Source organism: Bradyrhizobium sp. CCGUVB23, from assembly GCF_024199885.1.
Classification (GTDB): Bacteria; Pseudomonadota; Alphaproteobacteria; order Rhizobiales; family Xanthobacteraceae; genus Bradyrhizobium.
Genome location: NZ_JANADQ010000001.1, coordinates 5,135,502 through 5,247,030 on the forward strand (window position 1 = coordinate 5,135,502; position 111,529 = coordinate 5,247,030).

Genomic DNA, 111,529 nt, shown 5'->3' on the forward strand with positions numbered 1-111,529 from the left:
AGAAGCCGAAGGCTGACGATACCTGAGCTCTCGGCCCTGACTGGATTCAAACCGTAGCCACGTTGAACGCTGCGCTGCCTCTCCCGCTTGCGGGAGAGGTTATCGAGACTACGGCTCGCACCTCCAAGGTGACCGGCTGAGTAAAAATGACTCAGTGATGTTGTGTGACGTGAGCTGAAGGACTCCTTTTGTTCACGTGTCCCCGCGAAGCCGTGAAGCAATTCCGCCTTCGCCCGACGGAAAAGAGCCGGAAATAGATTTGCTCGGGCAGGTTGCGTTTCGCTGTTTCCCGAACAACTGCTCAAAAAACGCACGATTTACCATCGCGAACGGCCATTCATTGCGATTCATGTCCGCAGCGCCGCATGCAGTGTGACTCAAAAGCCAACACGCCTTTTATTTCGTGTCTCCAACGCAACTCCCGGTAAATTTTTCTTTCACGAATCAGCGCGCTGATTCATTTTCGGTACCTGGGGTCAATCTGGAGGCCAAGGGTATGAACGTTATTGTTTTTGCATCGCGTAAAGGCGGCTCGGGCAAAAGTACCCTTGCTGCACATCTCGCCGCGCAGATCAAGGCGACCAAGCCTGTTCTGCTCGTCGATGCGGATCCGCAGGGCTCGCTCACGCTGTGGCACAAGCTGCGTGGCACCAACGAGCCGCAGATCAAGGCCGCCGTGAATTCGGTCAGCGGCATCGTCTCCGCGGCCAAGCGCGACGGTTATGAATGGGTGTTGATCGACACGCCGCCGAACCTGTCGGCCGTTGTCGACGACGCGATCAAGAACGCAACCATGGTGGTCATTCCGGCGCGGCCTGGCGTGTTCGACGTCAACGCGGTGCAGGAAACCATCCAGATGTGCCGCGCGGCGCGCAAGCCCTACGCGGTCGTGCTCAACGGCGCACCCGCGCGCCGCGACGAAGCCGAAAGCCCGATCGTCACCATCGCCCGCGAGGCGCTCGCCAAGTTCCGCGCGCCGGTCTGGGGCGGCCAGATCACCAACCGCTCGGATCTGCTGATGGCGCTGAGCCACGGCGAGGGCGCACGGGAATATCAGGCGGAGAGCCGCGCCGCGCAGGAGATCGCAAGGCTGTGGGCTGCGATCGAGCGTTCGGTCAAGGCGATCCGTGGCACGGCGTCGGCATCCGGCGCAATGCACAAGCAGGCAGCGTAGTTTTTTTTATTCATTTCCTGGGCAACGAAAAACGCGCGGTTGGCCCGCGCGTTTTGCGTTTCGAGAGCCGGCAAGACCCTCATGGTGAGGAGCGCAGAACACGCGTCTCCGGACGATGCTACGCATCGCCGGGCGAACCATGAAAGCCCGGATATCGCCCGTGGCTCATCCTTCGAGGCGCCGCTCCGCGGCTCCTCAGGATGAGGGGAGAGGCTTGGCGCAGACGGGCTACGCCACCATCAGCATGTAGAACACGATCACCGGCGACATCGTCAGGATCACCGACCAGATGCCGGCGGCCCAGAGGATGTCCTCGGTGGTAAAGCCCTGCTGCTCGGCGGCCTGATAACCAGGCGCCATATCATTTTGAGTATTCACTAAACGCCCCCGCGAGTTCTTCGCTTGTGGCGTCAAGTAATACTAGAAACGTTTTAACATCCGCCTCGCTGGTTCCCGCACGATTTGAACACCGACGCTACCGCGGATTAACTATCTTCGCCTCAGCCCGCGAGCCAGACGCGAAACAGCAGCACCGGCATCAGGCCGAGCATCACGGCCCAGAAGCCGAACGACGAGATCACTAGAAGTCCTTGCATGAGATCGGCGGGCGCGAAGTCTTCCGCGGCCGTCGGCCGTGTACGATGTCCCATGGTTTCCCCCTACGGAAAGTTCTTTGCCGGAAACGATAGGGCGCGATGCGTAAACGAGCCGTGGACGCGCCATGCGGCGCCTGCGAAGGCCGTTGAGGCGCGGTTAACCACGGTTTTTCTTTCCCTCTCCCCTTGCGGGAGAGGGGCCGCGCGAAGCGCGGCGGGTGAGGGGTCTCTCTCCGCGAGTTCATCTGCTGCAGTGAGCGCACGGATGCGACCCCTCATCCGGCGCTTCGCGCCACCTTCTCCCGCAAGGGGAGAAGGGACGACAGTGTGCGCGGGGAGAGGCGAAGAGCTAGAGCCATCCGCTGTGTCTCTGCCTGATGTGGTCAAGCCGCTCCAATGCCGATTTCACGACGTCTTCGGTCAGGCCGATATCGCGGCGCAGCCAATCGGACATCGGATAGGTCTCGACCCGTCCGAACTCAGGTCTGCATGAAAGGCGCTGCCATGTGGCCGTCAGGGCGTGGAGCCACCGACGGTTCCTCACGTGCGGATTTTTCCAACCTCCGCGCCAGCTCGCGATCGAGCGTGGCGGCGAGCTCGCTTCCGATCTCGACCATCGGCAGGCGCACCTCCGGACTGTCGATGAGGCCGCATCGCCACAGCCAGTACTTCGCCGGCGCCGGGCTCGGCTCGGCGAACAACAGCCGCGTCAACTCCGAAACCTCCTGCCAGCGCGCGAGCGCGGTGTCAGCATTGCCGCGCTTCAGCTCGGTTTGGATCGCAGCAAAGGTTGCGGTCTCGATGTGGGCAGAGAGCAGGATGGCGCCGTCGGCGCCGTCACTCAGCGCCTCATGCGTGTGCGCGTCCTCGCCGGTCAGCACGCGAAAGTGATCCGGCTTGTCGCGGAGCAGCGCGATCGATTGCTCGCGGTTCGCGCTGCAATCCTTCAGGCCGACGATGTTGGGATGATCGGCGAGGCGGAGCAGCGTCTGGTTGGTGAGATTGACGCCAGTGCGATAGGGAATGTTGTAGAGCACGATCGGCCAGGCGGCGTGTTCGGCGAGCGCCTCGAAATGCGCCAGGAGGCCGCGCTGCGATGGCCGCAGGTAGTAGGGGCTCGCGATCAGATAGCCGTCGATCGGCCAGTCCGCGGTCTCGTCCAGGCTTTCCTTCAGCCGCGCGGTGTCCGCTCCGGAGAGGCCAAGCACGATCGGAATGTTGCGGCGGCACGCGGCGAGCTCTTCGCGCACGGCTGCGACGAGGCGCTCGAGCTCGGCGCCCTTCAGCGTCATGCCTTCGCCGGAGGTCGCGCCCAGGATGAAGCCGTCGACGGCCTCGCGCGCGTAGTGCCGCGTCAGCTGCCGCAGCGAGCGCTCGTCGAGACGGCCGTCGCGAAACGGCGTCACCAGAGGCAGCCAGAGGCCCTGCAGTTGTTGTCTCAGGTCGGTCATGTTCCATCTCCTTCAGTTGAGGTCTGAGACGGAGGGCACATGAAAAAACCCCGTCCAGACGGCGGGGTTTTCGGGATCGCGACGATGACGAAGGTCTAGCGCGCGCAAACATCCCTTGGCCCCGGATGGGGGCCTTTTTTCTTCGAGGCGATTGCCTTCGACAGGATTGCGCACGAATTCGTGATCATAGTGTGCAAATGATGCGGGGGATATATGGAACTGTCAATACACGCGGAAAGCGAAGGCCAAATTGGCAGAAAAAAAGCCGGGCCCGAAAGAGCCCGGCTTAGGTATTGGCCACGTGAGGCCGACACAATCACCTTCCAAGAGGGATTACTGAACTCCCGCGCCACTGGAGGAGGGGGACAAATGCGCAACGCGAAGGCTCAGCGTCCAAACAGTATGGGCTTCTCCAGCGCCATGCAGCAACAGCCGAGGTCGCATGTCAGTCATGCGGAAATCAGGACGGCCAGCGTTGCGCCTTGCTCACCACGAAGTCGCGGAACACCTGCACGCGTGCGACCGTCTTCAACTCCTCGGGATAGACGAAATACGTATCGAGTTGAATCGAGTCCGATTCGCCGAACAGCTGCACGAGGCGGCTGTTCTCTTCGACGAGATAATCCGGCAGCGCCGCAATCCCGAGGCCCTGCTGACAGGCGCGCACGAGACCGAGGATGTTGTTGACCTTGAAGTAAGCCTCGCGCGGACCCGAGCCGTTGCGTGCAGCTTCGACCAGCCAGTTGCGGTTCTGCAAATGCGGCGCGAAATTGCCATCGGCGAGCGTGATGATGCGGTGAGCATCGAGCTCCTCCAGCGTCCGCGGCGTGCCGAAACGCTTGATGTATTCCGGCGAGCAATAGGCATGGAAGCCCATCGCGAAGAGCTTGCGCTGGATGAGATCCGGCTGCGTCGGCTTGCGGGTGCGGATCGCGACATCCGCCTCGCGCATCGACAGGTCGAGCTCCTCGTCGGTCACGATCAGCGAAATGCGGATCTCCGGGTACAGGGCCGTGAACTCGCCGAGCCGCGGGATCAGCCAGTTGATGCCGACGCCGGGCGTGGTGGTGATCTTGAGGTCGCCGCTCGGCCGCTCGCGGCTGTCGGTCAATTTCGCGCGCGCCGCCTGGAGCTGCATGAACACATCATGCGCGGTGCGGAACAACAGGTCGCCCTGCTCGGTGAGGATCAGGCCGCGGGCATGGCGGTGGAACAGCGAGACCGAGAGCTCCTGCTCCAGCGCCGAGACCTGGCGTGACACGGCCGACTGCGACAGGCCGAGCTGTTCGCCCGCATGCGTGAAGCTGCCCGCTTCCGCCGCCGCGTGAAACACCTTCAGCTTGTCCCAGTCCATATCGGTAAATCCGTCGCGTGTTCGAGGCATGATCGTTATTCCGCTGCCGCGCGCTCGCTGGCGCGCAGGGCCAAGAAACGTTCGGCTTCGAGTGCGGCCATGCAGCCGAGGCCTGCGGCCGTGACGGCCTGGCGATAGGTTTCATCGGCGACGTCGCCGGCCGCGAACAGGCCGGGCACCGAGGTTGCGGTCGAGTTCGGGGCGACCTCGACATAGCCCGACGGTTTGAGTTTCACCTGACCCTTCACGAGCTCGGTCGCCGGCGCGTGCCCGATGGCAATGAAGACGCCGTCGGCCTTCACGTTGGTGTGTGCGCTGGTCTTGACGTTCTTCAGGCGGACATGCGTGACCTTGCTGGGGTTCGCCTCGCCGCAGACCTCGTCGATGGCGCTGTCCCAGACCACCTTGATCTTGGGGTTCTTGAACAGGCGGTCCTGGAGGATGCGCTCGGCGCGGAAATGATCGCGGCGGTGCACGATCGTGACCTGGCTCGCGAAATTGGTCAGGAACAGCGCTTCCTCGACCGCGGTGTTGCCGCCGCCGACCACGATGACCTCCTTGCCACGATAGAAGAAGCCGTCACAGGTGGCGCAGGCCGAGACGCCAAAGCCCTTGAAGGTCTCTTCCGAGGGGATGCCGAGCCAGCGCGCCTGCGCACCGGTCGCCAGGATCACGGTGTCGGCGAGATAGACGTCGCCGCTGTCGCAGGTGAGGCGGAACGGCCGCTGCGCGGTCTCGAGCTTGGTGACCAGATCGGTCTTGATCTGGGTGCCCATGTGCAGCGCCTGCTTCTCCATCTGCTCCATCAGCCAGGGACCCTGGATCACGTCGGCAAAGCCCGGATAGTTCTCGACGTCGGTGGTGATGGTGAGCTGGCCGCCCGGCTGGATGCCCTGGATCAGGATCGGCTCGAGCATCGCACGCGCGGCGTAGATCGCCGCGGTGTAGCCGGCAGGGCCGGAGCCGATGATGACGACCTTGGCATGGATGGGCGCGCGCATGTGGACCGGTGCCTCTCTCTTGGGGGAGTTGCAGCGCGGGCGCGGACAGTGCCTGGGAAGGCGCCGCGGAGGCGCTGAAATGTCAGTTGCTAATCTAAGCCTTCTGGCGAGCTATGCAAGAATTGCAGCCCATATCGGCGGATTTTTCCCCCCGGGAACAAAAGACCGTTGCGCTGCACGCGCAATAAAATTGCGCATCTTGGCTGGACTGGTTATGAGGATTGCGACGAACCCACCCGATACCGCAGATAAGGCCAGGAGTTCCAATCACGTGTCGCGGAACCTAGACGAGATCGACCTCAAAATTCTCGCCGAAATCCAGGCCGACGGACGAATCACCAATGTCGAGCTGGCAAAGCGTGTCGGCATTTCGCCGCCGCCCTGCCTGCGCCGCGTCCGGGCGCTCGAGGAGGAGGGCTATATCCACGGCTATCGCGGGTTGCTCGACTCGCGAAAGCTCGGCTTCGACGTCACGGTGTTCGCCGCCGTTCATCTGTCGAGCCAGGCGGAGGCTGACTTACGCGCCTTCGAGCAGTTCGTGCGCGCCGAACCGCTGGTGCGCGAATGCTGGATGCTGTCGGGCGAGGTCGATTTCATCCTGAAATGCGTCGCGCCGGACATGGCGACGTTCCAGGATTTCGTCACCCATCTCACCGCGGCACCGCACGTGCGCAATGTCCGGACCTCATTGGTGCTGCACAATTCGAAATACGAAGCCGCCGTGCCGCTCGAGGTGAAGGGGCGGCGGTAGGAACCCATCGCTTCTGCCGTCGTGATGCAGGTGCGCTCCCTCTCCCGCCTGCGGGAGAGGTGCATCGAGTTTGCGGCCTCACTTTACGTTCACATCGTCGACCCGCGCCGCATCGCGTCCACGCTGATCGGCCCGCTGCCGGCTGATGCAAGATAAAGACAGGCAAAGCAGAACAGGATCGCCAGCGTTCCCTCATTGACGAGCGGGAAGAAGCTGTTCGGCAGATGTTCGATGAAATAGGCGAACGCCATCTCGCCCGACAGGATGAAAGCGACGAGGCGTGTGAACAGGCCCAGCATCAACAGGCCGCCGAACACCAGCTCGATCATGCCGGCGATGCCCCAGAGCGACAGCGGCGTGACGTCGGCGAACATCTCGACGGGCGGAAACTTGAACAGTTTTGCCACGCCGAACTGGAACAGCAGAAGTCCGGTGATGAAGCGGAACAGGCTGAGCAGATAGGGCTGGCTCTGCGCGGCGATACGATCGACGTCCATCGTGTCCTCCCTTGATGCAGCCAAGAGAGCATGGCCGAGGACGTCGTCGTTCACAATCGCGGCCGCTCACGATCGCGCAACGACCGAGAAACAAAAAAGCCGCGCTGGCCGCGCGGCTTTTCCATTCGGTACCGCGGCAAGGATTACCGCCACTCGACCTTGGTGATCTCGTAGGCCTTGGCGCCGCCGGGCGTATTGACCTCGACGGAGGCACCCTTCTTCTTGCCGATCAGCGCGCGGGCGAGCGGCGAGGTGATGGAGATGCGGCCCTTCTTGGCATCGGCCTCGACCTCGCCGACGATCTGCCACACCGTCTTCTTCTCGGTGTCCTCATCGACCAGCGTCACGGTGGCGCCGAACTTGATGGTGTCGCCGGACAGTTTCGAGATGTCGATGATGTCGGCGCGCGCGAGCTTGTCCTCGAGCTCGGCGATGCGGCCCTCATTGTGGGACTGCTCTTCCTTCGCGGCATGATATTCCGCGTTCTCCGACAGGTCTCCGTGTGAGCGCGCCTCGGCGATATGCTCGATGATCCGCGGACGATCCACGGACTGGCGATGCTTCAATTCTTCTCCGAGCGCGGCAAATCCGGCCGAAGTCATCGGAACCTTTTCCATCTCTTCTCTCGTCCTTCGGCCGCGCGCCCCACAATAACGGAGGGCGCAGCAACCTTGATTCGTCGGTGATCCCGGGGCTGAACACGCGGCCACCGGAACGTTACGTGGGGCTGGCGCCGGAACAGAACAACCACATGGCCGGACAGTTCCTCCGGCCATTGTAGCTTCATTGCCAATCACTTAGCGCGGGCTTGGCCCCCGCTAACGATCAGGTTTCCGAAAAGTAGCTCTGCAGGGTACGAACCTCAAGGTCCCCGCCCAGATAAGCGCGGATGCCCTGCGCGGCCGCCACGGCCCCGGAAAGAGTGGTGTAATACGGCACTTTATGCAAGAGGGCCGCGCGCCGCAGCGAACGGCTGTCGGCGAGCGCCTGCGGACCTTCCGTGGTGTTGAAGACGAGCTGGATGTCGCCATTGGTGATGGCGTCGACGATGTGCGGCCGGCCCTCCAGCACCTTGTTCACCTTCTCGGTCGGAATGCCCTGGTCGGCCAGGAAGCGCTGGGTCCCCGACGTCGCCAGCACCCTGAAGCCGACGGACTGCAACAGCCGCACCGCGTCCGCGATGCGGTTCTTGTCGCTGTCGCGCACCGAGACGAACACCGTGCCCTTACGCGGCACGCGGGTGCCGCCGCCGAGCTGGCTCTTGGCGAACGCAACCTCAAAGGAGCGATCGATGCCCATGACCTCGCCCGTCGAGCGCATCTCCGGACCGAGCACCGTGTCGACGCCAGGGAAGCGGGCGAAGGGGAACACAGATTCCTTGACGCCGACATGCTTGAGCTGGGCCTTCTTCAGCCTGAAGTCGGCGAGCTTCTCGCCAGCCATGATGCGGGCGGCAATCTTGGCGACTGGCGTGCCGATTACCTTGGCGACGAATGGCACCGTGCGCGAGGCGCGCGGATTGACCTCGAGCACGTAGATCTCGCCGTCCTTGATGGCGTATTGCACGTTCATCAGGCCGACGACGTCGAGGCCGAGCGCGAGCTCGCGGGTCTGCCGCTCCAGCTCCTCGATCGTCTGGGCATCGAGCGAGTAGGGCGGGAGCGAGCAGGCGGAGTCGCCGGAGTGGATGCCGGCTTCCTCGATGTGCTCCATGATGCCGACGATGAAAACGTCCTTGCCGTCGCAGAGGCAGTCGACGTCGACCTCGGTGGCGTCAGAGAGATAGCGGTCGAACAGCAGCGGGTTCTTGCCGAGCACGGTGTTGATCTGCCCGGTCTTGTCGTTGGGGTAGCGCGCCTTGACGTCGGCGGGCACGAGCTCCGGCAGCGTGCCGAGCAGATAGTCGTTGAGCTGGTTCTCCTCGCGGATGATCTGCATCGCGCGGCCGCCGAGCACGTAGGACGGACGCACCACCAGCGGCAGCCCGAGATCGGCGGAGACGAGCCGCGCCTGCTCGACCGAATAGGCGATGCCGTTCTTCGGCTGCTTGAGGCGGAGCTTGTCGAGCACGCGCTTGAAGCGGTCGCGGTCTTCGGCGAGATCGATGGCGTCGGGCGAGGTGCCGAGAATCGGCACCTCGGCGGCCTCCAGCGCACGCGCGAGCTTCAGCGGGGTCTGGCCGCCGAACTGCACGATCACGCCATGCAGCGTGCCCTTGCTGCGCTCGGTCGCGATGATCTCGAGCACGTCCTCGGCCGTGAGCGGTTCGAAATAGAGCCGGTCGGCGGTGTCGTAGTCGGTAGACACCGTCTCCGGGTTGCAGTTGACCATGATGGATTCGTAGCCGGCGTCATGCAGCGCGAAACAGGCGTGACAGCAGCAATAGTCGAACTCGATGCCCTGGCCGATGCGGTTCGGGCCGCCGCCGAGGATGATGACCTTCTTCCGGTCCGACGGCTCGCTCTCGTCCGCAACTGCGCCCGCGAACGGCGCCTCATAGGTCGAGTACATATAGGCGGTGGGCGAGGCGAACTCGGCCGCGCAGGTATCGATGCGCTTGAACACCGGGCGGACGCCGAGTGCGTGGCGCTTTGCCGTCACATCGGCTTCCGTGCTCTCCGAGAGCACCGCGAGTCGCGCGTCCGAGAAGCCCATGGCTTTCAGCGTGCGCATGCCGAAGGCATTTTGCGGCAAGCCCTTTTTGCGGACCTTGTCCTCCATGTCGACGATGCAGCGCATCTCGGCAAGGAACCAGGGGTCGATCTTGCAGGAGTTGAAGATCTCGTCGTTGGACCAGCCGAGCCGCATCGCCTGCGCTACCTGGAGCAGCCGGTTCGGCGTCGGCGTGCCGAGCGCGGCGCGGATCGCGTTCTTGTCGTCGCCCTGGCCCAGACCCTCGATCTCGATCTCGTCGAGGCCAGTCAGCCCGGTCTCGAGTCCGCGCAACGCCTTTTGCAGGCTTTCCTGGAAGGTGCGGCCGATCGCCATGACCTCGCCGACCGACTTCATCGAGGTCGTCAGCGTGTGGGAGGCGCCGGGGAATTTCTCGAAGGCGAAACGCGGGATCTTGGTCACGACGTAGTCGATGGTCGGCTCGAACGAGGCCGGCGTCGCGCCGCCGGTGATGTCGTTGGCGATTTCGTCAAGCGTGTAGCCGATCGCAAGCTTGGCCGCGACCTTGGCGATCGGGAAGCCCGTCGCCTTCGACGCCAGTGCCGACGAGCGGGAAACACGTGGGTTCATCTCGATCACGACCATGCGGCCGTCGGCCGGGTTGACGCCGAACTGCACGTTGGAGCCGCCGGTCTCGACGCCGATCTCGCGCAGCACCGCCAGCGAGGCGTCCCGCATGATCTGGTATTCCTTGTCGGTCAGCGTCAGCGCCGGCGCCACCGTGATGGAGTCGCCGGTGTGCACGCCCATCGGGTCGAAATTCTCGATCGAGCAGACGATGATGCAATTGTCCTTCTTGTCGCGCACCACCTCCATCTCGAACTCTTTCCAGCCGAGGACCGATTCCTCGATCAGGACTTCGTTGGTCGGAGACGCATCGAGGCCGCGCTCGATGATGTCGAGGAACTCTTCCTTGTTGTAGGCGATGCCGCCGCCGGTGCCGCCCATGGTGAAGGAGGGACGGATGATCGCGGGCAGGCCGATCTCGGACAGCGCCATCATCGCCTGTCCCAGCGCATATTCCTGGTAGCGCTTGCGGCGGTCGCCTTCGCCGAGAGTCCATTGCCGATCAAGCTCTTCCAGAGCCGCGCCCGACAGCTTCTCGCGTTCGGCGTGGTATTTGTCGCGGAAGGACTTCTTCAGTTCGGACGCGTTGGCGAGCCGCGACTTCGGAGTCTGCAGCCCGATCTTCTCCATGGCGTTGCGGAAGAGCTGGCGATCCTCAGCCTTGTCGATGGCGTCAGCGGTCGCACCGATCATCTCGACGTCGAACTTTTCGAGCGTGCCCTGCCGGCGCAGTGACAGCGCGCAATTCAACGCGGTCTGGCCGCCCATGGTCGGCAGCAGCGCGAAGCCACCGGGAATGACGTGACGTTCCTTCTCGATGATCTTGGCGACGATCTCGGGCGTGATCGGCTCGATATAGGTCGCATCGGCCAATTCCGGGTCGGTCATGATGGTGGCCGGGTTGGAATTGACAAGGACGATGCGATAGCCCTCTTCCTTCAGCGTCTTCACCGCCTGTGTGCCCGAATAGTCGAACTCGCAGGCCTGGCCGATCACGATGGGACCGGCGCCGATGATGAGGATGGTGGTGATGTCTGTACGTTTGGGCATCAACTCTCGCCGGACTGGAATCTGGGCACAAAAAAAGGGCGCGCTTGCCGCGCGTCCCCTTGTGCCGAAGCGCGATCGGCAAAAGTGGCCACCGGTTTTGCGTCCGATCGCGCTTCTACACTCAAAGAAGCGCATGATCTTAACGCCAAACCGCCTACACTTTGGCGGATCATGCGCGCGCGGGGTCTTCCCTCGCGCGCGGGTGGGTCTTAGACCAGATTTCGGAGCGGCGAAACCCCGAAAAATGCCCATCAACCGGCAATTTGGGCCGGTTTTGGCCGTGCCTGCCAGCCACGGGCGAGATGCACCAGAAGCGAGGCCGCAACACTCGATCCGCCGATCCAGCCGAGGTCGTTGGGCGAGAGGGCTGCCAGCACCGCGCCGCCCAGTGCCCCGCCGATGGCGAAGCCGAGATACATCGCGGAGGCGTTGAGCGAGAGCGCGATCATCGAGGCCTGGGGCTCGATCCGGATGATGCTGGCGATTTGGGCCGGATAGAACGCCCAGCCCGAAATGCCCCAGAGGAAGATCGCACCCAGCACGGTGTAATGGGCCTGGCCGGGCATCAGCTTCAGGACCAGCGAATGCAGGATCAGCGCGCTCGCCATGCCGGCAAGGCCGAGGGCCGCGGTCGCCAGCGTCCCGAGCCGGTCCGCCAAAATGCCGCCGAGCAAGTTCCCGATCGCGGCCGCGCCGCCAAACACCAGCAGTGCAAGGCTGATCTGTGAAGCATCGAAGCCGAGGCCGCGCAGCGGGACCGCGAAATAGGTGAACACGGTGAAGCCGCCGAGCGCCCATAAAATCGTAATCAGAAGCGCGATCAGGACATTGCTGTGACGCGCCACCGCCAGCCGCTCGCTGAGCGAGGCTGTGTTGCGCGGCAGGCCGCGGGGCAGGCCGAGCAGAAGGCCCGCGAGCGCAACAGTGCCGATCAGGGCGACCATGGCGAAGGTCGCGCGCCAGCCGAGCAGGCTGCCGACGAGATTGCCGACGGGAACGCCAATAACGGTCGCGACCGTGAGGCCCGAGGTGACAAGCGCCACCGCACGGCCGCGCCGTTCCGGCGAAGCGACCGCCACGGACACCGCGAGCGCCGTCGGCATGCACAGCCCGGAGCCCAGCGCCATCAGCATACGCGAGGCCAGCAGCAGGGCGTAGTTGGACGCCTCCATCGCCGCGAGGTTTCCGGCGACGAAGGTGGACAGCGCCAGGGCCAGCACAGTGCGGCGGTCGGTATTGTTCAGCGTCACCGCCAGAATCGGCGAGCCCACGGCGTAGGTGAGGGCGTATGCAGTGACCAATTGGCCGGCGGCCGGGACAGAGATCGACAGGTCAGTGGCGATCGCGGGCAAAAGCCCTGCAATAACAAATCCTTCCGTGCCGATCGCGAAGGCCGCCAGGGCCAGCCAGAACACGCTCATTGGACAACATCCCTATGTTCAACGTTTATTGAACTATTGAATGCGAAGTTTGGAGGAGTCAATTGGTTCAAGAACTATTGAACATTGCGGCCGCTTCGCTATGATTCTCAGATCATGAGCCGCACACCTCTCCATCCCACCCGCGAGCAGATCGAATTGCCGATGGTCCTGGATTGCCTGAGCGATCCGATCCGATTGGCGATCGTGTACCAACTCGCCCAGCAGGAACGTGTCAGCAGCGAACTGTGCTGCGGCGACTTCAGCGGGCTCGCCGGCAAATCCAACCTCGCCTATCACTTCGCCAAGCTGCGCGAATGCGGCCTGATGCTGACGCGCGTGGCGGGCACCAACCGGTTCATGCGGCTGCGCCGCGAGGATCTGGACGCGCGTTTTCCGGGCCTGCTCGATGCCGTGATCAACTCGGCCGCCAAGGATGCCGATCGGCTTCAGCTCTGGCCCGAATGTGAAGTGGTTCAGGGGGAGTGAAGATTTGGGCGGCCAGTCCGTCTTCGCTTTCGCTTCGCTCCAGCTACGCCGGACACGCTTCGCCCCTGCGGGCCTTGCGTGGCTGCGCCACGCGTAGCCCCGCAGGGGCGAAGCGTGGAGACCCGGCCTGGATTTGAACCAGGATAAAGAGCGATGCACCGCCCTCGCGTTGACGCTTCCGCCACCGGGCCGACTGGATCATTACCGATCGCAGTCGGGCAGGCTACCTCCACTCCCCGTTAACCCTAACCGCGCGCAAAGGGCGGGCGCGCGATGAAGCTCATGCGCCAGCGGTTGTGGCCGATATTGGTGTGCGCGCGCTGCACCGAAAACCCCGCCGCCGCGAGCTTGGCGGTGATCTCCTCCTCGCTGTAGCGCTGGAGTCCGATGCGCGAGCGCAGGTGGCGGTAGTCGGACAGTGCGGTCGAGACCAGTCCGACCAGCGCATCCCTGAGAAAGCCGTGACGTGCGCCAAAACTGAGCAGGGCCAGCACGTCCCTGAACATCCCGACCTCGGGCTGGAGGATGTCGCCGAGCACGAGCTTGCCTGAAGGTTTCAGGAGCCGGCGGATCACAATGAGCGCGGAGTCCAGTTCCGCAGGCGTCATATATTGGACGACCGAGTTCATCACCGCGAGGTCGATGGACTGCTCGGCCATCTTCCGCACGTCTTCAAGTGAGCGGACGCGGATCTTGGTGTTCGGTGCGAAGCGCGCGATCAGCCGGCCGCGCACGCCCGGCGCGGGCTCCGCCAAGATCAGCTTGCCGCAGGCATTCGCCACCTCACCCGCCGACAGCGCCTCGCCGCAGGCATAGTCCAGTACCGTCGCGTCGGGCGAGGAGATGTAGCCGATGATGTCCCGCGCGATGATCTGGAAGTGCAAATCGCGATGCAGCTTGCTGACATAGATCGTGTGCGTGGAGTCGTAATAGTCGATCCAATCGTCCATGGTCTTCGAAGGTCCCGGCAAGTCGGTTCCGACCCAGGAACCGCGGCTGCTCGCCTGCGTTAGGGGTGCGACGGCACGCCGTCAATGTCCGCGTCCTAACAGGAAGGTCTCCCGTGAGCAAAAAGCCAGATAACCACAAGATCTCATCCGATCTCGACACCCCGACCGATTTGGCATCCGGCTCGGTCGACAAGGTTTCGGAAGCGCTCAACGTGCTGCTTGCCGATGCCTTTGCGCTGTACCTGAAGACCAAGAATTTCCACTGGCACGTCAGCGGCCGGCATTTTCGCGATTACCACCTGCTGCTGGACGAGCAGTCGGAAGCGATTTTCGCCACCACCGACCAGCTCGCCGAGCGCGTCCGTAAAATCGGCGGCGCCACGCTGAAGTCGATCGGCCAGATCGCCAGGCTCAAGACCATCAAGGACAATGACGAGGATTACGTCCCACCGCGCGAGATGCTGCACGAGCTGATGCAGGACAACAAGCACGTCGCAGCCGCCATGCGCAAAGCCCATGAGGTGTGCGACGAAGCCGGCGATGTCGCCAGTGCGAGCCTGCTCGAAGTCTTCATCGACGAGACCGAGCGCCGCACCTGGTTTCTGTTCGAGGCCAGCCGCCAGGAAGGCAGCAACGCGGCGTAAGGTACTCCGCCGCAACAAAGGTGCGTCCACGCCGTGCCCACCACCTTTCCGTGATCACGGTGGAAAATGGTGGGCACGCCTCGACAAGGCTCCAGGTCTATTGGCCGAGGGCCATCCAGCTTCGATAGAGCATGTAGATCGCGACGGCGAAGATCAGCGCGGCGAAGACGTTGTTGAGCGCGCCTCGCTTGCCGGCGAGGTGTTTGGCCAGCCGCGCGCCGAGCAGGCCGCCAACGGCACCCCCCGCAAGGAAAACGATCGCGAGCCTCCAGTCGACCAGGCCGGCGAAAGCGTAGTTGGCCGCGGTGGTGAGCCCAAAGGCCGTGACCGAGACGAGCGAGGAGGCGATGGCGTTGAGGATCGGCATCCCGGTCGCCAGCATCAGGGCGGGCACGATCAGGAAGCCGCCGCCGATTCCGAAGAAGCCCGACAGGGCGCCGGTCGCAAGACCGAGGCCCAGGAGCGCCGGGAAATTGTTGCGACCGAGCCTCACGGCAAAATCGCCGTCGCCTGCGCGTTTGCGCAGCATCAGCGCGCCGACGACGAGCATCAACAGCGCGAAGATCAGCAGCAGTTTCTGGCCGTCGAGCATTTTGCCGAGTGTCGAGCCGCCGAGCGCACCCACAATGCCCGCCACCGCAAAGACACTCGCGCATGGCCATTTCACATTGCCCGCTTTGGCATGGTTCGCCAGATTGATCCCCGCATTTGCCGCCACCGCGATCGCGCTCGTTCCGATCGCGAGATGGGGGTTAGCGACTCCGACGAGATAGACCATCAGCGGGACGGCCAAGATAGATCCGCCGCCACCGACAAGCCCAAGTGAGAAGCCGACGAGTGAGCCGGAGAGCGAACCGAGCGTCATTCGCGCTATCGAAAGCGCAACCATTATTCATTGCTCCAGGAGATCCCCGCGCATCAGTTCGGGAGGCACGCTGCCGCTATTCTTGCGGGCTACAGCACGTTGAGCGGCACCTTGAGGAAGCGCTTTCCGCTCGGATCCGGCGAGGGAAGCCGGCCGGCCTTCATGTTGACCTGCAGTGACGGGATGATGAGCCTCGGCATCTCCAGCGTCCGGTCGCGCGCCTCGCGCGCGGCCACGAACTCCTCCTCCGAGATGCCGTCGCGGACATGGATGTTGTGGGCACGCTGCTCGGCGACCGTGGTTTCCCAACGGATATCGCGGCCGTTCGGACCGTAATCATGACACATGAAGAGGCGGGTCTGATCTGGCAGCGACAGGATCCGCCGGATCGAGCGGTAAAGGCTGCGAGCGTCGCCGCCCGGAAAATCCGCGCGCGCCGAGCCGCCATCGGGCATGAACAGCGTGTCGCCGACGAAGGCTGCATCGCCAATGACATGCGTCACGCAGGCCGGCGTATGGCCGGGCGTGTGCAGGGCAATCGCCGTCATCGCGCCGATGCGGTAACTGTCGCCATCCCCGAACAGCCGGTCGAACTGACTGCCATCGCGCTGGAATTCGGTACCCTCGTTGAACACCTTGCCGAAGGTCTCCTGCACCACGGTGATGTTTTCACCGATGCCGATCTTGCCTCCGAGCTTGCCCTGGATGTAGGGCGCGGCCGAGAGGTGGTCGGCATGAACGTGGGTCTCGATCAGCCACTCGAGCGTGAGGCCGTTCTGCAAGACGAAGTCGATGATCGCATCGGCAGAGTGATAGGAGATACGCCCGGCGGCGTAGTCGATGTCCATGACGGAATCGATGATGGCGCAGGCTTTGGAGCCGGGATCCTGCACCACATAGCTGACGGTATTGGTCGCCGCATCAAAGAACGGGGTGATCACCGGCTTGACCGGGAGATCGACCGCGAGGGGAAGATCTGACATTGGGAACTCCGTTACTCGTAGGATGGCGTCGCTAGCGTCGGTTGCCGCTCCGCGAGCGCGCGGGCAGCGGCCATGCCGATCATCATCGCGATCACGAACAGGACCGAAGCCAAAGTGCCGTAGCCAAGCGCAACGAAGGCAGGGCCCGGACAGAAGCCAGCGAGACCCCAGCCGACGCCGAAAATCGCCGGCCCGACAATGACGCGCGGATCGAGATCGTTCCTGGCCGGCAGATGAAAGGTGTCGCCGAGCAGCGGCCGTTGACGCTTCAGTACCAGGCGGAAGCCGATGAAAGCGGTGGCGACGGCACCCAGCATCACGAACATCAGGCTCGGGTCCCATGATCCCGCGCGAATGGCGGCGAGATCGAGGAAATTGAGGACCTTTGCGGGATTCGACATGCCGGAGATCAAGAGCCCGACTCCGAATATCAGGCCGATGGCAAATTGAATCAGGACGGACATGGCAGACCTCACGCGAGATGCCGGACGACGAAGGTCGTCACGAAGCCGGTGGTCATGAAGACGAGGGTGGCGACAATTGAGCGGGTCGACAGGCGCGATATGCCGCAGACGCCGTGCCCGGAGGTGCAGCCACTGCCCCACACCGAGCCGAAGCCAACCAGCAGGCCAGCCACGGCCAGCAGCACGCCGCCGGTCTCGATCGCTTGCGGTGGAAACTCGCCGGTGACGAGGCGCGCAAGCGCGGGCGCGGCGACGAGCCCGGCGATGAAGGCGAAGCGGCCCGCGGTTGCGTCATCGCCGAAGGGCGGCAGCAGGCGCGCGGCGATGCCGCTGACGCCGGCGATCCGGCCGCTGACGGCCATCAGCATCACCGCGGAAAGCCCGATCAGGACCCCGCCCGCAAGCGAGGCCAGCGGTGTGAACGTAGTCGGCATGGGGTGCTCCTCAGAAGATTTAGTTGATTATTATATTCGAATATTCTAAATTATCAAGCATGAAGAATCAAAGCAGACGCAAGGTTCCCGAAACCGCAGCCGTGGCCCTCGAAGAGAAGGCCGAGGAGGCCTCGCGCCTGCTGACCGCGATGGCGAACGCCAAGCGATTGATGGTGCTCTGCAACCTTCTCGACGGGGAGCGGTCGGTGGGCGATCTCGCCGACCTTGTCGGGCTGTCCTCGGCCGCGTTGTCGCAGCATCTCGGCAAGATGCGCGCGCTGGATCTGGTCACGACCCGGCGGGACGGACAGACGATTTATTACCGGCTCGCCAGCCCCGAGGTTCGCGAAGTGCTGCAGACGCTCTATCGGCTGTACTGCGCCTGAGCATGGTACTGAGACGGCGCTAGGGACGTCGCCACAGCCGTACCAGCGGCCCCTGCTTGCCCATCACCGGATCGCTCGGCGGCAGCTCGACCCTCGGAATCGTCTTCAGCGCCTTGGCGTGGTTCTCCGGCGTTGGGCGCGTGACTTCCATCTTCGATCCGGGCGGATAGGCGCCGATCACGCAGAAATCGTCGCTTGCGCTGATGCATTGATGCCCGGTGCCAGCGGGGAGAATCGCGACGTCGCCGGCCTTGATGTCGAGCTGCTGGCCGTGATCGCCACCGAAGCGCACGCGAGCGTGGCCGCGCGCGACGCCGAGCACCTCATGCACGGTCGAATGATAATGGAGATAATCGTAGACGCCGTTGCGCCACGTGCCGCCCCAGCCGTTCTCCGCGAACAGGCCTTCGATGGTTTCTTCGGGACGCTTCGGATCGAGCTTGACCGTGCCCTGATAGACCAGGAACGGTAGGATGTTGTTCGGCACGAGGCCGTCGTCTTCGAAGACGATGGCGAGCGGCTCGGCCTTGTCGTGGACGACGGACATGGCGGGCTCCTATGCAAAGGCTGGCAGGGATCAACAAGGCACGTCAGTCGACGTTCCCTGTCATTTCCGGGGCGACGCGCAGCGTCGCGCCCGGAATCCATCGTACCGCCGAGCTCGTTGCTCAATGGATTCCGGGCTCGCGCTTCGCGCGCCCCGGAATGACAAAAATGCCCGGGGTGAGCCCGGGCATGACGTCGTGGCAGCGATTGCGCGAAAGCTTACGCCCGCTTCCTCTCGCGCATCAGATCGGCAAAGCGCTGGAACAGATAGTGCGAGTCGCGCGGGCCGGGTGAAGCTTCGGGGTGATACTGCACCGAGAACACTGGCTTGCCGTCGAGTTGGATGCCGCAATTGGAGCCGTCGAACAGCGACACGTGGGTCTGCGTCGCGCCCTTTGGCAGCGTCTTCTCGTCCACGGCAAAGCCGTGATTCATCGAGGTGATCTCGACCTTGCCCGTGGTCGCGTCCTTCACGGGATGGTTGGCGCCGTGATGGCCCTGATGCATCTTCTTGGTCTTGGCGCCGACGGCCAGGCCGAGCATCTGGTGGCCGAGGCAGATGCCGAACGTCGGTGTGCCCGACTTGATCACTTCCTTGATCACCGGCACGGCATATTTGCCGGTCGCGGCCGGATCGCCCGGGCCATTCGACAGGAACACGCCATCCGGCTTCATCGCCAGGATGTCATCGGCCGATGTCGTCGCCGGCACCACCGTCACCTTGCAGCCGACGCCGGCGAGCAGGCGCAGGATGTTGCGCTTGATGCCGTAGTCGATGGCGACGACGTTGAACGCCGGATTATCCTGGCGGCTGAAACCTTTATTCCATTCCCAGGGCGTCTCGTCCCAGGTGAAGCGCTGGCCAGAGGTGACCATCGGCACGAGGTCCATGCCCTCGAGGCCGGGCCATTCGCGTGCTTCTTCCTTCAGGCCGTGCAGGTCGAACTCGCCGTCCTTCGCGTGAGCGATCACGGCGTTCGGCATGCCCTTGGTGCGGATCAGCGCGGTCAGCGCGCGCGTGTCGATGCCGGACAGACCAATGATGCCGCGCGCCTTCAGCCACTGGTCGAGATGGCGGGTGGCGCGGTAGTTCGAGGGATCGGTGATGGCGGTGCGCAGGATCACGCCGCGCGCGCCGGGCGTCGCGGCCATGTTCACCGTCTCGATGTCTTCCTCGTTGGTCCCGACATTGCCGATATGCGGGAAGGTGAAGGTGATGAGCTGCCCGGCATAGGACGGATCGGTCAGGATCTCCTCGTAGCCGGTCATCGCGGTGTTGAAGCAGACCTCGCCGACGGCGTGTCCTTCGGCGCCAAGGCCAAAGCCTTCGAGCACCGTGCCATCGGCAAGCACGAGGAGCGCGGTCGGTTTATGGTCCGGCCAGGCGGGATCGTTTTCGGATTGTGTCATGAGCGCGCTACATAGTCCGGCGCAGCGCTGCCGTCAAAGCGGAGAAGCGCGGATTCACATGCGTTTTTGCATATTTGACAGGCCTCTCCGGGCACTTAAGCTGGAATCGACAATTTCCGGCAAATTCGGAGGCTTGCGAGGCAATAATGAACCAGACCACCCCGCTTCTGCTGGTTCCTGGATTGGCGTCCTCGCCCCGCATCTACGCCCCCGTCATTCCCGCGCTATGGCGGTTCGGCCCAGTGATGGTTGCCAACCATATCCGTGACGACAGCATGGCGGCGATCGCCCGGGGTATCCTCAGCCAGGCGCCGCCGCGCTTTGCGCTCGCCGGCCATTCCATGGGCGGCTACGTCGCCTTCGAGATCATGCGGCAGGCGCCGGAGCGGGTGGCAAAGCTCGCGCTGATCAATACGCAGGCGCGACCCGATACGCCGGAGGCGACCGCGCGCCGCCGTGCGCACATGGCGCGCGCCGAGCACGGCGAGCTTCGCGCCGTGCGCGAGGAGATGTTTCCGGAGCTGGTGCATCCATCGCGGCGTCATGATGTGAACCTGCTGCGGCTCGTGCATGCGCAGGATGAGGATGTCGGCGTCGAGGGCTATCTCCGGCAGCAGACCGCGATCATTGCGCGGGCGGATTCGCGCCCCACGCTGGCGACGATCAAATGCCCGACGCTGGTGCTGACGGGCGATGCCGACAACACCATCCCGAACGCGCTCTCGAAGGAGATGGCCGAGGGTATCGCCGGCGCCAGGCTCGTGATCCTCAGCGAGTGCGGGCACCTGCCTCAGCCGGAGCAGCCTGAGGCGACTGCCGCGGCGCTGTCGGAATGGCTGCGGAACTGAGTTGTGTACGGCCTGCGAACGGCCTAGATCAGGCTCAATACATCGAAAGGATCAGGACCATGATGCGCGACGACATCAACGCTGCGGTGAAAGAGGCCATGAGGGCCAAGGACGAGCGCAAGCTCGGCACGCTGCGCATGGTCAATTCGACCATCAAGAACGCCGACATCGAGGCGCGCGGCAACGGCAAGCCGCCGCTGAGCGATGCCGAGTTGCTCGGCGTGCTCCAGAAGATGATCAAGCAGCGCCAGGAGGCGGTCGAGCTCTACGAGAAGGGCGGCCGGGCCGAGCTCGCCGCGCAGGAGCGCGATGAGATCGCCGTGATCTCGGCCTATCTGCCCAAGCAGATGTCCGACGACGATGTGAAGAAGGCGATTTCCGATGCGATTGCCGAGACCGGCGCCGCCGGCATGAAGGACATGGGCAAGGTGATTGCGGCGTTGAAGGCGAAGTACACCGGGCAGATGGATTTCGCGAAGGCCAGTGGTTTGGTGAAGGCAGCGTTGACGGGCTAGCCGTTCTTACCCTCTCCCCTTGCGGGAGAGGGTGGCTCGCCGCATAGCGGCGAGACGGGTGAGGGGTCTCTCTCCGAGAATGAAACTGTCGCAGTGAATGCGCGGATAGAGACCCCTCATCCGGCGCTTCGCGCCACCTTCTCCCGCAAGGGGAGAAGGTGCACCTTTGATGTGGCAGCCGTTCGGTCTAGTCTCCGGCTACACAAGTCGGAAGGCAACCGATGACCAGCGCGATCAAGCCGTTTCGCATCAACATCCCCGATGACATCCTCGCCGACCTCAAATCGCGCCTTGCGCGCACGCGCTGGCCGGAGGCGGAGTTGGTCGACGACTGGAGCCAGGGTGCACCGCTGGCGTGGATCAAGGAGATCTGCGGCTACTGGGCCAACGAATATGACTGGCGGGCGCGCGAGGCAAAGCTCAATCGCTTCGATCAGTTCACCACCGAGATCAACGGGCTCGATATCCACTTCATCCATGCGCGCTCGAAAGAGCCTGCCGCGCTGCCGCTGATCATCACTCATGGCTGGCCCGGCTCGATCGTTGAATTTCAGAAGGTGATCGCGCCGCTGGTTGATCCCGCTGCGTATGGTGGCAATGCCGCCGATGCCTTTCATGTAATCTGTCCCTCGCTGCCGGGCTTCGGCTTCTCGGCGAAACCTAAGACAACCGGCTGGGGCGTCGACCGCATCGCCGCGACCTGGGCCAAGCTGATGGAACGACTCGGTTACGGACGCTACGGCGCGCAGGGCGGCGATTGGGGCTCAGCGGTGACGACCTCGCTCGGCGCGCAGGACTTTGAGCATTGCGCTGGCATTCACATCACGCTTGCCTTCAATTCGGCGCCGAAGGTCGAGGGCGAGCCGACGGCTGAAGAGAAGCGGGCGCTCGCCGGACTGAAGCACTATGTCGATGTCGACACAGGCTACTCGAAGCAGCAATCGACCCGGCCGCAGACGCTCGGCTATGGCCTCACGGATTCGCCGAGCGGGCAGGCGGCCTGGATCCTGGAAAAGTTCTGGGCCTGGACCGATTGCAACGGCCATCCGGAAAACATCTTCACCCGGGACGAGCTGCTCGACAACGCCATGCTCTATTGGGTGACAGAGACCGCGACCTCTTCGGCGCGGCTCTATTGGGAAAGCTTCGGCAAGCGCCGCACGACGCCGGTTGTCAAGGTGCCGACCGGCGTTGCGGTGTTCCCCAAGGAGATCATCACGCCGGTGCGGCACTGGATGGAGCCCAATTTTCACAACATCACGCATTGGAGCGAGATGGAGAAGGGCGGCCACTTTGCCGCCTTCGAGCAGCCGGAGCTGTTCGTGCGCGACGTGCGAAAATTCTTCGCGACGGTGCGCTCGCGGGGATAAATTCTTTCAATTCGACGCAGTCAGATGATGCCAAAGACGTCCCATGCCGCGGGCCTTCACCGCGCCTCGCTCGAGAAGCTGCACGATCTGGATGCGGCGCTGGAGCTCATGTATTACGGCTGGCGCGGAATGACGCTCCTGGCCGACGAGTATCTTGCGAAGCAGGGCTTGTCGCGTCCGCACCATCGTATTCTCTACGTGGTGGCCCGCCGGCCCGATATCGCGATCGGGTCGCTGATCGAGACACTCGGCATTTCCAAGCAGGCCCTGAACCGGCCGCTCAACCTGTTGCTGGAGCGCAAGCTCCTGACCTCGAAGCGGTCGGCCGAGCAGCATCGCTCCAAACTGTTGCGCCTGACGGCAGCGGGACAGCGCATCGAGCAAAGGGCATCGGACCATGAGCGCAAGGTCCTGCGCGACGCGTTCGACCGCGTCGGGGCGCCAGGCGCTGCCGCATGGATGGCCGTGATGGAGACGATCGCCGACAACAACTGACGGAGTCATGTCAATATAGTTGACATGAGAAGCGAGCTTTGCCACTTTCCCGGCAACGAGCCGGGGGAGGGCTGCGCCGTGAGTGCACAGAAAATGGACCGCGCTGCCGCCGAACGCTTCGTAGCGGCATGGTGCGCGAGCTGGTGCAGGGTCGATATCGACGCGGTCGTCGCGCATTTCGCCGAAAATGCGCAGATGCGTAGTCCCCTGGCGGTCACTCTGACTGGGTCTCCCACCGTCACCGGTGCCGAGAACATCCGTGTCTATTGGCGGAAAGCCTATGGCCACATCGAAAGCGCCGACCTGAAGATCCTGAATTGGAGCTGGGACGACACGATCGCGCGTCTCACGGTGTGGTGGCAACTGGGTGACACGCGCGCCAGCGAGTTCATGGACTTCGATGATGTCGGTCGTGTCATGCGTAGCGAGGCCTTCTACGGGAATTAGCCATGCGTCTTTCAGATTTCGTCCTGCTGCTCAACGCGCTCTGGTTCGGCGGTGCCTTCATCCAGTTCAGCATCGCCCAGCGCAATACGCTGAAGATATTGCTGCCGCGGGAAGAGCGCAGCAATCCGATCGCGCCGACCTTGGCCGCAAGCGTAGCGTTTCTGGGCGGGATGAATCTGCCAATCGGAATTCTTTCGCTCTATCTTCTGGCCGTTCGGCCACCTTTCTTCCAGCCGATCGAAGCGCAGCTGGTCTTGTTCCTGTTCTTCGCCGCCTGCCACTTCAGCCAGTTCGCCTATAATCTTCCGGTCCTGATGCGCGGCGGGCGCGTCGGAGTGGCTTACTGGCCCGTGTTGAAGGGGCCGATGCTCAGGATCTTCGTCATCGACGCAGCCCTGTTCGTGGCCAATCTCGTTGTGGCGCTTCTGCTCGCGTCGCGCTCCTGACGAGGGAGGATGGCGCGGCACATTGCCCGAAGGGCAATTGCGGTATCTGCTGACCGCTCAACTCTCCCGTGCAAGCCCTGCGAGGGCGGACTATCATTGGCGCCAAGAGAACCGCTCGCGTCGAAGATCGCGCGAGGGGAATTCGCGGAGGAAGCCAATGTCCATTTCGGGCAAAGTCGATCCGGTCGTGCGCGCTGTGGCCGCGACCGACATCGCGGAGGCGCTGGCCGAAGGCCTGCGGGATTTCCAGGCACTGCCGCTGTACGGGCTTTGCTTCGGCGTGCTCTACGCCGCCGGCGGCATCGCCATCATGCTCTGCCTCACCGCGTTCGGGCTGATCTATCTGGTCTATCCGCTCGCGGCGGGTTTTGCGCTGATCGGGCCTTTCGTCGCAATCGGCCTCTACGAAGTGAGTCGGCGCCGCGAAGCGGGCGAGCCCGTGTCCTTCGGCGCAATCTGGTCGACGATACGCTCGCGCAGCGAGATCGGCTGGATGGCGTTCGTCACGCTGTTCGTGTTCGTGGTCTGGATGTACCAGGTTCGATTGCTGATCGCGCTGCTGCTCGGCCTGCACGCGTCCTTCTCGAGCCTGCAGGAATTCATGACGGTGGTGCTCACCACCAATGAGGGCCTTTTGTTCCTCGCCATCGGCAATGCGGTCGGCGCCGCGCTGTCGCTGATCCTGTTCTCGCTGACCGTGGTGTCGTTTCCGTTGCTGCTCGACCGCGAGGTCGATTTCGTCACCGCGATGGTGACGAGCGTGCGCGCCGTCGTCACCAGCCCGTTGCCGATGATAGGCTGGGCCGCGGTCATCGTGATGCTGCTGGTCGTCTCGGCGCTGCCGTATTTTCTCGGCCTGATCGTGACGCTGCCGGTGCTCGGGCATGCGACGTGGCACCTGTATCGGCGCTTGGTGGTGCCGGTGCCGGCCTAAGCGCTGCCATTCCGCGGCGCGCGTCAGCGCGAACCCGGAATCTCGCGCCACAACTTCCGGATTCCGGGTTCGCCCGCTTTGCGAGCGCCCCGGAATGACGTCGATCAGCCTACGGCGTCTTGATGCCCATCGCCTTCAGCGCGTCCAGCATCCGTTGCGGCGGGCCCATCTTGACGACCAGCGGCTTGCCGGTCTCGAGCACGCTCTTGAGGCTGGACAGGATCGCGGGCCAACCCTGGCGTCCGCCCGACAGGATGTCGTCGCTGAGCGGCCGGTCGTGGCCTTCGCTCATGGTGAGGCGGACCGCATCGCCGGCCGGCTCGATCTCGTAGGTCACGAGCGTCGGCCCGAGTTTCTCGATCAGCTCGGGCCAGTTGACGTTGAAGGTGACCGAGAGTTTTCGCGGCGGGTCGTATGCGAAGACCTCGCCGCTGATATGCAGCGCGCCGTCCGGCGTGCGCACCCTGAACGCGCCGCCGAGCCGCGGCTCGACCTCGACCGCATTGCCGAAGAAATACATCCGGCTGAACTCGGCCGAGGTCAGCGCCTCCCACACCTTCTCGGGCGTGGAGGCGATGTAGATCGTGTAGACCGTCAGCGGCTTGAACTGATCGATGTTCATCACTCAAATCCTTCAAGGCCCGGCGTCCCCGGCGGGATCGCTAACGCATGGATGAATCCAGGCCGAGGCATCACGCGGCGTCCTTTTTTGAATAACCTGGCGGCACGATCTCGATGGTGCGGCCAGTCTCGAGCAGGCTCTTCAGGTTCGACAGCACCATCGGCCAGCCGCCGGAGATGTCGCGCAGGGTCTTGCCGTCCTCGCCCAGCTCGTCATGCGTGACTGTCAGCTTGACGACCTTGCCGCGTGGTTCGAGATCGAAGGTGACGCGCGAGATCCCTTCGCCGGCGGCTTCGGGCTTGCGATTGTGCCAGCTATAGGCGAGCCGCCGTGTCGGATCGAAGGTGATGACCTCGCCCTCCACGGTCGGATTGCCGTTGTTGGTGAAACGGTAGGGCGCGCCCTCCTTCCAGTCGGAGGTGATGCGATGGCCGAACCAGTAGCGTTCGGTGAAATCGCCGTCGGTCAGTGCCTGCCACAGCGTCTCGGGCGAGGTCTCGATATAGGTCACGTAGACATAGCTCGGCTTAGTCATCGCGTTTCTCCAGTTGACGTTTCAACTCGCTGAGCGCGGCGAGTTTCCCGCGCTCGAATTTTTTGATCCAGCGTTCGCCGATCTGATGGATCGGCACCGGGTTGAGGTAGTGCAGCTTCTCGCGGCCATGCCTGAAGGTGGTGACCAGGTTGGCCTCTTCGAGAATGGCAAGGTGCTTGGTGACGGCCTGGCGCGTCATCTCCAGGCCCTCGCAGAGCTCGTTCAGCGTTTGCCCGTTCCGGGCGTGAAGCCTGTCCAAGAGTGACCGTCTCGAGGCGTCGGCCAGCGCTTTGAAGACCTCATCCATGCAGGTGATAATAGGCAACCAAATAGTTGCATGTCAAGTGTCGTCATTCGGGGGCATCGCGCGGCGATGAACCCGCAAATCTCGAGATTCCGGATAACCTGCGCGGTTTCCGGAATGACTGCCTTGACCTCGAGATCATGTTTTCGGCACGGTCCCTGTGTTAGCGTCTTATCTCAGCCAACGGAGATTGGTTCCGGGAGGAAACATGTTTCGTCGTGTCCAACTTGCTGCCTGCCTCGTTCTTTTTGCTTGCAGCAGCGTCCATGCGCAGAGGCAGCAGGTGATCGGCGCGCCGCCCGAAGCCTCCAACATGAAGCTGGTCGGATATAACGACCTTCAGGCGCGCAGTGCCTATCAGCCGACCATTCATCATCAGGGCGATCGCTGGATCGCCTATATCGGCCATCACGGCGGCACCGAGGACGTTCCCAGTCCGGTCAATCCGCTGACGGGGCAAGCCGAGCCGAACGGCACCTCGATCGTCGATGTCACGGACCCCGCGCGTCCCAAATATCTGCGCCATCTGCCGGGGCAGGAGGGCAAGTATGAATCCGGCGGCGCGCAGATGGTGCGGGTGTGCGACGGCAAATCGTTGCCGAAGGGCGATGCCAACGCCGTCTATCTGCTCCGTACCTTCGGCAGCGAGGCGCATGAGATCTGGAACGTCGCCGATCCCGCCAATCCCGTGCTCGTCACGCGCATTGGTGGCTTGAAGGACACGCACAAGAGCTGGTGGGAATGCGACACCGGCGTTGCCTATCTCGTCTCGGGCGCGCCGGACTGGCGCACGCGCCGCATGACGCAGGTCTATGATCTCGGTGATCCCGCGCATCCGCAGAAGATCCGCGACTTCGGCCTGCCCGGCCAGGAGCCCGGCGCGACCGGCGCGGTGCCGACCGAATTGCACGGGCCGATTTCGACCGGGCCCACGGGCAACCGCATCTATTTCGGCTACGGCACCAACAAGGGCGGCATCTTGCAGATCGTCGATCGCGAGAAGCTCTTGAATGGACCGAAGGAGCCGACGGCGGACAATCTGCGCTACCCCGAGATTTCGCGCCTGCCGATGTCGGCCTTCAATGGCGCGCATACGACGTTCCCGATGCTCGACATGCCTGTCGCCGAATTCGGCGAGGACAAGGACGGCAGAATGCGCGACATCGTGATGATCGTCGACGAGGCGATTTTGAACGAATGTGGTGAGGCGCGGCAGATGGTGTGGTTTGCCGACGTCACCACCGAGACGCGGCCGATGATGATCTCGAGCTACACGGTTCCGGAGGCGAGCGGGCAATTCTGCCAGCGCGGCGGTCGCTTCGGCTCGCATTCGTCCAATGAGAGCATGGCGCCGGTCTACTACAAGAAGATGGCCTTCATCGCCTTCTTCAATGCCGGCGTGCGTGCGCTCGATATCCGCGATCCCTATCACCCCAAGGAGGTCGGCTATTTCATCCCGGCGATCACGCAGGCAACCGACAAACGCTGCATCCCGGTCGAAGGCGGCGAGCGCTGCAAGGTCGCGATCCAGACCAACAATGTCGAGACCGATGACCGCGGCTATATCTATATCGTCGATCGCGCCAACACCGGCCTGCACATTCTGGAACTGACCGGACCCGCGCGCGCCGTCACCGGCCTGCCGAAGAACTGACGATGCGGCGCGCCGCGACGATAGTGGCTGCGGCGATTGGGCTCGGCGCCTCCAGCGTCGGCGCGTATCAACTCGCGCCGGCGCCAGTGGAGACATCCGCACATTGGCGCGAGATCGCCTGGCCGTTCCCGCGGGACGGTTGGCCCGCGGGCCGTGCGTTCCGCTGCGATGGGGCCTGCGCCGGCACTGAGCTCTACGTCCGCGCCAAGCTCGGCTTCTGCAATTGCGACCGCGGCGTTGCCGATGACGACGAGGTCGATCGAGTCGCCGACCTCGACCTGATCAGCCCGCGTTTTGTAGCGACAGCGCCGGGCGAAGCGGTGCGTGTTGGCGAGTTGCATGGACGTATCAGGCATTATGATCTCGACACGCCCAACGGTGCGCGCCACGCGGCCGCCGGCATCGCGCTCTCGCGACGCTGCGATCTCCTGGTTGCAGTTGCGCAGAATGCGGGCGAGGCGATGGCCGCTCGGAGCGCGGCGCTGGAGTTCCTGGAAACCCCGGAGATGAAACGATGGATGATCGCTGCGCTGGATGGAAGGTGAGGGAGGCAGATTGGGCCGCCCACGCCGGTATTCGGGGCCCGAGCGGTCCGCATCATCACGACTTCCGTTCCCGCCTGCGCCATGCATTAATAACCCACAATTCCATCAGCGAGTCTCCCCATGATGTCCTTGCAAGCCTATCTCGCCTTCGTCGCCGCCTGCATTGCGCTGGCGCTGTTGCCTGGTCCGATCGTCACGCTCGTCATCGCCAATGGCCTCAGGCATGGAACCCGCGCGGCGCTGACCAACGTCGCGGGGGCGCAGGCAGGCCTTGCGATCGTGATCGGCGTCGTCGCGATCGGGCTGACCTCGCTGATGGCAACCATGGGCTATTGGTTCGACTGGGTGCGCTTTGCCGGCGCCGCCTATCTGATCTGGCTCGGCATCAAGCTGATCTGGGCGCCGGTCGAGGGCGTCAAGGTCGACGAGCCGCCGGCGCCGCCGCGCGGCGGCTTCTTCCTGCAAGGTTTCCTGGTGTTGCTGTCGAACCCGAAGGTGCTGGTGTTCTTCGGCGCCTTCATCCCGCAGTTCATGGACATGAACCGCGACCACTTTCCGCAGGTCGCGCTGCTCGGGGCGACGTTTATGGTCACCGCGGCGATGACGGACGCGCTCTACGCCACCGCCGCCGGCCGCGCCCGAAAATTCTTCTCGGCGCGCCGCACGCGGATGATGTCGCGAGTCTCTGGTGGCTTCATGATCGGCGGTGGTATCTGGCTAGCGCTGACAAGGGCGAAGTGAGCCTGAAAGCCCGCCGACATGAACCGGTGCCGGCGACAGTGCCGCGCGCTCCGCTGTGCTCCCTCCTCGCAAGGGGGGGAAGGAACGCAGTTTGCCGTGAGGCGGCGCTGTGCGGATGAGGCGAGGTGATTGCTGAGTAATGGTACGGCAGCTGTCTCTCCGTCTTACACCAACCCCTCCGCCTTCAACTCCGCTTCGATCTCGCCAAAAATCCTTGCCAGTCGTTCCGCCCATTGCCGCTGGCCGAATTGGTCCGTGATCAGATCCTGGCGGATCTCGATGCCGGTGTTCAGGAGGCCGCGGGCTTCGCCGTGGACGGGGATGGTGTAGTCGGTGAGGTCGCTCACCGCATAGGGCTCGTTGTCGCCGACGACGAGATCGCTTTCGCCGCGCAGATGTTTCAGCAGGAGGTGCGGCAGCACGGTATCGCGGTGATAGAGCGTGCCGATGTGCCAGGGCCGCGCGACGCCGGCATAGACCGGCGTGAAGCTGTGCAGCGCGATCAGCACGGTCGGGCGCCTGGCATGAACGCGCGCGTCGATCACCGCATTGATGCGGCCGTGATAGGGATCGAAAATCTCGCGGCGCCGCGCGTCGCGCTCGTTTGCGGAAATCCCCTCGTTGCGCGGGATCACCGTTGCCTCCGAGATCACGGGGACCGAGCTCGCTACGCCCGGCGGGCGGTTGCAGTCGATCACGAGCCGCGAATAGCGCTGCGCGATCAGGTGCGCATCCAGCATCGCAGCCAGCCGCTCGGCGACGCCGGCAATCCCGATGTCCCAGGCGATGTGCCGCGTCAGTTCGCTTTCGGCGACGCCGAGATCGCCGAGCGCTTCCGGCAGCGCCCGCCCGTAATGATCGCACGTGAGCAGAAAGGGCGCGCCTCCCGCCGCATTCGTCTCATGCACCGGCGGAATGTCGCCTTTGCCGAGAAGCTGATTCGTCGTGCCGGCCGCCCCTAAGTCCATCCTGATTGCCTATGGAAAATGCACTCTGCTCTTAAAATTGAGCAGCCAACGCTATAGATTAGCCGGTCCAAAATCACCATGATTGCCTGACGATGCCGCTGCTCACGATTCATCACAAGACCGAATATCGTTACAATCGCCCGGTGGCGTTCGGCGAGCATCGCATCATGCTGCGTCCGCGCGATAGCCATGATCTGCGCGTGCTCGACAGCCGGCTTCATATTTCGCCCCAGCCGATGTCGCTGCACTGGATCCACGACGTGTTCGGCAATTCGGTCGCGATCGCGAATTTCGACGAGCGCGCAGACCGGCTGACGTTCGACTGGCACGTCACCGTCGAGCACAATCCGGTTGAGGAATTCGCGCTGACGCCGGACGATCCGGCCTATTTCTATCCCTTCGTCTATGACGACGAGGAATTCCCCGACCTCGTCCAGTACATCACGCCGCAATATGCCGATGCCGACGGCGAGGTGTCGGAATGGGCGCGCAGCTTCCTCGACGAGGAGGCGCCGACGCCAACGTTCAAGATCCTGAGCGGTATAACGCACGGCATCCGCAAGGCTTTCAAATATCGTAAGCGTCACGAGCAGGGCACGCAGCATCCGCTCGACACGCTGCAAAGGGGGACCGGCACCTGCCGCGATTATGCGCTGTTCATGATCGAGGCACTGCGCCGGCTCGGCATCGCCGCGCGATTCGTCTCCGGCTACATCTTCGTGCCGGAGGATCTCGAGACGCGCCATGTTGGCGGCGGCTCGACGCACGCCTGGGTGCAGGTGTACCTGCCGAGCGCGGGCTGGATCGAGTTCGATCCGACCAACGGCATTGTCGGCACGCGCGACCTGATCCGCGTCGCGGTGGCCCGCGATCCGCGCCAGGCGATCCCGCTGCATGGCGTCTATCTCGGCTCGGCCGAGGCGTTCGAGGCCATGGAGGTGAACATCAAGGTGGTCTCGGACGACCAAGACAGCGACGAAGAGCTGGAGACAGAGGTATTGTAGATGGACATCAAGGTCGGCTTCGAGATCGCTTACGCTGCGCCACAGCCGACGCCGATGGTGATCATGCTCAACATCCACCCCTCGCGCCAGGCCGACATCATCGGCAAGGAGACGGTGATCGCCGAGCCGGACGTACCGATCCGTTTCTATTATGACAGCTTTGGCAATGTCTGCGGCCGTCTGGTCGCGCCCGCGGGCGGCGTCACGCTGAAAGGCAGCGCGCTGGTGCGCGATACCGGCCTGCCGGATGAGGTGATGCCGACTGCGCAGCAATTGCCGATCGAGCAGCTGCCGAACGAGCTTCTGCTCTACCTGATGCCGAGCCGCTATTGCGAGACCGACAAGCTCACCGACATCGCCTGGTCGCTGTTCGGCAAGAGTGAACCTGGTTGGAAGCGCATCTGCGCGATCACCGAGTTCGTGCATAAGCACGTCACCTTCGGCTATGCGCACGCGCATCACATGAAGTCGGCACACGACGTCTATGAAAGCCGTTCCGGCGTCTGCCGCGACTTTGCGCATCTCGCGGTCGCCTTCTGCCGCTGCATGGGCATTCCGGCGCGCTACTGCACCGGCTACATGGGCGACATCGGCATTCCGCCCGAACCGTTCCCGATGGATTTTTCCGGCTGGTTTCAGGTCTACCTCTCCGGCAAATGGCTCACCTTCGATGCCCGCCACAATGTCCCGCGCATCGGCCGCATCCTCATGGCCACGGGGCGCGATGCCGCCGACGTGGCGCTGTCGACGAGCTTTGGCCGGATGGAGTTGAAGAAGTTCGAGGTCGTCAGCGATGAAGTGGTGAAGGCGGCGTGAGCTGTTGTTCCGTACAATTGACGGCTATGGACACGCCATGACCACCGATCGTCTTTTCGTCTATGGCACATTGATGCGCGGCTTCGACCATCCGATGGCGCGGCTCTTGGCGGCGCATGCGGATTTCCTTGGAGAAGCGACCTGCCGTGGCCGGCTCGTTCTCGTGAAGCACTATCCGGGGCTGCTGCTGTCGGACACGGCGTCCGATCTCGTACATGGCGAGCTGTTCCGCCTGCGCGCGCCTGACGAGCTCTTGCGCGAGCTCGACATGTACGAGGCCTGCGGCGAAGGTTTTCCCGAGCCCACTGAATACCTGCGCGCGCTGATCGACGTCACGCTTGCGGACGGCACCAGCGAGCAGGCTTGGACCTACGTCTACAACTGGCCGGTCACGGACCTGCCGCGCATCGCGTCCGGTCGTTTCCTCGAAAACTAAGCAGCCAGCACCTCGCGCACCACGCGCACGTCGACCTCGCGCTCGACGTAGGACCACTCCTCGGTCGTGCGCAGCATCGCGACCAGCTCCTCGAACAGCGAGGCGTGCGCCGGCGCATATTCGAACCAGGTCAGGAAGTCGAAGGGCTCGCCGAGATCACGGCAGTGATAGAGCTGCCGCGCGATCGCCGGCAGGAAGCGCAGGCTGCTCGCGATATGGTGCGACTTGTCCTCGAAGATCTTGCGCCGCTCGTCGGCCGTGAGGTCCCACCAGGCCGCCGATTTGCGGATCGGGATCAACGCCGCGCAAGTCGCCTCGGGACGGCCGAGCCCGGCCTGCATGGCGACGAGCTGCTCTTTCTCGGCCCGCCCGGTGTAGCGCAAATGGCTGGCGACGCCGACCAGCCGCCACGCATTGCGCGACGGCACCAGCGGCAGCGCGACGGCCTCGCTGTCGTTCACCGACAGCGCCGGCATGAATGGCAGGGGATCGCCCTTGACAGGCGCAATCGATGTGACGCGCCAGCCCCCGCTCTGGCCACCGCGAAACGTCCTGAACATGGCGCTATGGAAGCGTGGAAGCCGGCGCGGTTCAAGAGCGCCGCCCTTCGGGCGCCCCGGAATGACGGGGCCTGTGAATAGGTCGAATAACTCGGATAAGCCGGACAAACCTGACTTTCCGCCCCTTCGTCCCTATATCCCTAACCCTTCGCCCGACTCACATCGTTCGCGCTAGAATCACCGTATGCGCTTCACGCCCCAATTCCTCGACGAGCTGCGTGCCCGGCTTTCGGTTTCCGAAGTCGTGGGCAAGCGCGTGAAGTTGAAGAAGGCGGGGCGGGAGTGGAAGGGGCTCTCGCCGTTCCAGCAGGAGAAGACGCCCTCCTTCTACGTCAACGACCAGAAGGGTTTTTACCACGACTTCTCCTCCGGCAAGCACGGCGACATCATCGACTTCGTGATGGAGACCGACGGCCTGCCGTTTGCGGAGGCCGTGGAGCGGCTTGCGAACATGGCGGGCCTGCCGCTGCCGGCGGCAACTCCGGATGCAGCGCGTCACGAGCAGCGCCGCCGCACGCTGCATGACGTCATGGAGCTCGCCGCAAAGTTCTTTGCGGAGACGCTGGCCTCGCGGGTTGGCGCCAAGGCGCGCGGCTATCTCGCCGATCGCGCCATCTCGCCTGCAACGCAGTTGCAGTTCCGCCTCGGCTATGCGCCGCCGCCACCCGAGCGCTTCGCGCTGAAGGAGCATCTCGGCAAGCAGGGCGTCTCGGTCGAGGACATGATCGAGACCGGCCTGCTCGTCGCCGGCAACGACATTCCCGTGCCCTACGACCGCTTCCGCGACCGCGTGATGTTTCCGATCACGGACTTGCGGGGCCGCGTCATTGCCTTCGGCGGGCGGGCGCTCGAGAAGGACGTCCCGGCCAAATACCTGAACTCGCCGGAGACGCCGCTCTTCCACAAGGGCGACAATCTCTACAACCACCAGACCGCGCGGAAAGCTGCGCATGACGGTGCACCGCTGATCGTGGTCGAAGGCTATGTCGACGTCATCGCCATGGTCACTGCGGGCTTTGCCGGTGCGGTGGCGCCGCTCGGCACCGCGCTGACCGAAAGCCAGCTCGCACTGCTCTGGAAGATGGCGGACGAGCCGATCCTCTGCTTCGACGGCGACAAGGCCGGCCAGAAGGCCGCTTATCGTGCTGCGGACCTTGCCTTGCCGTTCCTTGCGCCCGGAAAGAGCCTGCGCTTCGCGCTGTTGCCGGAGGGGCAGGACCCTGACGATCTCGTGCGCTCTGGCGGACGCGGCGCGGTCGAGGAAGTGATCGCGGCGGCGCGGCCGCTTGCGGACGTGATCTGGTCGCGCGAGCTCGAAGGCGGCAGCTTTGTCACGCCCGAGCGCCGCGCCGCGCTGGAGGCGCGCATCAACGAGCTCAGCAACGGCATCCGCGACGAGGTCGTGCGGCGCTACTACCGCCAGGATCTCGCCGAGCGCCTCCAGCGCACCTTTGCGCCGGAAGGGGGCGGCCGCGGCGGCTTCGCCGGTCGCGGCAATTTCCGCTCGCAGCCCGGCCGCTCCTTCCAGCCCCGAGGCGGGGGCAGCGCGAATCGATTCGCCGGCCAGGGGCGCCGCGGCGGCCCGATTCCAGCCTCGATCCCCTCTGGTCCCTACCAGGCGGCGAGCCCGCAGCTCGCGGCAAGCCCGATCATGCGGGGGCAGCGCAGCGCCATTTCCCGCCGGGAGGCGCTGATTCTGCAAAGCCTGATCAATCACCCCTGGCTCCTGCACGACCATCTGGAGGAGGTGGCTGCGCTGGAGATCGCCCACCCGGAGGCCCACAAGCTCCGCGCCGGTATTATCGCCGCCTTCGCCAACGACCATCATCACAGCCCGGACCCCTCCGCGCAGGCCGAGAAGATGCGCGCCGACCTCGATCGGAGCGGATTTTCTCAGCTACTTCAAAGGGTTGATCGCGCCATTACGACCCAGGCCGTGTTCGGGGCGCGCGAGGGCGCGGCGCCGGATGACGTTCTTGCCACCTGGAATCAGCTCGTCGCCTTGCATCGGCAGTGGCATTCACTACTTAGGGAGCTGAAAGACGCCGAGCTGGCCTTGGGGGAAGACCCCAGCGAGGCCAATTTGGCGTGGCTGCGTGACGTCAAGGCCAGGATGGCCGAGGTCGACGGTACCGAAGCCCTGATCGAGGGTTTTGGCGAGCTGTCGGGCCGGTTTCAGAAGAGCGTGTAAAACGAAGAATCATGCGGACGGTTGGGGCCGGAACCGCAAAAAGACTCGCCAAATCCAAGGTTTGGCGGCAGAAACAGGGTTAATCGAGGCTTAACTGTCTTGTAGCACTTTGGCCAACAGGCGGCCGCAGGCATAACAGACGCGTCAGGAATAAATCCGCGCATTCGCTGTTTGGCACTCTACCTGCATTCGCCGGCGACGAAGGTGCTCACGAAGCGTTAGGCAAATCCGGCGAGAGAAGTTTTGGGGTGGCGAAAGAGGTTTGCGCCGCCCTTTCCGTGTCGAGAGCTGACGAAGCGAGAGCGTCGAAACAGGTTCAAGTGAATTCAGGCAGGCGCCGTGCGAGCCGCCTGTATGAAGCGCGTTTAGGAGCAATGGATGGCCACCAAGGCAAAGACGCTGCAGACGAAGGACAAGGAAAAGGACGACAAGGCAGCGGACGCTCCGGAGAAGGATTCCCAGGACGCGCCCTCACCGTTGCTCGACCTGTCCGACGCCGCAGTGAAGAAGATGATCAAGCAGGCCAAGAAGCGCGGCTTCGTGACCTTTGATCAGCTCAACGAAGTGTTGCCGTCCGACCAGACCTCGCCGGAGCAGATCGAGGACATCATGTCCATGCTCTCGGACATGGGCATCAACGTCACCGAAGCCGATGACAGCGAAGGCGAGGACGACAAGGACGAGGGCGGCGAGGACGAGAACGACAACGAGCTCGTCGAAGTCACCCAGAAGGCCGTCACCGAGGTCAAGAAGAGCGAGCCGGGCGAGCGCACCGACGATCCCGTGCGCATGTATCTGCGCGAGATGGGCACGGTCGAGCTCTTGTCCCGCGAAGGTGAAATCGCGATCGCCAAGCGCATCGAGGCCGGCCGCGAGGCGATGATCGCGGGCCTCTGTGAAAGCCCGCTGACCTTCCAGGCCATCATCATCTGGCGCGATGAGCTCAACGAAGGCAAGATCTTCCTCCGTGACATCATCGATCTCGAAGCGACCTATGCCGGCCCGGATGCCAAGGGCGGCATGAACACCGCTATGATCGGGGGTCCCGCCGGCGAGGGCGGTGAAGCGCCGGCCGAGGGCGGCGAAGCTGCTGTGGCGACTGCCGCCGCGCCCGCGCATGTTGCCCCGCCCGCGGCGCCCCCGTCGCCGACCCCGTTCCGTCCCGCGCCCGGTGTCGGCAACGGCACCGAGGCCGAGAAGGATCCGGGGGAAGCCGCCGCCGAAGCCGACATGGACGAGGACGACGAGTTCGAGAACCAGATGTCGCTGGCGGCGATCGAGGCCGAGCTCAAGCCGAAGGTCGTCGAAATCTTCGACAAGATCGCCGACAACTACAAGAAGCTGCGCAAGCTGCAGGAGCAGGACATCCAGAACCAGCTCGAGAGCACGACGCACGGCCCGTCGCTCTCGCCGCACCAGGAGCGCAAGTACAGGAAGCTGAAGGACGAGATCATCGTCGAGGTGAAGTCGCTGCGCCTCAACCAGGCCCGCATCGATTCACTCGTCGAGCAGCTCTACGACATCAACAAGCGCCTCGTCTCGCACGAGGGGCGCCTCATGCGCCTAGCCGACAGCCATGGCGTCGCGCGCGACGACTTCCTGCGCAACTATACGGGCTCGGAGCTCGATCCGCGCTGGCTCAACCGAGTGTCGAAACTTTCGGCCAAGGGCTGGAAGAATTTCGTCCATCACGAGAAGGACCGCATCAAGGACCTCCGTCACGAGGTGCATCAGCTCGCAGCCCTCACCGGTCTCGAGATCGGCGAGTTCCGCAAGATCGTGCACTCCGTGCAGAAGGGCGAGCGCGAAGCACGCCAGGCCAAGAAGGAGATGGTGGAAGCCAACCTCCGCCTCGTGATCTCGATCGCGAAGAAGTACACCAACCGCGGCCTTCAGTTCCTCGACCTGATCCAGGAAGGCAACATCGGCCTGATGAAGGCGGTCGACAAGTTCGAGTACCGCCGCGGCTACAAGTTCTCGACCTACGCGACGTGGTGGATCCGGCAGGCGATCACCCGTTCGATCGCCGACCAGGCGCGCACCATCCGCATCCCCGTGCACATGATCGAGACGATCAACAAGATCGTGCGCACCTCGCGCCAGATGCTCAACGAGATCGGCCGCGAGCCGACCCCGGAAGAGCTCGCCGAGAAGCTCGGCATGCCGCTCGAGAAGGTGCGCAAGGTCCTCAAGATCGCCAAGGAGCCCTTGTCGCTCGAGACGCCGGTCGGTGATGAAGAAGATTCACACCTCGGCGATTTCATCGAGGACAAGAACGCGATCCTCCCGATCGACGCCGCGATCCAGTCGAACCTGCGCGAGACCACCACGCGCGTGCTCGCCTCGCTCACGCCGCGCGAAGAGCGCGTGCTGCGCATGCGCTTCGGCATCGGCATGAACACCGACCACACGCTGGAAGAAGTCGGCCAGCAGTTCTCGGTGACGCGCGAACGCATCCGCCAGATCGAAGCCAAGGCGCTGCGCAAGCTCAAGCATCCGTCAAGGAGCCGGAAGCTGCGGAGCTTCCTGGATAACTGATCGGAAGGCCATTTTTGGCATCCAAAACGGCGGGCGGGAGCCCGCCGTTTCTTGTTTAGGCCACTACTGCGAGCTTAGTCGGATTACATCTTCATCGCGCGGTTTTCGATTGCCGCTGCCCCATACATTGTCAATCCGTCCGGCCTTGGCGAGGTCGACACAAATGTCCTTCACGTTTGTTTCCCGCAATATGAAAGGTTGCGCGTGGCGCTGCCGTTCACGCGGTTCTTCTACGACCGCTTTGCCGATCTGCTGTTTGCCTGGAATAAGCGGAGCGGGCGCTGGTGAGCGCCTGCCTGTGTCGGCTTACTTCTTCTTCGCCCCGACCCGTTCGATCCGCTTGATCTCGAGCGCCGGGCGGCCGGACTTTTCGGCGATCTCGCGGTCCTGTTCCATGATGAAGCTGCGTGCGGGTTCGTCGCCGTCGAGGCCGCTGAGCAATTCGGCAGGCACGCGACGGTTGGAGCGTTGGGAATCGTCTTCGTAGACGACGTTGAAGAAGGCGAATTCGCCTTTGGGATTGGTTCCAGGTTTTTTGGCCATGGGCGGCTTGTCGTCGATCAGAACGTCATAGTCAAATGGCTTTGCGATTTGCCGGTGGTCAGCGCGGGGCCTTGGTGGCAAAGCTTGTGGCCGCGGGACCGGTTGCGCAATCGATCGACGAAATCCGTTTGCAGGATGGAAGCGTCCGGCGCTTCGCAAGGTCCGATGCGCCCTTTGGTGCCCCTCCCTCAATAAACGGCGGGCCGAAAAGCCCGCCGTTTATTTTTGGTCTTCAGCGTCGCCCGGGGCTGGCAGGGGCAACAACTTAAGATAGAATTCTATCGCTGGATCGGTCTGCTGGCAAGATAAAATTGTGACAGGGCGATGTCGCTGCGTGCGTGACACACATAAGTTAATCGCTGTCGCGTTTATGTTTGAGATTCGAACGATTTGCTTGGCTGGTCAAACTATACCGATCACGGCGCCGCGATCGGAACTCGCCGCGTTTGTACGCAGCAGCAGCGGTTTGCATCGGTTCCATCGCGCTTCAATGGCCATTCGACGATGCGTGCACACTAACGCGACTCGTCGATCAGCTTCTGCGGCGCCAGGTGCAGCTTTCCGCCGCCGCATCCGCCGTCATCCTCCTTGCGTCCCTGCGCCATGATCGCGCTGCCCATCGCGGCCGAGCCGAAAGTGACGAGGAACGAGCCGAGCAGGAGGAAGATCGCGACGACCGGCGAACTGTCGGCGAAGATGAGATCGCGCAGATGTGCAGGATTCAGCCAGAGCAGCCCGCCGACGAGCAGCGTCGCGGCACAGGCGCCGATCGCGAGGTTGATGGCGAGCAGGCGGAACAGGGGCACGCGCAGGAGCGCGAGGCGCTTTCGTTGAGGATGTTGCTGATCGTTGGGCATGACGTACGGCTTTGTCTGCACCGGTAGATCGAAGTTAGCACCGGCGGGCGAGTCTTCAACCCGGTAACGGGCAGAATTTTCCGCTCGTCATTCCGGGACGTGCGTCAGCGCGAGCCCCGAATCCATCGCGGCATCGACTCTGCTGTTCAATAGATTCCGGGCTCGGCCCTTTGGGCCGCCCCGGAATGACAAGGAGGAGACGCGCAGCGTCACGCCGCCGGCGGGACGCGCTTGGCGGCCTCGTTCTCCTGCGTCGTCTCCTGCCGCGTGAGCATGGTCTGCCAAAGCGTGGCGATGCTCGCTTGCGTTTGCGGCACGATGAAGCAGTGGCCTTCATTGTCGAAGCCGCAGAACCGCGCGGATGCATCGCTCTTCACCACCGTCAACGCCTCGTTGATCATCTCCAGGCACGTGATGACCTGGCCGACGTCCTCGAGCCGCGTGTGGTGCAGAATGTCGATCAGGCGGAACGCCATTACGGTCGACGGACCGTAGGTGATGCCCGGACGACCGAATTCGAACAGCAGGTTGACTGCCGGGAAGACGCCGCGGATGTGGTCGAGGATGCCGGCGATGTTCTCCACGCTGCAAGCGACGAGATGGGCGGCCTGCGGCGGCGTGGCGTTTGGGGCTTGCGGCACCGGTCCCAGCGAAGCGCTCACCTGCTGCTCGATCCATTGCCGCACCGGCGCCGGCGCGTTGCGGATCTGGTCCGCGGTCAGTGTGATTCCGATCATGCAGCTCTCCTTTCACGCCAGTCTAGAAAAGCGCACGCGGAAAGATATTGATGCGGATCAACCGCACCACTTTGACGGTCGTGATGTTCCCGGGCACGTTCGCCCGCATGCTTCGCGCACGTGTTTCGCGGAAAAATGACTTGAGGGGCTTTTGCCGCGATCGAACCGTCCGCGATGCCGCGACGACTAATGGGCTGACCCGAACGGTCAATGCCCTGCACTTCACCGCGACTTCAGACGCTCCCGCCACCGCCCGCAATGCCCGTCCTTATAGCGCAGAACCTGCTGACTGCGGTCGCCAATGGGCTGCCGCTCTATGGCGTGCTCTATCGCGGCACGGATCCGTTCCAGGTTTTGATGCTCTACTGGATGGAAACTGCGGTCGCGGGCTTCTGGATGCTGATGACGTTGGCGCGCCTGCCGCAGGCGCTGCTCGGCGACATCACCGTCAACGGCCGCACGCGGCGTGCCACCAATTCCGACATGGTGAAGTTGTTTAGCGCCGTGCTGCTCGTGTTCATGGCCGGGCACCTCCTGTTCCTGTGGGTGATCTTTTCCGGCGACTGGTCGCAGCGTGTCTCCGGTCCGCTGAGCTTCGTGCAGGCCTTCGTCCTTCATTCCGGCGCCTGGGCGCCGCTGACGCTGATGTTCCTTGGCGGGCTCGTTGGATATGTCCGTATGCGGGCGAGGCCTCATGCGCCTGATGCAGGGACCGCGGACGCTTTCGGGTCCGTCGTCGGTGCCACGCTGGTCCGGATCGTGATGATGCAGGCCGGCATCATCTTCGGCGGGATGTTGGCGCGCAGCTATGGCAGCCGCGCACCCTTCCTCATCCTGATTGGATTGAAGACGTTGTTTGATATGAGACGCCGCTAGCAGATGAGTCTCTCATAGCTTTGACGTGCCTGATTTTCCGGGGCATGATCGCCAGCGCTTTGCGTAAATCATCTCAGGAAAATTCGATATGCTGCGATTCGGTCTGGCCATCGCGTTCATTGTTCTCTTGGCCAGCGGCTCGGCGCGGGCCGCCCGCTGTGGCAGCGACTTTAATGCGTTCGTCGCCGGCATGGCTTCGGAGGCGCAGGCCGCTGGCGTTTCGGCGAGCGTGACCAGCGCGGCGTTCAGCGGCGTGACCCAGGACGGCGCGGTGCTCGCGTTCGACCGGCGCCAGCGCTACACCTTCAACAAGAGCTTCGAGCAGTATGTTTCGACCCGCGTCGGTCCCGGCCGCATCAATGGCGGGCGCGCGCTGCTCCAGCGCCATGCCGCGCTGCTCTCGCGCATCGAGCAGCAGTTCGGCGTGCCCAGGCAGATCCTGGTCGCGATCTGGGGACTGGAGAGTGATTTCGGCAAGGGCGACATGGGCAAGCTGCCGGTGATCCGGACGCTCGCAACCCTCGCACATGATTGCCGACGCACCGAGCTGTTCCAGGGCGAACTGCTCGCCGCGCTCAAGATCGTGCAGCGCGGCGACCTGCCGCTGCGCGACCTGATCGGCGCCTATGCCGGTGAGATCGGGCAGACGCAGTTCCTGCCGTCGTCCTACATCAAGTACGGCGTCGATTTCGACGGCGACGGCCGCGTCGACCTCCGCCACAGCGCCGCCGACGTGCTCGCCTCGACCGCGAACCTCTTGCACACCAACGGCTTCAAGATGGGCCAGCCCTATGGCGAAGGCACCGCCAATTTCGAAGCCATGCGCGAATGGAACAGGGCGCTGATCTATCGCAAGACCATCGGCTATTTTGCCGATCGGCTGATGGGGCAGTGAGGAGAAATTCGTAGGGTGGGCAAAGGCGCAGCGCGCCGTGCCCACCTCTTTCGCGGACTCACACGGTGGGCACCCTCGCTTTGCTCACCTACGAACCGCGCTCGCAATGACGAGCTTGTGGCAAGCGCCGTCCCGTGCTTCCGGTGTCATCGCCCGCCTCGTGCGCAATTGCGCACGGGAGCGGGCGATCCAGTATTCCAGAGGCGGTGACGAAGGCGGAGAAGCCGCGGCGTACTGGATTCCCCGCTTTCGCGGGGAATGACGGTGGTGTGGTGAGGCCGCAGCCTTGCGCCCACCACGCGAGCCACACCTCACTTCCCCTGCGCCATCTTCTCCAGCCGTCGCTGCAACGGCTTCCAATACGTTGCCGGGCGGAAGCGCTGCAGGAGATCCATGAAGCGGGCGTCGTTGCCGATCAGGATGCGTGGCTCGTTGCGCTCGATGCCCCTGATGATGCGCAGTGCAGCGTCCTTCGGCGTTGTCCTCGCCGCGGCCTCGAAGCGCTCGATCGACTGCGCGCGGCGGGCATTGTCGGTGACGCCGACGCCGGCGCGCGAATTGCGTACGATGTTGGTGGCGATGCCGCCGGGATGCACCACCGACAGCTTCACCTGGCTTGCCGCGACGTCAAGCTCGTGGCGCAGGCTTTCAGAGAAGCCGCGCACCGCGAATTTCGCGGCCGCATAGGCGGTCTGTCCGGGCGGTGCGATGATGCCGAAGATCGAGGAAACGTTGACGATATGCGCCGCCTCCCGCGTCTTCAGATGCGGCAGGAAGGCGCGCGTGCCGTGCACCACGCCCCAGAAATTGATGTTGAACAGCCACTCCATCTGCGCCTGGTCGATCTCCTCGAACGAGCCCAGCAGCGCGACGCCGGCATTGTTGACGAGGATGTTGAGCTCGGGGTGTTCCGCGACCGCCTCGGTCGCGAACCGCGCAATCTCGCTTGGCTCTGCGACATCGACGCGATGCACGCTGACCTTGGTTTTGCCGCCGATCTCGGCGGCCAGCGCCTTCAGTCCGGCCTCGTCGCGATCGGCGAGCGCGAGATCGCAGCCGCGCTGGCAGAACTCGATCGCCAGCGCGCGGCCGATGCCGCTCGAGGCTCCCGTGATGGCGGCGGCGCCGCGGATCGCTGTCATGGTGGGCTCCATGGGTTCAAAGAAGGGAACACTACTTACAATATTTGGTCCGGAGCCGAACCAATTCGCGGTTCCCTTTTTAACCTACGATAGTTGAGGTCCATGACCAGCAATATCAGGAGCAGCCTATGGGACAGGCCCGGCCATTTCGTTCGGTGGCACTGATTGTCGAGGACGATGCCATGCAGCGCGAGATGCTCAGCCTTCTCTTGGAGGAGAGCGGCTATCACGTCATCCAGTGCGAGAGCGGTGACGATGCCCGGCATGTCCTCGACGTCGCGGGTGGCACGCTGTGCCTAATGATGACCGACGTGCAGCTCGCCGGGCACGTGAACGGGGTCGAACTGGCCCATATCGCCAAGGCGCGCAATCCGGGGCTGGACGTCGTCGTCACCTCCGGCCGGCCGTTGACGCAAGCCTTGCCCGACGGCGCAAAATTCTGGCCAAAACCCTGGGCGCCGCTGGACGTGCTGCGGGAGGCCGAGTTCGCACAGATGTCCTGACCGCCGTTCGGGCGTCGCTTTCTCGCCGTCAAATGCGATGATAAGGTCCGGTCATGACCTTGTCCTTCCTGCTGACATCCCTGATCGTAGTCGCTTCACCAGGCACCGGCGTGCTGTATACGTTGGCGGCGGCGCTGACGCGCGGCTCGCGGGCGAGCGTTGCCGCAGCCTTCGGCTGCACGCTCGGCATCGTGCCGCATATGACGGCGGCGATGCTTGGGCTCGCCGCCGTGCTTCACACCAGCGCGCTCGCCTTTGCGGCGCTGAAATGGTGCGGGGTGGTGTATCTGCTCTACATGTCCTGGCAGGCGCTGCGCGAGACCGGGGCGCTGGCGGTGGAGGGGCGGATCAAGGAGCGTTCGAGCTGGCGGGTGATCGTCACGGGATTTTTGATCAACATCCTCAATCCAAAGCTCTCGATCTTCTTCCTCGCCTTCCTGCCGCAGTTCATTGCCGCTGATGAGGCCCATGTGCTGGCGCGGATGCTGGAATTGAGCGGCGTCTTCATGGCGATGACCTTTGCCGTGTTCGTGGTCTACGGCCTGTTCGCCGCCTCCGTCCGCGAGCGCGTCATTTCCCGTCCCCACGTCATGGCCTGGCTGCGCCGCAGCTTTGCCGCCGGCTTCGCCGCACTGGGCGCCAAGCTGGCGTTTGCGGAGCGGTAGCGCTCTCCCTCCCGGCCAACAAAAAAGCGGGCCTTGCGCCCGCCGTTTCTTAGACCCGTCCCACTGACGCCCGGGCGGAGCGAGGCTCCACCCGGGCAAAGAACAAGAAGTAGCGTTACTTCTTCTTCGCCTTCTTGGCCTTCTTCGCCTTCTTCGCCTTCTTCGCTTTCTTAGCCATAGTATCCTCTCAAGGGTTAATGGTGGAACGCGACACGAGGGATGCTCGGCGGAGGGCCAGCCTCGCAACATCCTCGACACTAAACTCAGCAGATTCGCGGGCGCCTGCCCCGCGCTGTCACGCCGCTGTCATCGCGTTATCCACAGCTCAAACGCTTTTACGGGTGATTTCCGTCCGCGAATCCGCCTCGCCGGCGTCCTTCGGGACGCCCGCGCGGCATGGCTAACGATCCGGCGACGCACGCGCGGCGTTCATCAATCCAAAACCAAAGGCGCGCTTTCGCGGATCGCGGTGAGACTCCGTTAAGCGCGCCACGCGCATTGTCCCCCGCAACAAGACGGGGATGGCTATGGACGGACGGCTGCCAAACGGAGAGGGCGCGACGATGCACGTCGCGCGGTCGCCATGCTGAGCGTGTCGACACTCTGGATCGTCATCGTCCTCAACTTCTCGGCGCTGGGCCTGATCTGGGCCTACGTGGCCAACGCTTATCCCAAATTCGAGGCGGCGCGGTTCTGGACGGCGGCTGCGGTGCTGGCTGCGGTCGGCGCCGGCATCAGCATGCTGCGCGGCGTAATGGATCAACGCTTTCCGCTGATTGCCGGCGGCGGGCTGATGATCTTCTCGTCCTGGCTCGCCTGCATGGGCGTGACGCGGTTCTACAACAAGCCGATATCCTGGCCCACCGCGATCGCGGTCTCGCTGCTGACCACGGCAGGCCTCGCCTGGTTTCTGGTCGTGATCGACTACATGCCCGCGCGCGTCGTGATTTATTCGCTGGGTCAGTCGACACCGATCCTGATGGTGCTGCCGCTTCTCCTCGGCAAGCAGGATGGCCGGGAAAATCCAGGCGCGCGGCTCGCCGCGATCGTCGCCTTCATGCTGCTCGCCGCCCAGTTGATCCGTTCCGTCGCCGCGCTGATCGGACTTGGCGGCGCCATCACCGCAATCAATTTCAACGGATTGCAGGCCGCGCTGATCCTGGTGCTGGTGTTCCTGGCGATGGCCTGGAATTTCGGCTGCCTGTTGATGGCGATCGAGCGCCTGCGCAATGAGGTCGCCGATCTCGCGCTGCTCGACGACCTCACGGGCGTAGCCAACCGGCGGCACCTGTTGCAGCGCCTCACCGAGGAATGCGCCCGGTCAGAGCGGAGCGGAAAGCCGTTCTCGCTGCTGGTCATCGATCTCGACGGCTTCAAGGCCATCAACGACACCCATGGACATGCCGCGGGCGATGCCTGCCTGCAGCATTTCACCCTGATGGCGCAGACGCGCCTCAGACCCGGCGACATGCTCGCCCGCACCGGCGGCGACGAGTTCTGCATCGTGCTGCCGTCCTCGACCCAGACCGAGGGCGCGCTGATCGCCAGCCGTGTGCTGGAGGTTTGCCGCAGGGATGCCGAAACCTGCTCAGGAGGCGAGATTCCGATCGCTGTCTCGATCGGGATCGCCCAGTGGGAGCGCGGCATCGGTCAATTCCCCGACCGGCTGATGGCGAACGCCGACCATGCGCTCTATGCCGCCAAGAAAAGTGGCAAGAATGATTTCGCGATCTACGATGCCGCGCCGCCGATCCAGCCGGACCTGCCGCACGTGCAAACCGAAGTGGCACGCAAGTTCGCCTGACCTATGTTAAGGCGGAGGGGCAACGGACCATTCCACCTCATGCTTTCCCGCCTTCTTGCGGCGCTGCTCGCCGCGTTTGCACTCCTCGCTCCGGCCGCCGCAACCGATCCCGGCCTCGCCAGACTGGCGCGGGCGTCCGGCACGCCGACGATTCCCGGCCTGAACATGGTCTGGCTGGCGCCGTGGGGTGACGTCACTGCTGCCCATGCCTGGCACAACATCATCGTGCACCAGACCGAGGGGCCGGCGGGATCTGCCCGCATGGGGGCGCTGGCACAATCGAAAAACCCGACGCGGCGCGGCGTCACGGTATGGGTCGAGACCGACGGCACGGTCTATTGGGCGGTGGCTGAGAATCTCGTGCCGACCCATGGCGATGGCGCCAATCGCAACGACAACGCCTTCATCGACAACTCCGCGACTTACCATCAGGTCGTGCGCGACAACTCGATCGGTGTCGAGTTCGCCGGGAATTTTCCGGATGTGACGACGGGGCCGACCGGGGCGCAGATTGCGGCGTGGCGCATCCTCGTGGCCGTCCTGCGGGCGCGCTACGCCATCCCGCTCGACCACGTCTATGCGCACAACTGGATCGACTTCAAGGACGGACGCTACTGCGAAGGCTGTGCTTTGGCCAAGATGGCAAGGGAGTGGGGTGAGTAGAGGGGATTCGGATGTCTCCGCAAGGCGCGAGCCGAACGTCACGCTCGATGCCGGGGGCCGCCGGTTTGCGTCCGGCAACCGGGGGCCGAAACCGCCGGTGCCGGACTGCAAATCAAAAGCGACCGCTTTCGACTTTCTTCGTCATCCCCACCGGGCCTTCCCATGCTCAGGGAAATGCCTTGGGAAGGTCGGCGGAAGGCTTCGTGACGATCTGGTGTGCATCGCGCCAGATCACCTCGCGCTGGCGCGAGGTTGTAATCACGCGCACCGGCAGGCCACCCTCCTCAAGCAGCCAGGCGCAGTAGTGCGCGCGGCTGACAGCCTCGCGGGCTTGGGGATCGAACCAGCAAATGCCCCAGATCGAATCGCGCCGCTTGAAGTGCCGCGCGATGCGCCCAGGAATCGGCAGATGCTGTGCGAACCACGTGAACTGGTCTGAGAGCTCTTGCCGAATCCAATCGGGACAGTTGTTTCGATGGATATACCAGGACGCACGAAAGAAGCCGCTCTCCACGCGGCTGTGCGGGTGGATGAGCGGTGTAACGAACCGCAAATACATGACAACACGGCGTACGCCGTGTTGCGTCACGCCCCTCGTAGCCGGATTGAATGAACGGAAGAACAGCCGCGAAGCGGCGTTCAGCTCATGACCGATCGCCGATCACCGATGGGCGGCGGCGGTCAAAACGTGTCGATCTGAATTTCATGCCGCCTCCCTTCCGAGCGTTGAACAAAAAAGGGCGCGATATCGCGCCGGGGCGCAGCACATACACCAGCAAACGTCCTGCGACAAGCGTGATTGATTGGGAATGATTGACTGGGAAGCGTTGATCACGCTTTCGACGTCACCGTTCTCAATTGCGGTCGAGCCGCAGCCTGCGCCTTTGAGAACGCGCCAAGCCAACTGCGGTGGCAGTGCTCCAATCATTGACCAAAAAAAGCCGGCGTTGCCGCCGGCTTTCTGTCTCTTCGATCCGCCAATTTCTGGCGCTGAAAAATCTCGCGCTTAGTGCGCGGCTTCTAGCGCTGCTTGTTCCTGCTTCGCGATCGTGCCCTTGACCGCGGCCTGCACCTTCTCGAAGGCGCGGACCTCGATCTGGCGGACGCGCTCGCGCGATACGCCGAACTCGGCTGCGAGGTCTTCCAGCGTCATCGGCTCGTCCGCAAGGCGCCGCGCCTCGAAGATGCGGCGTTCGCGCGGGTTGAGCACGCCCATGGCGCCGTTCAGGGCGTCACGGCGATGATCGTATTCCTCGTGCTCGGCCATCAAGGCTTCCTGGTTGGGCGAGGTATCGACCAGCCAGTCCTGCCATTCGCCGGCCTCGCCGTCGTCGCGGATCGGTGCGTTCAGCGACGCGTCGCCGCCGAGGCGGCGGTTCATGTCGATGACGTCCTGAGCCGTGACGCCGAGGCGGCTCGCGATCAGCTTCACCTGGTCGGGGTGCAGATCACCCTCGTCCAGCGCCGAGATCTTGCTCTTCGCCTTGCGCAGGTTGAAGAACAACTTCTTCTGGTTCGCGGTGGTGCCCATCTTCACGAGCGACCAGGAACGCAGGATGTACTCTTGAATCGACGCCTTGATCCACCACATGGCGTAGGTGGCGAGACGGAAGCCCTTCTCGGGCTCGAATCGCTTCACCGCCTGCATCAGGCCGACATTGCCTTCCGAGACGACCTCGGAGATCGGCAGGCCGTAGCCGCGATAGCCCATGGCGATCTTGGCCACGAGACGGAGGTGGCTGGTGACGAGTTGATGCGCCGCGTCGCGATCGTCGTGCTCGCGCCAACGCTTGGCGAGCATGTACTCCTGCTGGGGCTCCAGCATGGGGAACTTGCGGATCTCGGCGAGGTAACGGGAAAGGCCGGATTCTCCATTCAGAACCGGCAACGTGGCTGCACGGGCCATACTTGCGCCCTCCAAAGGTTCAGGCCCCCGATAGCGGCGGGCCAGGCAGACGACCGCTGTGTTAAAGCCGGCCGGGCTGCGATGTTCCGCGTCCGATCATCTTCGAACGCAGGCGCAATATACCCCATGGGGGGTCATTTAGGGAAGGATTACTGACGTCACGTCCCCGTGTGGCTGCTATAACTTTTTGTAATGTAAAGCTTTTCTGAAGGGGCCTGCGTCATAGCGCCGCTTTCAGCCTGCCCTGGAGAAGAAGCAAATCCTCCGGCAGAGGCTGTTCCCAGTGCAGCAGTTCTCCGCTTCGCGGGTGCTCAATTACCAGTAGATAGGCATGCAAAGCCTGCCGGCCAAGGGCGGCCAGCGCCCCTTGCGATTCAGGCCCGAGCTGGTTCGCCTTGGTCTTGAAATGGGGGCCGTAGACGGCATCGCCCAGCAGGGGGTGGCCGATATGGGACAGGTGGACGCGGATCTGGTGGGTGCGGCCGGTCTCGAGCTCGCAGGCGAGCAGCGAGGCCACCGGCTTGCCGTCGCGCCCGGCAAAGCTCTCCATGATTTCCCAATGGGTCACCGCCGCGCGGCCGCTTTGCCGGACCGCCATCTTCTCCCGCGCGTGCGGGTGGCGGTCGATCGGCGCATCGACCGTGCCGCGCTGGCGGTTCGGCACGCCCCAGGCAAAGGCAAGATAGCCACGCCGCATCTCGCCGGTGCGGCCGTGGTCGGCGAATTGCGCCGACAGTGACTGGTGGGCGAGGTCGTTTTTGGCGACCACCATCAGCCCGGTGGTGTCCTTGTCCAGCCGGTGCACGATGCCGGGCCGGCGCACCCCGCCGATGCCGGACAGCGAGTTGCCGCAATGGGCGATCAGCGCGTTCACCAGCGTGCCCGTCTCGTGCCCGGCCGCTGGGTGCACGACCAGGCCGGCGGGCTTGTTGATGACGATGATGTCGTCATCCTCGAACACGATATCGAGCGCGATATCCTCAGCCTTGGGCTCGGCGGGGGCGGCTTCCGGCACGTCGATTGTGATCGTATCGCCCGGAGCGACGTGATAAGCGGGGTCGCGGATCGCCTCCGAACGAAACGTCACCGAGCCCGCCAGAATCAGGGTTTTCAGCCTTGATCGCGACAGGTCCGGCAGGCGGGCGGCCAGCACCCGATCGAGCCGGGCCGAACCCTCGTCGCCGGCGACGACAACCTCCAACTTTTGCGCTGACCCAGAGCCCTGCATGACGACCGAAACCGCTGTTCCCGAACCGACCCCCGAGCAAGCCGCGCTGTTCGCGCGGGTGCGGCGGATGATGCTGATCGCGGGGTTGACCACGGCGCTGGCGATATGCGCCGTGCTGATCGCGGTGGGCTACCGCCTTTTCAAGTCCGAGGGAAGGGCGGCCGAGGCCGTAGGTGACGTCACCGCCACCCTGCCGAAGGGCGCCAGGATCGTCTCGAGCGGGGTCGCCGGAGACCGACTCGTGATCACGCTCGACGTCGGCGGAGTGACCGAAATCCGCACCTACGACGCCCACACACTGAAGCCGGCTGGAAAGCTGAAATTTGCCAACGAGCCGTAGCGCGGACGACACGCGTTGTGACTGAAATCGTTGATCGGTCCTTGGTCAGTGTTGTCCTGTCCCGCAACTTCTGATTTAGCTTCAGTCCGGGGAATATGGGCTGGGACTGGGAATGGGTGGTATCAAGTCACGCGTCGTAGCAATTGCGCTCGTCATCGGGTGGGTCGGATGCACTGGTGCTGCGGCGCTTGCAGCGCAGCCCAACCAGGCCGGACCTCAGACCAAACCGGCAGGATCTCCTGCGCAGTCCAAACAACTCACAGCTCAGGTCAAACCAAAGGAAGCTCGGCTCGCGCGGCTGTATTTCCTGCGGGAGAAGGGCATTTTCGGCGCGATGGGTGGGCTGGCTGCCTCTTCGGAGATCAAGATCGACGGCAAGCCCGTGGGCAAGATCGAGATGGGGTCGTATTTCGTTGTCGATCGTCCGCCGGGCGTCCACAAGATCGCCTCGCACACCACGATGGCCATGGCGGACTACGAGGTCGAAGTCCCGATCGAGGCCGGCCAGACCTATTACTTCGGGGTCGGGACGCAGCGGACCGGCCCCATCGGTCAGGACCTGCTCAACCAGGCTATCGCAGGCAGCAGCGGGCAGCAGATCCGATCGACGTCGCCATTGAAGTCCGCATTTGCCGGCGCGGGGCTGTTTCGGCCGGAGCCGGCCGCCGGCGCTGCCGCGATCGAGAAACTCAAGACGCCTTGAGTGTTCCCGGCGGTTTCGCTGGTGAGCAGCGCCCCGCCCGGCCATCACATGGTTAAGCTTGAGCCGCGGTCACTTTGCATAACAGGCCTTTTCGCCCCTGATCGAGGCTTGCCGCCAGCGGAATTCGCGGCTATGTCGTGTCCCTCACGCTCCCTTCGTCTAGCGGTTAGGACGCGGCCCTCTCAAGGCTGAAACAGGGGTTCGATTCCCCTAGGGAGCGCCAGCAATCTCAGGCACTTAGGTAGCCATCAGCCGCGTTCGTTGAATAATGGTTGAATAAGACGCTGGTGAACAGCGGCGAACGCTTGTGAAATTTGTTGACGATATTGGCAGACCAGCCTCGGCGCGACGCCTCACTGTGCCTGGCGCATTCGCGAAAAATTTTCTCGTCGCCCGTTGGTGTCCGGAAGTATCCAAACCGCCGCTGACGTACGCTATCGGCGGTTCAAGGCCCTGGCCGAGCAGGTTGATCGGCGTGTGCGCTCGGGCCGGCCGCTGATGCGGGAGACGATCGCCAGTCTCAGTATGACCGAGCGCGACGTCCCTCCGCTTGAGCGCGATGCGGAAACCGTGTCCGGTCGTTCAGAAGATCAGATCGACGTCCTCGCGGACGCCGCTCCAGACGTGGAATCTAAGCAGATGGCTGCCGTCCAGGAGGACGGCAGCAACCGCAACTTTCGAAATTTACCAAACGCGTTCTGCTGACTCGACTGAGTCGGCCGGAAGGAGGGCAGGCCAGGTCCCGCTCGTCCCATCTGCCGCACCCACAATCCCCGAGGCAAGTGCCGCGGGGCGACTTCCGAAATCGCGGTTGATACTCGGCGTTTTTCTGCCGTTTGCGGCAGGCTACTATCTCTCCTATCTGTTCCGAACGATCAATACGCTGATATCTGAACCCCTTTCGGCCGACCTTAGTCTGAATGCCGGCAGTCTCGGGCTGCTGACATCTGTGTATTTCCTGATCTTCGGGGCCGCCCAGATTCCAATCGGAATCTTGTTGGATCGCTTTGGCCCACGGCGGGTTCAGAGCGCCTTGTTGCTGGGCGCGGCCCTAGGGGCCGCTCTGTTCGGTGCTTCGAACGGATTCCTGTCGCTCCTGCTCGCCCGCGCAATGATTGGACTCGGCGTCGCGGCCGCATTGATGGCTGGTCTGTAAGCGATCGTTCTCTGGTTTCCCAGAGAACGGGTCGCGCTGATGAACGGCTATATGATCATGCTCGGTGCTTTGGGTGCGGTGACGGCAACCCGACCTGCCGAATGGTTGCTGAATGCAATGGGTTGGCGCGGAATATTCGAGGTTTTGGCGATCACAACGCTCGCGGCCGCCCTTCTAATCTTTCTAGCGGTCCCGGAGAGCAAGATTGCACAGAAGGCACGACCGGCAGGGCTTCGGCTGGAAGCGATCTTCGGGGATCGACGTTTCTGGCGAATTGCACCTCTTTCCGCGAGCTGCGTCGGGGCGGCCTGGTCGTTGCAGGCATTGTGGGCCGCGCCCTGGCTCAGGGATGTCGAGGGACTGAACCGCGAAGCCTTGGTGAACCAATTGTTCGTCATGGCGATCGGCATTTGCGCCGGCGCCCTCCTGCTGGGCACGATTGCCGACCGGTTGCGAAGGCGCGGTATCGGTTCGGAAACGCTGCTCGCAGTGATGGCGTTACTGTTCGTCTTGGCTGAGCTCGCACTGATCCTGCGTCTACCGCTTCCGTCGATGCTGCCATGGTCAGTGGTTGCTGTTGTCGGCGCCGCCACTGTCCTCAGCTACGCGACGATCGCAGAATACTTTCCAACCGAACTCGCGGCTCGCGCCAATGGAAGCCTGAACGTCTTGCATTTCGGGTGGGCCTTCGCGGTTCAGTGTGGAACCGGACTCATACTGGAGCAATGGTCCGTTCAAGATGGGCATTATCCACTAATTGCCTACCAAGTTGCCTTTGGCTTGAGCGTTGCCGTACAAGTTGCGGCGCTGACTTGGTTTAGCGTTCCCTGGATTCGAGAATTGTTTGGGTGGATTGACAGATCCCTAGTGCATCACCGTTGGCCATATGGGGATTCGCTGGATGCAATCATTCCACCTGCCGATATCTCGATTATGGAGACGCATGAAAGCGCCGAGTGGTAACGCCGGTCGCTCCATCGCTATTCCGTACTCGCTTCTTCGAGTCGAATCTTCTGGGGACGGCGTGCCGTCCGGTTGCGAGCAGCCGCTCAGATCGTGCCCGTGTCGTCACGACCAGGTCGGCACGCGGATAGCGTCCAGCGCCACCGGACGGAGATCCGAGACACCGTCAAGCTCAACGCCGCGGAAGCGCAGAGAAGTGGTTCCACACTCTTCATGATGTGCAGGACGCGATCCGTTTCGCTCTGGGACGCCCCGCGAGGTACTGCCGGCGGAACACGCAGGAAGCGAACGTTGGCTGGTCAGGCCGACTGCGGCAGGGCTTGGCCGCCGCTCTGGTGGGCTTGGCTCCGGCTTCTTCGGCGAGATTTGACCTGCCTCAAAAAGCGCACACTACTTCGGAGCTATTTTATTTGAAACGGAGGAGGCCAATGGACGAGACGTTCAGGCGTAAAATCCTTCAGCTTCTGAATCAGCACCGGACCATGAGGATCGCGACTTTGCGACCTGACGGTTGGCCCCAGGTGACTACCGTCGGCTACGCCAACGATGGGCTGGCTATCTATTTCCTATGCGGAGCGGACAGTCAGAAGGCAGCTAACTTGGCGAGGGACGATCGCGTTTCGCTTGCCGTGGATAGCGATACCGCGCAAGTGATGGACATCACTGGCCTATCGATGGCGGCGCGCGCGAAGATCGTAACGGATCCCGCTGAATTCGAAAAAGCCTTGCGGTTCCTGATCTCGCGATATCCGAACCAGAAGGGCCTTGATCTCCCGATGCCGAAAACGTCGGACGTCTGCGTCTTCCGCCTGACACCCACGATCGTCTCTCTTCTCGACTACTCATTGGGATTTGGACATACCGACCTGATCGCCTGCTAAACAGCCGCATCTTGCCTTGAGGCGCGCGGTGCGCTCGAAGTGAACACTGACAATTGCCGTTCGGATTCGCGGCCGGACCGCATGTGAAGGTGACCGAAAAAAGAGGCCGGCCCGGTAGCCCGCCTCAACCGCAGGACAGGCCGAGCAGCCGTGACGAACGACCTCGGCATGTAGTTGAACGGCATCCGCAACACTCAATGATAGGCGTGCTCGGGCCTAGAGTGGCGCGAGCCGCGGAGGTGAAACATTACGTTGGAGGCACTCTTCATAGCGCAGGTCGTGGTGCTGCTCTTTGCCGGCCGCCTCCTTGGCGAAGCCATGCAGAGGATGGGCCAGCCCGCGGTGATGGGACAACTGCTCGCAGGCCTCTTGCTGGGACCATCGGTTTTTGGAGTCATTTGGCCGGAGGCGCAGCAGGCGCTTTTCCCGGCGGGTCGCGAGCAGAAAGCGATGCTCGAGGCGGTTTCCGATCTCGGAATACTGATGCTCTTGCTGCTGACCGGAATGGAAACGGATCTCAAGCTGGTCAGGAAGGCAAGGCGTGCCGCTATCAGTGTGTCAGCGGCGGGCATTGCACTGCCTTTTGCGCTCGGCGTGACGGTCGGGCAGTTCTTACCTGATTCCATGTTACCGCGCCCCGACCAGCGGTTGATCACTTCATTGTTTCTGGGAACTGCTCTCTCGGTCGCATCCGTCAAGATCGTGGCGACGGTCGTGCGCGAGATGAAGTTCATACGCCGCAAGGTCGGAATGACGCTCCTTGCTTCCGCAATTATCGACGATACGGTCGGCTGGACCATCATCGCTATCACGTCCAGCCTGGCATTGCACGGCCAGCTCAATGCGACGATCCTCTTTCAAAGTATATTCGGGACAGGTCTTTTCCTGTTTGTCAGCTTCACGCTGGGCCGGCGCTTCGTGTTCAGTTTGATCCGCTGGACCAACGACACGTTCGTCAGCGAGGCGCCCGTGGTCACCGTGATCTTGATCGCGATGGGCGTGATGGCGCTGATAACGTATTTAATCGGGGTCCACACCGTGCTCGGTGCCTTCGTCGCCGGAATTCTCGTCGGTGAATCGCCAATCTTGACCCGCCATATCGACGAGCAGCTGCGTGGAATGGTTGTGGCTCTTTTCATGCCAGTGTTTTTTGCACTGGCCGGTCTTAATGCAGATTTGTCCATCCTTGCGGACCCCAGACTCCTCGCGCTGACCTGCGGGCTTATTGCCATCGCGAGCGTCGGAAAGTTCAGTGGGGCCTTTCTCGGCGGCACCGTGGGTGGATTGACCGGGCGGGAATCGATGGCGTTGGCTTGCGGCATGAATGCGCGCGGTTCAACCGAGGTGATCGTCGCTTCCATTGGCCTGTCGCTTGGCGTGGTCAATCAGGATCTCTTCACGATGATTGTGACGATGGCAATCGTTACTACTCTCTCGATGCCACCCAGTCTGCGCTGGGCGTTGTCAAGGCTGCCGCTTCACGAGGAGGAGCGATCTCGACTCGAGCACGAGGCATTCGAAGCGAAAGGATTTCTCAGCAAGGTGGAGCGCCTGCTTGTCGCCGCTGATGACAGTGCGAATGGCAAACTTGCCGTGCGTCTGGCCGGCCTCATCGCAGGATCCCGGGAGATTGCGACAACTGTCCTTCATCTCGGAAGCGGAAGGCCTGAAGCCGTCCTGAGCGCGGTGACTGCCAGTTCCTCCGCGTTCGCGAAAAGAGAGAGAAGGACAACGCCCCATGTGATGCTCCGCACCAGTGCCGTCGCGAGCGACTCGGCTGTCGGCAGGGAAATTCAGAGGGGCTACGGCTTAATTGTCATTGGCATTGACAGGACCGAGGCGCAACAGGGGGGATTCAATGAAGAGATCGCGCGCATCGCGGCGATTTATGAAGGTCCGCTCGCAGTGGTGGTCGCACGGGGACCGAATCTAGATATGGCTCGCGAAGAGGCCCTGAACATTCTAGTGCCGGTGAGGGGCAACAAGGTTTCGCGTCGGGCTGCCGAAGTTGCACTTGCGATCGCGAAGATGAGCAGCAGCCCGATGACCGCTCTCTATGTTCTCGGTACGGTGGGTCTTGGTGCTGCCCAGCGCCGGTTGCGGCGCCCTACGACAACCCACCACTACGAAGAAGCGGTGCTGAAGGATATCGTGGAGTTGGCGGATCGCGAAGGCCGATCGATCCGCACGGCGTTGCGTCTCGACGTTTCCCCCGAGGATGCGATCCTTCGGCAGGCTCGCTTAGGGCGTTACAACTTGATCGTGCTGGGGGTAGGTCGTCCGGCCGGCGACACGCTTTTCTTCGGGAAGGTGGCAGCGGCCGTCCTTGAGAATGCCGACTGTTCAATCCTTTTTGTGTCGAGTTAAGTCCTGCCTTTCCGCGGCAGACCAGAAAGGAGTGATTGATCCTGCTCGAACCACGCAGCCGGTTTGGCATGAGCTGGCAGCTCTCCGGGCATTTGGTCGTTCCCGGGACGGGATGGGCCATCCAAGCCGCGTGTTCCGGCCTGAAAAGTGAGAACAGCCTCCATTTCCAATTCGCCAGATGTAGATGATGATTCGCATCCCATCTTGGGCTCCATCAGGGATATGACGAATACCCTCCTTTGGACGCGGACAGCCAGAGGCCCGCCCTCCACGCCCTCATTTGTGTCATTCAGCGCCTTGTGGCTCATGCTTTGAGGCAGTCAGTTAGGGCGCGCAGATGTGAAACAGCCTCCTTGAGGCGCTGGCATTCTGATAGCTGCGCGTCGAGCACCTTGAGACGTTTCTCAACACGTAGAAATTCTGCGTCAGAAATCCTTGGCTTTCTCGCGAAACTCCATCTCGCAAAGCGATTCGGTTCGTCAAGAACTCGCTTTAGACGAGCCACAAGACCAGTCCGTTCGGCGAGCAGTTCTCGAGCTGCGGCCTCGATCGAAATTTCGATCGACGAAACGCGCTTCTCATCAATCTCTGCGTCGCGTTCCGGCGAGCGAGCTCGAAAGCTTGCCACCGCACGTTCTAAGTCCGTTGAAAACATCGCAAGCATCTTCAAACAAACGCAACTAATGTCGCTGCACGACGAACCGAACTCCAATCCACTGTTTCAATTCCCATAGCAACTTGGCACGTCTACTTACCTTTCCATCAGCGGTCAGGGTGAGGAAGAATTCTTCGTTTCGCATGCGTTCGTTGATGTTATCGAACACGAACAGCTTGGCGCCACCTTCGGAGACGTCCTTCAATCGCCCGGCAACGGACCAAGTTCCATCGATGGCCACCGCGTTGACTTCATGCTCGTGTTCAATGACAACCCGCTTAGTGGTCCGCTTATTACGCTTGTCCATGGGCATGTTCGCTTGCAATGACATCGGAGTGAAATGACGGTACACACACAATGCAAGGATCAATTTAACCGATGGTTCTATTTACTATCGAGTTTCGGCAAGTTACGGCGTTCAGGTCGTTTTGCATTTCGCCGACGGTACGCAGAAACAAGCTGCTTCAATCGCGGCAAGCTGCCTAGACCGGAGCGACGGCACAAACATACCCTTCTTCTGATTTAATACGAGATTAACTTCCAATTGAGATGATGAACATCATACTGCGCAAGCGATTGCACATGCTGTTCAACACTCTTTCTGCATCTTCTTCCCTTGACTTGCTGCGATACGTCGATATCGACCATTTTCGCGAGAGCGAGCGCTATGCCAGCGCGGAGAGCATTCCACTCATGGCTGGCCATTTCGCCGTGCTGCGAGCGAGCCTCGCATTGCCATCCTGCTCATTGTCTCTGGTTAGGACCTTTCCGCGCATCATCAATGGTTATGATCTGTCCGGGCGGCTGATGATCGTCGTGCCAATGAACGAGATCAGCTCCACGCGGGTGAACGGCAAGGAGGTCGGGCAGTCGCTGATCCTGCTGAAGGGACGCGCTAACTGTACCGTCTACGAGCCGGAGAGCCGTCTGGTCGCCATCCTGTCGATCCGCCCCGAGGCGCTTCACGACCATTGGCTCCGCTTCGACCAGGGTCATGTCCTGCTTCGGCTGCCGGACATGAAACTGGCCGGGGTGCAGATGCTGGTCCGCGGCATCCTGGAGACAGCGGCGAATCAGCCTGAGGCGGTTCGCGCGCAAGGCCTGCTAGAGGCGATGCAGGCGACGTTGTTCTCGTGCTTCGACGATGCGATGAGTAGGGGCCAGGTCAATCGCCGCTGCGCGCGGACGCGCTACAAGGAGATCGTGGACCGCGTCGACCGCGCGATGAATACGAACTGGGTGACGGACCTGAACTGCGAAAGGCTGGCCGACGAGATCGGCATTTCAGTTCGCACCATGCACACAGCCGTGCACGCCGTATGTGGATCAAGCCCGCATCGCTACGGTCAGCTCAAGCGCCTCTGGGCGGTTCGCCGGCAGCTCCGCAACGGGGCTCCGGGCCTGACTGTAAGGGCGAGCGCCTTCGCTCATGGTTTCTGGCACATGGGCGATTTTTCCCGGCTCTATCGCGAGACGCTCGGGGAGTTGCCGTCGCAGACGCTTGCAAACGCGAGACGCCCATTGGCGTAGTAATTCAATTGCATGATCCGTCCCAACGGATGCTATGTATGTTTCCTGTTTCTGATAAAGAGGCAACGTTGGACTAGGGCGTGGACTCATTAGCCCGCAGCCATAGCCGAATTGACGCGAGCTGAACGAAGGCCAGGTAGTTGGCGGCAAGCTTGTCGTAGCGCGTGGCGATCCTGCGACATTGTTTGATGCTGTTGAAGAATCGTTCGACCCGGTTGCGGGCTCGGTAGAGGTAAGGGCTGAAGCAAATCGGGCTGGTTCGATTGCTTTTGGGAGGGATGTTGGCCCATGCGCCTCGCTTCACGGCGAGCTCTCTAATCCAATCGGCGTCGTAGCCGCGGTCTGCAAGCAACATTGATCCGGGCTGTAGGCTGGACATGAGCTTTCCGGCAAGGCGATTATCGTGGGCCTCACCTGCTGACAGCGCCAAACGTACTGGCAGGCCGTTGGCGTCCACGAGCGCATGAATCTTGCTGGTCAACCCACCTCGAGACCGTCCAATCGACTGTCTGTTGCTCCGGTTGATGCAGGCGCCGTGCTGATGCACGCGGACAAGCGAGGTGTCAATCATCTGCACAGCAGCGTCATGTGTGGCTGCCAATGCGTTCATGATCTTGGCCCATACACCAGCTCTTCGCCAGCGAACGAACCGATTGTAGCAGGTTGTATAAGGACCGAAGTTGCGTGGCAGGTCGCGCCATGGTGCTCCGGATCGCAAGACCCAGAAGATTCCATTGAGAACTCGTCGGTCATTCACTCGTGGCACGCCGCGCGGCTTGTTCGGCAGCATTGCCTTGATAGCCGCCCACTCGTCGTCAGTGAGTTCGTAGCGCATGATTCGCTCCCCCGATCAGGAGCTTGAATCACGGCTCGCTAGACAGGCTCAACCTGGCCAGCCAAATGACGACTGGAACCGGACCACTCTAATCCGAGCTAGGAACCGTCTGGCAAACGGTATATTGTCTCACCATCACCGGCCGAGGCTATGCCCGTAGGCGTCGGTGGCTGAGAGACCGATTGCGCTCCCGCCTGCATACGCAGAAGGAGCGCACGATGGCTGACGCTTTTAGCCTGGAAACCCAGGAACTACTGGATGCTGCCGACCGGGCGATTGCCCGCAGTCGTGACCTTGCTGAACAGCGCAAACAGACGATGGCGGAATGCGAGAGGACCCGGCGCCGCCAGGAAATCCGTCTTGCTTTTCTCCGTGAAATAAAGAAACCTAAATAGGTTTTCTGCGTTTCCCATTCGGTCACGGCTCGACTACCCATGCCCGAAAAACCGCTCCGGGCACCTCAAGTCCCGATTTTTCGACCTCGCGACTATGATCGCGATCAGATCGAGCGCGCCCGGGAGGTTATCAGATTCGCAAAGAAGATTTTGGCGGAGTCTGATCCAGCCATCCTGTTGGGCCGGCGCAAAGCCGATCCAGTATCGAGTCAGTCCGAACCATCCTCCGAGAGGCAATAAACGTCCGCCTGTTGCGCCGCTATCGTCATGCAAGCGGACTTCAGACGTGCCTGACGCAAGCACTATGGTTTATGAGTACACGGCCTAGCACTACTTTGGCAGATTGTCGGTTTTGCCGTGCTTTATAGGATTCCCGAATCAATTTTTCAATGATTCATGGGTGGTCGGCTCTTGGAGGGCTGACCATGACGGGATGGGAAGACGAACTTGAACGCTGGCTGATGCCGTTCTTGGACCGGCTGGGTCATAAGACTCGGCAGCGCATGTGTCCTCTGTATGTTGCGGGATTGATCGGTCCTGGCGATCGCAAGAGCGTTCAGCCGATGGCGGAGCGCCTTGCCACGGGCAACTACGACCAGCTGCACCATTTCATTGCGGACGGTGTCTGGGACGCGACGCCGCTGGAGACGGAGCTGCTCCACCGGGCGGACCGACTTGTCGGCGGTAGCGATGCGGTGCTCGTTATTGACGACACCTCACTGCCGAAGAAGGGCGAACGCTCGGTTGGTGTTGCGGCTCAATACGCGTCGGCTCTCGGCAAAACGGCAAATTGCCAAACGCTGGTGTCTTTGACGCTCGCGCGCGGCGAAGTGCCAGTGATGGTCGCGTTACGTCTCTTTCTGCCTGACAGTTGGGCAAGCGACGTGTCTCGTTTGAAGCGCGCTCGCGTGCCAGTCGAACACCGAACGCCACGGTCCAAGCCGGAAATTGCTTTAGCCGAGATCGACCGCGCGATGGCAGCCAACGTGCACTTTGGATGTGTGCTGGCCGATGCAGGATACGGGCTTAGCGCACCGTTTCGACAAGGGCTAACGGAGCGCGGGCTGGCCTGGGCGGTCGGCATCCCTCGACACCTGAAGGTGTATCCGGTTGATGTGAAGCTTATTTGGCCGATTACCAAAGTCCGCGGGAAACCACGAAAGCACCACGTGCCCGATATCTTATCGATTGCGGCAGAACAAATGCTGGCCAGCGCCAAATGGAAAGCCGTGAGCTGGCGCAGCGGGACCAAAGGTCGGCTGAAAGCCCGATTTGCTGCTCTCCGGGTCCGCACCGCCGACGGCCCTCCTCAGCGGATTTGGGATAAGGGTCAGCAGCATCTCCCGGGCGACGAAGCTTGGCTCATTGGCGAGCAACGTGCCTCAGGGGAGAAGAAATACTATCTTGCCAATCTCCCTGCGGCGACGGATCTGCGCACACTGGCCGCCACCATCAAGGCCAGATGGATTTGTGAGCAGGCGCATCAGCAGTTGAAGGAGGAGCTCGGACTTGATCACTTCGAGGGGCGATCATGGCAGGGTCTTCATCGCCACGCCCTGATGACAATGATTGCCTACGCCTTCCTGCAGCATCGTCGCCTCGCACACGCGGGGCGGAAAAAAAAGAATCAACGGACCTCCGCCTCAGCCAACCATGCCCGCCGTACGTCACGCCATCGTTGATCTCATCCGTCGGCCGCCGTCTCAGCGGTGCCCATACTGCCGAAAACAAATCCTTGAAAAACACTGGCGCAAATAGATTCTGCCAAAGTAGTGCTAGTCTAGCTTGCGTAATGTCTGCATTGGCACATTGAAGCAGGCGGCGACCAAGGTCCTGATTTGCCGCCAATGCCGGACGTTCTCCAGCTGACGTCCCGAAAAATCTTGCCTCACCGGGCGACCGAGAGTAGCGGCGCCTCGCGGCCGGAAGTCGCACCTAGCAGGACTCTGATACCTGGCACCCGACCGGCCAGATACGCGACGGCAAAAGCAGCAACCGTGCCGAGCAGAGATACGACGGCAAACTTGGCGAAAGCGTCCAGCGGCACGTCCGTCATTGCGGCTTGCAGGGCGACAACGATCGCGGGGTGTAGGATATAGGCGCCGAAGCTCGCGGCAGCCATCACCGTGAACACACGATTGGGGTGATCGAATAGCTCGCGGAAGGCGATGATGAGTCCTATGGAGAGCCCGACGGCGATGACCGTCTCCCAGCTACTCCTCATCAATGATTCCAGACCGAGCCCGCCGGGTGCCATCTTCCACCATCCGAAGGCGTACGCGACGTAAATGCCCCCGGACGCGATCATGCCGATGGCGAGCCAGATTAGGCCGTTGCCCGTCGGCAATCTGCCGAACCAGTCGCCGCGATACGCAGCCACGCCGGCAGCGAAGAACGCCATGTACTGCGGCAGATGTGCAGGTTCGGCGGGCACGACCCACAGAAACGGCACCCATTTGTCGACGGGGTACCAGATGCGCACGAGCCACGTGATCAACGCAAGCCCGACTACAAAGGCAACAATGACAGCATGGCTGGGCAGTGCCAATATCATTGAGCCGCCTTTGGTCGGTTCAGATATCCGGCGCCACGCCGTGTACGCCAAGCAATACAGCAGCAGATGCGCTACGAACCACAAATGCAGGTAGATTGGCTGCCAGCCTCGCTCGTAGAGCCCGATGAGGAATTGCAGTGCTTCGGGCATTCCTGCAAGTAGATAGACCACCGGCAAGTGCACCAGCAGCACAATGCTTGCGAGGGGAATGCCGATGCGTAGCCATCGCCCCCTGAGAAAGAGGCGCGGGCCTTTTCGATTATAGGAGGGCGCCACGAAGTATCCGGCGAGAAGAAACATCAATCCCATGCCAAACGCGGCATTTGCGGTGTAAAATGGAGTGAACCAGCCACTTTGCGCGCGATCATGCACGGGCCAAATACCGCCAGTCGGCCCGTAGGCTTGTGCGGCGTGATGGATGATGACGAAAGCGATAGCAGCGACACGCAGCGCGTCGATGAAGACCAGCCGCCTCTCGTTTTTCTCGTGCGACAAACAGGTTTGCGAAGCCATGCGACGCCTGGAACTCCGAACGAAAGCGCTGTCATTCTGCCGGCTGATCGAAAAAGCGAGTTTGATGTACATCAAGCGGTCAGGGCAATGCCGTACGATCCAAGGCGCTGAGCGGTAGGGCGCCCCATGTTCTTTCCGCGTCCGCAATAGCGCGGAACTGGCGTCTATGGTGGGGTCATCGTCCGATTGATCTGAGTCAAGTCGGCTCTTGATACCAGGTAGACTCTAGCCCGAGCTGAAATCGATCGTTGGAGATGCGCATGTCTTCACCAAGAGTCGTCGTCATTGGCGCCGGTATTGCCGGACTTTGCACGGCGGTTTATGCGCGCAAATGCGGTTATCAGGTTGAAGTCTTCGAGCAGCATGACAGCGCCGGAGGATTGGCGACCAGCTGGCGAAGGGGAGACTATACATTCGAGACCTGTCTGCACTGGTTTACGGGCGCCAGGCCTCAAGGCGCGCTGAATGCTCGGTGGCGGGAGGTATTCGACGTCGAGAGGCTGGTGTTCGTCCATCCCGAAGAATTTGCGCGAGTGGAGACCGAGCACGGCGACGGCTTGCGCATTTACTCAAATGTCGACCGGCTGGAAGCTGAGCTCCTGCGCCTGGCTCCGGAAGATGCCGCGGAAATCCGGCATCTGATAGCGACGATTAGGCAGCTCAGCGACTTCCCGATGCCCGATCCAAGTGAATCGTGGCCCGCCAGAGGAATGGCGTTTCTGCGGGTGCTGCCTTACATGCGGCTATTGCACGGGTGGTCAGGTCTAAGCATCCGGGACTACGGCGAGCGTTTCCGCAACGGGCTGCTGAGAGGCTTCTTCGGCTCCGGCGAGGGCGCGCAGCTTTCGATGCTGGCCTTGCTCTTTGCCCTTGCCTGGATGAACGAGCAGAACGGTGCATATGCGGTCGGTGGCTCGCAAGCCATCATACGGCTGATCCGCGAAAAGCTGGATGAGTTGGGTGGCCACTTGAGGCTGGGTGCCAAGGTTGAGAAGATTCTGGTGGAACGGGACGCCGTAGTCGGTGTGCAGTTGGCTGGAGGCGAGATCATAAAGGCTGACTGGGTCATCTCGGCCGCCGATGCCCACGCCACGATCTACGAGTTGCTCGGCGGCAAATATGTCGACGAGCTCACGGAAAGAACCTTCCGCACGTTGACGCCCTTTGCGTCCTATCTCCAGGTGTCGTTCGGGGTGGCGCGCGACCTATCCGCGCAACCCGGCTTTGTGACCCGCATTCTCGACGCTCCCCTGGAAGTCGACCCGGAAACCACGCTATCCGCGCTCTCCCAGCGCTTCTTTCATTTCGACCCAACCTTTGCGCCCGTCGGAAAAACGGCTGTGACCTGCTTTTTGCCGACTCGCAATTTCGCCTTCTGGGTCGATCTGCACCGCAACGATCCCGTTCGCTACCAGGCAGAAAAGCACAGGGTCGCAGAGGCAGTCATCGCGATTGTCGAAAAGATGGTGCCCGATTTCCGCAAAGCTATCGAGACGACCGACGTATCAACGCCGGCAACTGTCATTCGTTATACGAGCAACTGGCAAGGGAGCATGGAGGGGTGGCTGTTGACGCCCGGCATGGGGTTCAAGCCTCTACGCAATACGCTGCTCGGTCTGCGGCGGTTCTTGATGGCAGGACAATGGATCATGCCTGGGGGCGGCTTGCCATCTGGTCTTCTGACGGCGCGGCTTGCGGTGCGAGCTCTGTGCAAAGAGGATCGCATTCCATTTCTGCCCGCTCCGGAAACCCTCGACCATGCGGCATAGGGAGTGTCGCGGCCCATGCATGTCCTGTTTGTCGACGGTCATCCGGACCGCAGCGAACAACGGTTCTGCCACGCCCTGGCGGCCGCCTATGCCGAGGGGGCACGGCAATCCGGGAACGACGTGCGGATCATCACCATTGCCAAGCTGAACGTTCCTGTTCCTGAGATCGCAGGACAGGTTGCGCAGCCGAATTTCGCATTCGCGCCCGGCTCGTCGCATCCGACCGCAGGACCGTTGAAAGGGAAATCGGCACGTCTGATCGTGACAAAATGGGCATGCCGGGGTTCGTCTATCGATGGTTCTTTTTCAAGCACAGCGTAACAAGCTTGAGACGCAACGTTCTGGAACTCGTCGGCATTCGGCCAGTCCGCGAGACGATCATCGGCACGGTGAGACCACCGATCATGGGAAAAGGCTTCAGAACATCAAATCGCTCGGCCACGCAGCCGGTAATGAAAACGGTGCGCGATGCCCAGACGATCGCATCGTTCCAACTACGGAATTCGATAAAGGTGACATGAAATTCAAGGATCTGGTCACCGGGGTTAACAAGCTCAGTCCCGGGACGCTCTATCCGCTGCTTCAGGGCATTGGAACGCAAAGGCTATCTGCGGTCGCGAAAAGAGCATCCCGGCCGGATGGCGCGCACGCTTTACCGCGCGACGCCGCTCGGCAAGAAAGGACTTGCGCTCGCGAAGCCGCGCTTCCTCGAATTCACCGGTGAGGCCATGAAAGATTAGGACTGGCCGGCTGAACCCGACATCGTTTATCGAAATCCGATAAATGTGTATTCGTAACCGGATCGAACGTCCGTGAGCAACCTGAACTCATCGACCGACGTCCCCGTCGATCAACCGTCCGGCGCCGGCTCGCTGCTGGAGGTTCTGCGGATCTTTCTCAGGCTCGGCTTGACTTGCTTCGGCGGCCCAATCGCCCACATCGGATATTTCCGCGATGAGTTCGTCGTGCGCCGCAAGTGGATCGACGAGCACGCCTACGCCGATCTCGTCGGTCTGTGCCAGTTCCTGCCGGGTCCCGCCAGCAGCCAGGTCGGCTTTTCGATCGGACTGATGCGGGCCGGCTATCTCGGTGCGCTCGCCGCTTGGTCCGGCTTCACGCTGCCTTCCGCCGCGGCGCTCGTCCTCTTCGGCTACGGAGCCCGCGCGCTGAGCGGGCCAATTGGCACCGGCCTGCTGCACGGGCTGAAGTTGACCGCGGTTGCCATTGTGGCGCAGGCGGTCTCGGGCATGGCACGGAACCTGTGCCCGGATCGGGAGCGGGCGTCGATCGCCGTGGTCGCCGCGCTGATCATCCTCTTCAGCACGGCATCGATCGCCCAGATCGGTGCGATCATCCTCGGCGGGCTCGCCGGACTGTGGCTATGCCGCAGCGAGGCGCCGGCGCCGTCTGGACACATCGAGATGCCGGTGTCGCGGACCAAGGGCGTGATCACTCTCGCGATGTTCTTCGTTCTCCTCGCGGGCCTTCCCGCGCTGCGGGGCCTGACGGAATCCACGGGCGTCGCCCTGTTCGACGCCTTCTACCGCTCCGGCGCGCTCGTCTTCGGTGGCGGTCATGTGGTTCTCCCTCTCCTGCGCGAAGCGTTCGTCACGCCGGGCTGGTTGAGTGATGATGCCTTCCTCGCCGGCTATGGTGCCGCCCAGGCCGTGCCGGGCCCGCTCTTCACTTTCGCCGCCTATCTCGGCACGGTGGTCTCACCGGAGCCGCATGGGCTCGCGGGAGCAGCTCTCGGTCTCATCGGCATCTTCCTGCCCGGCATGCTGGTCTTGCTCGGTATCCTGCCGTTCTGGGACGCCTTCCGGAAGCGCGCCGGCACCCAAGCGATGATGCGCGGCGTCAACGCCGCGGTCGTCGGCGTGCTGGGCGCGGCTCTCTACAATCCGGTATGGACGACGACGGTGCAATCGCCTCGTGATTTCGGCATCGCGCTAGTCGGCTTCGTCCTGCTGACCGTCTGGCGTGCTCCTCCACTCGTCGTCGTCGCCTTCAGTGCCGCGGCTGGGACGGCCATGGCGCTGGTCTGACGCTTTGAAGTGGTTGTGCGTTGCCTTGGCTCGGGTGGTTTGCCAGATCGCCAGCTACTTGAGCCGCCCCTTGCTCGAACCCCCGACGAGAAACTTGAATTGACGGTGTTTGGAAAAAAGATTCATATAGTGTATCAATTACATACAAGCTCGTAGTTTTGTTCTGAGTGGCGCACCGTTGTACGATTTTGTGCACGATTGGCGTACGACCGGGCAGCACAATTATCTCCGAAGCCGGCGTGTCGCTTCTATGCTGCAGCGATTGCCTCAACCTTATCAGCCACGCGCTATCGTGCACCCGTCGCGTTCGGCTGATGTGCGGCAGAGCTCACGCTCTCTTTCGGGCATCTTGCCCAATCTTTCTTTTCCTACGCCAGGCTACGAACGCGATCAGCCGCTCGTTGTGCCAATCAGTCTCCTGCTTTTTCTAATCATCCCCATCTGAGGCGCTTGATTTGCCCTCAGTTGTTGGGGGACAGCGGTGCCAATCCATTCGCTTCAGTCAGAAGCAATCTCGCGTGGGGCGCGAATGCTGCGCACCGCGCTCGGCCCCGCCATAGCCCGCTTTCTGGAAGATCCGTCGATCGTTGAAGTGATGCTCAACCCCGACGGCCGGTTGTGGATCGACCGACTATCGCAAGGCCTGATGGAGAGCGGCGAAACCTTGTCCGCTTCCGATGGAGAACGCATCGTCCGATTGGTTGCCCATCATGTGGGGCAGGAAGTTCACGCCGGAGCGCCGCGCGTCTCGGCCGAGTTGCCTGAAACCGGTGAACGGTTCGAGGGCCTGTTGCCGCCGGTCGTCACTGGCCCCGCATTCGCGATCCGCAAGCCCGCGGTGGCCGTGTTCTCGCTCGATGGCTACGTTGCCGCTGGGATCATGACATCGGAGCAGGCCGACGCGCTACGCACGGCCGTCACCAGTCGCAAGAACATATTGGTCGCCGGCGGCACCTCGACCGGCAAGACGACGCTGACAAATGCTCTGCTTGCGGAAGTCGCAAAAACTGCGGATCGCGTCGTACTCATCGAAGATACCCGAGAGCTTCAATGCAAGGCACCGAACCTGGTGGCCTTGCGCACGCGGGACAGTGTCGTCTCGCTCTCCGATCTCGTCCGCTCGTCGCTGCGCTTGAGGCCGGATCGTATCCCGATCGGCGAGGTCCGCGGAGCGGAGGCCCTCGACCTGCTGAAAGCCTGGGGCACCGGGCACCCCGGTGGAATCGGCACCATTCATGCCGGGACCGCGCTTGGCGCATTGCGCCGCCTCGAGCAGCTCATCCAGGAAGCCGTCGTCACCGTCCCGCGCGCTCTCATCGCCGAAACCATCAACGTCATCGCCGTGCTCGTCGGCCGTGGCGCCGAGCGCAGGCTTGCAGAACTGGCCCGTGTGACCGGGCTCGGACCCTCCGGCGACTACAGCCTTTCACCAATGGGAGATCAGCCATGAATGATCGCTTGTTTCGCGGAAGGATCATTCTTTCGACCGGGGCATTCACCGGTTACTGCCTGATTGCCGTCCCCGCGTGGGCCGCGGGCTCCAACATGCCGTGGGAGCAACCTCTCAACCAGATCCTGCAATCGGTCGAAGGCCCCGTCGCCAAGATCATCGCCGTCATCATCATCATCGTGACGGGCCTGTCGCTGGCATTCGGCGACACATCGGGCGGCTTCCGCCGGCTGGTCCAGATCGTGTTCGGCCTGTCGATCGCCTTTGCCGCCTCGAGCTTCTTCCTTTCGTTCTTCTCATTCGGCGGCGGCATGGTGATCTGATGGAAGGGCAGGTCACAGGATTTGTCGCGCCCGTGCACCGGGCCCTGACCGAGCCGATTCTGATGGGCGGCGCACCGCGATCGGTCGCCATCCTCAACAGCACCTTGGCCGCGGCGCTTGGCCTCGGCCTGCGCCTTTGGCTGGCAGGTCTTCTCCTCTGGTTCGTCGGCCACATGGTTGCCGTCTGGGCCACCAAACGGGATCCCGCCTTCGTCGAGGTCGTGCGCCGGCACGTCCGCATCCCCGGTCACCTCAGCTTGTGAGTTCTCCTATGATGAATCTTGCCGAATACCGAAATTCAACGACGCGCTTGGCGGACTTTCTTCCCTGGGCAGCGCTGGTCGATGAGGGAATTGTTCTCAACAAGGATGGTTCGTTCCAGCGGACCGCAAGATTTCGGGGACCGGATCTCGACAGCGCTGTGCCGGCCGAACTCGTCGCAGTCGCCGGTCGTCTGAACAACGCGCTCCGTCGCCTTGGATCGGGGTGGGCGGTCTTTGTCGAGGCGCAGCGGCATTCCGCAGGTGCCTATCCGCAAAGCACGTTTCCCGATGTCGCATCGGCCCTGGTCGACGCGGAGCGGAGAGCGCAGTTCGAGGAAGCGGGCGCCCATTATGACTCGAGCTACTACCTGACGTTCCTGTACCTGCCGCCCGAGGAGGGTGCCGCGATGGCAGAGCGGCTCCTCTATGAGAATAGCAGCCGCACGGTCGGTGCTGATGCGCGCGAGGTCCTGAGCGGGTTTGTCGACCGGACCAACCGCGTCCTCCAGCTCATTGAAGGATTTATGCCGGAGTGCGCCTGGCTCGACGATGAGGCAACGCTGACCTACCTGCACTCCACCGTTTCGACGAAGCGGCATCGGGTTCGCGTGCCAGAGATCCCCATGTATCTCGATGCGCTGCTCGCCGATCAGGCCCTGACCGGTGGCCTTGAGCCGACGCTGGGCGAAGCTCACGTTCGCGTTCTGACCGTAGTGGGATTCCCGACGGCGACCACGCCGGGGATCCTCGACGACCTCAACCGTCTCGCCTTCTCGTATCGGTGGTCGACCCGGGCGATCATGCTCGACAAGACGGATGCGACGAAACTTCTCACGAAGATTCGTCGTCAGTGGTTTGCCAAGCGGAAGTCTATCGGCGCGATCCTGAAGGAGGTGATGACCAACGAGGCTTCCGCGCTTCTCGACACAGATGCGCACAACAAGGCCATCGATGCCGACGCTGCGCTCCAGGAACTGGGGACGGACCAGATCGGCGCGGCCTTCGTCACCGCGACAATCACCGTCTGGGACCGGGATGCCCGCACCGCTGACGAGAAGCTGCGCCTCGTCGAGAAGGTGATTCAGGGGCGCGACTTCACCTGCATGATCGAGACGGTGAATGCGGTCGAGGCTTGGCTCGGCAGCTTGCCGGGGCACGTCTATGCCAACGTCCGCCAGCCCCCGGTCTCGACCCTGAACCTGGCGCATATGATTCCGCTCTCAGCGGTATGGGCAGGGGAGGCGAGGGACCATCACTTCAGGGCGCCACCTCTATTCTTCGGCAAGACGGAGGGATCGACCCCGTTTCGGTTCTCCCTCCACGTCGGCGATGTCGGGCACACCCTGGTCGTCGGCCCGACGGGTGCCGGCAAGTCGGTACTGTTGGCGCTGATGGCGCTGCAGTTCCAGCGCTATCCGGCTTCGCAGATCTTCGCTTTCGATTTCGGCGGATCGATCCGGACGGCCGCCATCGCCATGGGTGGCGACTGGCATGATCTTGGCGGCGCGGTTGCCGGTGAGGTCTCCGAGTTTGTCTCCCTCCAGCCGCTCGCGAGAGTTGACAATCCCGCGGACCGCGGTTGGGCGGCCGAATGGATCACCTCGATCCTGACCCGCGAACGGATCGAGGTCACACCGGAGGTCAAGGATTACGTCTGGTCGGCCCTGACGTCGCTCGCCTCGGCGCCCCTTCAGGAACGGACCCTCACAGGTCTTTCCGTGCTCTTGCAGTCGAATCCTTTGAAGCGGGCGCTCCAGCCCTATTGCCTAGGCGGTCCCTACGATCGGCTGCTCGATGCCGAGAGTGAGCGATTGGGCGAGTCCTCGGTTCAAGTCTTCGAAACCGATGGATTGATCGGTACGGGGGTTGCGCCAGCCGTCTTGTCATACCTGTTTCACCGGATCGAGGATCGTTTCGATGGCCGACCGACCCTGCTCATCATTGATGAGGGTTGGCTTGCGCTCGATGACGCGGACTTTGCCGGAAAACTTCGCGAGTGGCTGAAGACACTGCGCAAGAAGAACGCTTCCGTAATTTTCGCCACCCAATCGCTGGCCGACATCGACGGCTCGGGAATCGCACCCGCCATCATCGAGAGCTGTCCGACCCGGATCCTGCTCCCCAACGACCGTGCCATCGAGCCACAGATCACGGCGATCTATCGCCGCTTTGGGCTGAACGACCGGCAGATCGAGATCCTCGCCCGCGCGACGCCGAAGCGGGACTACTACTGCCAGTCGCGTCGTGGCAACCGCCTGTTTGAACTTGGCCTTGGTGAGGTCGCCTTGGCGTTTGTGGCCGCCTCCTCGAAAGCCGACCAGGCGCTGATCGAGAAGGTGCTGGTCGAAGAGGGCGGCGAGAACTTTGTGCCCGGTTGGCTGCAGGCCAGGGATATCGGCTGGGCCTGCGATCTCATCCCACATCTCACCAACCTGGAGGCGTCCTCATGAGTCTTTTCCGTCGTGTCGTGGTGGCCGGCGCCATCGCTGTCGTTCTTGCCGGCACCCCCAAGCCGTCGTCGGCGCAATGGATCGTGTTCGATCCCAACAACTACGCACAGAACGTGCTGACCGCCGCACGCGCATTGCAGCAAATCAACAACCAGATCACGTCGCTGCAAAATCAGGCGCAGATGCTGATCAACCAGGGAAAGAACCTGGCGACTCTGCCGTTCTCATCCCTATTGCAGCTCGATCAGTCGATCCTGCGGACTCAGCAATTGCTTGGGCAGGCTCAGCGCATTGCCTACGACATCCAGCAGATCGATCGGGCGTTCTCGACGACCTACGCGCCGGCGTCGTCAAGCTCGTCGGACCAGGCCCTGGTGGCCAATGCACAAGCGCGCTGGCAGAACGCGGTCGCGGGCTTGCAGGACGCGATGCGCGTGCAGGCCACCGTCGTCGGCAATCTCGACACCAACCGAACCCAAATGTCGGTGCTCGTGACCGCAAGCCAAGGTGCGACCGGCGCACTCCAGGCAAATCAGGCAAGTAATCAACTCCTCGGATTGCAGGCCCAGCAGCTTGCCGATCTCACCGCTGTCGTTGCCGCACAGGGACGCGCTCAGAGCCTGGAGTCCGCGCAGCGCGCCGTCGCGCAGGACCAGGGGAGAGAGCAGCTCCGCCGCTTCCTTAACTCAGGTCAAAGCTATCAGTCCACAACCGTACAGATGTTTCACTGATGACGACAGACAGGTTCAACCGCATCTCGATCGGGGCAGCCGCGCTGCTCCTCGCCATGATCGTCGGCGCCTGCGCAATCCAGTTGCGCAGCGGCGAGGATCAGACCGCGGCTCCTGCTTCGGCTATCCAAGAAACCGATCCTCTTGCATCCAAGCTCGTGCGGTGCCGTACGGTCACCTACGAGCAGAGGGATGCATGGCTCGAATGCCGCAAGATCTGGGCCGAGAAGCGGCGCCAATTCCTGAACCAGAGGGAGGGGAGTGTACGGCCAGCGATTGATGGAGCGTCGGCTAACAGCCCGATTCCACCATCACCAAAAGATGAAGGCCGCCTACCGTCTGGCTACCCCTCCGTGCCTACATCCGGAGGGAATGAGCGATGAACAGCACCGGTGTCATCGACCAGTTCCTGGAAACCTTCACCCGCTATATCGACTCCGGATTTGGGCTCCTCGGCGGCGAGGTCAGCTATCTCGCTACCACACTCGCGGCGATCGACATCGCGCTAGCTGGGCTGTTCTGGTCCTGGGGCGGCGATGAGGACATCGTCGCTCGCCTCGTCAAGAAGACCCTGTTCGTCGGCGTCTTTGCCTTTCTTATCGGCAATTGGAACAGCCTCGCCCGGATCGTGTTCGAAAGCTTTGCAGGCCTCGGCCTAAAAGCCTCCGGCGCGAGCCTGTCGTCAGCGGATTTCTTGCGTCCGGGCCGGATTGCGCAGGTGGGCCTCGACGCCGGCCGGCCGATTCTGGAGTCCATCTCCAGCCTGATGGGCTACGTCAGCTTCTTCGAGAATTTTGTCCAGATCGCCGTCCTGCTGTTCGCCTGGATCGTGGTTCTGCTCGCCTTCTTCATTCTGGCGATCCAGCTCTTCGTTACCTTGATCGAGTTTAAGCTGACGACGCTTGCGGGCTTCGTGCTGATTCCCTTCGGTCTGTTCGGGAAGACGGCCTTCGCCGCGGAACGGGTGCTCGGCAACGTGATTTCGTCCGGCGTCAAGGTCCTGGTGCTGGCCGTGATCGTCGGCATTGGCTCGACGCTCTTTGCGCAGTTCACGTCGGGATTTGGCGGCAACCAGCCGACCATTGAGAGTGCGATGGCGCTGGTATTGGGGGCGCTTTCATTGCTTGGGCTCGGTATCTTCGGCCCCGGCATCGCCAACGGGATCGTTTCTGGTGGACCACAACTCGGCGCAGGTAGCGCTGTCGGCACCGGTTTGGCGGCCGGTGGCGTGGTTGCGGCTGGAGCCGCGCTCGCAGCCGGTGGCGCCGCGGCGGCCGGAAGTGCCGTGGGGGGAGGCCGCGCCATTGCAGGCGCCACCTTGAGCGCCTTCCGTGCAGGAAGTTCGTCCGGCGCCACGGGCGCAACTACGTCGGCTTCAGCCAGCCCCCTACGCTCTGCTGCCGCCCACTCCGGTGGATCGAGCGGCAGCGCGGGTGGTGGCGATTCCGCGTCGTCCGAGAGAGCGCCCGCGTGGGTTCGCCGCATGAAACGGACGCAGACCATCAGTCATGGAGCCTCAAGCGCTACGCAAGCCGTACGCGCAGGCGATCACGGCGGAGGAGGCGCTTCCGTCGATCTCTCACAGGGTGAGGGCTAACGCCTGCGATCACCCATGTTCCATTCCCATTCATCTCCTGAGGTCAAAGCATGTTCAAACGATCGGCCGTTCACTATGGCCGCACGCCTGCACCCGTCACGCCCTATCAACGAGCAGCTCAGGTCTGGGATGAGCGCATCGGCTCGGCACGCGTCCAGGCCAAAAACTGGCGTCTGATGGCATTCGGCTGCCTGTTCCTGTCCGCCGGATTCGCCGCTGCGCTTGTTTGGGATTCAGCACGGGGCACCGTCACGCCTTGGGTGGTCGAGGTGGATCGTCTCGGCGAGGTGAAGGCCGTCGCCCCCGCGGACTCCTCTTACCAGCCCGGTGATCCCCAGATCGCGTTTCACCTCGCTCGGTTCATCGAACATGTTCGCGGCCTTCCCATGGACGCGATCGTGCTGCGCCAAGATTGGCTCCGCGCCTACGATTTCACGACGGACCGCGGCGCTGCAGCCCTGAACGACTACGCACGCAACAACGATCCGTTCGCAAAAGTGGGGAAGACGCAGGTGGCGATTGAGGTTTCCAGCGTCATTAGGGCCTCACCCGAGAGCTTCCGTTTGGCCTGGATCGAACGGCGCTACGAAAATGGGCAGATTGCCGCCACCGAGCGTTGGAGCGCAATTCTCACGATCGTCTTGGAGCCACCTCGCGACGTCGATCGCCTGCGTAAGAATCCACTCGGCATCTACGTCAACGCAATCAACTGGTCCAAGGAGCTGGGATGAGCATGCCCTCCATTTGTCAAACATCAACGATGTTGCGGCGAAGCTTGGCGTCAACTCTTTTGGTCTCGGTCTTCGCGCTCGGCGGGTGTACCACCTTCAAGCCGCCGCAGATTAGCTACGACAGCGATCTCTCGCCGCTTCCCGATCCGCCGGCGGTGAGCGAGGATCGGCCGCGACCGCTCCACGTGCCGCCCTCCTGGATCCCGGCGCGCGGCGGCAAGCAAAAGGAAGCGAAGGAGCCGATCGAAAGGATCGAGAGCGCTAACGACGCGGCTCGTGTTCAGCCCCGCAAAGCCGCGTATTTTAACGCAGTGCAGGTGTTTCCCTATAGCCCGGGCGCTCTCTACCAGATCTATGCCGCACCGGGACAGATCACCGACATAGCGCTCGAGCCGGGCGAGCAACTGATCGGTTCGGGACCTGTCGCTGCCGGCGATACCGTGCGATGGGTCGTCGGCGACACCGAAAGTGGCAGCGGGGATACCCGCCGCGTCCACATTATGGTCAAGCCGACCCGGCCGGAAGTCTCGACCAATCTCGTCGTCAACACCGATCGGCGCACCTATCTGCTCGAGCTGCGTTCCCGCGAAAAGCCGTACATGCCTTCGGTGACCTGGTTCTATCCCGAAGATCGCAAGCGTGGCCGAGCAATGCCACCAACGCCGTTCATCCCAGATCCGACCCAGCGCCGCTATCGCTATACCATCGAGGGCGACAACCCGCCCTGGCGTCCGATCAACGCGTATGACGACGGACGCAAGGTCTACATCGAGTTTTCGCCAGGCATCGGACAGGGTGAGATGCCACCCCTCTTCATCGTCGGGCAGGATGGGAAGACCGAGCTCGTCAATTATCGCGCTTTCGGAAGCCTACTGATCGTCGATCGGCTGTTCGCTGCTGCTGAGTTGAGGCTGGGAGGTGAGAACCAGCAGAAGGTGCGTATCGTCAGAAGCGATGGGAGGCCGCTATGAGCGGCCCAAGTGGCGGTCCTACGAACCAGAATAATGTTCCGTCGCAGGCGCAGGACGATGCTTCGAAAGCTTTTCAGCTGCGTCCTGAACGTCCCGGCGTGACGCGGATCTCGCGTAGGGTCTTGATCGGAGGCACCGCCCTGGTTCTTGCTATTATCTCTGGAGCCGTGTTCTTGGCGCTGCAATCAAGCGAGAAGCGCGCTCCTGCTTCGGAAGAGCTCTACTCGACCGATCACCACAATGTCGCCGACCAGCTTGCCGGCCTGCCGAAGGACTACACCGGCGTCTCGAAAGACGCGCCGCCGCTTGGACCGCCTTTGCCCGGCGATCTGGGGCGACCGATCGTTGCCGCGCAGACGCAGACTGGCCCATTGGCGGTTGATGCCGAGCAACAGCGGGTGAATCAGGAGAGCGAAGCGGCGCGCACGAGCAAGCTGTTCGCCTCCACGAATGTCCGGCCTCTCTCCGCAACAACGGCTTCGAATGATGCTCCTGCGAGCTGGACGACATCGTCCGACGAAGCATTCGCGCAGAACGGCCAGGACCGAAAGCTTGCCTTCGTGAACGCATCCGTCGATCGACGCACCACTAGTCCCGATCGTATGGTCAAACCTGCATCGCCGTTCGTGGTCCAGGCAGGGACAGTGATTCCTGGTGCGCTGCTGACAGGGGTCCGCTCCGATCTCCCTGGCCTTATCACGGCGCAAGTTACCGAGGCGGTTTATGATACTCCGACGGGCCGCACCCGGCTGATTCCGCAGGGGGCGCGGCTGATCGGGACTTACGATAGCCAAGTCGCATTCGGGCAGTCGCGTGTGCTTCTGGTCTGGACTAGGCTGATCATGCCGAACGGCCGGTCCATCGTGCTGGAGCGGCAGCCAGGAGCCGACGCTGCGGGGTATTCTGGCCTTGAGGATCAAGTCGACAATCACTGGAAGGAGTTGTTGGGCGCGGCCGCGCTCTCAACTCTGCTCGCCGTTGGGACCGAAGTGAATTCTGGAAGCGACGTCAACAACACGAACAGTGCACTCATCCAGGCGTTGCGACGCGGAGCGGGCGACTCTGCCAACCAGGCCGGTCAACAGCTCGTTCGGCGCAATCTCAACATCCAGCCGACGCTGACCATACGTCCAGGTTTTCCGGTGACGGTTATCGTCAACCGGGATCTCGTGCTTGAACCGTATCGAGGATGATGATGGCTAAGCTTAAGATTGGACCAATATTAAATGACAAGCCGGTCAAGATCACGGTCGAATTGCCGGCAACCATACATCGCGAGCTACTCGCCTACGCGGATATCCTCTCACGGGAAATCGATCAGCGGGTAGAAGATCCTACCAAGCTGATCGCTCCTATGCTCGCCCGCTTCATGGCGACCGATCGCGCCTTCGCCAGGGCTCGAAAACAGCATCAGGTTGGGGCTGGAATGGGATAGCGCTCGGCCAGCAGCTTAAGGAACTTCTTCAATGTGGGATTTTTTCGTTATCATTGCGCCACACTGCCGAAGAGCCCATACGATTCGGTTCCGCGCCATCGCGCAGTTTCCCTAAGCCATGAACGAGGTGGACGCACATTGATCACCATCAAAAGGGCGTTCTGACGCGGGCCTGCGTCAGTCGCCGAGCCGGTTGGGTTTGCCCAGGTTGCGCGGCCCGCTGCCTGGGGGCTCAAGACGGCTTCACTATAGACAAGCTGGCCGCAAGTTGGGCGCTCACGGCGAGCGCGAATGGTCCTCGTCCAACGCGAGCAAGAGTGAGGCCACCCGATTGGCTGAAGCGGTCCATTCCGCGAGCTTGGCGTAGTTGTCAGTGAACCAGTTGAATGCGGTCTGTACCACGACGAATGCGGCGGACGCCTGGACCACTTCGCCAAGCGTCATGGTATCAACAAGGTATTTGGGAAGACACAGCAGCAGGCCGATGACCGGAGTGATCAAGAGGCTGGTGTAAGTGACGAGGGTCATTCGCATCAGCTGCCAACAATAGATCCGCCAGACACCGATCACGGCTTTCAATGCCGAGCCGACGGCATGCCGCGCACTCGACTTGGTATCCAGCAACGCTGTCCCTTCGCCGCTCTCGCGCACGTGGGTTCCGATCGCTCTCAGATCGGCCTCCATGCGCTTGTTTTCCTCGATGACGCGCGTCAGTTGGCCGGCGGTCAGCCAGATACCGAACGCGAGCAGCACCGAATACGCTATCACAGCGAGGACGAGATAGCCGGGAATAGTCAGGACGAAGCCGCCAGCATCGACTGTCAGGCTGTCACCGACCGACCAGAGGATCCCAATGAACGTCACGATCGTGAGCAGCGACTGGAGCAGGCCGATCACCAGGTCGATCGGCAGATCGGTTGCAACTTTGGCATCTTCGGCGATGCGATACTCGGGAGCCTCGTGGTCCCCGGCTATGAAGCGTAGCCTTGTATGGCGATCATCCTGAAGCCAGTAATCGTAGAGCTGATTGCTCAGCCAGGCGCGCCAGGAGCGTTGCAACGTCATGCGCGCCCATACCGAGTATACAGTCAGGCCGATGCTGGCTCCCGCAAGCGGCACAAACCGCAACGCCTGATTCAAGAGCTCCGCCTGATCCTTCCGGCCAACGGCATTGAAGAAGTCGCGGTTCCAGAAATTCAACCCGTATTGCGTCAATAGTTGCAGGACAACGTTGGCAATCAGCGCGACTACCAAAAGCCACGCCCTCCAAGCAGACGGCCCCCACCAATATCCGGCGGCACTTTGCCAGAAGCGAAGCAGGAGTTGCTTCTCTTCTGGAGCGAAATTGGTCCTTGTCAGCATCAGCAAGCCGCGGCCCTGGATGGCTACGCGAAAGCTAAATGGTTTGCCCTCGTACCTCTTGACCTGCGTCAACGCGATAGCGGTCCAGCAAAGCGCTGCGTGCGGCATTCAGCGATGAGCCACAAGCCAGGCGAGGATGTTCGGCCAGACAGTTGCATAAGCCGCGCGCCCCACGAGAACTCCGAGGTGCTGCAATACTACGCCGTTTCGCCGGGGTACTTGATCAGGGAGACGTCCTTTGTGGGTAGGGCCTCAAGCAGAGGTTCGATGGATGCCAGCGGCGCGACCTCATCAGCCGCGTCGATGACCGCAAGTATTGGGAGATCGAGGTCCGAAGGCCCGATTTTGCGTCCCAACACCGTCAGGATGCCTCGGCAAAAATTGATCTTCTCGATAGAGCCATTCCAGAATCTGATGGACGAGCCTGCCAGGAAGCGGCGCTTGGTCGAGCGCCCAGCGCTCAACTCGAGTGTAAATGTCGAGAGCCGGCGGTCGTCGAGGCTCGCAGCCGCATCGGCCAACCGCGACCATGTGAACGTACGTGGTGAAGCGAACGCGCTCGCGTGCGACAGCAGTGATCCCGGGACGACAGTCATTTTGGCCAGATCGGGCGGGACCATCGAGACGAGCGCATCGCGAAACTGGCTAGTCGCGGGCTGAAAGCAGAGCGGCGCGTCAAGAAGCAACAGGCGGCGAATGGCGTGCGGTTCGCGGGCGCTGTATATCGCCGCCAACGTCTCGCCAAGCGAGTGACCGATAAGAAAGAGCCTTGTCCCCTTCTGTTCGCGAGAGATCCTCCCGTCGATGCATTCGGAGATGGCCTGCGAACACTGATCGAGCCCGACGAGCCCGCCTGTCCGCGCGGGCGGAATCCATTCTATGAGGTAGATGTGCACGCCGTGAGCCATACTATAGCGGATGGCACTGACGTTCGGCGCAAGATCCCAGATATACGGTCGTTTGATGGAGGCAGCATTGCGTCATGACCTCCGGCCGGCTCGCGAGTCTTCAGTTGATCTCGGAGCTTACGGTTTGGTTGACCGGGTTGATGTCGACAATGTCGCCACCGTCGACGTGATTGCGGATGGCCTCGAGCTCTGCCGAATTGATCTCAAGAAACCACCTCTTCCACTCGCGCGGATGTCCCTCGGGGACGACGAACTCGCCGCTTGAAGTATACCTGTACTTGGCCAGCGCTCCCATCGCTCGTTCCATCGCGCCGCCATCCTTCAGAGTGACTATGCACTCATCTCTCCACCTCATACGTTTCGATCGAGCGAAGGAACGATGGCACGAGGTCGCGACAGGGGCTTGAGCGAAATCAAACTAGAGTAGCTGCACGCGTATGAAGAAAAGTTGCGCGGCATATTTAGCGACAGCGGCGACGCCGTCGCCCGGACCGTGATGGCTACGACACCAGGCAGGCGTGAGTCTAGTGCCGCACCACCAGCACCGAGCATTTGGCATGGCGCACCACATGGCTGGCGTTAGAGCCTAGGAAACTGGTGCGCATCGCGGGCCGATGCGATGTCATTGCGATCAGGTCGGCACGGATCGAGGCCGCTTCCTCAAGAATCTCGTGGTAAATGCGACCCTGCCGTATTGCAATCGAGATCCGCGACGGCTCGATCCCGGACTCGCGCGCCACGATGGTGAGCGCTTCTTCGGAAGTCTGACGCTGCTGGGTGTCGAAATCGGCTGGGACATATTTGGCAAGCGTTGCCGGTGTCATTGGCAGCACATAGAGCACGCGAACCGTGCCGTTCCAGACGTTGGCGAGAATTGATGCAGCAGCGACAGCGGGCGTCGCCAGATGATCAGTATCGGCGAGATCGATTGGCGCCAGGATTGACTTGAACATCTGCGCATCCTCAAGTTGGTGAGCCTCAGGAAATAGAAGAGGCGGTTATTGAGGGTTGTGGACTGCACCCCTTAAGTGAGACACGATAATTCCTGTGACAGTGCGGTTGCCACGATGCGTTATCGTGCCTTGTTTTGCGCGAACGCGGTTTCGAACTCAAGAGGCGATTGGTATCCGAGCGCCGAGTGCAGGCGCTCCTTGTTGTAGACGTCCGCAATGAAGCTATCGATCCGGCGGCGAGCGTCTCTGATGTCGGAGAATGCCTTGCCGTTGACCTCTTCGGCCTTGAGCGTCTTCATGAAGCTTTCAGCCTTGGCGTTGTCGAAGGGATTGCCCGGCCTGCTCATGCTGATGGTGATGTCGCGATCCGCCAATCTTTGGCGATAGGCGATGGATGCGTATTGCACGCCGCGATCGGAGTGGTGGATCAGGCTGCCGGGCGTCGGCTTTCGGGCCTGGAGGGCGTTCTCGAGCGCCGAGATGGCAAGCGAGGCATCGAGCGTATTCTCAAAAGCCCAGCCGACGGCCTTGCGAGAGAACGCGTCGAGAATGACGGCGAGATAGGCGAAGGCCTTGGCGAGATGGACATAGGTGATGTCCGCGACCCAGATTTGATCTGGGGCGGACGGCACCAGGCCGCGCACCAGATTGGGGACGACGAGAACGTCCCTTGGTCGCTCCGCAGGCGGCTTCAGGAACGGCGCCTTGCGCTGCGCAAGAAGATTGTCTTCGCGCATAAGCCTCAGGACTTTCTTAGCATTTACGACCATGCCTTGGCGCCGGAGCGTGGCTGTCACGCGTCGATAGCCGTAGAAGGGATGCTTGAGGCAAATGCGCTGGATCTGGTCGCGCAGCTCGCACTCGACCGTCTCGCGACTGCGTCTGTTGAGATGCCGGTAATAGGTCGCGCGCGGCAGGCCCGCCAAACGGCAGAGGCGTTGCACGTCGGCGTGGGCATCGGTTGCCTCCGATGTCATGGCTTGGATGACTTCGATGATGCGGATGCGGGTTTGCCTTGCGCTGCCGGCCGCTCCAATGCGCGCAAGGCTTCCCGAAAAAAATCGATGTCCATCTGCTGGCGGCCCACCAGCCGTTCGAGCTCGGCGATGCGGGCATTCGCACGCGTGAGCGCAGAACGCTTGTCGTCATACGTCGCCAGAGGTTTGAGCTTCCGGGGGCCGGGCTTGGGTCCGGGCTTGCGATTCAGCCCCTCCGGCCCATGCGCCTTCCACGCCTTGATCCAGTCGTGGAGAATTTTGCGAGAAATCCCGAGTTCACGGGCTACGGGCAGAACGCCGTCGCCTCTCTCAACCCGCTTGATCGCCTTTATCTTGTAGGCCGTCGGAAACTGACGGTTCTTTCCTCGTCCTGCCACAGGTCATCCTCAAAATGCCTGTCACAGGAATTATCGTGTCTCACTTAAGGGGTGCAGTCCAGTTGCCTTGTTGAGCACTCCAAATCACCAGCGCTCGTCCTGGCCATCATGGCCCGCTCATCAGCTTGCCCGCAGCGGTATCAGGGAGGCGGAGCGGAGAGGTTCGTAGCGATGGCTTCGATTTCATACTTAGGTGGCGGCTCGATTGATTAAGCGCACGACGGAGTTCCCGAGTGGCGGTTCTGGCGATGTTCAATATCGGGGTAAAATAATGCAGTGACCCTTCTAGCGCTTGAAAGAACCCGATGTCGGTGAAGAGAGGCGGGGGACCGTTCAAGATCAAGGTTGACGAAGCGTCGCGTCGAGGACGGACGATGCGCAATGCTTAATCTGCTTTGCAAGCTGAGGGAATGTGAAGGCGTCGCGGTCATGGCTGGCCTCCTAAGCGGAGTTGCTGCTGCTAGGCGCGGTCGACGTCTTGATGGGTCTCTTATATCTCAAGAGAACTGCTTCCGAAATTCCGGTCGGTTGCTTAAGGGGAATAACGGACGCGGCCCGGCTCTGGCGGTGTTGAGCAGTTCCGCCTCCTCCGTATGTCTCCTTAGGGTATCGACCCGAATTCTCTGGCGTTTCATCTCCCGCTATCTACAACCATTCAAACGCCTGATGTCGGAGTCGGAACGTGACAAGCGTCTGTTTCCACTACTCCGATTTGCGCGGCGTGTTGCTTGATCAAGGTGCCGCCGCCGTGAATGACTGGTCGAAGCGTGCGGATCGTGTGGCGCAGTCGCTTATCATGACGGCGAGTGCGGAAGATTAGCGCAGCTGGGTACTCTACGTGACGGATATTGACGGCAACTAGTCTTTGACGTGCCGTTCGTAACAGTGCTCGGCAAGTCGCACTAAGAGGCGACAAATTGTTGCCCAACTCTCTCACTGTTTCGGCTTAAGAAAGGTTTGTGATCATCAGCTGAAAACCCTCCGATCCCTACCGGCCCGGACTTGCGGACTCCAGCTAGGCAGCGTGCATGTGCATGGGGTGGTTAAGAGATGACTGCGTCGATCAACTTGCGGCCGATGTGTCCGAAATGCAAGCACAGGATGGCGTTGGCTCGCGTCTCTCCAGGGAAGAGAGGATACGAGGAGCGCACCTACGAATGCTCGACCTGCGAACGTACCGAAGTGGTATCCTTCGTCGTGGATCCGATGAAAACGGATTCAGTTGGTTGGCTCGCCGGAGAACTGAAGCCCCCGCGATGACGTTAAGAAGGCTTCCGGCGGTGTGAGAGTACCGTAAGGCACGAGAGATTTGTGGCGGAGAACAGTCGCAGCACGATTTCGTGCTCGGGCTGAGCGAGGCCGATCCTTTCGTCAGGCGGCGTTTGCTGGTGTTGGTTATTGGAAACAGACTCGGCCATCGGGCCGGGCCGACTGGCCGCCCCTCGAGCCAGCGTCGACCGATAGCGAGATGAGCGGCACGGTTTATCAACGGTGCGTAACGTACCCCAGAAAAACGGCGGATAGCCCCTGCCAACAGACGGCCTATCGAAAGGCCACCCCGCATGGCCAGCATGTACAGACTGATCGGTCCGCCGCAAGTCGGAGCGGCGCAGCCGCCTGCGAGAGCGAGTTCGCGCACGTGTTGCTGACAGACATCGCTGGAGCCGGCAATTGCCGCCAGAGACGTCATGTCGCCATATACAGCGGCCAGTCTTGAACTCAGCCTGTATCGATCGAACCTGGCGCGACGCCGAGCAGCACGACCGTCCCCTGGAGGGCGGGTTTGCAGCTGCGTCGGCGACGCACCCGTTAGTGTGACATGAGGGTCGGTACCGTCATCGTCTTCAACATCTCTCGGGTGACGCCGCCAAGTATTCCCTCCCGGAGGCGGGAATGCCCATAAGCGCCCATGACCAACATGTCGAGATTTTCGTCGGCCGCTAATGACAGGATGGTTGGCTGGATTTCGGGATGCTCTGCCGGCAACTCGATGAGGCTCGCCGCCAATCCAGCGCGCCCCATATGTTGGACGAGCTTTTGGCCGGTCGCTTCCGCGGGTGCGACCTGGGACCCGTCGACCGAAATGGCAACCACCGCGTCGGCGCGCGACAAAAAGTCTCGCGCGTCCCTGAAGGCACGCCCGGCAAGTCGGCTGCCATCCCAACAGATGCCAATGCGCTTGGGCTCGAAAGAGCCGCGGAAAATATGAGGCACGAACAATACGGGGCCTCCGGACTGAAGCAGAACCTGCGTTGCTGTTGTGTTGTCAAACGAGTCGAGGGTCGCGTCTGGCTGCAAAACCACCGTCAGATCGTAGAGGCGAGCGGCATCGCCCAATGCTGAAGCGGCTTGCTCCGGCAAATTCTCGATTGAGCGGCATTGATAGGAAATCCCCGCATTGCGTGCCGCTGTCTCAAACGCCGCAAGTGCCGTCGCGCTGCGCTCGGCGGCGCGCTGCTGCTCTATCTCGATCACTGCAGCGACGCCAGGAATGACGTAAGCGGTACTGGTCGAAGTGTAGGCCGTGGCAAGGGCGTCTACGTGGGCGCCAAAGCTCACGCCCAGCGAGATGGCGGCGTCAACGACCGGCCTCAGCACTCGCTCCGTCGGAATGTGAACAAGGATATCCCTAATCACGGCCACTGTCCGTTCGATGGAGGCCGATACTCCCAGCGATGGAAAGGAGCATCTTGACCTGCATCAACGAGCAGTGCGTGTTTCTGGTTAACTGTGTTGAGCACTCGCTGCTGAATCGGCCATCGGGAGGAATAAACATGACCTCGTTCAACGAGCGCGAGAACGCATTCGAAGCCGAGTTCGCGCATCGTGAGGAGCTGAAGTTCAGGGTACGGGAGCACGCGGTGGTATCGCTTGCGCGGTGGTCAGCGCAGCGCCTCGGCAAATCGGAGGAAGCCATCAAAGCTTTTACTCGGGAAACCATAGAGGTCGACGTCACAGGTCCGACGTTCGAGCCGACGATTGAGCGAATCGCTACCGCCCTCGCACCCATCGGCATTCCCCCGCAGGAGGTTCGCCAAGCGATGGACCGGTTCGTGGCCGGGGCTGAGGCGGCCGTGCGTCAGCCGTTCTTAGGGGCGTTTGAGGATCCCGGATCATGAGCCGTGACGTTACCTTGCTCGAATTAGAGAAGAGGCTAGAAGGTGCGAGACGTTGTCAGTTATCTTCAGCGGCACGGCGTGAATTGCCAGCACGAGGTGCGGGTGCACACGTCGGAGCCCGATGCGGGTTACCTTGTCCGATTGGCCCCGGATGTAGGCGCCGACCTCATCGTTACCGGAGACTATGGGCATAGCCGCCTAGGAGAATGGATGTTCGGTGGTCTGACGCAAGGTCTGCTGCAACAGGCTCGGTCTGCCTGTTGATGTCTCACTAGCGCCGGAAATATCACATGAGATCTTCCTGCGGCTAGGTGTCTTTTGGATGGTTTCTGCAGACCAGGAAGACAAGCATATCGGACGGAGCAAAACATGCGAGCGGGAGACATCATGCGAACTTCGTTCGCGACGGTAAAGCCAGGCGCTCCGCTGTTGGACGCCATTGATCTCTTGCTCGAAACGAACCAGCGCGGCCTTCCCGTTCTTGATGAGGCAGGGACATTGGTCGGCATCATTTCAGAAGGGGATTTCGTTCATCGGCGCGAGCTAGGTGTGGACTATTCGGAAGGATTTTGGCTCGAATGGCTGTTAGGCAGACAGGAGGGGCAACTCGCTCGAGAACGCATGGCGGGAATGCGGGTCGAAACGGTGATGAGCCGTCATCCTGTTTGCGTTGATGAGAACGCGACGAGGTGCGGGAAGCCCTCAAGCTGCATCAGCGCAGGGGCGCCTAGCCCGCGGCGCGCTCGCCTTCGGCACTCTCGTGCTCTGCGTCGCGGACGATCTTGATCGTCCGCAGTACGCTCGATGGGTTCACACTGATTGAATCGATGCCTAGCTCAGCTAGAAACCTCGCAATCTCCGGGTAGTTCGCCGGAGCTTCGCCGCAAATGCCAACGTGGCGGCCATTGCGTTTTGCACCCAGGACGGCCATCGACAGCATCTGCAACATGCCCGGGTCGCGCTCGTCGAAGTCAAAGGCAACGATCTCGGAATCCCGGTCGACTCCGAGCGTGAGCTGGGTGAGGTCGTTGGAGCCGATAGAGAAACCGTCGAATAGTTGGGCGAATTGATCGATCAGGATCACATTGTTCGGGATTTCACACATCATGAATATTTGTAGGCCGCTCTCGCCTCGTTTGAGGCCATGGGTTGCCATTGCTTCGATGACCTTGCGCGCCTCCTCGACCCGCCGGCAAAAGGGAACCATGATTTTCAGGTTGGTGAGCCCCATGGTTTCCCGCACGCGCTTCAGTGCCGCGCACTCCAGCGCGAAGCCCTGCGCATAGGCAGGGTGAGCGTAGCGCGCTGCGCCCCGAAATCCGAGCATCGGGTTTTCTTCGCTGGGTTCGAAATTGGCACCGCCCAGAAGGTTCGCATATTCATTGGTCTTGAAATCGGAGAGGCGCACGATCACCGACCGCGGATGGAACGCCGCCGCGATGGTACCGACACCCTCGGACAGGCGCTCGACGAAGAAGTCGGAAGGACGCTTGTGACGGGCGGTCAGTAGCTTGATCCTTTGCCGATCTCGCGCCGAAGTCACCTTGTCGGGGCAGGCCAGCGCCATCGGATGGATACCGATGTGCTGGTTGATGATGAATTCCATACGGGCAAGGCCAACGCCATCGCTCGGTAGCAATGCGGTCTTGAACGCGACTTCCGGATTGCCGAGGTTCACCATGATTTCGGTGTGGGGCTTTTGAAGTCCTTCAGTCGCGATCTGCTCGACCTCGTACGGCAGCGAACCCTCGAAGACATGACCGATATCACCGTCGGCGCAGGATACGGTCACTGCCGCTCCTATCTTCGCTCTTTTGCTGAGATTTCCGGTCCCGACCACCGCCGGAACCCCGAGTTCGCGCGCGATGATCGCGGCGTGACAGGTTCTGCCGCCATGGTCGGTCACGATGGCAGCGGCGAGCTTCATTACCGGCTCCCAGTCCGGGCTTGTCGCGCTAGCTACGAGCACCTCGCCCGGCCTGAAGTTCTTGAGTTCCCGCCCACTCCTGATCAGGCGAACGCGACCCGCCGCGATCTTCTCGCCGACGGCCCGGCCTTCGGCCAAGGCTTTGCCGGGCGATTTCAATCTGTAGCTCTCAAGCGCTTCCGGCTTTCGGCGGGAAGCCACAGTCTCGGGACGAGCCTGAATGATGTAGAGCAAACCGTCCTTGCCGTCCTTTGCCCATTCCACATCCATAGGTGTCGGCTTGCCGGCCTTCTTCGAATAGTGGTCTTCGACGAGCATTGCGCATTCGGCCAGCGTGAGAACCTCCTTGTCATCGATACAAAATTGCTGGCGATCGTTCGGTGGTGTGGCAACGTTGCGGGTGGCCTTTTGGCCATGACCGTAAACCATCTGCTTCGCCTTGTCTCCCAAGCGGCGCAATAGCAGGGCGCGGAAGCCGGCTTTGAATGTCGGCTTGTGAACATAGAACTCGTCCGGATCCACAACGCCTTGCACGATGTTTTCGCCAAGCCCGTAGGCTCCAGTCACGAAGACGACATCTCGAAACCCGGTCTCGGTGTCGAGCGTGAACATGACGCCGCTGGCCGCGAGGTCGGAGCGGACCATTTTCATGACCGCTACCGAGAGCGCGACCTTGAAGTGGTCAAAGCCATTATCGATGCGATAGGAGATCGCGCGATCCGTGAATAGCGAAGCAAAGCAGCGGCGACAGGCGGCCAATAGGTCGTCCGCCCCTCGGATGTTGAGGAAGCTGTCGTGCTGGCCGGCGAAGCTTGCGTTGGGCAGGTCTTCGGCGGTGGCCGAGCTGCGGACCGCAACAGCTACGTTGCGTCCATATTCCCGCTCCAGCCGCCGATAGGCCTGCGCGACCTCCTGGCGGAGATCCTCCCGGTCGGTCGCGGCATAAACGATAGCGCGTGCCGTGGCGGCACGACGTGCAAGCTCAGCGATCCGTCGCTTGTCAATGCCGGCAAGAAGGTGACCGAGCCTGTCCCAGGCGCCCGCGTCGGTCAGGGCATCGCGATAAGCCGTTGCGGTCAGCGCGAAACCGTTCGGGACTTTGACGCCCTCAGGCGTAAGTGCCGAGTAAAGCTCTCCAAGCGATGCGGTCTTGCCTCCGACCGCCGGAACGTCGGTAAGACGGATATCCTCGAACCAGCGAATGTAAGCGGATGCATCCATCGCGCCGTCTCCTGCGCTGCAACATAGCGGCTCGGCGGCAAGCATATTCTGGCATCTACACACCGTCGTTTTGCGAAAGATCAAGGGCGTAGCAACGGGGCGCCTTGGCGGGGCGACCGACTGTAGGGCAGGTCCTCTGTGCCCCGAAATTCCTGTCCGATGCCATGACGCTGGGCGAGCTTAAAGGCCGTGGCTCTTACCGGGCGTAGGCGTCGTTCAACTGGGGCGTCGACAACCACGCCCGTATCGCGATTGGGCATCATCGCGCGAGCGGGTAAGTCCCTCGATCGGCTCAATCATGGAGCGCCGCTTCAGGAGCCGGAACCCAGCGCATTTCGTCGATCAGCCTTCCGTAAGCACGGCCTGCTCGGCAAGACGCTTGACGTCGCCAGGCAGGCAGAGCCCGGTGCCGTGATTGAGTAGAGCCGCGGCACCCGCAGCAACGGCTTGTCGAAAACAGTCTTCGAGAGCCGCCCCCGATGCCAGCCCGCAGACCAGCGCGCCGAGAAAACTGTCGCCTGCACCCACCGCGCTGACGGGCGTAATCGTGAGGGGCTTCGCCCGTAACACTCGGTCTCTCGTCACGAGCACCGCGCCCAGATGGCCCATGGTGAGCGCAACGGTCGCGGCTTTGCCGCTCTGGACCAGCGTTCTCGCGGCAGCTTCCCATTCGGCGGCATTGGATGGCTCGCGGCCAACCAGTTCCCTCATCTCGCGCAGGTTTGGCTTGACCAACTCGACCCCTTCAGCCATCGCAGCAGCGAGGGCCTGGCCTGACGTGTCGAGGATCATCCTGGAGCCGCGTTGTTTGACGATTCTTGCGATCCTTGCGAAGAAGTCGTCAGGAATGCCGCCCGGCAAGCTTCCACTTGCAACCACGAAGCTCGGAAACGGTTGCATTCCGGACAGCGAAGCGAGGCACCGCTGCCATTCGCTTTCGGTGAGTTGCGGCCCGGGTAGGATGAACCGAAAGGGCTGGCCTGTGCTGATTTCGCTCACAAAAAAGTCTTGTCGGGTCTCGCCGCCGATTGGAAAGGTCAGGCTGGCAACGCCCTCTTTGTCGAGCAGTGCACGCAGCAGATCTCCCGTCAAGCCGTCCACAGGATAGAGCGCCCTGGCATTACCGCCGAGGCGCTTGACGACGCGCGCGACGTTGATGCCTCCGCCGCCCGGATCACGACGCTGCCCAATGCCTCGAAGCTTGGCCACTGGGACAATTCTCTCGACCGATGTCGACACGTCGACCGCCGGATTGGGTGTGACCGTGAGGATATTATTCATCGTTTTGGCCAGAACCGTGGAATCGCATGCGCGGTCGGATCACGCCCGCTCTAGTTGGGCCAACGTCGCGGCTACCACGTCGGCAAGTCCCGCGGAGAACCTCCCACGCCGCTGAATGAAATAGGACCTGCTTACCCGTCATTATGCCGTCCCAGGAAATGCGAGCGAAGCCGCCAGATGATGGTTCCAGACGGCGCCTGCGACGCTCGCTGTGATGGCGGCGCGGGTCATCGGATTGTGCAAGCCCCCTGTGTGTGCAGAGCGTTCTGGAGCTGACGTAAGGATAGTGCGTGGCCTACTGCGCACGTCATGCGGCTTGAGACTGCGCGGTTTCCGGGGACAGCGTCGGGTGAAGTGCTTGCCCTGACACGCGAATAATAGACGGCGTTGCCGCCCACGTCGCCATGAGAGGCGTGGGTCCTGGAGCTGTAGCCGCGTCCTGATCCCGGCACAGCAAAAGAGCGGACACCGCTGCCGCGGAAGCCGCCGCCCCGGCGCGGAAACCCCCGCCTCCGCCATGGAAGGCGACGCCTCCACCGTAATTGCCTCCGCCGCGAGCCGCTATCGCGACTTCCCACGTCGCCAGGATTAAGGATGCACCAGCGAGAACACCAGCGAATGTGAGCCAAATCGATTTGGCGCGCACAGCTCTGAGCATGGTTCCCTCCCGCTAGATGGCGGTTGCGCTGTCGGCAGCACCCGAGGCTTCGGGCGCAATCATGACTAATATTAGCGGGCTCCGCTGCGAAAAGTTGACCTCGATCAATCAGCCGGCACGTTGGCATCTCGCTTGTTTCACGAGCGGCCACCGGGCTGGACGAGGAACAGGATTGCTTGCGATGCCGTCTGGCGCAGCAGCTCGTACGCGGGCTCACAGTCCCGCCGTTCGCGCCTGCCCGTCGAAAATGGGCAACGGAGCTCGAATCCAGCGCCGTCCAATGGCCAGGTGGGCAACGAGAGCCAGCGAGCCGTTTAGCAAGAGCGCGTAGCGCACGCCCAGGAGATCGACGGAAATGCCGGCCAGCAGACTTCCCATCGAGAGGCCTCCCCGCATCGCCAGCATATAGAGGCTGATGGTTCTGCCGCGAAGCCGGGGAGGCGCGGTCGCCTGCAAGAGGGAATTGGCCGAGGTGTTGCTGATGGACATCGTGAAGCCGGCAAGCGCCAGAAGGACCGGCAGTACCGAGATCCAGGGATTGATCGCAGCCAGCGCGGTCAATCCGCCATAGGCCGCAGCGAGGTTGGAGCTCAGCTTGCGTCTGTCGGCGCCAGCCGCAATCCCGAGCATCACGATCGCCCCCAACAATCCACCAACGCCAAACGCTCCTAACGACACGCTGAACTGCGTTGCGTCGCCACCGAGAATCTCCTTCACCAGTACGGGGCAAAAGACGATGAGGGGGCCGCACAAGGCATTTGTCGTCAGCACAGTGATGAGGCCGCCGCGCATATGCTCGGACGTTACGATCCTGCGCAGACCGACGAAGAGATGATGGCGGTCGAAAACCTGGTCGGGATGAGCTACGAGCGCGCCGCCCGGCAAGATCCACAGCGCAACCGCAATGAAAGGCAGGTAGGATGCCGCATTGGCGGCGAAGCAGCCGATCACGCCCACGCTCGCCATCAGAATGCCGGCGAGCGCCGGGCCCAGGATCCGCGACAGATTGAACTGTGTCGCGCTGAGGGCGATTGCGGTCGGAATCTGGTCGCGCCTGACGATGGACGGCCCAATCGTCTGAAAGGACGGCATCGAGATCGCATCAGTAATTCCGACCATCAGCGACAAGGTCACCACCATCCAGGGTTCGACCAGATGTGTGAACAGCAAAATCACAAGGGTCACCGGGCACATCATCTCGATGGCTTGGAACGTAGTGATAACCAGCCGGCGATCAGCTCTGTCTGCCAGCATCCCGCCGACCAGGATGAGCATCAATGCCGGCGCGGACTGCACGAAGGCATCGAGGCCTATCAGGAACGAGGACGCACCAAGGCTGAGCAAGAGCCATGGCTCGGCGACTTGCTGCGACCACGCTCCGATGTTCGAGAGCAGCGTGGCACCGTAGTAGGTGCCGAAGCGTGGCGTCCGCAATAGCCGCAACGATTGCTTGAATTCGCTGATATGTGCGGCTAAGCGAGGGGGCATGTTTATAATTGCCATAGTCACAGTGACCGTGGGGCAGGTGTTGACCTGAATCAATTTCTGCCACCGGTTGCCTGGTCACACGAGTGGTCGGCGCGATCGCGACGAGCGCTTCTATTCGTATCGCAGAGCCTCGATCAGATTTAGATGGGCTGCTTTAGAGCTGGATGGAGAGAATTCCGACTGCGCTCATGGCGCAAACTATTGGAAGGCGAGGGCGGCGCGAATGAGGCATGCAAGCCACCTGTATCGAAGTCAAGCGATGCACTTGATGCAGGTGGCTGCCGGGTACGACGGTCTCGCGGAGCGGGCTTACAGGATCAGAAAGAACGCCGAACGGGTTTCCGTCCAGCAAGAAGCGATTGTCAGTAATCGGTCAACTTAGCAAGCCCAGGTCAGAGCATGAGCGACGAGTTGACCAGATGGCGCTATTCTGAAATCGGAGCATCTTCACGAAAGACGATGGTTATGGTGTTGCTCAGCGTCTTGAGAGCTCGCGAGATCGAAAGCCAAGAGCCGTACAACTAGACTTGTGCACACAGAACACCGACACGGCACAGTACGTGCCTTGGGCGACAACCGTCACGATGATCTTGAAGTTGCAGAGCGGAGAGCCCTTATCGCGCCGCTCACTTTACGAAGCCTGCTGATGCCTTGCTCGGCCGGTTTGGAAAGCGATCCAGTGGGCCGCTAGGGCTTTGCCGCCGCCGCTGCGGTCCAGTCCGTCATCCATGCTGCCCCACGCTCCTGGCGCCCCTTCCTACGGCCTTGCCCCTCACGCCTGATGTCCCCGAGAACTTTGATCTGGCGCAAGGATCCCAGAAGGCGCAAAAATTGTATAAGGTTGAGAAAGCGGCCTCCCCTGCCGTCCAAGTATGCTCGCAGCGCGCTGAGGGGCATGCAACGGCCGTCGGAAGCGTTGACCATGTTCCCACGTCAACCGACGTGCCTCGCGAGCACACTGAATCGCATGGCCCTTATCCACTATAGGGCCAGTGGCTCGAGGGCGCGGTTCTTGCGCAACATCAAAGCGAGGTGTGCCTATCAGCCTAGGCTGTCGTCAGGCTGCTGAGGTTATGAGGTCCCCGGCTCCTCTCCGGACCTCACCTTAACTGCTCTCGTCATGGTCTCGCCCAGCCGAAGTGACAGGAGGCTTGACATGTACGCCAATGATTACGCTGACGACCTCACCGCGACCGTGCGCTATGCCCTTGAGACAACCCGCGCAGTCGCAGCCTGCCCCTTCCACCCTCAGGTAACTATTCGCGTGGGTGATGATGCTGCCGAGGGCCACGCCTTTGAGCGCGCCAAGAGGATCGTCAAAAGCGATGGGACGACCTGGACGCTTCAAGTTCTCAGAGAAGAGTTCAGGGAGCAACTCGGTGAAGCCGCAGACGGTCAGTGTCCCCGGTGCGCGGGTTCAATCGATCCGAGGCTCTAGCGGACAGCTAGTGCGCGCGTCGTCGTGCCAGATCGATCTGCCCCTTCACCTGGTCGTGAATTGGGTCATCTGCATGTGCGGTCTACACCAAGGCTGGGTTGATCGAAACGGTCTCTCGCACCACGAGCGCCACGGGAGCAGAGCCGATAGTGCCAGTGCCCGACGGGGCCAGCGCCGACAGTGCCAGTGTTCTCGCGGCCTGAGAAAGCGAGCATCAACCTCCGCGCCCCACGCGGCGCAAGCGCTTGCGCCCGCGAGTGGGCGCGGTTTGTATTGAGTTAAAGGCGGCTGTCCGGGTTTTCCCGGAGGCTTTTGCGGCCCGTGCAGGCTGCCGAGGGAGCGAAGCGTGGAATGCCTACGGCGCTACCTCAAACAACAATCCTCTAAGGCGGCAGGGCGTCTGTCGAGAGCCTACGCAGCCGAGATCAAAAACTCGGGCAAATCCTGTCGGGGGCTCGAGCCGGCAGCTCGCCTTGACCTGCCTCAACCAGAATGAGAACGGCAGGGCCGCTCCCTAGAGCGTTAGCCCAAGGGCTGGAGGCCGGCGGGCATGGCGAAACCGCTGTCGATGGATCTTCGCGAACGTGTGCTTGCCTGTATTGGGAGTGGGGTTTCAGGCCGGCAGGCTGCCGAGCGATTTGGCGTCAGCGCGGCCAGCGTGAGCCGCTGGCGAATGCGCGAGCGGGAGCAAGGCGATTCGCATTCTGCGATTTGAACGCGCAGCATTCCTCCTTGGCGCGCTGATGCGTCCGGCTCTTCTTACTTGAGTGACCGGATGTACTCTGCCAAATCCGAGACTTCCGACCGCTGGAGCGACAGGCTTGGCATATTGGGGTGAGGCCTGAGCAGCAGGAACGCGAGTTGGTTCTGATCGAACTCGGGCGTTCGCGCAATTTGGCTGAATGTCGGCGCATGGTCGATGGCATTCGTCTGGCCGGATTCGACGACATGGCAGTTTGAGCACCAGCGTTGTGCGATGTCCTTGCCGCGTTGGGGATTGGCCACGGCGGATTGTGCCAGAATTGCGAACACGAGAAATGCGACGAAGGAGGATTTTGGTGCTTCGCACATGGTGGGCCTTTTAACGTTTCAGCTCGAGGATAGTAGACGGTGCGACTAGGATGGAAAGTCAGGCGGGTCTCTACCTTCAGACGATCCGCATGCAGAGACCAGTCGTGGGTCCCTTGGATATCGCAGAATCTTGCCTTTGCCATCCGCTCCGCCTCCCGTTCGTCCCGGGCGTCAAGTTCGATGGTGGTCTGGCAGACCTCCGACATTTGGCCAATTTCGCCGAGGACATCCTTGGCGAAGCGGATGATGAACGAGGCATGGGGCTCTTCGAGGGGAAGGGCCATTGGCAGTGGTCGGCAGGGCGGCTCATATCTTGTTAACTGGCGACCCCACTTACTCCGAAGCCCTGATGGTTCGCGCCTCTGGATGGAACGGACAGATCACTGAGGCGCCGGGCGAAGTTCTTCGCCTGTCGCCTAGCTCTGGAACTCATTCACCCCTCTGTATTCGGCCACATCTGGGAATTGGAAACGCGGCTACTTTCGTTCGGCTTCAGCCTCTTGCTCCAGCCGCAGAATATGTGCCCGTAGCGCATCGAACCGCTCTTCGGCAACATCGCTGAACAGCGGATCCTTACGACCCGTTACCGCCGAGGCGATCTCGGTCCAATCCTGCGGCTTTAGCGCCTTAAGCGCAGCGGGAAAGAAATCGCGATCTTCCATCATCATATGACGGCGCTCCTGCTCGATGAAATCGCGAACGATAGTATCCACATTTTGGCGAAGAACCTCACGATCCGCGAGCACGCTGTCAATCACGTGAGCGACGCGGCGCAAGCGTTCGGCCCCCTTCTGATGCTCGCGAGCGAGATCGCCGACCTTCGCAGCCCCAGCCGGATCACGCGCTTTTAGCTTGGCAAAGACGCGGTCTTCCTGGGGGTGGTGATAAACTTCCGGGTAGACTTCGAAATAGCTGATCACCGCGCGAATAACCTCGTAGTCGGGACGGTCTCCGCGGTCGAACACCTCGAGTTCGCGCTCAAGGATGGCGAGCAGCGTCTCAATATTGCGATGCTCTTGAGATAGGCGTTCAATGATCATGGCAACACTCCACTGAGTGAACCGCGTTAAAGAATGGTCCTCTGGCCTGTATCTGCTTTGCGACAGATCAAATCTGGTCAAATTCCGCTGAACTGGGTTTTTTCCCGGGCAAAGGCTCACCGGCAGCCGCGCGCCCTCGTGGGACCGCATACGAGCCGAGATCCAGATTCCCACAGCCTCTAGTCCGACGGCGATGTCGCGCAGGGCGTTCTCTATGCGGTGGCGATTGGAGGCTCGAAGGTTGAGCGTCACCGATTGGTGACTTGAATGCTCCCGATCGTTGTCCGGCGCGCCTCGACACCGATCTTCTCCCATGCGCGCCGTCAAGAAGCCGTCAGGTAGAAGGATTTTCGCTACCGTGCCGAGAAATTGCATGAGGCGACGTCGGCCGGTCGGGCTGACTGCGGCTAGGCTTGGCGCCGGCTTTTTCGGCGGCATTTGACCTGCCTCAAAAAGCCACGCTACTTCGGAGGTAACGGCTGGCCCCAGGTGACTACCGTTGGCTACGCCAACGATGGCCTCGCTGTCTATTTCCTGTGCGGAGCAGACAGTCAGAAGGTGGCAAACCTCGCAAGCGACGATCGGGTCTCGCTGGCCGTGGATGACGATCCCGCGCAAGTAATGGACATCAAGGGCCTATCGATGGCGGCACGCGCAAAGCTCGTAACGGATCCTGCCGAATTCGAAAAGGCCTTGCGGCTCCTGATCTCGCGATATCGAACCAGAAGGGCCTTGATCTCCCGATGCCGAAAACTTCGGACGTCTGCGTCTTCCGCCTGACACCCACGATCGTCTCCCTGCTCGACTACTCAAAGGGATTTGGACAAACCGACCTGATCGCCCGCTAGCGCTCATCAGCGCGACCGAGCCCGATCGCCTTGCAAGGTCTGAAAGAACGCCACGATCGCGTCGATCTGGAATTCGGCGAGCTTTGGATTGAGCATCGCCTGGTTCGGGCCTACGCGACGGTGGTTTGACGTCAAGAGCTGTCGGAGATCGGTGGCTGAAAAGGAGGGCCGGCTGGCTATTTCGTTGAAGCTTGGTGCAGGGAAACGAAAGGCCGGTGTCTCGCTTGGAGAATCCGAGACGACGTGACAGAGACCGCAGGTCCCTTGAGCGAGCGCGCGACCCTGCGCGATTTGATCGGCGAACAGCTGATCGCTGAACGGTGAGTTGGCCGGCACCTGGATGGTGATCGAACCGAATCCGCTGGCGCGGTGGCAAGTATTGCATCCGTTCGTGAGATCCGCGTAGGCCTTCGCGAAAGCCGGGCTATCCTTCAGTTGAATCGCGCGATCCAGGGCTTGCAGCTGCTCGGTAGTTTGGGACGATCGCACGCTTTCGGACGGAAGGGGCATTGCCTTCCGCAAATTGGCCTGGACCTGTCGAAGCTCATAATTGGCCAAATCCCAGTTGCTGAGCTTGCCGGCGAACCATAATTTGATGTGTTGGAACTGGAGCGCGACCATGAGGTCGGAAAGTTGGGGTCGCGTACTATCGGCCGGCAAGTTCACCTGCGCTCCCGCATTCAATAGCGGCAGCATGGCAACAATCGCGGCGGATATCAGCGTCCGGAAGTTCATGCCAGCGCTCAAAATGATGGAACAGGATGGCGTCAAGGCCAGGCTCGGCGTTGATTTCGATCAAAACCCCTCCAAATGACTGAAGTCAGGCGCGCGCACCAGATCATGTCCCAACGGGTGAAGGGCCGCAATCGATCGCGAGGCGCTCGCCCGGTACGAAATCCTGATCCAGGACGTCCCGGACTCGCCGCCCTCGGAGGCCAGACGGTCACCACGACCCTGGAGGCCGTTCCGGCCTCGCGTGCTAGGGTTGCAATGATTGTGCGCCAGTCCCGTCTATGAAGTGAGCAACAGCTCGCTTTACCTCTGCCTCGCGCCCGACAAGTAGGCGTCCTCCCGTTTGGAACACTTCGAGCCTGGCCGCTGGGATAGATCGGGCGGCGAATTCGGCGGCAGGAAGCGTATTGAAAAGATCGTCCCGTGTTGTCACGACCATAGTCGGCACGCGGATAGCGTCCAGCGGTATCGGATGGAGATCCGAAACACTGTCAAGATTAACGCCGCGAAAGTGCCGGGCAAGTGGTTGCACACTCTTCATGATGTGCAGGACGCGATCCTTTTCGCTCTGTGACGCCGCGCGGAGTACTGCCGGCGAAACACCCAGAAAGCGGACGAGGACGGACGGCGCGATCCTCTCAAGCGACCACCAGGCGAACTGCGCGCCCGAATTGACGAGCCAGAACGCGAAGTTGCTCGCGCGACTTCCTTCGATCGAGACGGGACTTGCAGGCGAGTAAGCCGCGGGCACAATAAGAACGATCGCGGTCACGCGGCCGGAGTGGCGGAGTGCAAGCTCGATTGCAGACCGCGCGCCAGCCGATGTCCCGATCACGATGGCTTTTTCGATCTTCAACGCATCGAGAAGCGCTGCGTGCAGGTCCGCCTGCGCCGCATCAGACGGATCGGGCGGAACTGGCGTGCCGAGATAACCGAACCGGGACGGCGCAATCACGCGATAGCTGCTGCCGACGAGATCGGCGGCGATGTCGAGGCCCTGATCGTAGCCGCCGCCAGCACCATGGATGGAGAGTAGCGGCATGCCACGGCCGAATTCTGCGAATTGGACCACGCCTAGCGCGGTGGAGATCACGCGCCCGCCGCTTTCGATCCTGGTCCGCGCATTATCTATCTCTGAACGGTATGACCAGTAGACGAGAGCGCCAGCGCCAACGAGGACGGCCAGCATAAGCGGAAGCATGGCCTTGCTCCGGCTCACGCGGCATCGATGACGGCGGACACCGGCCGGCGTAGCGAGGGCGGCAGCTTCGCACCGCGACCAAATCGCACGATCAGATCCGGGCGCCGATCGCCAAGCTCCAAATAGGCTGCGATCTGGAGGCGCAAGAAAGGCACCTCAACAGGTTGATTGAGACATGCGTTCCGGATTCCTAGCGTCGTCGCCTGCAGCGCGAAACGCTGGTAGGCGCGTCCAGCGGCAACCCAGCCCGCCTTGTCGCTGTGCGGAGCGACGAAGATGGCAATGCCCGCCGACGAGCGGACATGCTCGGCGTATTTGTCCTGCTCGCCCTTCTCGGTAAAGACAAACCTCAGGAGGTGGCGCGCAAGCCAGGCCGGCAGTGCCGGGTTGCCGGAGCTGCGTGCGGCAAGCCCGTCCAAGCGCTCGATGGCTGCTGCATCGTTGAAGCGGATCCAGGATATGAGCTCTGCCATGAAGGCGGGATCGCGCATCTGCGCCGTATTGCCTTGAATGACATAGTCGAGAATAGCCTCCATGCGCGATCGCTCGGTAACGATGAGGCATTCCACGCCGCATAACGAGCCGGCATTCTCGACTGCGCGAAGTTCCTCCGAACTTAGCGCGGTGCCATCATACTTGGCCCGCGTACATTGGCGTTGCGTGATGGCCTCGGCCAACTCATGATTCGATGCAGCGGTGCGGTCGAGCGCGATGACGACCGAGCCAGGATCCACGGTGTCGACGTCAACGCTCGCATTCAAGCCGAGCATCGCGGCAGCCTGTACAAGGTTCTCAGCTGCGCAGCCGAGCGAAGCGAACAGGTGATGATCGTCGGGATCGACAGCAGGGCAGCGACGGTGGAGATCTGGACGAATGGTGATCCTGTTGGCCGCCAGCGTGAACCGCCACGGCTGCGTGTTGTGGCTGTTGGCGGCCAAGGTCGCCGCGCGCACGAGCTCGAGGGCGCCACGCGCCGGATCGAGCGGACGCCACACAAGACGCGCAGCTTCCTCGTATGTCGAGGGCTGCTGGGCGTCGGCTGTTGGCATGCCGGCTGCGTACGTGGCAATCGTTCCTAAAAGCAGGGATCGACGTTTCATGCAAAACTCGCAAAAAGAGCCGCTCGCGCAACAGCAAAGTATCGCCGAACTCCTTCAGGCAACTTGATGCATCGCAACGCGCTCGACTGAGAGGATAAGCTAATGTTTCCTTTTCGATGGAAGGGACGGTGAAATGGCAAGGTGCTCGGTTCACGGCGCATCGCTGGCTGGGCTTGTGTACTTTGCTATCGTTTTCGCAGCCGGCTTCGCGCTCGGCGTTCTGCGTCTGCTGGTCCTACTGCCGAGCCTCGGCGAGACGGTCACTGTCCTTCTCGAAATGCCGGTCATTCTAGCGTTCGCGTGGCTTGCCTGTGGATGGATCATCACGCGTTTCGGTGTGCCAAACACAAGTGGCGCTGGATTGATCATGGGTGGGCTCGCATTCGCACTGCTGATGACGGCGGAACTCTTGCTCACGACATTGGGTCTTGAAAGGACGGTATCGGAGCAACTCATTCGCTATGGCCGGGGGCCGGAACTGCTAGGACTTGTGGGACAGCTGCTATTTGCAGCATTTCCCAACATTCAGTTGGCGCTGATGCGTCGTAGCGAGCACCAGCTGCCGGTCTCGAGGGTGGATGGCGCTGGCCGACCTGACACGGCCGCGCCGTGATGTGTGTGACGGTTTCATGAATGATCTATCGCAAGGCCCGAGCACGAGTTCTCGCTATGAAAACAACATCAACTGCAGCGGGCCGCATCGTGAAAACCCAGATCATTCGAGAGCTCGGACAGGGCGACATGCTGCTGCCGTCGTTGGTAGCGGAAGGCCTTGCCGCCAACGACCGCATCAAGGTGCGCATGAGCGCTCTGCAGGCCGCACACCAGCATGCCGAGGCGCCCGATCGGCCGGCGAACGAGCTTGCGGTGGAGAGTCGAGCCGCCGGAATCGCGCCGGCCGCAATCGCCACACTAATCGCCGGCGCCCACCTGATCGGCGGTGGGCGACTTGCCGCGCCGAATCTGGCCAAGCTGATGAAGGAGATCCAGGACGACGCTGCGACCATGATCCGTGCCGTCAGCGCAGGTGCTCCGGCCGATGGCGAAAAAGCGAACGCCCGGCTGAATGCGATCCGTGGCGCGGGCCTGCTCGAAACCAGCAACGAGATCGAGATCGCGCGCATCGCGCGGTTGACGGGCGTCACCGAAACGGAAGCCGACAGCCTGCACCGCCTGGTGATGGACCTGCACAAGCAGCTCAACAGGCTCGCTGCAAACTGCTCCGAGGAAATCCTGAGCGGCGCCCACGTGTTCGGACTGCATGCCGAGGATCGCGGCGCCGTCGAGAGCTTCATGAAGGGGCTGAACGAGACCCGTGCGCTGAAGTTCAACCACCCCGGCCTCGACACCATGGCGACCCGCTCGGGCGGCCGGCTCCTGATCCAGAACGACATCGGCACCACGGACGCGCATGTCGTCGTCATCGCGGTGAAGAAGAACGCGATCACTGTCACCTACACGGACGTGCACTTTGCGCGCGCAAAGTTCTTCATCTCGCTGTTCGACAGGTTCGAGGCGAACTGGAGTGGGCTCGACCGACACGCAGCAGTCGGCCTCGGCGAGGACAATTCCTTCTACCTAATCACCTGCCAATATCAGGCAAGCCACGCCAGTGGCCGCAACGAATTTCTGGCCGCAGTGGGCGCCGCGCTGGTATTCCTGATCGACTGGAACAAGGCGCGCAAGCTATTGCGCACCTGGGTGACCAAGGACGACGCTACACGAATCCTGGAATGGGCTGCACGGAATCGCATTGGCCACCGCAGCTTCCTCGAACTCGGCGGCAACGAGCTGTTGGGATCGGCGGTGCGCAACGCCGCACCGACGCGGATCGGCTTCGGCGAACGTCTCGACCAGGCTCTGGGCCGCAGTGCTGCGATCGATTTCCTGAAGGCTGCGCTGCGTGCCTCCACCGACGCGCTGCTCGAGGGCCGTTCGGTGCGCATGGTACGCGACCAGATCGAAGCCGATCTGGTGCGGCACTTTGAGCGCGTCGATGGCGCGCTGCTGGCGGTGGTGATACGCCAGATCGGGCTGGCGCACGATATCGTCGCCGCCGTCTCCCGCCACATCGCGGCTCTCCAAGCCGGTCTGCCGGCCGATCGCAAGGAGCTCACCAGGCGCTGCGGCCACATCGAGCAGAAGGCCGACCGCATCGCACTGGAGACGCGCAAGGAGGTCAGCCGGCTCAACGCGCGGCCGACCATCGGACAACTCATCGACCGCGCCGAGGAAGCCATCGACGAATTTGAGCAGGCGGGGTTCATCGCTTCATTGATGCCTGACCTGACCGACGAGGCACTGCTCGCAGCGCTCGTCGAGCTGTGCACGATCGGCCTGATGGCCACGGAGGCCGCAGCCACCGGCCTTGCCGCCGCGACCGACGTCCCGGAGGGCCGGCGCGCGGATTCTGAGGACGCGCTCTCCGCGGTGACCCGGCTAATCGATGCCGAGCATGCGGCCGACAGTCGTGAGCGCGCGATCACGGCGCTGGTGTTTTCTGGCGGCTTCGACGTCGCAACATCGCTCTCGGTTCTCGAGCTCGCGCGCGCCATCGAGCGCGCCACCGACCGCTTCGCCGGTTTCGGACATCTGCTACGCCGGCACATCATGATTGATCTCGCAGCCTGAGGAACGACCATGCATATCGTGCGTATCGGTGGCGACGCGACAGAACTGCACTCTGGTGAGGAGATCGGCGCGAAGGCAGCCAACCTCGCGCGGATGGCGGCACTCGGCCTGCCGATTCCGCCGGCTTTCGTGCTGCCCGTCAAGCTCTGCGCCGACATCATCGCCGGCCACGCCCATGCGGAGCGACACCTGCGAGATGGGCTGAAGGAAGGAATCGCCTTCCTGGAGGAGGTGACAGGAAGACGCTTTGGCGATCGCCGTCAGCCGCTGCTGGTGTCCGTGCGCTCGGGCGCGGCGCGATCGATGCCAGGCATGCTCGACACCGTTCTCAATATCGGCTGCACATCGAACGCCATACACGGCCTGATCCGTGCCACGGGACGGCCGAGGCTCGCCTGGGATTGCCGCCGCCGCTTTCTCGAAAGTTTTTGCGAGACCGTGCTCGGGCTCGATCGGGCAGCGTTCGCCGCGCGGCTCGGCGAACTGACAACGAGCGAAGGCGTCGTCAACGACCGTGAGCTGGACAGCGAGGCGCTGGAACGGCTCGCTGCCGAGGAGCAGGCGCTGGTCGAAGACAGCGACGACGGCTGGCTCGAGGACGCGGTCGCGCAACTGAACGCCGCGGCGCGCGCCGTCTACCGGTCCTGGATGAGCGAACGGGCGCAAACCTATCGGAAGCTCCAGCAGCTCGAAGAGCTCCAGGGCACCGCGGTGACCGTGCAGTCGATGGTGTTCGGAAATGGCGGGCTCGCCTCAGGTGCCGGCGTCGCGTTTTCGCGCGATCCCTCGACCGGAAAGCCGCATCCGATGATCGACCTTGTGCTCGACGCGCAAGGCGAGGACGTGGTCTCCGGACGGCGCATGCCCGATACGGACGAGGCGATCGCGCGGGCGTTGCCTTCGACCGAGGTCGAACTCAGCGAGGTCCTGACGCAGCTCGAACGGGAGCTCCGCGACGTCCAGGACGTCGAGTTCACCGTCCAGGACGGCAAGCTCTGGATCCTGCAGACGCGCTCCGCCAAGCGGACGCCGCGCGCGGCGGTCAGGATCGCGATCGACCTTGTGCGTGAAAGGCTCATCACGGAGAGTGAGGGATTGGCGCGGATCGCCGAGATCGACATCACTACACTCACCGAGACAGCGCTCATTTCGGCCGGCGAGCCGGTGGCAACCGGCATCGGCGCCTCCGGTGGCATCGGCGTCGGCCGCGCCGCCTTCGATTCGGAAAACGCAAAGCGGCTTGCCGCCACGGGCGAGCCGATCATCCTGCTTCGGCCTGACACCAGCACCGCCGATGTTGCGGGCTTCGCTGTGGCTGCGGGCATCGTCACGACCGTCGGTGCTCGGACATCGCATGCGGCGCTGGTGGCGCGACAGATGGGCAAGCCGTGCGTGGTCGGCTGTAGCGCGTTGAAGATCGACTTCGACAGCAGACAGGCGCAACTTGCAAACGCGACGCTGAGGGAAGGCGACTGGATCACCATCGAAGGCGATACCGGACAGCTCTATCTCGGTCGTTGCGAGACGGTGGAGACGCGGCCGGAGGTCGAACTTGCCGAAATCGCCAAATGGCGATCGCAAGCCAACGCGCAGCCGGTACGCAAGTGTTCGCAGAACTAGTTTAGAAACGCGCCAAACGCGCATCCATCGGTGACCATCACCTTAGCCGCGATTCCGAGCTCCCAGGAGCTCCTTCCTCGCGTGGGTATGCAAAGCCACTTGCGCCAATGCTCCGATTAGGTGTGCCGTGATTGCATTCAGAGCAAAGGCAAGTTGACGAGCGGTAGGCGGCTTGCGAACGGCTTCGCTTATTGGAACCAAGCGTTCAAGACTTGTCATTGATTTTGCTCAAGCAACGGAGCTGGTTTCGGAAGAGAATGTTGCATAGTGCGGAATGAGACCATGTCGTTTGAGCGGGTTTTGCGCTGGACCCTGATTGCGATCGCAATCGCGGGGTTGACCGCGGGTATTCTTGCGGGAGCCGCGGGCCGGCCTGACCTGGCTGATCTCTTATGGGGAATCGGCACGGCACCCGTGATAGGAGGACTGGGGGTCTCGATCGTTAGGGACTTGCTGGGCGGCCGCCTGGGAGTGGACGCGATCGCACTCCTGTCGATGAGCGCGGCATTGGCGCTCGGCCAGCCGCTTGCCGGCGCTGTGGTGGCACTGATGTATTCCGGCGGCAACGTGCTGGAGGACATCGCGATTGCGCGGGCCGAGCACGACTTGCGGTCCCTGGTCGATCGTGCACCGCGCTGGGCACATCGTAAGACCGGCGAGCGGATTGAGGAAGTGCCGATCGAGGCAATCTCCGTCGGCGAAGAACTCCTGGTACGCGCCGGCGAGATTGTGCCGGTCGACGGCATCGTCCGTTCGGCCATGGCTACCATCGACGAGTCGGCTGTTACGGGAGAGCCGATCCCCGTCGAGAAAACACGTGGCAGCGCAGTTCTTTCCGGTTCGCTTAATGCTGGTGAGACGTTCGAGTTGACCGTGACCGCGCCGGCCGGCGAAAGCACCTACGCTGGCATCGTGCGCATGGTGACGGCGGCGCAAACGGCAAAGGCTCCCTTTGTTCGGCTGGCCGACCGCTATGCGCTGATCTTTCTTCCCGTAACGCTCGTCATCGCCTTCCTGGCATGGTTGATCTCCGGCGATCTGACCCGCAGCCTCGCCGTGCTGGTGGCGGCAACACCTTGTCCCCTAATTCTCGCAGCACCGGTCGCCTTCATCGCCGGCGTGGCGCAAGCGGCCCGCCGCGGCATCTTGGCCAAGGGCGGCGGGGCACTGGAGGCGCTGGCTCGCGCGCGCACGGTGCTGTTTGACAAGACCGGCACGTTGACCGTGGGAGGGGCGCGGTTGCTTTCGGTTGAAGTCGCCCCGGGGGAAGACCCGGACGAGGTCCTCACACTTGGGGCATCGCTCGAGCAGGCCTCGCAACACGTCCTCGCCAAGACTGTCGTCGCTGCGGCCATCGATCGCGGGCTCGAGCTGAAAGCGCCTGAACAGGTCAAAGAGACTATGGGTATTGGCTTGCGCGGCCTGATCGACGGCCGCCAGGTCGCCGCGGGTTCGCGAGAGATGCTTCTTTCACATGCAGAGCTGTCGCCGTGGGAGTTGCGTGCGATCCGGCGCGCTTCATGGCGCTCGGCGCTGATCGTCTTTGTCGCCGTCGGCGGGCATCCGATCGGTGCGTTGCTCCTGGCCGACGAGCTGCGGGCTGATACGCCGCGAGCGATCCGGTTGCTGCGCGATGCGGGCATCGCGCGAATGGTGATGGTTACGGGCGATCGCGCCGCAGCGGCGCAGGCGATCGGAGCAGCGCTCGACCTCGATGCCGTGCTGGCCGACCGCGTTCCTTCAGATAAGGTCGAGGCGGTGCGCACGGAACAGCGGCAGCATCCGACCATCATGGTCGGCGATGGCATCAATGACGCCCCGGCACTGGCCGTGGCCGACATCGGGGTCGCGCTCGGCGCGCGCGGAGCGGGCGCCTCGTCCGAGGCGGCAGATGTGGTGATCCTGGCCGATCGGCTTGATCGCGTCGGCGAAGCGATCATAATTGCGCAGCGCGCACGGCGGATTGCCCTCCAAAGCATCCTTGTGGGTATGGGATTGTCCTTGGCCGCCATGGTGGCCGCTACCGTAGGCTGGCTTGATCCCGTGCCGGCGGCGATCGTGCAGGAGGTAATTGATGTTGCCGTCATCCTGAACGCGCTGCGGGCGCTCACTCCAGCTCATGGGAGCGCTGGTCGCCGGATATCCGCAGAGCAGGGCTTGGCACTGCATCACGACCATCAGGCGCTGTTCAGGGATCTCGACCGCCTGCGCAAGATCGTCGATGCGATCGACGAGGTACCGCCAGACACCGCGGCGGCCTTGATTGAAGAGGCTGATCGCCTGGTTCAGGGCAGCATCGTAAAGCACGAGCGCGAGGACGAGGGCAGCGTCTATCCGAAGATTGCGGAGGTACTGCGAGAGCGCCATGGCCTCTCGGCCATGAGCCGCGCGCACCGAGAGATCCTTCACCTCGCGAGGCTGCTCGCTCGGATCGCGTCGGACCTACCGTCAGAAAAGATCGACCGCTATCTTGTCCGAGACGCCCAGCGTGTGATCGAGGCGATCGAAACTCTTGTGCGCATGCATACTGCCCAAGAGGAGGATATTTACGAGGCCGTGGCCGCGCAGTGAGGTGGCTTGGCGACTCTATGTGACCCGGAGCAAAATTCATCGTTAGTCGATCGTGCCGAATTCCGCCACGGACAGGATCCAATAGGCAAGGTTGGTGCCGGTAAAACGAACTCCGAACCTGAGCGGAGAGGCTATCGGCATCGTTCGTTGCGCCGCTATAGCCGCGCATTGGTGCAGGGCGATCAAAGCGGACAGCGGGGCCATCTCAAAGTCAATTAGCCGTGCGGCCCAGCTACTTTCTTTGCTCGCCCAATAGCTTGCCAGTCTTGAGGTTTAGGAAGTGGAGGCGCGAGCAAGCCGGACAAGTGATACCTTCATATTCGTCATCGCGCTCGCTCACGCGCTCCGTACGGTGCTGGACGCTCGAGCCGGTTCTTGGGCACACGAAAGTCCAATTCCTCCCGCTCGTGTCATCTTGCTCCATTGGGAGCTCTTGATCGTTGGCGGTAAAAAGCTAGCCTATTGCGCCAACTCCAGCCCTAGATTGATCTTGCTCAAAGCTCCACGCTTTTGGCTGAGCGTCGGCTCCCACTTGAGGCGCGATCCAGTAGTGGTAATATGAGGCGCTCATCACGCAGGGGTGCCTCCGCTATGTACAGGTACATCGCCCGTGAAAATATCGACCGTTTCCTGGAGCTGCTGAACGACGATAGCCTAGCGTCCGACCGCCGGGCAGTGGTCACTAAGCTGCTGATTGACGAAGAGAACAAGCTAGCACGGGATGCCGAGCAGCTTGGCTTTGCCGAGATGCGAGCCGCAAAAGGCCGGGAACGCCTCCACCGTGCGCGAGAGCAACTTGCGGAAGCTCACCCGCACAACCACCCTCAATTGGAGCGGCTCGTCGACAATTTTGAGGCTATTCAGAAGTTGTTGGATGGCTTCTGTCATCAATTCCAAAGCAGGGTGAACTTACGGCTGTAGCCAAGATGCCCGAATACCGCTCGCGCCATTGCAAGAAGGTGATGCGTCCAGCGGGCAGGTCGGTTGAGCATCATGATCTGCCGCCGCGTTATCCCTGAAAGCGAAGAATGATTCATCTGAAGCGCCGAAAGAGCGCCAGACATAGTTTCAATGTCGCCCGACAAGTGAAATGGATCGATCGGCTTCCTCCAAAGGTTGCGCGTGTTTCGCAAGTAATGTTCGTTCGTGTACACAATTCGCGCCGATCGGGATCACGGACATCAACTGATCAATTTGTCGGCGTCGATGGGTAACCCGTCTTGGTCGTCGCGTCGATGAGCATCTTCACGTCAACCTTGCTGTCGTCGTAGGTGACAACAGCCGTCTTATCCTCGAGCGAAACCACCGCCGTGGCGACACCGGGAATTGCTTCCAGGCTTTTCTTGACTGCGGACGTGCACAAGTCGCACGCCATCTTCTGCACGTTGAGTGTGACCGTCTTTTCCGCGGCGAGCGATGCCGATGACATCGTCACCGCGAGTATGCCGATCAGCACGCGCCGGAACACCATCTACATTCTCCGCAGCGAGCTATGGTCAATCTGTCGTCAACTCGAGAATCCACCGGACCGGGCTGATCGGCGTGCTGTTGAATCTGACGGTCTTGCCGTTCAGCGCGGCGAAAGGCCCGGTAGCGAGCTTTACCACACCTTTGCCCGAAGCCTCGTTGCCAACAAATTTGCCGTCCTTCGTGATGATCGCCGCCGCACCTTCCGTCAGCTCGGTGACGACACGGCCGCCGGGAATACGGTGAACTCCGCCACCGACGATGATCCTGCCCTTGGGCCCATCCCACTCGATCGTGTTGGATCCGCTATATAAGGCTCCCTTTAGGAGGCCATCGACCCCTGCGCAAGAGTATTGCAGAAGTGAAAGATTATGGTCCGGGCGATCGCCGATCGGCTCTTGGGTGAAAAAGTCGACCATGTTGCACTCGTAGCGCGCCACAACATCGGCGCGGGCCATTTGAGTGCTGACGAGCACGGCCAAGCTGGAGCAGAAGAGCGTGGTGAAGGTGCGCTTGTTCATGAAGGACTCCCCCGACAGAAACTCATTCGTCATATCCCTTAGATGATCACCGGAGTGTTCACTTGATGTGCGTCAAGCGTTGTGAATCAGAGCGGCGGTGAATAATCAGGAGACATGATCGCGATCAAGAAACGCCGTGACGACTCCCGTGAGCTATCGGCGCTCTTGACCAATATCAAGTCCGTATCGGCATATAGATGCCACAAGGCAAGAATATCGCCAGATCCCGCAAGGATTGGCATCGGCGCTCGACTAGACGACGGAGCGAGATTCGCTGAAGGAAGGCAAGCAGCCTTTCCGAAAGGCTGCCCAACCGTATCGTGGTACGGTAAGCTCCTGATCATCGGAGCGCCGCTTGTCACCTGGGATGAGAGCTCTTTCGATTGATCGCGGTTCTATTGACTTTGGACTGATGTCGTTGGTCGAGAACAGGGACCCTGCAGGATGCGCGCCAAATTTACATTGCCTGACTTGGAAGAGAGGCTGGAAGAGCTGCAGGCCGGAGCGCTTGTTCAAATCAGCCGTCGCGATTACGAGCGTCTATTCGGATTGAACGATGCCGCGATTGGTCGTCTGCGCAATTTCGCCCGCAGTCACCAATGCATTGCCAGTATCGCAGACACGGCCATATTGTTTCGCAAGCGTGTTGCGTCGATTGATCAGAAGTCGACGCCTGTACTGTAAGGCGCGCGGCGCGGTTGTGGGGGGCAAATCGCGCGAGAATGATGTCCCGCAAACTCAAGAAGGAAAGTCGGCCGGCTTCACGTCGATGCGATCGGCGTGAAGTGACCAGTCGCGAATTGCACGCCACTCGCAGAACTTCTTCTTTGCCAATAGGGCCGCTTCAGTCTCGTCGTGCGCATCGACGTCGAGAGTGTGCTGACATGCCTCGCAAGGCTGGCCCTGATCGCCAACCACATCCTTGAGAAAGCGGACAACAAAATGTGCCATGCATGCCTCCTCGCGAAAACCTGAGAATCTGTCTAGCGTCAGTAGACGAAGCTCGGTGTCTCGAGCAGGTGATCATTGACGGTCACGACGCCGGGAATGGCTTCGGCGGCCACGCGGATGGCTGCTCGTTCTGCGGCGGACGGTGCGAAGCCCCAAAGATCGATGACGCCGTTCTGCACCGTTGCGTTCAGGTTGAACGTATGTGCCCAAGACTGGTTCTTGAGCTCCTCAAGGAATCTCTTCCTGATGGTCGCGTCGGGAAGCGAAATCTCGAGCTTCGGCCGGGCGCTTGCGATCGCCTGAAGCAGGTTTGCCCGGCTGACGAGTCCGACCAGCTGGCCTTGCTGGTTGACGATCAGCACGCGTTTAATCTGGTTCTCTTCGAGTAGCATTGCAATGTCATGCAGCGCGGTCTCAGGCGTAACCGTCACGACGTCGCGCGTCATGATGTCGGTGATCTTGATTGCGTGCGATTTGATGTAGTCAGTCGCCATTTGAGCATCGCCGGTCAAAATACGCAGCCACCAGGAGTAGGGGCGTTCGGTGCCGGCTTCGGCTCGATGCAGCAGGTCGCCTTCGGTCACGATCCCGAGGATCCTGTTGTCGGCATCGACGACGGGCACCGCGCTGATGCGTTGAGCAAGGAGAAGTTGCGCGACCTGCCGGACGGTGGCGTTTGCGTCGACGGTTATCACGGGGGAAACCATTACATCTCGTGCCTGCATGACAACCTCCGCATCAATCGCTCGGTTTCGATTTGTCGATAATCTTGCCGGATTATGATCTGTCGAGATTGATCGGGATCAAGCGAGGGTGCCTGCCGAGCAGTAGAAATCGTTGACCTGCGACGGAGGAGCTGGAATGACCAAGATACCGCATCGTGCCGTGGTGTTCGTTGGCGACGGACGAAAGGCGCTATTCTTCCGCAACGAAGGCGACGAGAAGTTCCCGAACTTGAAGATGGAGGCCGTCTTCGAGGATCAGAATCCGGCGGCTCACGATCAAGGGAGCGATCGTCCTGGCCGGGTGAGCAAAGCGTTGCATTCTGGGCAAAGAAGCTCCGTGGAGATGACCGATTGGCATGAGCTCGAGGAGCGCCGCTTTGTGAAGCAGGTTGCGGCTGCTGCGGAGCGTATCGTGCGCGGCGAGAAGTCGACCGCGCTGATTATTGTCGCTCCATCTCGAACGCTGTCGGCGCTCCGGTCGGAGTTCCATCCTGATGTGAAGCGACGGATCGTGGCGGAGCTTGCCAAGGACCTCACCAGGCATCCGGTGGGCGACATCGAAAAGCATTTGCTGGACAAATAGGGCAGCCGTGTCGCCTGGTGCAAGTCCGCAGGAGAGGTTTCCGACCAGGGCGGTGCTGAGCAGGCAAACATGATCTCGCTTGATGTGCATCAAGCTAGGAAGCGGCCGGATGCACGATAGAAGGTAGATCGCAGCCATCGGGGGAACGACATGTCTTTTGCCAGCGTCATGGTCTACGTCAATCCAGAGCAGCAGGAGGAAGGGCAGAGTGCCGTGGCGGAAGGCATCGCGGGTGGATTTGAAGCATCCCTTCTCGGTGTCGCGGCGATCGCAACAGAGCCGCCGTTCGTTGCCGAGGGCGTGATCATCCAAGAAACGACGGCCGACGATGTCGAGCGCTTACGGGCAACATTGTCGGCCAAGGAAGAGTGGTTTAGGCGAGTTGTCCGTCTGCCGAGCGAAAAGGTGGAATGGCGCACGGCGATCGGATTCCCGACCGAGTTTCTGGTTGAGCAGGCCAGGGCTGCTGACCTTGTCGTCGTCAAGCGTAAGCAGCTCAGGGCCAACGACCCCCGCCATCTCGATTCCGCGGGCGCCATGCTGCGAATGGGCCGTCCCACGCTGACAGTACCAGACGGTGTGACAGAACTGGCCGGCGACCGCATCGTGGTCGGCTGGAAGGACACTCGGGAGGCGCGACTTGCCGTTCGCGACGCGCTGCCGTTTCTGACCCGGGCTTCGAAAGTCACGATCGTCGAAATTTGCACGTCGAACGAACAGGATGCGGCGCACTGCCGGGTGCGGGATGTGGCCAATTATCTCAAGGGGCACGGTGTGAGTTGCGAGCACGAGGTTCGCGTGCATACGGCGGAGGCCGATGCCGGTTATCTCATTCGCACGGCCGCAGACGTCGGCGCCGACCTCATCGTTACCGGCGGCTATGGACACAGCAGGTTGGGCGAATGGATCTTTGGCGGCATGACGCACAGCCTCCTGCACGAGGCTGAGGGTTGCCTGCTGATGTCTCACTAGCCCGAGCGGATAGCGCAACGGTCCTGTAGAGGCTGATCGAACAGGGGCAAATTGATGCCGCCATGGAGCGCAGGCGCGGTTGACGGAGGGAAGCATGAAGGCGGCAGAGATCATGCGGACCTGGTTCGCTATAGTGAAGCCGAGTGCTCCGCTTCTGGACGCTATTCATCTTCTGCTCGAGACCAATCAGCGCGGCCTGCCGGTTCTTGACGATGAAGGGACGTTGGTCGGCATCATTTCAGAAGGCGATTTCCTTCATAGGCGCGAGTTGGGAGTGGACTATCCGGAGGGATTTTGGCTCGAGTGGCTCCTGGGGAAAGACGAGGGGCAGCTCGCTCGCGAGCGAACCAGAGGTCTTCGGGTCGATGCCGTCATGAGTCGTCACCCCGTCTGCGTCGATGAGAACGCGACGATAGAGGCGGTCGTCAAAGAGATGGATATTTACCAGATCTCGCAGGTGCTGGTACTCCGCAACAAGAAGCTTGCGGGTATTCTAGGCCGCACCCAAATGCTTGTCGCGCTCGAGCAGCACTTGAGATGCGCAGAAGGATCAAGGCCGTAACAACAGCTAACCACTCCTGACGACGGGGCTCGATGGTCGAAGCAACGTCGATCGCGCCAAAATCCCTTTGCTCTCTTCCAGGAGACGGCGTGATTCTTCGACAGATTTCCGCAATTCGTCAGCCTTGCGCCGCGTTTCTTCTACGATTGCCTTGGCTTCCTTTACAAGGCGTCGATGCTCGTTTATTGGCATTGGGCAGTCCCCCCACCAATTTGACGAATGCCAAGACTACACCCTAGGTACCCTCGTGCATTAACAGACGATAAGGCAGCTGCCCAAGTATGCACCGATGCGGTCTCTTGCAGCACACCGCTATCGGAAAAGTCCGACTTGCAATGCCCTTTTTGTCGAGGGGTTGGCGCAGAAGATCTCCTGTTAACACGCCGACAACGCTTCACGACCCGCGCGACTTTGATGCGTTCCGTGGGAAACACGACGCTGCCCGATCCCGCGAAGCTTGGAGACGTGTGGCTCTTCGCGACCCGTTTGACCAAGATCAAGTCGCGTGCAAGAGGCCCCTCTAATCATGTCGACGTGCTCCGGGGTGCGCTTTAGCCCAGTGAGCTTGATGCCCCGGCAGATTGCTGCATGACAGAAATCGCATCAAAAGTTAAAGGTTGCATCGTCTCGTGGACAAGTGCGCTTTCTGCGGGCCTCGTCGTCGGAGTCATCCTATGGCAAGGAGGAGAGGCAGGGGTCCGGGCGACCGAGCCAGCATCACAGTTGGAGATGATCGTCCGGAACGAGGTCGCCGATGTCCTATCGGTCAAGAGCTGCGTCCTTGCGGTGGTCAAAGGCGACGGTTCGTTTCAGTGGTTCGGCGTGGCTGGTACCGCGAACGATGGGGCTGAGGTCGCCATTACGAACAAAACCCCCATTTACATTGCCAGCATCACGAAGCTCTACACAGCAACGATTGTTATGATGCTGGCAGAGCAGGGGCGGCTCTCGTTGGAAGACACGATCACCAAGTATCTTCCTTCCGCAATGGTTCACGGTATTCACGTGTATGCCGGAAGGGACTATTCGGACCAAATTACCTTGGGAGAATTGCTA

114 protein-coding genes, 1 tRNA gene and 4 pseudogenes (2 of these 119 only partly in view) are annotated in these 111,529 nt (G+C 61.9%); 68 read left to right on the forward strand and 51 right to left on the reverse strand.

Features of this window, described 5'->3' with window-relative positions:
* Both NLN62_RS23745 and NLN62_RS23750 read left to right on the forward strand, forming a co-directional pair.
* Positions 1-26, forward strand: partial view of a hypothetical protein gene (locus NLN62_RS23745; RefSeq protein WP_254110413.1) — the final stretch only. Its footprint begins 352 nt before the window's first position; 26 of the gene's 378 nt are visible here — the last part of the coding sequence; its start codon lies beyond the left edge, outside the window; it ends in the stop codon at positions 24-26.
* A gap of 470 nt (positions 27-496) precedes the next feature.
* On the forward strand, positions 497-1,174 hold the full coding sequence (locus NLN62_RS23750; RefSeq protein WP_027525213.1) for a ParA family protein: 678 nt from the start codon (positions 497-499) through the stop codon (positions 1,172-1,174).
* Between the two features lie 228 nt (positions 1,175-1,402).
* Here NLN62_RS23750 and NLN62_RS23755 read toward each other — a convergent pair whose 3' ends face one another.
* From NLN62_RS23755 to trxB, 5 genes are all read right to left on the reverse strand, one after another.
* Positions 1,403-1,552 carry a hypothetical protein gene (locus NLN62_RS23755; protein ID WP_156944532.1) on the reverse strand — a complete coding sequence of 50 codons (150 nt, stop codon included), beginning with the start codon at positions 1,550-1,552 and terminating at the stop codon, positions 1,403-1,405.
* 122 nt (positions 1,553-1,674) lie between these two features.
* Entirely contained in the window at positions 1,675-1,824 is a 150-nt protein-coding gene (locus NLN62_RS23760) for a hypothetical protein (RefSeq protein ID WP_198031829.1), read from the reverse strand.
* A 425-nt stretch (positions 1,825-2,249) separates the two neighbouring features.
* Positions 2,250-3,221: a 4-hydroxy-tetrahydrodipicolinate synthase gene (gene dapA, locus NLN62_RS23765; RefSeq protein WP_254110414.1), complete on the reverse strand. Its 972-nt coding sequence runs from the start codon at positions 3,219-3,221 to the stop codon at positions 2,250-2,252.
* Positions 3,222-3,681: 460 nt separating this feature from the next.
* Positions 3,682-4,605: a LysR family transcriptional regulator gene (locus tag NLN62_RS23770; RefSeq protein ID WP_027525214.1), complete on the reverse strand. Its 924-nt coding sequence runs from the start codon at positions 4,603-4,605 to the stop codon at positions 3,682-3,684.
* A 5-nt stretch (positions 4,606-4,610) separates the two neighbouring features.
* Entirely contained in the window at positions 4,611-5,576 is a 966-nt protein-coding gene (gene trxB, locus NLN62_RS23775; protein ID WP_027525215.1) for a thioredoxin-disulfide reductase, read from the reverse strand.
* A 271-nt stretch (positions 5,577-5,847) separates the two neighbouring features.
* Between trxB and NLN62_RS23780 the strand changes: the two genes are divergently transcribed.
* Positions 5,848-6,327 (forward strand): Lrp/AsnC family transcriptional regulator, encoded by a 480-nt coding sequence (locus tag NLN62_RS23780; RefSeq protein WP_027525216.1) that lies wholly within the window; start codon positions 5,848-5,850, stop codon positions 6,325-6,327.
* A gap of 89 nt (positions 6,328-6,416) precedes the next feature.
* On the opposite strand, the gene NLN62_RS23785 is transcribed toward NLN62_RS23780, so the two are convergent.
* The 4 genes from NLN62_RS23785 to NLN62_RS23800 all read right to left on the reverse strand — a co-directional run bounded on the left by NLN62_RS23785 (position 6,417) and on the right by NLN62_RS23800 (position 12,535).
* The gene (locus NLN62_RS23785; protein ID WP_027525217.1) at positions 6,417-6,824 is read right to left on the reverse strand and encodes a DoxX family protein; all 408 of its coding nucleotides are present in this window, start codon (positions 6,822-6,824) and stop codon (positions 6,417-6,419) included.
* A 143-nt stretch (positions 6,825-6,967) separates the two neighbouring features.
* The gene (greA, locus tag NLN62_RS23790; protein WP_027525218.1) at positions 6,968-7,441 is read right to left on the reverse strand and encodes a transcription elongation factor GreA; all 474 of its coding nucleotides are present in this window, start codon (positions 7,439-7,441) and stop codon (positions 6,968-6,970) included.
* Positions 7,442-7,649: 208 nt separating this feature from the next.
* Positions 7,650-11,114 (reverse strand): carbamoyl-phosphate synthase large subunit, encoded by a 3,465-nt coding sequence (gene carB, locus NLN62_RS23795; protein WP_027525219.1) that lies wholly within the window; start codon positions 11,112-11,114, stop codon positions 7,650-7,652.
* Positions 11,115-11,365: 251 nt separating this feature from the next.
* The gene (locus tag NLN62_RS23800) at positions 11,366-12,535 is read right to left on the reverse strand and encodes an MFS transporter (protein ID WP_027525220.1); all 1,170 of its coding nucleotides are present in this window, start codon (positions 12,533-12,535) and stop codon (positions 11,366-11,368) included.
* A 114-nt stretch (positions 12,536-12,649) separates the two neighbouring features.
* Here NLN62_RS23800 and NLN62_RS23805 point away from each other — a divergent pair, with 114 nt between their 5' ends.
* On the forward strand, positions 12,650-13,021 hold the full coding sequence (locus NLN62_RS23805) for a helix-turn-helix transcriptional regulator (protein WP_027525221.1): 372 nt from the start codon (positions 12,650-12,652) through the stop codon (positions 13,019-13,021).
* 245 nt (positions 13,022-13,266) lie between these two features.
* Here NLN62_RS23805 and NLN62_RS23810 read toward each other — a convergent pair whose 3' ends face one another.
* Positions 13,267-13,971 carry a class I SAM-dependent methyltransferase gene (locus NLN62_RS23810; RefSeq protein ID WP_254110415.1) on the reverse strand — a complete coding sequence of 235 codons (705 nt, stop codon included), beginning with the start codon at positions 13,969-13,971 and terminating at the stop codon, positions 13,267-13,269.
* A gap of 113 nt (positions 13,972-14,084) precedes the next feature.
* Between NLN62_RS23810 and NLN62_RS23815 the strand changes: the two genes are divergently transcribed.
* Positions 14,085-14,615 (forward strand): Dps family protein, encoded by a 531-nt coding sequence (locus tag NLN62_RS23815; protein WP_027525223.1) that lies wholly within the window; start codon positions 14,085-14,087, stop codon positions 14,613-14,615.
* Positions 14,616-14,712: 97 nt separating this feature from the next.
* Here NLN62_RS23815 and NLN62_RS23820 read toward each other — a convergent pair whose 3' ends face one another.
* From NLN62_RS23820 to NLN62_RS23835, 4 genes are all read right to left on the reverse strand, one after another.
* The gene (locus tag NLN62_RS23820; RefSeq protein ID WP_035663479.1) at positions 14,713-15,480 is read right to left on the reverse strand and encodes a sulfite exporter TauE/SafE family protein; all 768 of its coding nucleotides are present in this window, start codon (positions 15,478-15,480) and stop codon (positions 14,713-14,715) included.
* Between the two features lie 89 nt (positions 15,481-15,569).
* Complete coding sequence (locus NLN62_RS23825) at positions 15,570-16,463, reverse strand: MBL fold metallo-hydrolase (RefSeq protein ID WP_254110416.1); 894 nt, start codon at positions 16,461-16,463, stop codon at positions 15,570-15,572.
* Between the two features lie 11 nt (positions 16,464-16,474).
* Positions 16,475-16,927, reverse strand: coding sequence for a DUF6691 family protein (locus NLN62_RS23830; RefSeq protein WP_254110417.1), 453 nt, complete (start codon positions 16,925-16,927; stop codon positions 16,475-16,477).
* Between the two features lie 8 nt (positions 16,928-16,935).
* Positions 16,936-17,361 (reverse strand): YeeE/YedE family protein, encoded by a 426-nt coding sequence (locus NLN62_RS23835; RefSeq protein WP_254110418.1) that lies wholly within the window; start codon positions 17,359-17,361, stop codon positions 16,936-16,938.
* 59 nt (positions 17,362-17,420) lie between these two features.
* On the opposite strand from NLN62_RS23835, the gene NLN62_RS23840 reads away from it, so the two are divergent.
* On the forward strand, positions 17,421-17,747 hold the full coding sequence (locus NLN62_RS23840) for a helix-turn-helix transcriptional regulator (protein ID WP_027525228.1): 327 nt from the start codon (positions 17,421-17,423) through the stop codon (positions 17,745-17,747).
* Positions 17,748-17,766: 19 nt separating this feature from the next.
* On the opposite strand, the gene NLN62_RS23845 is transcribed toward NLN62_RS23840, so the two are convergent.
* The gene (locus NLN62_RS23845; RefSeq protein ID WP_254110419.1) at positions 17,767-18,294 is read right to left on the reverse strand and encodes a cupin domain-containing protein; all 528 of its coding nucleotides are present in this window, start codon (positions 18,292-18,294) and stop codon (positions 17,767-17,769) included.
* Between the two features lie 218 nt (positions 18,295-18,512).
* Entirely contained in the window at positions 18,513-19,703 is a 1,191-nt protein-coding gene (carA, locus tag NLN62_RS23850) for a glutamine-hydrolyzing carbamoyl-phosphate synthase small subunit (RefSeq protein WP_254110420.1), read from the reverse strand.
* A 146-nt stretch (positions 19,704-19,849) separates the two neighbouring features.
* Here carA and NLN62_RS23855 point away from each other — a divergent pair, with 146 nt between their 5' ends.
* The 7 genes from NLN62_RS23855 (at position 19,850) to NLN62_RS23885 (ending at position 24,758) form a co-directional block, all read left to right on the forward strand.
* Entirely contained in the window at positions 19,850-20,551 is a 702-nt protein-coding gene (locus NLN62_RS23855; RefSeq protein WP_027525231.1) for an alpha/beta fold hydrolase, read from the forward strand.
* A gap of 59 nt (positions 20,552-20,610) precedes the next feature.
* Entirely contained in the window at positions 20,611-21,066 is a 456-nt protein-coding gene (locus NLN62_RS23860) for a GatB/YqeY domain-containing protein (protein WP_254110421.1), read from the forward strand.
* Between the two features lie 221 nt (positions 21,067-21,287).
* Entirely contained in the window at positions 21,288-22,436 is a 1,149-nt protein-coding gene (locus NLN62_RS23865) for an epoxide hydrolase family protein (protein WP_254110422.1), read from the forward strand.
* A 27-nt stretch (positions 22,437-22,463) separates the two neighbouring features.
* Positions 22,464-22,931, forward strand: a complete 468-nt coding sequence (locus tag NLN62_RS23870; RefSeq protein WP_254110423.1) for a MarR family winged helix-turn-helix transcriptional regulator — start codon at positions 22,464-22,466, stop codon at positions 22,929-22,931.
* Between the two features lie 78 nt (positions 22,932-23,009).
* The gene (locus NLN62_RS23875; RefSeq protein WP_254110424.1) at positions 23,010-23,378 is read left to right on the forward strand and encodes a nuclear transport factor 2 family protein; all 369 of its coding nucleotides are present in this window, start codon (positions 23,010-23,012) and stop codon (positions 23,376-23,378) included.
* 2 nt (positions 23,379-23,380) lie between these two features.
* Positions 23,381-23,824, forward strand: coding sequence for a hypothetical protein (locus NLN62_RS23880; RefSeq protein ID WP_254110425.1), 444 nt, complete (start codon positions 23,381-23,383; stop codon positions 23,822-23,824).
* Between the two features lie 157 nt (positions 23,825-23,981).
* A complete protein-coding gene (locus NLN62_RS23885; protein WP_027525237.1) occupies positions 23,982-24,758 on the forward strand; it encodes a DUF2189 domain-containing protein in 777 nt (258 codons plus the stop codon).
* A gap of 109 nt (positions 24,759-24,867) precedes the next feature.
* Here the strand turns inward: NLN62_RS23885 and NLN62_RS23890 are convergent, their stop codons facing one another.
* The 3 genes from NLN62_RS23890 to NLN62_RS23900 all read right to left on the reverse strand — a co-directional run bounded on the left by NLN62_RS23890 (position 24,868) and on the right by NLN62_RS23900 (position 26,222).
* The gene (locus tag NLN62_RS23890; RefSeq protein WP_254110426.1) at positions 24,868-25,380 is read right to left on the reverse strand and encodes an SRPBCC family protein; all 513 of its coding nucleotides are present in this window, start codon (positions 25,378-25,380) and stop codon (positions 24,868-24,870) included.
* A 70-nt stretch (positions 25,381-25,450) separates the two neighbouring features.
* On the reverse strand, positions 25,451-25,915 hold the full coding sequence (locus tag NLN62_RS23895) for an SRPBCC family protein (RefSeq protein WP_254110427.1): 465 nt from the start codon (positions 25,913-25,915) through the stop codon (positions 25,451-25,453).
* The gene (locus NLN62_RS23900; protein ID WP_254110428.1) at positions 25,908-26,222 is read right to left on the reverse strand and encodes a helix-turn-helix transcriptional regulator; all 315 of its coding nucleotides are present in this window, start codon (positions 26,220-26,222) and stop codon (positions 25,908-25,910) included. Before NLN62_RS23900 ends, NLN62_RS23895 begins: the two co-directional genes overlap by 8 nt.
* A gap of 205 nt (positions 26,223-26,427) precedes the next feature.
* Here NLN62_RS23900 and NLN62_RS23905 point away from each other — a divergent pair, with 205 nt between their 5' ends.
* The 3 genes from NLN62_RS23905 to NLN62_RS23915 all read left to right on the forward strand — a co-directional run bounded on the left by NLN62_RS23905 (position 26,428) and on the right by NLN62_RS23915 (position 29,159).
* Positions 26,428-27,873: an LVIVD repeat-containing protein gene (locus NLN62_RS23905; RefSeq protein WP_254110429.1), complete on the forward strand. Its 1,446-nt coding sequence runs from the start codon at positions 26,428-26,430 to the stop codon at positions 27,871-27,873.
* Between the two features lie 2 nt (positions 27,874-27,875).
* Entirely contained in the window at positions 27,876-28,418 is a 543-nt protein-coding gene (locus tag NLN62_RS23910; protein ID WP_254110430.1) for a hypothetical protein, read from the forward strand.
* Positions 28,419-28,538: 120 nt separating this feature from the next.
* Positions 28,539-29,159 carry a LysE family translocator gene (locus NLN62_RS23915; RefSeq protein WP_084801570.1) on the forward strand — a complete coding sequence of 207 codons (621 nt, stop codon included), beginning with the start codon at positions 28,539-28,541 and terminating at the stop codon, positions 29,157-29,159.
* Between the two features lie 164 nt (positions 29,160-29,323).
* Here NLN62_RS23915 and NLN62_RS23920 read toward each other — a convergent pair whose 3' ends face one another.
* Entirely contained in the window at positions 29,324-30,127 is an 804-nt protein-coding gene (locus NLN62_RS23920) for an N-formylglutamate amidohydrolase (RefSeq protein WP_254110431.1), read from the reverse strand.
* Positions 30,128-30,219: 92 nt separating this feature from the next.
* On the opposite strand from NLN62_RS23920, the gene NLN62_RS23925 reads away from it, so the two are divergent.
* Genes NLN62_RS23925 through NLN62_RS23935 form a run of 3 tightly spaced genes read left to right on the forward strand, consistent with a single transcriptional unit; the run spans position 30,220 to position 32,383 of the window.
* The gene (locus tag NLN62_RS23925) at positions 30,220-31,131 is read left to right on the forward strand and encodes a transglutaminase family protein (protein ID WP_027525245.1); all 912 of its coding nucleotides are present in this window, start codon (positions 30,220-30,222) and stop codon (positions 31,129-31,131) included.
* Positions 31,132-31,947, forward strand: a complete 816-nt coding sequence (locus NLN62_RS23930) for a transglutaminase family protein (RefSeq protein WP_254110432.1) — start codon at positions 31,132-31,134, stop codon at positions 31,945-31,947.
* 37 nt (positions 31,948-31,984) lie between these two features.
* Complete coding sequence (locus NLN62_RS23935; RefSeq protein ID WP_027525247.1) at positions 31,985-32,383, forward strand: gamma-glutamylcyclotransferase; 399 nt, start codon at positions 31,985-31,987, stop codon at positions 32,381-32,383.
* Here NLN62_RS23935 and NLN62_RS23940 read toward each other — a convergent pair.
* Positions 32,380-32,943: a chlorite dismutase family protein gene (locus tag NLN62_RS23940; protein WP_254110433.1), complete on the reverse strand. Its 564-nt coding sequence runs from the start codon at positions 32,941-32,943 to the stop codon at positions 32,380-32,382. The two genes, NLN62_RS23935 and NLN62_RS23940, sit on opposite strands and share 4 nt — an antisense overlap.
* 184 nt (positions 32,944-33,127) lie before the next feature.
* Here NLN62_RS23940 and dnaG point away from each other — a divergent pair, with 184 nt between their 5' ends.
* The 3 genes and pseudogenes from dnaG to NLN62_RS23955 all read left to right on the forward strand — a co-directional run.
* Complete coding sequence (dnaG, locus tag NLN62_RS23945) at positions 33,128-35,134, forward strand: DNA primase (RefSeq protein WP_254110434.1); 2,007 nt, start codon at positions 33,128-33,130, stop codon at positions 35,132-35,134.
* A 378-nt stretch (positions 35,135-35,512) separates the two neighbouring features.
* The gene (gene rpoD, locus NLN62_RS23950; protein WP_027525250.1) at positions 35,513-37,672 is read left to right on the forward strand and encodes an RNA polymerase sigma factor RpoD; all 2,160 of its coding nucleotides are present in this window, start codon (positions 35,513-35,515) and stop codon (positions 37,670-37,672) included.
* Between the two features lie 201 nt (positions 37,673-37,873).
* Positions 37,874-37,960, forward strand: a pseudogene (locus NLN62_RS23955) (thiol-disulfide oxidoreductase); the annotation flags it as partial.
* Between the two features lie 18 nt (positions 37,961-37,978).
* Here NLN62_RS23955 and NLN62_RS23960 read toward each other — a convergent pair.
* The 3 genes from NLN62_RS23960 to NLN62_RS23970 form a co-directional block, all read right to left on the reverse strand.
* The gene (locus NLN62_RS23960; RefSeq protein ID WP_027525251.1) at positions 37,979-38,215 is read right to left on the reverse strand and encodes a hypothetical protein; all 237 of its coding nucleotides are present in this window, start codon (positions 38,213-38,215) and stop codon (positions 37,979-37,981) included.
* Between the two features lie 515 nt (positions 38,216-38,730).
* Positions 38,731-39,072 (reverse strand): hypothetical protein, encoded by a 342-nt coding sequence (locus NLN62_RS23965; RefSeq protein WP_027525252.1) that lies wholly within the window; start codon positions 39,070-39,072, stop codon positions 38,731-38,733.
* 209 nt (positions 39,073-39,281) lie between these two features.
* Complete coding sequence (locus NLN62_RS23970) at positions 39,282-39,809, reverse strand: hypothetical protein (protein ID WP_027525253.1); 528 nt, start codon at positions 39,807-39,809, stop codon at positions 39,282-39,284.
* A gap of 258 nt (positions 39,810-40,067) precedes the next feature.
* Between NLN62_RS23970 and NLN62_RS23975 the strand changes: the two genes are divergently transcribed.
* Complete coding sequence (locus NLN62_RS23975) at positions 40,068-40,685, forward strand: DUF6498-containing protein (RefSeq protein ID WP_254110435.1); 618 nt, start codon at positions 40,068-40,070, stop codon at positions 40,683-40,685.
* Between the two features lie 88 nt (positions 40,686-40,773).
* Entirely contained in the window at positions 40,774-41,580 is an 807-nt protein-coding gene (locus NLN62_RS23980; RefSeq protein WP_027525255.1) for a lytic murein transglycosylase, read from the forward strand.
* 311 nt (positions 41,581-41,891) lie between these two features.
* Here the strand turns inward: NLN62_RS23980 and NLN62_RS23985 are convergent, their stop codons facing one another.
* On the reverse strand, positions 41,892-42,722 hold the full coding sequence (locus NLN62_RS23985) for an SDR family oxidoreductase (protein WP_254110436.1): 831 nt from the start codon (positions 42,720-42,722) through the stop codon (positions 41,892-41,894).
* 128 nt (positions 42,723-42,850) lie between these two features.
* Between NLN62_RS23985 and NLN62_RS23990 the strand changes: the two genes are divergently transcribed.
* The 4 genes from NLN62_RS23990 to NLN62_RS24005 all read left to right on the forward strand — a co-directional run bounded on the left by NLN62_RS23990 (position 42,851) and on the right by NLN62_RS24005 (position 46,357).
* Entirely contained in the window at positions 42,851-43,225 is a 375-nt protein-coding gene (locus NLN62_RS23990) for a response regulator (protein WP_027525257.1), read from the forward strand.
* A gap of 53 nt (positions 43,226-43,278) precedes the next feature.
* The gene (locus tag NLN62_RS23995; RefSeq protein ID WP_027525258.1) at positions 43,279-43,890 is read left to right on the forward strand and encodes a LysE family translocator; all 612 of its coding nucleotides are present in this window, start codon (positions 43,279-43,281) and stop codon (positions 43,888-43,890) included.
* Between the two features lie 583 nt (positions 43,891-44,473).
* Complete coding sequence (locus NLN62_RS24000; protein ID WP_254110437.1) at positions 44,474-45,694, forward strand: GGDEF domain-containing protein; 1,221 nt, start codon at positions 44,474-44,476, stop codon at positions 45,692-45,694.
* Positions 45,695-45,733: 39 nt separating this feature from the next.
* Positions 45,734-46,357: a peptidoglycan recognition family protein gene (locus NLN62_RS24005; protein WP_254110438.1), complete on the forward strand. Its 624-nt coding sequence runs from the start codon at positions 45,734-45,736 to the stop codon at positions 46,355-46,357.
* A 166-nt stretch (positions 46,358-46,523) separates the two neighbouring features.
* Here NLN62_RS24005 and NLN62_RS24010 read toward each other — a convergent pair whose 3' ends face one another.
* From NLN62_RS24010 to NLN62_RS24020, 3 genes are all read right to left on the reverse strand, one after another.
* Entirely contained in the window at positions 46,524-46,946 is a 423-nt protein-coding gene (locus tag NLN62_RS24010; protein ID WP_254110439.1) for a hypothetical protein, read from the reverse strand.
* Between the two features lie 417 nt (positions 46,947-47,363).
* Positions 47,364-48,263 carry an RNA polymerase sigma factor RpoH gene (gene rpoH, locus NLN62_RS24015; RefSeq protein WP_027525262.1) on the reverse strand — a complete coding sequence of 300 codons (900 nt, stop codon included), beginning with the start codon at positions 48,261-48,263 and terminating at the stop codon, positions 47,364-47,366.
* A 220-nt stretch (positions 48,264-48,483) separates the two neighbouring features.
* Positions 48,484-49,491 (reverse strand): RluA family pseudouridine synthase, encoded by a 1,008-nt coding sequence (locus NLN62_RS24020; RefSeq protein WP_254110440.1) that lies wholly within the window; start codon positions 49,489-49,491, stop codon positions 48,484-48,486.
* On the opposite strand from NLN62_RS24020, the gene NLN62_RS24025 reads away from it, so the two are divergent.
* The 7 genes and pseudogenes from NLN62_RS24025 (at position 49,490) to NLN62_RS24055 (ending at position 55,901) form a co-directional block, all read left to right on the forward strand.
* Positions 49,490-49,831 (forward strand): hypothetical protein, encoded by a 342-nt coding sequence (locus NLN62_RS24025; protein ID WP_254110441.1) that lies wholly within the window; start codon positions 49,490-49,492, stop codon positions 49,829-49,831. The two genes, NLN62_RS24020 and NLN62_RS24025, sit on opposite strands and share 2 nt — an antisense overlap.
* A 112-nt stretch (positions 49,832-49,943) precedes the next feature.
* Positions 49,944-50,534 carry a DUF2846 domain-containing protein gene (locus tag NLN62_RS24030; RefSeq protein ID WP_254110442.1) on the forward strand — a complete coding sequence of 197 codons (591 nt, stop codon included), beginning with the start codon at positions 49,944-49,946 and terminating at the stop codon, positions 50,532-50,534.
* Positions 50,535-50,682: 148 nt separating this feature from the next.
* Positions 50,683-50,757 (forward strand) — tRNA-Glu (locus NLN62_RS24035).
* A gap of 176 nt (positions 50,758-50,933) precedes the next feature.
* Positions 50,934-51,239 (forward strand): hypothetical protein, encoded by a 306-nt coding sequence (locus tag NLN62_RS24040; protein WP_254113885.1) that lies wholly within the window; start codon positions 50,934-50,936, stop codon positions 51,237-51,239.
* 64 nt (positions 51,240-51,303) lie between these two features.
* Positions 51,304-52,653: pseudogene (locus tag NLN62_RS24045) on the forward strand (MFS transporter).
* A gap of 428 nt (positions 52,654-53,081) precedes the next feature.
* Positions 53,082-53,534 carry a pyridoxamine 5'-phosphate oxidase family protein gene (locus NLN62_RS24050; protein ID WP_254110443.1) on the forward strand — a complete coding sequence of 151 codons (453 nt, stop codon included), beginning with the start codon at positions 53,082-53,084 and terminating at the stop codon, positions 53,532-53,534.
* Between the two features lie 252 nt (positions 53,535-53,786).
* A complete protein-coding gene (locus NLN62_RS24055; RefSeq protein ID WP_254110444.1) occupies positions 53,787-55,901 on the forward strand; it encodes a cation:proton antiporter in 2,115 nt (704 codons plus the stop codon).
* 304 nt (positions 55,902-56,205) lie between these two features.
* Here the strand turns inward: NLN62_RS24055 and NLN62_RS24060 are convergent, their stop codons facing one another.
* The gene (locus NLN62_RS24060) at positions 56,206-56,556 is read right to left on the reverse strand and encodes a hypothetical protein (protein WP_254110445.1); all 351 of its coding nucleotides are present in this window, start codon (positions 56,554-56,556) and stop codon (positions 56,206-56,208) included.
* A 25-nt stretch (positions 56,557-56,581) separates the two neighbouring features.
* Complete coding sequence (locus tag NLN62_RS24065; protein ID WP_254110446.1) at positions 56,582-56,863, reverse strand: PilZ domain-containing protein; 282 nt, start codon at positions 56,861-56,863, stop codon at positions 56,582-56,584.
* A gap of 245 nt (positions 56,864-57,108) precedes the next feature.
* On the opposite strand from NLN62_RS24065, the gene NLN62_RS24070 reads away from it, so the two are divergent.
* The gene (locus tag NLN62_RS24070; RefSeq protein WP_254110447.1) at positions 57,109-58,086 is read left to right on the forward strand and encodes a helix-turn-helix domain-containing protein; all 978 of its coding nucleotides are present in this window, start codon (positions 57,109-57,111) and stop codon (positions 58,084-58,086) included.
* Positions 58,087-58,159: 73 nt separating this feature from the next.
* Here the strand turns inward: NLN62_RS24070 and NLN62_RS24075 are convergent, their stop codons facing one another.
* Complete coding sequence (locus NLN62_RS24075) at positions 58,160-58,921, reverse strand: IS5 family transposase (RefSeq protein WP_254110448.1); 762 nt, start codon at positions 58,919-58,921, stop codon at positions 58,160-58,162.
* 218 nt (positions 58,922-59,139) lie between these two features.
* Between NLN62_RS24075 and NLN62_RS24080 the strand changes: the two genes are divergently transcribed.
* Complete coding sequence (locus NLN62_RS24080) at positions 59,140-59,316, forward strand: hypothetical protein (protein WP_254110449.1); 177 nt, start codon at positions 59,140-59,142, stop codon at positions 59,314-59,316.
* Between the two features lie 389 nt (positions 59,317-59,705).
* Positions 59,706-60,998, forward strand: coding sequence for an IS701 family transposase (locus NLN62_RS24085; RefSeq protein WP_254110450.1), 1,293 nt, complete (start codon positions 59,706-59,708; stop codon positions 60,996-60,998).
* A gap of 206 nt (positions 60,999-61,204) precedes the next feature.
* On the opposite strand, the gene NLN62_RS24090 is transcribed toward NLN62_RS24085, so the two are convergent.
* Positions 61,205-62,455: an acyltransferase family protein gene (locus NLN62_RS24090; protein WP_254110451.1), complete on the reverse strand. Its 1,251-nt coding sequence runs from the start codon at positions 62,453-62,455 to the stop codon at positions 61,205-61,207.
* 188 nt (positions 62,456-62,643) lie between these two features.
* On the opposite strand from NLN62_RS24090, the gene NLN62_RS24095 reads away from it, so the two are divergent.
* A complete protein-coding gene (locus NLN62_RS24095; protein ID WP_254110452.1) occupies positions 62,644-64,152 on the forward strand; it encodes an NAD(P)/FAD-dependent oxidoreductase in 1,509 nt (502 codons plus the stop codon).
* 15 nt (positions 64,153-64,167) lie between these two features.
* Positions 64,168-64,473, forward strand: coding sequence for an NAD(P)H-dependent oxidoreductase (locus NLN62_RS24100; RefSeq protein ID WP_254110453.1), 306 nt, complete (start codon positions 64,168-64,170; stop codon positions 64,471-64,473).
* Here the strand turns inward: NLN62_RS24100 and NLN62_RS24105 are convergent.
* Positions 64,442-64,753: a hypothetical protein gene (locus NLN62_RS24105; RefSeq protein WP_254110454.1), complete on the reverse strand. Its 312-nt coding sequence runs from the start codon at positions 64,751-64,753 to the stop codon at positions 64,442-64,444. The genes NLN62_RS24100 and NLN62_RS24105 overlap by 32 nt on opposite strands.
* Positions 64,754-64,973: 220 nt before the next feature.
* On the opposite strand from NLN62_RS24105, the gene chrA reads away from it, so the two are divergent.
* The 12 genes from chrA (at position 64,974) to NLN62_RS24165 (ending at position 76,148) form a co-directional block, all read left to right on the forward strand.
* Complete coding sequence (gene chrA / locus NLN62_RS24110) at positions 64,974-66,197, forward strand: chromate efflux transporter (RefSeq protein WP_254113641.1); 1,224 nt, start codon at positions 64,974-64,976, stop codon at positions 66,195-66,197.
* A 529-nt stretch (positions 66,198-66,726) separates the two neighbouring features.
* A complete protein-coding gene (gene trbB / locus NLN62_RS24115; protein WP_254110455.1) occupies positions 66,727-67,647 on the forward strand; it encodes a P-type conjugative transfer ATPase TrbB in 921 nt (306 codons plus the stop codon).
* Positions 67,644-67,970: a TrbC/VirB2 family protein gene (locus NLN62_RS24120; protein WP_254110456.1), complete on the forward strand. Its 327-nt coding sequence runs from the start codon at positions 67,644-67,646 to the stop codon at positions 67,968-67,970. Before trbB ends, NLN62_RS24120 begins: the two co-directional genes overlap by 4 nt.
* Positions 67,970-68,233 (forward strand): VirB3 family type IV secretion system protein, encoded by a 264-nt coding sequence (locus NLN62_RS24125; RefSeq protein ID WP_254110457.1) that lies wholly within the window; start codon positions 67,970-67,972, stop codon positions 68,231-68,233. The genes NLN62_RS24120 and NLN62_RS24125 overlap by 1 nt, the downstream gene beginning before the upstream one ends.
* An 8-nt stretch (positions 68,234-68,241) precedes the next feature.
* On the forward strand, positions 68,242-70,683 hold the full coding sequence (gene trbE / locus NLN62_RS24130) for a conjugal transfer protein TrbE (RefSeq protein ID WP_254110458.1): 2,442 nt from the start codon (positions 68,242-68,244) through the stop codon (positions 70,681-70,683).
* On the forward strand, positions 70,680-71,414 hold the full coding sequence (trbJ, locus tag NLN62_RS24135; RefSeq protein ID WP_254110459.1) for a P-type conjugative transfer protein TrbJ: 735 nt from the start codon (positions 70,680-70,682) through the stop codon (positions 71,412-71,414). Before trbE ends, trbJ begins: the two co-directional genes overlap by 4 nt.
* Positions 71,414-71,797 (forward strand): putative entry exclusion protein TrbK-alt, encoded by a 384-nt coding sequence (gene trbK-alt, locus NLN62_RS24140; RefSeq protein WP_256575953.1) that lies wholly within the window; start codon positions 71,414-71,416, stop codon positions 71,795-71,797. The genes trbJ and trbK-alt overlap by 1 nt, the downstream gene beginning before the upstream one ends.
* Entirely contained in the window at positions 71,794-73,011 is a 1,218-nt protein-coding gene (gene trbL / locus NLN62_RS24145) for a P-type conjugative transfer protein TrbL (RefSeq protein WP_254110460.1), read from the forward strand. Before trbK-alt ends, trbL begins: the two co-directional genes overlap by 4 nt.
* Before the next feature lie 50 nt (positions 73,012-73,061).
* Positions 73,062-73,742, forward strand: coding sequence for a conjugal transfer protein TrbF (gene trbF / locus NLN62_RS24150; protein WP_254110461.1), 681 nt, complete (start codon positions 73,062-73,064; stop codon positions 73,740-73,742).
* Positions 73,743-73,771: 29 nt separating this feature from the next.
* Positions 73,772-74,713, forward strand: a complete 942-nt coding sequence (gene trbG, locus NLN62_RS24155) for a P-type conjugative transfer protein TrbG (protein ID WP_254113645.1) — start codon at positions 73,772-73,774, stop codon at positions 74,711-74,713.
* Complete coding sequence (locus NLN62_RS24160; RefSeq protein ID WP_254110462.1) at positions 74,710-75,906, forward strand: TrbI/VirB10 family protein; 1,197 nt, start codon at positions 74,710-74,712, stop codon at positions 75,904-75,906. The genes trbG and NLN62_RS24160 overlap by 4 nt, the downstream gene beginning before the upstream one ends.
* Before the next feature lie 2 nt (positions 75,907-75,908).
* Positions 75,909-76,148 (forward strand): DUF2274 domain-containing protein, encoded by a 240-nt coding sequence (locus tag NLN62_RS24165; RefSeq protein ID WP_254110463.1) that lies wholly within the window; start codon positions 75,909-75,911, stop codon positions 76,146-76,148.
* A gap of 276 nt (positions 76,149-76,424) precedes the next feature.
* On the opposite strand, the gene NLN62_RS24170 is transcribed toward NLN62_RS24165, so the two are convergent.
* From NLN62_RS24170 to NLN62_RS24200, 7 genes are all read right to left on the reverse strand, one after another.
* Entirely contained in the window at positions 76,425-77,582 is a 1,158-nt protein-coding gene (locus NLN62_RS24170; protein WP_254110464.1) for an SbmA/BacA-like family transporter, read from the reverse strand.
* A 125-nt stretch (positions 77,583-77,707) separates the two neighbouring features.
* On the reverse strand, positions 77,708-78,406 hold the full coding sequence (locus NLN62_RS24175) for an alpha/beta fold hydrolase (protein ID WP_254110465.1): 699 nt from the start codon (positions 78,404-78,406) through the stop codon (positions 77,708-77,710).
* 112 nt (positions 78,407-78,518) lie between these two features.
* Complete coding sequence (locus NLN62_RS24180) at positions 78,519-78,725, reverse strand: hypothetical protein (protein WP_254110466.1); 207 nt, start codon at positions 78,723-78,725, stop codon at positions 78,519-78,521.
* Positions 78,726-78,942: 217 nt separating this feature from the next.
* Positions 78,943-79,371, reverse strand: coding sequence for a universal stress protein (locus tag NLN62_RS24185; protein WP_254110467.1), 429 nt, complete (start codon positions 79,369-79,371; stop codon positions 78,943-78,945).
* Between the two features lie 119 nt (positions 79,372-79,490).
* Positions 79,491-80,348, reverse strand: a complete 858-nt coding sequence (locus NLN62_RS24190; protein WP_254110468.1) for an IS3 family transposase — start codon at positions 80,346-80,348, stop codon at positions 79,491-79,493.
* The gene (locus NLN62_RS24195) at positions 80,345-80,746 is read right to left on the reverse strand and encodes a helix-turn-helix domain-containing protein (RefSeq protein ID WP_254110469.1); all 402 of its coding nucleotides are present in this window, start codon (positions 80,744-80,746) and stop codon (positions 80,345-80,347) included. Before NLN62_RS24195 ends, NLN62_RS24190 begins: the two co-directional genes overlap by 4 nt.
* Before the next feature lie 1,809 nt (positions 80,747-82,555).
* The gene (locus NLN62_RS24200) at positions 82,556-83,344 is read right to left on the reverse strand and encodes a universal stress protein (RefSeq protein ID WP_254110470.1); all 789 of its coding nucleotides are present in this window, start codon (positions 83,342-83,344) and stop codon (positions 82,556-82,558) included.
* A gap of 92 nt (positions 83,345-83,436) precedes the next feature.
* Between NLN62_RS24200 and NLN62_RS24205 the strand changes: the two genes are divergently transcribed.
* Entirely contained in the window at positions 83,437-83,865 is a 429-nt protein-coding gene (locus NLN62_RS24205) for a DUF1476 domain-containing protein (RefSeq protein ID WP_254110471.1), read from the forward strand.
* 387 nt (positions 83,866-84,252) lie between these two features.
* Positions 84,253-84,651 carry a CBS domain-containing protein gene (locus NLN62_RS24215; RefSeq protein ID WP_254110472.1) on the forward strand — a complete coding sequence of 133 codons (399 nt, stop codon included), beginning with the start codon at positions 84,253-84,255 and terminating at the stop codon, positions 84,649-84,651.
* Here NLN62_RS24215 and ppsA read toward each other — a convergent pair.
* The 3 genes from ppsA to NLN62_RS24230 form a co-directional block, all read right to left on the reverse strand.
* Complete coding sequence (gene ppsA / locus NLN62_RS24220; RefSeq protein WP_254110473.1) at positions 84,593-87,013, reverse strand: phosphoenolpyruvate synthase; 2,421 nt, start codon at positions 87,011-87,013, stop codon at positions 84,593-84,595. The two genes, NLN62_RS24215 and ppsA, sit on opposite strands and share 59 nt — an antisense overlap.
* A gap of 342 nt (positions 87,014-87,355) precedes the next feature.
* Positions 87,356-88,294, reverse strand: a complete 939-nt coding sequence (locus NLN62_RS24225; protein ID WP_254110474.1) for a 1-phosphofructokinase family hexose kinase — start codon at positions 88,292-88,294, stop codon at positions 87,356-87,358.
* An 871-nt stretch (positions 88,295-89,165) separates the two neighbouring features.
* Positions 89,166-90,440: an MFS transporter gene (locus NLN62_RS24230; protein ID WP_254110475.1), complete on the reverse strand. Its 1,275-nt coding sequence runs from the start codon at positions 90,438-90,440 to the stop codon at positions 89,166-89,168.
* A gap of 1,156 nt (positions 90,441-91,596) precedes the next feature.
* Between NLN62_RS24230 and NLN62_RS24235 the strand changes: the two genes are divergently transcribed.
* Both NLN62_RS24235 and NLN62_RS24240 read left to right on the forward strand, forming a co-directional pair.
* Entirely contained in the window at positions 91,597-91,878 is a 282-nt protein-coding gene (locus NLN62_RS24235) for a hypothetical protein (RefSeq protein WP_254110476.1), read from the forward strand.
* Positions 91,879-92,428: 550 nt separating this feature from the next.
* Positions 92,429-92,578: pseudogene (locus NLN62_RS24240) on the forward strand (helix-turn-helix domain-containing protein); the annotation flags it as partial.
* 59 nt (positions 92,579-92,637) lie between these two features.
* Here the strand turns inward: NLN62_RS24240 and NLN62_RS24245 are convergent.
* Positions 92,638-92,910 (reverse strand): cytochrome c, encoded by a 273-nt coding sequence (locus NLN62_RS24245; RefSeq protein WP_254110477.1) that lies wholly within the window; start codon positions 92,908-92,910, stop codon positions 92,638-92,640.
* A gap of 515 nt (positions 92,911-93,425) precedes the next feature.
* Complete coding sequence (locus tag NLN62_RS24250) at positions 93,426-93,989, reverse strand: hemerythrin domain-containing protein (protein WP_254110478.1); 564 nt, start codon at positions 93,987-93,989, stop codon at positions 93,426-93,428.
* A 489-nt stretch (positions 93,990-94,478) separates the two neighbouring features.
* Here NLN62_RS24250 and NLN62_RS24255 point away from each other — a divergent pair, with 489 nt between their 5' ends.
* Both NLN62_RS24255 and NLN62_RS24260 read left to right on the forward strand, forming a co-directional pair.
* The gene (locus NLN62_RS24255) at positions 94,479-94,769 is read left to right on the forward strand and encodes a pyridoxamine 5'-phosphate oxidase family protein (protein WP_254110479.1); all 291 of its coding nucleotides are present in this window, start codon (positions 94,479-94,481) and stop codon (positions 94,767-94,769) included.
* 618 nt (positions 94,770-95,387) lie between these two features.
* Entirely contained in the window at positions 95,388-95,651 is a 264-nt protein-coding gene (locus tag NLN62_RS24260) for a hypothetical protein (protein WP_254110480.1), read from the forward strand.
* A gap of 165 nt (positions 95,652-95,816) precedes the next feature.
* Here NLN62_RS24260 and NLN62_RS24265 read toward each other — a convergent pair whose 3' ends face one another.
* Both NLN62_RS24265 and NLN62_RS24270 read right to left on the reverse strand, forming a co-directional pair.
* Positions 95,817-96,770: an alpha/beta fold hydrolase gene (locus tag NLN62_RS24265; RefSeq protein WP_254110481.1), complete on the reverse strand. Its 954-nt coding sequence runs from the start codon at positions 96,768-96,770 to the stop codon at positions 95,817-95,819.
* Positions 96,771-96,784: 14 nt separating this feature from the next.
* A complete protein-coding gene (locus tag NLN62_RS24270; protein WP_254110482.1) occupies positions 96,785-97,870 on the reverse strand; it encodes a Tat pathway signal protein in 1,086 nt (361 codons plus the stop codon).
* Between the two features lie 175 nt (positions 97,871-98,045).
* Here NLN62_RS24270 and NLN62_RS24275 point away from each other — a divergent pair, with 175 nt between their 5' ends.
* The 5 genes from NLN62_RS24275 to NLN62_RS24295 all read left to right on the forward strand — a co-directional run bounded on the left by NLN62_RS24275 (position 98,046) and on the right by NLN62_RS24295 (position 105,613).
* A complete protein-coding gene (locus NLN62_RS24275; RefSeq protein ID WP_254110483.1) occupies positions 98,046-98,483 on the forward strand; it encodes a hypothetical protein in 438 nt (145 codons plus the stop codon).
* An 89-nt stretch (positions 98,484-98,572) separates the two neighbouring features.
* Entirely contained in the window at positions 98,573-100,501 is a 1,929-nt protein-coding gene (locus NLN62_RS24280) for a hypothetical protein (RefSeq protein ID WP_254113648.1), read from the forward strand.
* A 9-nt stretch (positions 100,502-100,510) separates the two neighbouring features.
* Positions 100,511-102,121, forward strand: a complete 1,611-nt coding sequence (locus NLN62_RS24285; RefSeq protein WP_254110484.1) for a PEP/pyruvate-binding domain-containing protein — start codon at positions 100,511-100,513, stop codon at positions 102,119-102,121.
* A gap of 282 nt (positions 102,122-102,403) precedes the next feature.
* Complete coding sequence (locus NLN62_RS24290) at positions 102,404-104,692, forward strand: heavy metal translocating P-type ATPase (protein WP_254110485.1); 2,289 nt, start codon at positions 102,404-102,406, stop codon at positions 104,690-104,692.
* Between the two features lie 591 nt (positions 104,693-105,283).
* Complete coding sequence (locus tag NLN62_RS24295; protein ID WP_254110486.1) at positions 105,284-105,613, forward strand: hypothetical protein; 330 nt, start codon at positions 105,284-105,286, stop codon at positions 105,611-105,613.
* A 268-nt stretch (positions 105,614-105,881) separates the two neighbouring features.
* Here the strand turns inward: NLN62_RS24295 and NLN62_RS24300 are convergent, their stop codons facing one another.
* Positions 105,882-106,163, reverse strand: a complete 282-nt coding sequence (locus tag NLN62_RS24300; protein WP_254110487.1) for a heavy-metal-associated domain-containing protein — start codon at positions 106,161-106,163, stop codon at positions 105,882-105,884.
* Positions 106,164-106,188: 25 nt separating this feature from the next.
* Positions 106,189-106,680 (reverse strand): hypothetical protein, encoded by a 492-nt coding sequence (locus NLN62_RS24305; RefSeq protein WP_254110488.1) that lies wholly within the window; start codon positions 106,678-106,680, stop codon positions 106,189-106,191.
* A gap of 444 nt (positions 106,681-107,124) precedes the next feature.
* Between NLN62_RS24305 and NLN62_RS24310 the strand changes: the two genes are divergently transcribed.
* Positions 107,125-107,364, forward strand: coding sequence for a hypothetical protein (locus NLN62_RS24310; protein ID WP_254110489.1), 240 nt, complete (start codon positions 107,125-107,127; stop codon positions 107,362-107,364).
* 54 nt (positions 107,365-107,418) lie between these two features.
* Here the strand turns inward: NLN62_RS24310 and NLN62_RS24315 are convergent, their stop codons facing one another.
* A complete protein-coding gene (locus tag NLN62_RS24315; protein WP_254110490.1) occupies positions 107,419-107,631 on the reverse strand; it encodes a hypothetical protein in 213 nt (70 codons plus the stop codon).
* A gap of 38 nt (positions 107,632-107,669) precedes the next feature.
* Positions 107,670-108,356 (reverse strand): CBS domain-containing protein, encoded by a 687-nt coding sequence (locus NLN62_RS24320; protein ID WP_254110491.1) that lies wholly within the window; start codon positions 108,354-108,356, stop codon positions 107,670-107,672.
* 136 nt (positions 108,357-108,492) lie between these two features.
* On the opposite strand from NLN62_RS24320, the gene NLN62_RS24325 reads away from it, so the two are divergent.
* From NLN62_RS24325 to NLN62_RS24340, 4 genes and pseudogenes are all read left to right on the forward strand, one after another.
* Entirely contained in the window at positions 108,493-108,939 is a 447-nt protein-coding gene (locus NLN62_RS24325; protein WP_254110492.1) for a host attachment protein, read from the forward strand.
* A 168-nt stretch (positions 108,940-109,107) separates the two neighbouring features.
* Entirely contained in the window at positions 109,108-109,911 is an 804-nt protein-coding gene (locus NLN62_RS24330) for a universal stress protein (RefSeq protein ID WP_254110493.1), read from the forward strand.
* Positions 109,912-110,005: 94 nt separating this feature from the next.
* Complete coding sequence (locus tag NLN62_RS24335; RefSeq protein ID WP_254110494.1) at positions 110,006-110,473, forward strand: CBS domain-containing protein; 468 nt, start codon at positions 110,006-110,008, stop codon at positions 110,471-110,473.
* A 729-nt stretch (positions 110,474-111,202) separates the two neighbouring features.
* Positions 111,203-111,529: pseudogene (locus tag NLN62_RS24340) on the forward strand (serine hydrolase domain-containing protein); it runs 683 nt beyond the window's last position.

Coding starts and splice junctions, on each gene's coding strand:
- NLN62_RS23750 (WP_027525213.1), top strand. CDS start 497: ATGAACGTTATTGTTTTTGCATCGCGTAAAGGCGGCTCGGGCAAAAGT.
- NLN62_RS23760 (WP_198031829.1), bottom strand. CDS start 1,824: ATGGGACATCGTACACGGCCGACGGCCGCGGAAGACTTCGCGCCCGCC.
- dapA (WP_254110414.1), bottom strand. CDS start 3,221: ATGACCGACCTGAGACAACAACTGCAGGGCCTCTGGCTGCCTCTGGTG.
- NLN62_RS23770 (WP_027525214.1), bottom strand. CDS start 4,605: ATGCCTCGAACACGCGACGGATTTACCGATATGGACTGGGACAAGCTG.
- trxB (WP_027525215.1), bottom strand. CDS start 5,576: ATGCGCGCGCCCATCCATGCCAAGGTCGTCATCATCGGCTCCGGCCCT.
- NLN62_RS23785 (WP_027525217.1), bottom strand. CDS start 6,824: ATGGACGTCGATCGTATCGCCGCGCAGAGCCAGCCCTATCTGCTCAGC.
- greA (WP_027525218.1), bottom strand. CDS start 7,441: ATGGAAAAGGTTCCGATGACTTCGGCCGGATTTGCCGCGCTCGGAGAA.
- carB (WP_027525219.1), bottom strand. CDS start 11,114: ATGCCCAAACGTACAGACATCACCACCATCCTCATCATCGGCGCCGGT.
- NLN62_RS23800 (WP_027525220.1), bottom strand. CDS start 12,535: ATGAGCGTGTTCTGGCTGGCCCTGGCGGCCTTCGCGATCGGCACGGAA.
- NLN62_RS23805 (WP_027525221.1), top strand. CDS start 12,650: ATGAGCCGCACACCTCTCCATCCCACCCGCGAGCAGATCGAATTGCCG.
- NLN62_RS23810 (WP_254110415.1), bottom strand. CDS start 13,971: ATGGACGATTGGATCGACTATTACGACTCCACGCACACGATCTATGTC.
- NLN62_RS23820 (WP_035663479.1), bottom strand. CDS start 15,480: ATGACGCTCGGTTCGCTCTCCGGCTCACTCGTCGGCTTCTCACTTGGG.
- NLN62_RS23825 (WP_254110416.1), bottom strand. CDS start 16,463: ATGTCAGATCTTCCCCTCGCGGTCGATCTCCCGGTCAAGCCGGTGATC.
- NLN62_RS23830 (WP_254110417.1), bottom strand. CDS start 16,927: ATGTCCGTCCTGATTCAATTTGCCATCGGCCTGATATTCGGAGTCGGG.
- NLN62_RS23835 (WP_254110418.1), bottom strand. CDS start 17,361: ATGCCGACTACGTTCACACCGCTGGCCTCGCTTGCGGGCGGGGTCCTG.
- NLN62_RS23840 (WP_027525228.1), top strand. CDS start 17,421: ATGAAGAATCAAAGCAGACGCAAGGTTCCCGAAACCGCAGCCGTGGCC.
- NLN62_RS23845 (WP_254110419.1), bottom strand. CDS start 18,294: ATGTCCGTCGTCCACGACAAGGCCGAGCCGCTCGCCATCGTCTTCGAA.
- carA (WP_254110420.1), bottom strand. CDS start 19,703: ATGACACAATCCGAAAACGATCCCGCCTGGCCGGACCATAAACCGACC.
- NLN62_RS23855 (WP_027525231.1), top strand. CDS start 19,850: ATGAACCAGACCACCCCGCTTCTGCTGGTTCCTGGATTGGCGTCCTCG.
- NLN62_RS23860 (WP_254110421.1), top strand. CDS start 20,611: ATGATGCGCGACGACATCAACGCTGCGGTGAAAGAGGCCATGAGGGCC.
- NLN62_RS23865 (WP_254110422.1), top strand. CDS start 21,288: ATGACCAGCGCGATCAAGCCGTTTCGCATCAACATCCCCGATGACATC.
- NLN62_RS23870 (WP_254110423.1), top strand. CDS start 22,464: ATGCCAAAGACGTCCCATGCCGCGGGCCTTCACCGCGCCTCGCTCGAG.
- NLN62_RS23880 (WP_254110425.1), top strand. CDS start 23,381: ATGCGTCTTTCAGATTTCGTCCTGCTGCTCAACGCGCTCTGGTTCGGC.
- NLN62_RS23885 (WP_027525237.1), top strand. CDS start 23,982: ATGTCCATTTCGGGCAAAGTCGATCCGGTCGTGCGCGCTGTGGCCGCG.
- NLN62_RS23890 (WP_254110426.1), bottom strand. CDS start 25,380: ATGAACATCGATCAGTTCAAGCCGCTGACGGTCTACACGATCTACATC.
- NLN62_RS23895 (WP_254110427.1), bottom strand. CDS start 25,915: ATGACTAAGCCGAGCTATGTCTACGTGACCTATATCGAGACCTCGCCC.
- NLN62_RS23900 (WP_254110428.1), bottom strand. CDS start 26,222: ATGGATGAGGTCTTCAAAGCGCTGGCCGACGCCTCGAGACGGTCACTC.
- NLN62_RS23905 (WP_254110429.1), top strand. CDS start 26,428: ATGTTTCGTCGTGTCCAACTTGCTGCCTGCCTCGTTCTTTTTGCTTGC.
- NLN62_RS23910 (WP_254110430.1), top strand. CDS start 27,876: ATGCGGCGCGCCGCGACGATAGTGGCTGCGGCGATTGGGCTCGGCGCC.
- NLN62_RS23915 (WP_084801570.1), top strand. CDS start 28,539: ATGATGTCCTTGCAAGCCTATCTCGCCTTCGTCGCCGCCTGCATTGCG.
- NLN62_RS23920 (WP_254110431.1), bottom strand. CDS start 30,127: ATGGACTTAGGGGCGGCCGGCACGACGAATCAGCTTCTCGGCAAAGGC.
- NLN62_RS23925 (WP_027525245.1), top strand. CDS start 30,220: ATGCCGCTGCTCACGATTCATCACAAGACCGAATATCGTTACAATCGC.
- NLN62_RS23930 (WP_254110432.1), top strand. CDS start 31,132: ATGGACATCAAGGTCGGCTTCGAGATCGCTTACGCTGCGCCACAGCCG.
- NLN62_RS23935 (WP_027525247.1), top strand. CDS start 31,985: ATGACCACCGATCGTCTTTTCGTCTATGGCACATTGATGCGCGGCTTC.
- NLN62_RS23940 (WP_254110433.1), bottom strand. CDS start 32,943: ATGTTCAGGACGTTTCGCGGTGGCCAGAGCGGGGGCTGGCGCGTCACA.
- dnaG (WP_254110434.1), top strand. CDS start 33,128: ATGCGCTTCACGCCCCAATTCCTCGACGAGCTGCGTGCCCGGCTTTCG.
- rpoD (WP_027525250.1), top strand. CDS start 35,513: ATGGCCACCAAGGCAAAGACGCTGCAGACGAAGGACAAGGAAAAGGAC.
- NLN62_RS23960 (WP_027525251.1), bottom strand. CDS start 38,215: ATGGCCAAAAAACCTGGAACCAATCCCAAAGGCGAATTCGCCTTCTTC.
- NLN62_RS23965 (WP_027525252.1), bottom strand. CDS start 39,072: ATGCCCAACGATCAGCAACATCCTCAACGAAAGCGCCTCGCGCTCCTG.
- NLN62_RS23970 (WP_027525253.1), bottom strand. CDS start 39,809: ATGATCGGAATCACACTGACCGCGGACCAGATCCGCAACGCGCCGGCG.
- NLN62_RS23975 (WP_254110435.1), top strand. CDS start 40,068: ATGCCCGTCCTTATAGCGCAGAACCTGCTGACTGCGGTCGCCAATGGG.
- NLN62_RS23980 (WP_027525255.1), top strand. CDS start 40,774: ATGCTGCGATTCGGTCTGGCCATCGCGTTCATTGTTCTCTTGGCCAGC.
- NLN62_RS23985 (WP_254110436.1), bottom strand. CDS start 42,722: ATGACAGCGATCCGCGGCGCCGCCGCCATCACGGGAGCCTCGAGCGGC.
- NLN62_RS23990 (WP_027525257.1), top strand. CDS start 42,851: ATGGGACAGGCCCGGCCATTTCGTTCGGTGGCACTGATTGTCGAGGAC.
- NLN62_RS23995 (WP_027525258.1), top strand. CDS start 43,279: ATGACCTTGTCCTTCCTGCTGACATCCCTGATCGTAGTCGCTTCACCA.
- NLN62_RS24000 (WP_254110437.1), top strand. CDS start 44,474: ATGCTGAGCGTGTCGACACTCTGGATCGTCATCGTCCTCAACTTCTCG.
- NLN62_RS24005 (WP_254110438.1), top strand. CDS start 45,734: ATGCTTTCCCGCCTTCTTGCGGCGCTGCTCGCCGCGTTTGCACTCCTC.
- rpoH (WP_027525262.1), bottom strand. CDS start 48,263: ATGGCCCGTGCAGCCACGTTGCCGGTTCTGAATGGAGAATCCGGCCTT.
- NLN62_RS24025 (WP_254110441.1), top strand. CDS start 49,490: ATGACGACCGAAACCGCTGTTCCCGAACCGACCCCCGAGCAAGCCGCG.
- NLN62_RS24020 (WP_254110440.1), bottom strand. CDS start 49,491: ATGCAGGGCTCTGGGTCAGCGCAAAAGTTGGAGGTTGTCGTCGCCGGC.
- NLN62_RS24030 (WP_254110442.1), top strand. CDS start 49,944: ATGGGTGGTATCAAGTCACGCGTCGTAGCAATTGCGCTCGTCATCGGG.
- NLN62_RS24050 (WP_254110443.1), top strand. CDS start 53,082: ATGGACGAGACGTTCAGGCGTAAAATCCTTCAGCTTCTGAATCAGCAC.
- NLN62_RS24060 (WP_254110445.1), bottom strand. CDS start 56,556: ATGTTTTCAACGGACTTAGAACGTGCGGTGGCAAGCTTTCGAGCTCGC.
- NLN62_RS24065 (WP_254110446.1), bottom strand. CDS start 56,863: ATGGACAAGCGTAATAAGCGGACCACTAAGCGGGTTGTCATTGAACAC.
- NLN62_RS24070 (WP_254110447.1), top strand. CDS start 57,109: ATGAACATCATACTGCGCAAGCGATTGCACATGCTGTTCAACACTCTT.
- NLN62_RS24075 (WP_254110448.1), bottom strand. CDS start 58,921: ATGCGCTACGAACTCACTGACGACGAGTGGGCGGCTATCAAGGCAATG.
- NLN62_RS24080 (WP_254110449.1), top strand. CDS start 59,140: ATGGCTGACGCTTTTAGCCTGGAAACCCAGGAACTACTGGATGCTGCC.
- NLN62_RS24085 (WP_254110450.1), top strand. CDS start 59,706: ATGATTCATGGGTGGTCGGCTCTTGGAGGGCTGACCATGACGGGATGG.
- NLN62_RS24090 (WP_254110451.1), bottom strand. CDS start 62,455: ATGTACATCAAACTCGCTTTTTCGATCAGCCGGCAGAATGACAGCGCT.
- NLN62_RS24095 (WP_254110452.1), top strand. CDS start 62,644: ATGTCTTCACCAAGAGTCGTCGTCATTGGCGCCGGTATTGCCGGACTT.
- NLN62_RS24100 (WP_254110453.1), top strand. CDS start 64,168: ATGCATGTCCTGTTTGTCGACGGTCATCCGGACCGCAGCGAACAACGG.
- trbB (WP_254110455.1), top strand. CDS start 66,727: ATGCTGCGCACCGCGCTCGGCCCCGCCATAGCCCGCTTTCTGGAAGAT.
- NLN62_RS24120 (WP_254110456.1), top strand. CDS start 67,644: ATGAATGATCGCTTGTTTCGCGGAAGGATCATTCTTTCGACCGGGGCA.
- NLN62_RS24125 (WP_254110457.1), top strand. CDS start 67,970: ATGGAAGGGCAGGTCACAGGATTTGTCGCGCCCGTGCACCGGGCCCTG.
- trbE (WP_254110458.1), top strand. CDS start 68,242: ATGATGAATCTTGCCGAATACCGAAATTCAACGACGCGCTTGGCGGAC.
- trbJ (WP_254110459.1), top strand. CDS start 70,680: ATGAGTCTTTTCCGTCGTGTCGTGGTGGCCGGCGCCATCGCTGTCGTT.
- trbK-alt (WP_256575953.1), top strand. CDS start 71,414: ATGACGACAGACAGGTTCAACCGCATCTCGATCGGGGCAGCCGCGCTG.
- trbL (WP_254110460.1), top strand. CDS start 71,794: ATGAACAGCACCGGTGTCATCGACCAGTTCCTGGAAACCTTCACCCGC.
- trbF (WP_254110461.1), top strand. CDS start 73,062: ATGTTCAAACGATCGGCCGTTCACTATGGCCGCACGCCTGCACCCGTC.
- trbG (WP_254113645.1), top strand. CDS start 73,772: ATGTTGCGGCGAAGCTTGGCGTCAACTCTTTTGGTCTCGGTCTTCGCG.
- NLN62_RS24160 (WP_254110462.1), top strand. CDS start 74,710: ATGAGCGGCCCAAGTGGCGGTCCTACGAACCAGAATAATGTTCCGTCG.
- NLN62_RS24165 (WP_254110463.1), top strand. CDS start 75,909: ATGGCTAAGCTTAAGATTGGACCAATATTAAATGACAAGCCGGTCAAG.
- NLN62_RS24180 (WP_254110466.1), bottom strand. CDS start 78,725: ATGGAACGAGCGATGGGAGCGCTGGCCAAGTACAGGTATACTTCAAGC.
- NLN62_RS24185 (WP_254110467.1), bottom strand. CDS start 79,371: ATGTTCAAGTCAATCCTGGCGCCAATCGATCTCGCCGATACTGATCAT.
- NLN62_RS24190 (WP_254110468.1), bottom strand. CDS start 80,348: ATGACATCGGAGGCAACCGATGCCCACGCCGACGTGCAACGCCTCTGC.
- NLN62_RS24215 (WP_254110472.1), top strand. CDS start 84,253: ATGCGAACTTCGTTCGCGACGGTAAAGCCAGGCGCTCCGCTGTTGGAC.
- ppsA (WP_254110473.1), bottom strand. CDS start 87,013: ATGGATGCATCCGCTTACATTCGCTGGTTCGAGGATATCCGTCTTACC.
- NLN62_RS24225 (WP_254110474.1), bottom strand. CDS start 88,294: ATGAATAATATCCTCACGGTCACACCCAATCCGGCGGTCGACGTGTCG.
- NLN62_RS24230 (WP_254110475.1), bottom strand. CDS start 90,440: ATGCCCCCTCGCTTAGCCGCACATATCAGCGAATTCAAGCAATCGTTG.
- NLN62_RS24235 (WP_254110476.1), top strand. CDS start 91,597: ATGTACGCCAATGATTACGCTGACGACCTCACCGCGACCGTGCGCTAT.
- NLN62_RS24250 (WP_254110478.1), bottom strand. CDS start 93,989: ATGATCATTGAACGCCTATCTCAAGAGCATCGCAATATTGAGACGCTG.
- NLN62_RS24265 (WP_254110481.1), bottom strand. CDS start 96,770: ATGCTTCCGCTTATGCTGGCCGTCCTCGTTGGCGCTGGCGCTCTCGTC.
- NLN62_RS24270 (WP_254110482.1), bottom strand. CDS start 97,870: ATGAAACGTCGATCCCTGCTTTTAGGAACGATTGCCACGTACGCAGCC.
- NLN62_RS24285 (WP_254110484.1), top strand. CDS start 100,511: ATGCATATCGTGCGTATCGGTGGCGACGCGACAGAACTGCACTCTGGT.
- NLN62_RS24290 (WP_254110485.1), top strand. CDS start 102,404: ATGTCGTTTGAGCGGGTTTTGCGCTGGACCCTGATTGCGATCGCAATC.
- NLN62_RS24295 (WP_254110486.1), top strand. CDS start 105,284: ATGTACAGGTACATCGCCCGTGAAAATATCGACCGTTTCCTGGAGCTG.
- NLN62_RS24300 (WP_254110487.1), bottom strand. CDS start 106,163: ATGGTGTTCCGGCGCGTGCTGATCGGCATACTCGCGGTGACGATGTCA.
- NLN62_RS24305 (WP_254110488.1), bottom strand. CDS start 106,680: ATGAACAAGCGCACCTTCACCACGCTCTTCTGCTCCAGCTTGGCCGTG.
- NLN62_RS24310 (WP_254110489.1), top strand. CDS start 107,125: ATGCGCGCCAAATTTACATTGCCTGACTTGGAAGAGAGGCTGGAAGAG.
- NLN62_RS24315 (WP_254110490.1), bottom strand. CDS start 107,631: ATGGCACATTTTGTTGTCCGCTTTCTCAAGGATGTGGTTGGCGATCAG.
- NLN62_RS24320 (WP_254110491.1), bottom strand. CDS start 108,356: ATGCAGGCACGAGATGTAATGGTTTCCCCCGTGATAACCGTCGACGCA.
- NLN62_RS24325 (WP_254110492.1), top strand. CDS start 108,493: ATGACCAAGATACCGCATCGTGCCGTGGTGTTCGTTGGCGACGGACGA.
- NLN62_RS24330 (WP_254110493.1), top strand. CDS start 109,108: ATGGTCTACGTCAATCCAGAGCAGCAGGAGGAAGGGCAGAGTGCCGTG.
- NLN62_RS24335 (WP_254110494.1), top strand. CDS start 110,006: ATGAAGGCGGCAGAGATCATGCGGACCTGGTTCGCTATAGTGAAGCCG.